The sequence below is a fragment of the Nostoc sp. PCC 7524 genome (assembly GCF_000316645.1).
In the GTDB taxonomy this organism is placed as follows: Bacteria; Cyanobacteriota; Cyanobacteriia; order Cyanobacteriales; family Nostocaceae; genus Trichormus.
Window position 1 is genome coordinate 1,038,087 of sequence record NC_019684.1, and the last position, 115,343, is coordinate 1,153,429.

At 40.8% G+C, this 115,343-nt stretch carries 100 protein-coding genes, 1 tRNA gene, 1 pseudogene and 1 CRISPR repeat array (1 of these 103 only partly in view); of the genes and pseudogenes, 45 read left to right on the forward strand and 57 right to left on the reverse strand.

Translation table 11 applies throughout. From position 1 onward, the window contains the following. The first annotated feature begins 59 nt into the window (after nucleotides 1–59). On the forward strand, nucleotides 60–557 hold the full coding sequence (locus NOS7524_RS04340) for a TM2 domain-containing protein (RefSeq protein WP_015137253.1): 498 nt from the start codon (nucleotides 60–62) through the stop codon (nucleotides 555–557). Here the strand turns inward: NOS7524_RS04340 and NOS7524_RS04345 are convergent. Together NOS7524_RS04345 and NOS7524_RS04350 are read right to left on the reverse strand one after the other, a co-directional pair. After that, nucleotides 554–1,168, reverse strand: coding sequence for a DUF2996 domain-containing protein (locus NOS7524_RS04345; RefSeq protein ID WP_015137254.1), 615 nt, complete (start codon nucleotides 1,166–1,168; stop codon nucleotides 554–556). The genes NOS7524_RS04340 and NOS7524_RS04345 overlap by 4 nt on opposite strands. Nucleotides 1,169–1,400: 232 nt before the next feature. After that, nucleotides 1,401–2,033, reverse strand: a complete 633-nt coding sequence (locus NOS7524_RS04350) for a TetR/AcrR family transcriptional regulator (RefSeq protein WP_015137255.1) — start codon at nucleotides 2,031–2,033, stop codon at nucleotides 1,401–1,403. A 278-nt stretch (nucleotides 2,034–2,311) separates the two neighbouring features. On the opposite strand from NOS7524_RS04350, the gene NOS7524_RS04355 reads away from it, so the two are divergent. The 5 genes from NOS7524_RS04355 to NOS7524_RS04370 all read left to right on the forward strand — a co-directional run bounded on the left by NOS7524_RS04355 (nucleotide 2,312) and on the right by NOS7524_RS04370 (nucleotide 6,440). Then, nucleotides 2,312–3,508 carry an ABC exporter membrane fusion protein gene (locus tag NOS7524_RS04355; protein ID WP_015137256.1) on the forward strand — a complete coding sequence of 399 codons (1,197 nt, stop codon included), beginning with the start codon at nucleotides 2,312–2,314 and terminating at the stop codon, nucleotides 3,506–3,508. A gap of 105 nt (nucleotides 3,509–3,613) precedes the next feature. Continuing rightward, complete coding sequence (gene devC / locus NOS7524_RS04360) at nucleotides 3,614–4,780, forward strand: ABC transporter permease DevC (protein ID WP_015137257.1); 1,167 nt, start codon at nucleotides 3,614–3,616, stop codon at nucleotides 4,778–4,780. Nucleotides 4,781–4,870: 90 nt separating this feature from the next. Next, nucleotides 4,871–5,566: a DevA family ABC transporter ATP-binding protein gene (locus NOS7524_RS04365; RefSeq protein WP_015137258.1), complete on the forward strand. Its 696-nt coding sequence runs from the start codon at nucleotides 4,871–4,873 to the stop codon at nucleotides 5,564–5,566. A gap of 192 nt (nucleotides 5,567–5,758) precedes the next feature. Beyond that, nucleotides 5,759–5,914, forward strand: a complete 156-nt coding sequence (locus NOS7524_RS29825) for a hypothetical protein (protein ID WP_015137259.1) — start codon at nucleotides 5,759–5,761, stop codon at nucleotides 5,912–5,914. 79 nt (nucleotides 5,915–5,993) lie between these two features. After that, entirely contained in the window at nucleotides 5,994–6,440 is a 447-nt protein-coding gene (locus NOS7524_RS04370; RefSeq protein WP_015137260.1) for a DUF3592 domain-containing protein, read from the forward strand. On the opposite strand, the gene NOS7524_RS04375 is transcribed toward NOS7524_RS04370, so the two are convergent. Further along, entirely contained in the window at nucleotides 6,414–7,274 is an 861-nt protein-coding gene (locus tag NOS7524_RS04375; protein WP_041555151.1) for a response regulator transcription factor, read from the reverse strand. The two genes, NOS7524_RS04370 and NOS7524_RS04375, sit on opposite strands and share 27 nt — an antisense overlap. 175 nt (nucleotides 7,275–7,449) lie before the next feature. Then, a complete protein-coding gene (locus NOS7524_RS04380; protein WP_015137262.1) occupies nucleotides 7,450–9,387 on the reverse strand; it encodes a scytonemin biosynthesis sensor histidine kinase in 1,938 nt (645 codons plus the stop codon). Nucleotides 9,388–10,382: 995 nt separating this feature from the next. Here NOS7524_RS04380 and scyA point away from each other — a divergent pair. From scyA to scyC, 4 genes are all read left to right on the forward strand, one after another. Continuing rightward, nucleotides 10,383–12,269: a scytonemin biosynthesis protein ScyA gene (gene scyA / locus NOS7524_RS04385; protein WP_015137263.1), complete on the forward strand. Its 1,887-nt coding sequence runs from the start codon at nucleotides 10,383–10,385 to the stop codon at nucleotides 12,267–12,269. Between the two features lie 23 nt (nucleotides 12,270–12,292). Beyond that, entirely contained in the window at nucleotides 12,293–12,430 is a 138-nt protein-coding gene (locus tag NOS7524_RS29830) for a hypothetical protein (protein ID WP_171815343.1), read from the forward strand. 272 nt (nucleotides 12,431–12,702) lie between these two features. Continuing rightward, nucleotides 12,703–13,764, forward strand: coding sequence for a tryptophan dehydrogenase ScyB (scyB, locus tag NOS7524_RS04390; RefSeq protein WP_015137264.1), 1,062 nt, complete (start codon nucleotides 12,703–12,705; stop codon nucleotides 13,762–13,764). Between the two features lie 89 nt (nucleotides 13,765–13,853). Then, on the forward strand, nucleotides 13,854–14,816 hold the full coding sequence (gene scyC, locus NOS7524_RS04395; protein ID WP_015137265.1) for a scytonemin biosynthesis cyclase/decarboxylase ScyC: 963 nt from the start codon (nucleotides 13,854–13,856) through the stop codon (nucleotides 14,814–14,816). Here scyC and NOS7524_RS04400 read toward each other — a convergent pair. Continuing rightward, on the reverse strand, nucleotides 14,813–16,180 hold the full coding sequence (locus NOS7524_RS04400; RefSeq protein ID WP_041555549.1) for an IS4 family transposase: 1,368 nt from the start codon (nucleotides 16,178–16,180) through the stop codon (nucleotides 14,813–14,815). The genes scyC and NOS7524_RS04400 overlap by 4 nt on opposite strands. 45 nt (nucleotides 16,181–16,225) lie before the next feature. Here NOS7524_RS04400 and NOS7524_RS29835 point away from each other — a divergent pair, with 45 nt between their 5' ends. The 9 genes and pseudogenes from NOS7524_RS29835 (at nucleotide 16,226) to NOS7524_RS04445 (ending at nucleotide 25,751) form a co-directional block, all read left to right on the forward strand. After that, a complete protein-coding gene (locus NOS7524_RS29835; protein WP_171815344.1) occupies nucleotides 16,226–16,363 on the forward strand; it encodes a hypothetical protein in 138 nt (45 codons plus the stop codon). A 40-nt stretch (nucleotides 16,364–16,403) separates the two neighbouring features. Further along, nucleotides 16,404–17,768 (forward strand): IS4 family transposase, encoded by a 1,365-nt coding sequence (locus tag NOS7524_RS04405; protein WP_015137267.1) that lies wholly within the window; start codon nucleotides 16,404–16,406, stop codon nucleotides 17,766–17,768. A gap of 357 nt (nucleotides 17,769–18,125) precedes the next feature. Then, entirely contained in the window at nucleotides 18,126–19,379 is a 1,254-nt protein-coding gene (gene eboE / locus NOS7524_RS04410; RefSeq protein ID WP_015137268.1) for a metabolite traffic protein EboE, read from the forward strand. Between the two features lie 65 nt (nucleotides 19,380–19,444). After that, nucleotides 19,445–20,710, forward strand: a complete 1,266-nt coding sequence (locus NOS7524_RS04415) for an IS701 family transposase (RefSeq protein ID WP_015116159.1) — start codon at nucleotides 19,445–19,447, stop codon at nucleotides 20,708–20,710. Nucleotides 20,711–20,727: 17 nt separating this feature from the next. Further along, a pseudogene (gene trpD, locus NOS7524_RS04420) lies at nucleotides 20,728–21,534 on the forward strand (anthranilate phosphoribosyltransferase); the annotation flags it as partial. Between the two features lie 22 nt (nucleotides 21,535–21,556). Further along, nucleotides 21,557–22,621, forward strand: coding sequence for a 3-deoxy-7-phosphoheptulonate synthase (gene aroF, locus NOS7524_RS04425; protein ID WP_015137270.1), 1,065 nt, complete (start codon nucleotides 21,557–21,559; stop codon nucleotides 22,619–22,621). An 892-nt stretch (nucleotides 22,622–23,513) separates the two neighbouring features. Further along, complete coding sequence (locus tag NOS7524_RS29025) at nucleotides 23,514–24,056, forward strand: hypothetical protein (RefSeq protein WP_051039178.1); 543 nt, start codon at nucleotides 23,514–23,516, stop codon at nucleotides 24,054–24,056. A 198-nt stretch (nucleotides 24,057–24,254) separates the two neighbouring features. Continuing rightward, nucleotides 24,255–25,217 (forward strand): hypothetical protein, encoded by a 963-nt coding sequence (locus NOS7524_RS04440; protein ID WP_015137271.1) that lies wholly within the window; start codon nucleotides 24,255–24,257, stop codon nucleotides 25,215–25,217. Between the two features lie 201 nt (nucleotides 25,218–25,418). Continuing rightward, a complete protein-coding gene (locus NOS7524_RS04445; RefSeq protein ID WP_015137272.1) occupies nucleotides 25,419–25,751 on the forward strand; it encodes a hypothetical protein in 333 nt (110 codons plus the stop codon). A 52-nt stretch (nucleotides 25,752–25,803) separates the two neighbouring features. On the opposite strand, the gene NOS7524_RS04450 is transcribed toward NOS7524_RS04445, so the two are convergent. The 3 genes from NOS7524_RS04450 to NOS7524_RS04460 all read right to left on the reverse strand — a co-directional run bounded on the left by NOS7524_RS04450 (nucleotide 25,804) and on the right by NOS7524_RS04460 (nucleotide 28,700). Continuing rightward, nucleotides 25,804–26,130 (reverse strand): DUF2103 domain-containing protein, encoded by a 327-nt coding sequence (locus NOS7524_RS04450; protein WP_015137273.1) that lies wholly within the window; start codon nucleotides 26,128–26,130, stop codon nucleotides 25,804–25,806. Between the two features lie 5 nt (nucleotides 26,131–26,135). After that, nucleotides 26,136–26,462, reverse strand: coding sequence for an ATP-dependent Clp protease adapter ClpS (gene clpS, locus NOS7524_RS04455; protein ID WP_015137274.1), 327 nt, complete (start codon nucleotides 26,460–26,462; stop codon nucleotides 26,136–26,138). A gap of 201 nt (nucleotides 26,463–26,663) precedes the next feature. Next, nucleotides 26,664–28,700, reverse strand: coding sequence for an FAD-dependent oxidoreductase (locus NOS7524_RS04460; RefSeq protein WP_015137275.1), 2,037 nt, complete (start codon nucleotides 28,698–28,700; stop codon nucleotides 26,664–26,666). Nucleotides 28,701–28,933: 233 nt separating this feature from the next. Between NOS7524_RS04460 and NOS7524_RS04465 the strand changes: the two genes are divergently transcribed. The 4 genes from NOS7524_RS04465 (at nucleotide 28,934) to NOS7524_RS04480 (ending at nucleotide 34,875) form a co-directional block, all read left to right on the forward strand. After that, nucleotides 28,934–31,153 (forward strand): tetratricopeptide repeat protein, encoded by a 2,220-nt coding sequence (locus NOS7524_RS04465; RefSeq protein WP_015137276.1) that lies wholly within the window; start codon nucleotides 28,934–28,936, stop codon nucleotides 31,151–31,153. A gap of 393 nt (nucleotides 31,154–31,546) precedes the next feature. Beyond that, entirely contained in the window at nucleotides 31,547–31,894 is a 348-nt protein-coding gene (locus NOS7524_RS04470; protein WP_015137277.1) for a hypothetical protein, read from the forward strand. A gap of 274 nt (nucleotides 31,895–32,168) precedes the next feature. Continuing rightward, complete coding sequence (locus NOS7524_RS04475; protein WP_015137278.1) at nucleotides 32,169–33,521, forward strand: histidine phosphatase family protein; 1,353 nt, start codon at nucleotides 32,169–32,171, stop codon at nucleotides 33,519–33,521. A 70-nt stretch (nucleotides 33,522–33,591) separates the two neighbouring features. Then, entirely contained in the window at nucleotides 33,592–34,875 is a 1,284-nt protein-coding gene (locus NOS7524_RS04480) for a dihydroorotase (RefSeq protein WP_015137279.1), read from the forward strand. A gap of 112 nt (nucleotides 34,876–34,987) precedes the next feature. Then, a CRISPR array of direct repeats spans nucleotides 34,988–38,699; the repeat unit is 37 nt; unit sequence GTTTCAATCCCTAATAGGGATTAGTTGAAATTGCAAT. A 211-nt stretch (nucleotides 38,700–38,910) separates the two neighbouring features. Here NOS7524_RS04480 and cas2 read toward each other — a convergent pair. The 6 genes from cas2 to NOS7524_RS04510 all read right to left on the reverse strand — a co-directional run bounded on the left by cas2 (nucleotide 38,911) and on the right by NOS7524_RS04510 (nucleotide 42,942). Further along, nucleotides 38,911–39,216, reverse strand: coding sequence for a CRISPR-associated endonuclease Cas2 (gene cas2, locus NOS7524_RS04485; protein WP_015137280.1), 306 nt, complete (start codon nucleotides 39,214–39,216; stop codon nucleotides 38,911–38,913). A gap of 54 nt (nucleotides 39,217–39,270) precedes the next feature. After that, nucleotides 39,271–40,275 carry a type I-D CRISPR-associated endonuclease Cas1d gene (gene cas1d / locus NOS7524_RS04490; protein WP_015137281.1) on the reverse strand — a complete coding sequence of 335 codons (1,005 nt, stop codon included), beginning with the start codon at nucleotides 40,273–40,275 and terminating at the stop codon, nucleotides 39,271–39,273. 175 nt (nucleotides 40,276–40,450) lie between these two features. Continuing rightward, nucleotides 40,451–41,128, reverse strand: coding sequence for a CRISPR-associated protein Cas4 (gene cas4 / locus NOS7524_RS04495; RefSeq protein ID WP_015137282.1), 678 nt, complete (start codon nucleotides 41,126–41,128; stop codon nucleotides 40,451–40,453). Continuing rightward, entirely contained in the window at nucleotides 41,128–41,493 is a 366-nt protein-coding gene (locus NOS7524_RS04500; RefSeq protein WP_015137283.1) for a four helix bundle protein, read from the reverse strand. The genes cas4 and NOS7524_RS04500 overlap by 1 nt, the downstream gene beginning before the upstream one ends. Then, nucleotides 41,490–42,332, reverse strand: coding sequence for a CRISPR-associated endoribonuclease Cas6 (gene cas6 / locus NOS7524_RS04505; protein WP_041555156.1), 843 nt, complete (start codon nucleotides 42,330–42,332; stop codon nucleotides 41,490–41,492). The genes NOS7524_RS04500 and cas6 overlap by 4 nt, the downstream gene beginning before the upstream one ends. After that, the gene (locus NOS7524_RS04510) at nucleotides 42,310–42,942 is read right to left on the reverse strand and encodes a 2OG-Fe(II) oxygenase (protein WP_015137285.1); all 633 of its coding nucleotides are present in this window, start codon (nucleotides 42,940–42,942) and stop codon (nucleotides 42,310–42,312) included. Before NOS7524_RS04510 ends, cas6 begins: the two co-directional genes overlap by 23 nt. 115 nt (nucleotides 42,943–43,057) lie before the next feature. Between NOS7524_RS04510 and NOS7524_RS04515 the strand changes: the two genes are divergently transcribed. Further along, on the forward strand, nucleotides 43,058–43,468 hold the full coding sequence (locus NOS7524_RS04515; protein ID WP_015137286.1) for a hypothetical protein: 411 nt from the start codon (nucleotides 43,058–43,060) through the stop codon (nucleotides 43,466–43,468). Here the strand turns inward: NOS7524_RS04515 and cas5d are convergent, their stop codons facing one another. From cas5d to NOS7524_RS04555, 7 genes are all read right to left on the reverse strand, one after another. Then, a complete protein-coding gene (cas5d, locus tag NOS7524_RS04520; RefSeq protein ID WP_015137287.1) occupies nucleotides 43,469–44,176 on the reverse strand; it encodes a type I-D CRISPR-associated protein Cas5/Csc1 in 708 nt (235 codons plus the stop codon). After that, nucleotides 44,176–45,210, reverse strand: coding sequence for a type I-D CRISPR-associated protein Cas7/Csc2 (gene cas7d, locus NOS7524_RS04525; RefSeq protein WP_015137288.1), 1,035 nt, complete (start codon nucleotides 45,208–45,210; stop codon nucleotides 44,176–44,178). The genes cas5d and cas7d overlap by 1 nt, the downstream gene beginning before the upstream one ends. 113 nt (nucleotides 45,211–45,323) lie before the next feature. Further along, entirely contained in the window at nucleotides 45,324–48,632 is a 3,309-nt protein-coding gene (gene cas10d / locus NOS7524_RS04530; protein WP_015137289.1) for a type I-D CRISPR-associated protein Cas10d/Csc3, read from the reverse strand. An 18-nt stretch (nucleotides 48,633–48,650) separates the two neighbouring features. After that, nucleotides 48,651–49,670, reverse strand: coding sequence for a PDDEXK nuclease domain-containing protein (locus tag NOS7524_RS04535; protein ID WP_015137290.1), 1,020 nt, complete (start codon nucleotides 49,668–49,670; stop codon nucleotides 48,651–48,653). Nucleotides 49,671–50,422: 752 nt separating this feature from the next. After that, the gene (gene cas3, locus NOS7524_RS04545; protein WP_015137292.1) at nucleotides 50,423–52,600 is read right to left on the reverse strand and encodes a type I-D CRISPR-associated helicase Cas3'; all 2,178 of its coding nucleotides are present in this window, start codon (nucleotides 52,598–52,600) and stop codon (nucleotides 50,423–50,425) included. Continuing rightward, nucleotides 52,597–52,983 (reverse strand): DUF5615 family PIN-like protein, encoded by a 387-nt coding sequence (locus NOS7524_RS04550; protein WP_015137293.1) that lies wholly within the window; start codon nucleotides 52,981–52,983, stop codon nucleotides 52,597–52,599. Before NOS7524_RS04550 ends, cas3 begins: the two co-directional genes overlap by 4 nt. After that, the gene (locus NOS7524_RS04555; protein ID WP_015137294.1) at nucleotides 52,980–53,240 is read right to left on the reverse strand and encodes a DUF433 domain-containing protein; all 261 of its coding nucleotides are present in this window, start codon (nucleotides 53,238–53,240) and stop codon (nucleotides 52,980–52,982) included. The genes NOS7524_RS04550 and NOS7524_RS04555 overlap by 4 nt, the downstream gene beginning before the upstream one ends. Before the next feature lie 178 nt (nucleotides 53,241–53,418). On the opposite strand from NOS7524_RS04555, the gene NOS7524_RS04560 reads away from it, so the two are divergent. Continuing rightward, nucleotides 53,419–54,285 (forward strand): WYL domain-containing protein, encoded by an 867-nt coding sequence (locus NOS7524_RS04560; protein ID WP_015137295.1) that lies wholly within the window; start codon nucleotides 53,419–53,421, stop codon nucleotides 54,283–54,285. Between the two features lie 88 nt (nucleotides 54,286–54,373). On the opposite strand, the gene NOS7524_RS04565 is transcribed toward NOS7524_RS04560, so the two are convergent. Then, entirely contained in the window at nucleotides 54,374–54,868 is a 495-nt protein-coding gene (locus tag NOS7524_RS04565; protein ID WP_015137296.1) for a pentapeptide repeat-containing protein, read from the reverse strand. A gap of 141 nt (nucleotides 54,869–55,009) precedes the next feature. Here NOS7524_RS04565 and gcvT point away from each other — a divergent pair, with 141 nt between their 5' ends. Continuing rightward, nucleotides 55,010–56,140 (forward strand): glycine cleavage system aminomethyltransferase GcvT, encoded by a 1,131-nt coding sequence (gene gcvT / locus NOS7524_RS04570; RefSeq protein ID WP_015137297.1) that lies wholly within the window; start codon nucleotides 55,010–55,012, stop codon nucleotides 56,138–56,140. Here gcvT and NOS7524_RS29840 read toward each other — a convergent pair. Next, nucleotides 56,137–56,301 (reverse strand): hypothetical protein, encoded by a 165-nt coding sequence (locus tag NOS7524_RS29840; protein ID WP_171815346.1) that lies wholly within the window; start codon nucleotides 56,299–56,301, stop codon nucleotides 56,137–56,139. The genes gcvT and NOS7524_RS29840 overlap by 4 nt on opposite strands. 106 nt (nucleotides 56,302–56,407) lie before the next feature. On the opposite strand from NOS7524_RS29840, the gene gcvH reads away from it, so the two are divergent. The 3 genes from gcvH to NOS7524_RS04585 all read left to right on the forward strand — a co-directional run bounded on the left by gcvH (nucleotide 56,408) and on the right by NOS7524_RS04585 (nucleotide 61,186). Further along, nucleotides 56,408–56,800, forward strand: coding sequence for a glycine cleavage system protein GcvH (gene gcvH / locus NOS7524_RS04575; protein WP_015137298.1), 393 nt, complete (start codon nucleotides 56,408–56,410; stop codon nucleotides 56,798–56,800). Between the two features lie 229 nt (nucleotides 56,801–57,029). Beyond that, complete coding sequence (gene gcvP, locus NOS7524_RS04580) at nucleotides 57,030–59,975, forward strand: aminomethyl-transferring glycine dehydrogenase (RefSeq protein ID WP_015137299.1); 2,946 nt, start codon at nucleotides 57,030–57,032, stop codon at nucleotides 59,973–59,975. A gap of 815 nt (nucleotides 59,976–60,790) precedes the next feature. Continuing rightward, a complete protein-coding gene (locus tag NOS7524_RS04585) occupies nucleotides 60,791–61,186 on the forward strand; it encodes a hypothetical protein (RefSeq protein ID WP_015137300.1) in 396 nt (131 codons plus the stop codon). A 92-nt stretch (nucleotides 61,187–61,278) separates the two neighbouring features. On the opposite strand, the gene NOS7524_RS04590 is transcribed toward NOS7524_RS04585, so the two are convergent. Beyond that, on the reverse strand, nucleotides 61,279–61,545 hold the full coding sequence (locus NOS7524_RS04590; RefSeq protein WP_015137301.1) for a TRADD-N-associated membrane domain-containing protein: 267 nt from the start codon (nucleotides 61,543–61,545) through the stop codon (nucleotides 61,279–61,281). A 215-nt stretch (nucleotides 61,546–61,760) separates the two neighbouring features. Here NOS7524_RS04590 and NOS7524_RS04595 point away from each other — a divergent pair, with 215 nt between their 5' ends. Both NOS7524_RS04595 and NOS7524_RS04600 read left to right on the forward strand, forming a co-directional pair. After that, on the forward strand, nucleotides 61,761–63,155 hold the full coding sequence (locus tag NOS7524_RS04595) for a helix-turn-helix domain-containing protein (protein ID WP_015137302.1): 1,395 nt from the start codon (nucleotides 61,761–61,763) through the stop codon (nucleotides 63,153–63,155). Further along, nucleotides 63,139–65,112, forward strand: a complete 1,974-nt coding sequence (locus NOS7524_RS04600; protein ID WP_015137303.1) for a beta-propeller domain-containing protein — start codon at nucleotides 63,139–63,141, stop codon at nucleotides 65,110–65,112. The genes NOS7524_RS04595 and NOS7524_RS04600 overlap by 17 nt, the downstream gene beginning before the upstream one ends. Nucleotides 65,113–65,124: 12 nt before the next feature. Here NOS7524_RS04600 and NOS7524_RS04605 read toward each other — a convergent pair whose 3' ends face one another. Further along, the gene (locus NOS7524_RS04605) at nucleotides 65,125–65,688 is read right to left on the reverse strand and encodes a Uma2 family endonuclease (protein ID WP_015137304.1); all 564 of its coding nucleotides are present in this window, start codon (nucleotides 65,686–65,688) and stop codon (nucleotides 65,125–65,127) included. 45 nt (nucleotides 65,689–65,733) lie between these two features. On the opposite strand from NOS7524_RS04605, the gene NOS7524_RS04610 reads away from it, so the two are divergent. Then, entirely contained in the window at nucleotides 65,734–66,912 is a 1,179-nt protein-coding gene (locus NOS7524_RS04610) for an ATP-binding protein (RefSeq protein ID WP_015137305.1), read from the forward strand. A gap of 6 nt (nucleotides 66,913–66,918) precedes the next feature. Here the strand turns inward: NOS7524_RS04610 and NOS7524_RS04615 are convergent, their stop codons facing one another. Together NOS7524_RS04615 and NOS7524_RS04620 are read right to left on the reverse strand one after the other, a co-directional pair. After that, a complete protein-coding gene (locus tag NOS7524_RS04615) occupies nucleotides 66,919–67,803 on the reverse strand; it encodes an SDR family oxidoreductase (protein WP_015137306.1) in 885 nt (294 codons plus the stop codon). A 9-nt stretch (nucleotides 67,804–67,812) separates the two neighbouring features. Continuing rightward, on the reverse strand, nucleotides 67,813–68,583 hold the full coding sequence (locus NOS7524_RS04620) for a tetratricopeptide repeat protein (RefSeq protein ID WP_015137307.1): 771 nt from the start codon (nucleotides 68,581–68,583) through the stop codon (nucleotides 67,813–67,815). 539 nt (nucleotides 68,584–69,122) lie between these two features. On the opposite strand from NOS7524_RS04620, the gene NOS7524_RS04625 reads away from it, so the two are divergent. Next, nucleotides 69,123–70,478 carry a pentapeptide repeat-containing protein gene (locus tag NOS7524_RS04625; RefSeq protein ID WP_015137308.1) on the forward strand — a complete coding sequence of 452 codons (1,356 nt, stop codon included), beginning with the start codon at nucleotides 69,123–69,125 and terminating at the stop codon, nucleotides 70,476–70,478. A gap of 302 nt (nucleotides 70,479–70,780) precedes the next feature. Here the strand turns inward: NOS7524_RS04625 and map are convergent, their stop codons facing one another. Beyond that, the gene (gene map / locus NOS7524_RS04630; protein WP_015137309.1) at nucleotides 70,781–71,545 is read right to left on the reverse strand and encodes a type I methionyl aminopeptidase; all 765 of its coding nucleotides are present in this window, start codon (nucleotides 71,543–71,545) and stop codon (nucleotides 70,781–70,783) included. Continuing rightward, nucleotides 71,542–72,561, reverse strand: a complete 1,020-nt coding sequence (locus tag NOS7524_RS04635) for a Gfo/Idh/MocA family protein (protein WP_015137310.1) — start codon at nucleotides 72,559–72,561, stop codon at nucleotides 71,542–71,544. The genes map and NOS7524_RS04635 overlap by 4 nt, the downstream gene beginning before the upstream one ends. A 359-nt stretch (nucleotides 72,562–72,920) precedes the next feature. Between NOS7524_RS04635 and NOS7524_RS04640 the strand changes: the two genes are divergently transcribed. Continuing rightward, nucleotides 72,921–73,217 carry a ferredoxin gene (locus NOS7524_RS04640; RefSeq protein ID WP_015137311.1) on the forward strand — a complete coding sequence of 99 codons (297 nt, stop codon included), beginning with the start codon at nucleotides 72,921–72,923 and terminating at the stop codon, nucleotides 73,215–73,217. Nucleotides 73,218–74,059: 842 nt separating this feature from the next. Here the strand turns inward: NOS7524_RS04640 and NOS7524_RS04645 are convergent. Next, a complete protein-coding gene (locus NOS7524_RS04645) occupies nucleotides 74,060–75,721 on the reverse strand; it encodes a SpoIID/LytB domain-containing protein (protein ID WP_015137312.1) in 1,662 nt (553 codons plus the stop codon). Nucleotides 75,722–75,833: 112 nt separating this feature from the next. Here NOS7524_RS04645 and NOS7524_RS04650 point away from each other — a divergent pair, with 112 nt between their 5' ends. The 4 genes from NOS7524_RS04650 to NOS7524_RS04665 all read left to right on the forward strand — a co-directional run bounded on the left by NOS7524_RS04650 (nucleotide 75,834) and on the right by NOS7524_RS04665 (nucleotide 78,906). Continuing rightward, the gene (locus NOS7524_RS04650; protein ID WP_041555554.1) at nucleotides 75,834–76,097 is read left to right on the forward strand and encodes a ParB N-terminal domain-containing protein; all 264 of its coding nucleotides are present in this window, start codon (nucleotides 75,834–75,836) and stop codon (nucleotides 76,095–76,097) included. Between the two features lie 188 nt (nucleotides 76,098–76,285). Next, the gene (locus NOS7524_RS04655) at nucleotides 76,286–76,777 is read left to right on the forward strand and encodes a Dps family protein (RefSeq protein ID WP_015137314.1); all 492 of its coding nucleotides are present in this window, start codon (nucleotides 76,286–76,288) and stop codon (nucleotides 76,775–76,777) included. A gap of 110 nt (nucleotides 76,778–76,887) precedes the next feature. After that, a complete protein-coding gene (gene grpE, locus NOS7524_RS04660) occupies nucleotides 76,888–77,598 on the forward strand; it encodes a nucleotide exchange factor GrpE (protein ID WP_015137315.1) in 711 nt (236 codons plus the stop codon). Between the two features lie 981 nt (nucleotides 77,599–78,579). Then, nucleotides 78,580–78,906 carry an STAS domain-containing protein gene (locus NOS7524_RS04665; protein WP_041555555.1) on the forward strand — a complete coding sequence of 109 codons (327 nt, stop codon included), beginning with the start codon at nucleotides 78,580–78,582 and terminating at the stop codon, nucleotides 78,904–78,906. Here the strand turns inward: NOS7524_RS04665 and NOS7524_RS04670 are convergent, their stop codons facing one another. From NOS7524_RS04670 to NOS7524_RS29845, 4 genes are all read right to left on the reverse strand, one after another. Then, nucleotides 78,907–80,043 carry a PP2C family protein-serine/threonine phosphatase gene (locus NOS7524_RS04670; RefSeq protein ID WP_015137317.1) on the reverse strand — a complete coding sequence of 379 codons (1,137 nt, stop codon included), beginning with the start codon at nucleotides 80,041–80,043 and terminating at the stop codon, nucleotides 78,907–78,909. It abuts the gene before it with no gap. Between the two features lie 288 nt (nucleotides 80,044–80,331). Further along, complete coding sequence (locus NOS7524_RS04675; protein ID WP_015137318.1) at nucleotides 80,332–81,099, reverse strand: DUF1350 family protein; 768 nt, start codon at nucleotides 81,097–81,099, stop codon at nucleotides 80,332–80,334. A 112-nt stretch (nucleotides 81,100–81,211) separates the two neighbouring features. Beyond that, nucleotides 81,212–81,946, reverse strand: a complete 735-nt coding sequence (locus NOS7524_RS04680; RefSeq protein WP_015137319.1) for a hypothetical protein — start codon at nucleotides 81,944–81,946, stop codon at nucleotides 81,212–81,214. Nucleotides 81,947–82,598: 652 nt separating this feature from the next. Further along, entirely contained in the window at nucleotides 82,599–82,748 is a 150-nt protein-coding gene (locus NOS7524_RS29845) for a hypothetical protein (RefSeq protein WP_171815347.1), read from the reverse strand. A gap of 609 nt (nucleotides 82,749–83,357) precedes the next feature. Here NOS7524_RS29845 and NOS7524_RS04685 point away from each other — a divergent pair. Beyond that, nucleotides 83,358–84,143 carry a phosphate ABC transporter ATP-binding protein gene (locus NOS7524_RS04685; RefSeq protein WP_015137320.1) on the forward strand — a complete coding sequence of 262 codons (786 nt, stop codon included), beginning with the start codon at nucleotides 83,358–83,360 and terminating at the stop codon, nucleotides 84,141–84,143. A 1-nt stretch (nucleotide 84,144) separates the two neighbouring features. Here NOS7524_RS04685 and NOS7524_RS04690 read toward each other — a convergent pair whose 3' ends face one another. The 12 genes from NOS7524_RS04690 to NOS7524_RS04740 form a co-directional block, all read right to left on the reverse strand. Next, nucleotides 84,145–89,085, reverse strand: a complete 4,941-nt coding sequence (locus tag NOS7524_RS04690; RefSeq protein ID WP_015137321.1) for a response regulator — start codon at nucleotides 89,083–89,085, stop codon at nucleotides 84,145–84,147. A 1,055-nt stretch (nucleotides 89,086–90,140) separates the two neighbouring features. Further along, a complete protein-coding gene (ureG, locus tag NOS7524_RS04695) occupies nucleotides 90,141–90,737 on the reverse strand; it encodes an urease accessory protein UreG (protein ID WP_041555557.1) in 597 nt (198 codons plus the stop codon). Nucleotides 90,738–90,769: 32 nt separating this feature from the next. Then, nucleotides 90,770–90,979: a DUF6887 family protein gene (locus NOS7524_RS04700; protein WP_015137323.1), complete on the reverse strand. Its 210-nt coding sequence runs from the start codon at nucleotides 90,977–90,979 to the stop codon at nucleotides 90,770–90,772. Beyond that, complete coding sequence (locus NOS7524_RS31140; RefSeq protein WP_015137324.1) at nucleotides 90,979–91,161, reverse strand: DUF6888 family protein; 183 nt, start codon at nucleotides 91,159–91,161, stop codon at nucleotides 90,979–90,981. Before NOS7524_RS31140 ends, NOS7524_RS04700 begins: the two co-directional genes overlap by 1 nt. A gap of 51 nt (nucleotides 91,162–91,212) precedes the next feature. After that, the gene (locus NOS7524_RS04705; protein WP_015137325.1) at nucleotides 91,213–91,902 is read right to left on the reverse strand and encodes an urease accessory protein UreF; all 690 of its coding nucleotides are present in this window, start codon (nucleotides 91,900–91,902) and stop codon (nucleotides 91,213–91,215) included. Beyond that, nucleotides 91,880–92,323 carry an urease accessory protein UreE gene (gene ureE, locus NOS7524_RS04710; protein ID WP_015137326.1) on the reverse strand — a complete coding sequence of 148 codons (444 nt, stop codon included), beginning with the start codon at nucleotides 92,321–92,323 and terminating at the stop codon, nucleotides 91,880–91,882. Before ureE ends, NOS7524_RS04705 begins: the two co-directional genes overlap by 23 nt. A gap of 207 nt (nucleotides 92,324–92,530) precedes the next feature. Continuing rightward, nucleotides 92,531–93,154 (reverse strand): 4Fe-4S single cluster domain-containing protein, encoded by a 624-nt coding sequence (locus NOS7524_RS04715; protein WP_015137328.1) that lies wholly within the window; start codon nucleotides 93,152–93,154, stop codon nucleotides 92,531–92,533. 25 nt (nucleotides 93,155–93,179) lie between these two features. Continuing rightward, nucleotides 93,180–93,998 carry a radical SAM protein gene (locus tag NOS7524_RS04720; protein WP_015137329.1) on the reverse strand — a complete coding sequence of 273 codons (819 nt, stop codon included), beginning with the start codon at nucleotides 93,996–93,998 and terminating at the stop codon, nucleotides 93,180–93,182. 128 nt (nucleotides 93,999–94,126) lie between these two features. Next, nucleotides 94,127–95,908: a PAS domain-containing sensor histidine kinase gene (locus tag NOS7524_RS04725; protein WP_015137330.1), complete on the reverse strand. Its 1,782-nt coding sequence runs from the start codon at nucleotides 95,906–95,908 to the stop codon at nucleotides 94,127–94,129. Nucleotides 95,909–95,922: 14 nt separating this feature from the next. Beyond that, nucleotides 95,923–96,363 (reverse strand): arsenate reductase ArsC, encoded by a 441-nt coding sequence (locus NOS7524_RS04730; RefSeq protein WP_015137331.1) that lies wholly within the window; start codon nucleotides 96,361–96,363, stop codon nucleotides 95,923–95,925. A 337-nt stretch (nucleotides 96,364–96,700) separates the two neighbouring features. Next, nucleotides 96,701–97,819, reverse strand: coding sequence for an ABC transporter permease (locus tag NOS7524_RS04735; RefSeq protein ID WP_015137332.1), 1,119 nt, complete (start codon nucleotides 97,817–97,819; stop codon nucleotides 96,701–96,703). Between the two features lie 170 nt (nucleotides 97,820–97,989). Next, nucleotides 97,990–98,865 (reverse strand): Npun_R2479 family HD domain-containing metalloprotein, encoded by an 876-nt coding sequence (locus tag NOS7524_RS04740; protein ID WP_015137333.1) that lies wholly within the window; start codon nucleotides 98,863–98,865, stop codon nucleotides 97,990–97,992. Between the two features lie 447 nt (nucleotides 98,866–99,312). Between NOS7524_RS04740 and NOS7524_RS04745 the strand changes: the two genes are divergently transcribed. From NOS7524_RS04745 to NOS7524_RS04760, 4 genes are all read left to right on the forward strand, one after another. Next, nucleotides 99,313–99,384 (forward strand) — tRNA-Gly (locus NOS7524_RS04745). A 72-nt stretch (nucleotides 99,385–99,456) separates the two neighbouring features. Next, nucleotides 99,457–99,723, forward strand: a complete 267-nt coding sequence (locus NOS7524_RS04750; protein WP_235622396.1) for a hypothetical protein — start codon at nucleotides 99,457–99,459, stop codon at nucleotides 99,721–99,723. A gap of 268 nt (nucleotides 99,724–99,991) precedes the next feature. Further along, entirely contained in the window at nucleotides 99,992–103,117 is a 3,126-nt protein-coding gene (locus NOS7524_RS04755) for an HsdM family class I SAM-dependent methyltransferase (RefSeq protein WP_015137334.1), read from the forward strand. A gap of 126 nt (nucleotides 103,118–103,243) precedes the next feature. Next, a complete protein-coding gene (locus tag NOS7524_RS04760) occupies nucleotides 103,244–103,888 on the forward strand; it encodes a hypothetical protein (RefSeq protein WP_051039179.1) in 645 nt (214 codons plus the stop codon). Between the two features lie 9 nt (nucleotides 103,889–103,897). On the opposite strand, the gene NOS7524_RS28190 is transcribed toward NOS7524_RS04760, so the two are convergent. The 9 genes from NOS7524_RS28190 to NOS7524_RS04800 all read right to left on the reverse strand — a co-directional run bounded on the left by NOS7524_RS28190 (nucleotide 103,898) and on the right by NOS7524_RS04800 (nucleotide 111,915). Continuing rightward, nucleotides 103,898–104,098, reverse strand: a complete 201-nt coding sequence (locus tag NOS7524_RS28190; RefSeq protein ID WP_235622397.1) for a hypothetical protein — start codon at nucleotides 104,096–104,098, stop codon at nucleotides 103,898–103,900. A 161-nt stretch (nucleotides 104,099–104,259) separates the two neighbouring features. Continuing rightward, the gene (gene modD, locus NOS7524_RS04765; RefSeq protein WP_015137336.1) at nucleotides 104,260–105,111 is read right to left on the reverse strand and encodes a ModD protein; all 852 of its coding nucleotides are present in this window, start codon (nucleotides 105,109–105,111) and stop codon (nucleotides 104,260–104,262) included. Nucleotides 105,112–105,199: 88 nt separating this feature from the next. Continuing rightward, nucleotides 105,200–105,655, reverse strand: coding sequence for a DUF2214 family protein (locus tag NOS7524_RS04770; protein ID WP_015137337.1), 456 nt, complete (start codon nucleotides 105,653–105,655; stop codon nucleotides 105,200–105,202). A gap of 340 nt (nucleotides 105,656–105,995) precedes the next feature. After that, entirely contained in the window at nucleotides 105,996–108,251 is a 2,256-nt protein-coding gene (locus NOS7524_RS04775) for an FdhF/YdeP family oxidoreductase (RefSeq protein ID WP_015137338.1), read from the reverse strand. Nucleotides 108,252–108,592: 341 nt separating this feature from the next. Beyond that, complete coding sequence (locus tag NOS7524_RS04780; RefSeq protein WP_015137339.1) at nucleotides 108,593–108,817, reverse strand: hypothetical protein; 225 nt, start codon at nucleotides 108,815–108,817, stop codon at nucleotides 108,593–108,595. Nucleotides 108,818–109,285: 468 nt separating this feature from the next. Next, complete coding sequence (locus NOS7524_RS04785) at nucleotides 109,286–109,537, reverse strand: hypothetical protein (RefSeq protein ID WP_015137340.1); 252 nt, start codon at nucleotides 109,535–109,537, stop codon at nucleotides 109,286–109,288. A gap of 4 nt (nucleotides 109,538–109,541) precedes the next feature. Next, nucleotides 109,542–109,769, reverse strand: coding sequence for a hypothetical protein (locus NOS7524_RS04790; protein WP_015137341.1), 228 nt, complete (start codon nucleotides 109,767–109,769; stop codon nucleotides 109,542–109,544). A gap of 330 nt (nucleotides 109,770–110,099) precedes the next feature. Next, entirely contained in the window at nucleotides 110,100–110,480 is a 381-nt protein-coding gene (locus tag NOS7524_RS04795; protein WP_015137342.1) for a hypothetical protein, read from the reverse strand. 313 nt (nucleotides 110,481–110,793) lie between these two features. Next, complete coding sequence (locus tag NOS7524_RS04800; protein ID WP_015137343.1) at nucleotides 110,794–111,915, reverse strand: site-2 protease family protein; 1,122 nt, start codon at nucleotides 111,913–111,915, stop codon at nucleotides 110,794–110,796. A gap of 305 nt (nucleotides 111,916–112,220) precedes the next feature. Between NOS7524_RS04800 and ygfZ the strand changes: the two genes are divergently transcribed. After that, nucleotides 112,221–113,204, forward strand: coding sequence for a CAF17-like 4Fe-4S cluster assembly/insertion protein YgfZ (gene ygfZ, locus NOS7524_RS04805; RefSeq protein WP_015137344.1), 984 nt, complete (start codon nucleotides 112,221–112,223; stop codon nucleotides 113,202–113,204). A 45-nt stretch (nucleotides 113,205–113,249) separates the two neighbouring features. Here the strand turns inward: ygfZ and NOS7524_RS04810 are convergent, their stop codons facing one another. Next, nucleotides 113,250–114,086, reverse strand: a complete 837-nt coding sequence (locus NOS7524_RS04810) for a class I SAM-dependent methyltransferase (RefSeq protein ID WP_015137345.1) — start codon at nucleotides 114,084–114,086, stop codon at nucleotides 113,250–113,252. Nucleotides 114,087–114,198: 112 nt separating this feature from the next. Between NOS7524_RS04810 and NOS7524_RS30405 the strand changes: the two genes are divergently transcribed. Further along, complete coding sequence (locus NOS7524_RS30405; protein ID WP_216087505.1) at nucleotides 114,199–114,372, forward strand: hypothetical protein; 174 nt, start codon at nucleotides 114,199–114,201, stop codon at nucleotides 114,370–114,372. A gap of 281 nt (nucleotides 114,373–114,653) precedes the next feature. On the opposite strand, the gene NOS7524_RS04815 is transcribed toward NOS7524_RS30405, so the two are convergent. Next, on the reverse strand, nucleotides 114,654–115,343 hold the 3' portion of the coding sequence (locus NOS7524_RS04815; RefSeq protein WP_015137346.1) for a polysaccharide deacetylase family protein. Its footprint extends 183 nt past the window's final position; only the last 690 of its 873 coding nucleotides appear in the window; its start codon lies beyond the right edge, outside the window; the stop codon is at nucleotides 114,654–114,656.

A 115,343-nucleotide genomic window follows, 5' to 3' on the forward strand; every position in this document is an offset into this window, starting at 1 on the left:
AAACGGTAGGGAAATAGCATCTCAGTAAACAAGCGTGAATCCAAGGGGTTGTCCACAAAATGGCTGTTGACAAGAATCAGCATCAAGACCGTATGCTTGTGTCTTATATTTTGAGTGCAGCGTTCTTTTTTGGTCTAGGGGGACTGCATCGACTCTACAATGGCAAAATCGGTACTGGCTTGTTGTGGCTAGTAACTGGGGGTGTCTTTGGTATTGGGCAGTTTGTGGATTTGTTTCTAATACCTGGGATGGTAGATGAATATGAACAGCAATTGCGGCTCAAAGCTGGTGTATCTCCCTTGGGTGTACCTGTGAATCACCCCATAACTACTTCCCAAGTCCAGCCTCTGACCGGCAGCCAACTTATGGTGAAATTAATTGAAGTTGCAGAAAGCAAAGGTGGTAGCTTGACTGTGACTCAAGGTGTAAAAGCAACAGGAGCTAGTTTTGCGGCAGTTGAGGCGGCGTTAAAAGAAATGCTCAAATCAGGTTACGTCAAAATAGACAACGACCCCATTACTGGAGCCGTTACCTACTATTTCCATGAGTTGAATTAATTTCTACCCAGCCACTTTTGGCCGTTTAAACGATACACTAACCGAGACACCAACATATCCAGTGTAATTTTCCGCTCGTCGATGAGAAATGACTCAAGGGTGCTGGGCCTTTTGCCTTCGTTACAAGAAAAGCCTTTTTTACCTTGGATATCTTCATCGGGGAAATAAACGTTAAACTGGCGCTGACCGTTTTGCCAACTACCAATCACCTGCCAGCATTCTTCGGCTGACTGAAAACCAGCAATAGGCAGCTTCTGCTTGGCAAAAGATAATTGTAAATCTTTTACCCCTTCTTGTGCGATCGCCTTTTGCAAAGCTGGCAAGTAGTCTTGCTCCATAAACTCTACAAATGGCTTATCTTCCACAGATGGAGCCTTTTCTTTTTTCGCGGCGGCAGGTTTGGCGGCGGCGGGTTTGGCTTCTTGGGTAGCAGCATTGGGGTTAGTTTTGGGGTTCGCTGCTTTGGGATCTGGTGTGTTAGCAGTAGGAATATCGGTTGCTACTGGTTCGCTGGTACTGGGAGCGTTTGCTGCTGAGACAGTAGGAGCTTTTTTGTCAACAGTGCTAGGAATAGCATCTCCCGCTTGATTTTGATTGGTTTCGTCTGCCATTACTCAGGTCAATCCTTATATCTAGCTTTTAGAGCTTCGCTCACCTTTAATTAGTAAGTTATTTTCATTTTTACACAGAAGAGTGAGTCAATAATCAATAGATAAATAGATAAAACCCTATACTTCATCGCTAACAATCATGATGTTATTGCTAGATAAATTTGTATTGATTAGTACCCTTTATTGAATTATTTTCTAATTTTAATATTCCAGGAATTTATAGGCTTTATTCTCATTCCCCATTCCCTGACTTCGCACAATTCACAATTAAATGAGTTAAGGCATCAATCAGGCGATCGCTCTCCATTGGCATAATATTTTTACCGTGCATAATCTCTTGGGTAATCACAAAATGCACCAACGACCCAATCAAAATCCTCGCAGTCGCCTCTGGATCGGGAATATTCAGTTCGGAACGGGAAGCCAGATATTTACTAATAGTTTCTATCGCTGGTTTGGCAATGCTACCAATAAAAACCTGCGCTAACTCTGGAAACCGCGCCGACTCCCCCATCAACAATCGCTCAAATGATTGATATTCTGGATCATTCATCATTTGATTCAATGTGGTTTTTGCTAGGAGCCGCAGCACTATATAGGGTTCTCCCTGTAAAGGTTGTGTCCCCAAAATCAGCTGAAACCGCTTTCTGGCTAATCTTTCTATCAAAGCTCTAAACAGTCCTTCCTTATCTTGAAAGTGGCTGTAAACTGTGGCTTTGGAAACTCCTGCCGCTTCCGCTACTTTATCCATACTCGTAGCCGCATAGCCATTGGCTAAAAATTGCTGCATCGCTCCTTGCAGAATTTTTTCAACTTTATCTGTAGAATTTGAGCGGTCTGTTTCCCCAGTTTTAGGGCGTGCCATGTGTTAATAATTCCTCTTGAGTGGCGCTTGACTAAACTACTCGGTTTAGTATAATCATATTATAAGACTATACAGTTTAGTTTTGTATATATCAGTTCAGACATCGAACAGGTATTAAGCATATAAGAGTAGCTGTATCAGTTATCAATGATTCAGTTATAAACCCAGCAAATGTTCACAAATAACTGTTTGTTGATAACTGTCAAAAGTTCGTCAGGACATTTACCAAAATCCGATTTGAGTCAGCGAATAGGGAATTGCTACAAAGGTATGCGATTGTGCAGAATTCAAAGCTAGACCGTTCAATTTCCCCGCCATCAATTTTACGTCCAGCGATTTTTTTAGCTATTTTTGTATCTTTTGCTGTCATAGGAATCAGTGTTTATATAACATTAAAATTTCGGGAAGCATCTAATCAGAAGGTACAAGCACAAACAACATTAATACCAGAGCTAAAAACGGTGACAGCCTTGGGACGGATTGAGCCAAGGGGAAGAGTCATTAAACTTTCTGCGACTACATCTAGTGAAGGCAGTCGGGTAGAGCAATTATTAGTTCAGGAGGGAGACAGGGTAAAAACTGGACAGTTAATCGCCATTTTGGATAGTCGTGACAGATTAGAAGCAGCTTTAAAAGAAACCCAGGAACAAGTAAAAGTAGCACAGGCAAACCTCAACCGTACCAAAGCTGGAGCCAAACGGGGAGAAGTGGTTGCCCAACAAGCCACAATAGCCCGTTTAGAAGCAGAAGCGCAAGGTGAGATAGCAGCTCAGACAGCTACTGTAGCGCGACTGAAAGCCGAAGTGCAGAATGCCCAAGTAGAAGAGCAACGCTATCAAGCACTGTATGAACAGGGGGCAATCTCCGCTTCTCAACGCGATAGCAAGCGGTTGACCTTAGAAACCACCCAAAAAGACCTGCAAGAAGCCCAAGCACAGTGGCAGCGTATTTATGTAAGTAGCCAGAAAAATCTCCAAGCAGCCAAAGCCACCTTAGAGCAAATTACCGAAGTTCGGGGTGTAGATGTCGCAGCCGCCGAAGCCGAAGTTAATCGTGCCATAGCAGCGATGAACCAAGCTAAAGTCAATCTTACCCAAGCTTACGTGCGATCGCCCCAAGATGGACAAGTATTTGAAATTCACAGCCGCCCTGGAGAATTAATTTCCAACGATGGCATTGCTGATATTGGACAAACCAGCCAAATGTACGTTATCGCCGAAGTTTACGAAAGCGACATCAGCAAAATCAAACCAGGGCAACAAGTGCGAGTCATCGGTGATTATCTACCCATTGAAATGCAGGGAATAGTTGAGCGTAAAGGTTTACAGATACGCCGTCAAACCGTAGTTAACACAGATCCTTCCAGCAACATTGACAACCGAGTCGTAGAAGTCCAAATCCGCCTAGATTCTGCCTCCAGTCAAAAAGCTGCCGACTTAACCAATATGCAAGTTAAAGCAGTAATTGAGTTGTGAAGCAGAAAGAGGAAGCAGGAAAGACAAGGAAGAATTTTTTTCCAATCCCCAGTCCCCAATCCCCAGTCCCCAATCCCCAGTCCCCAATCCCCAATCCCCAATCCCATGTTCCAACAATTACGACGGCGAACACCATTAGGTTGGCTGCAACTTAGTCATGAAAAAAGTCGGCTATTAGTGGCATTGTCAGGTATTGCCTTTGCTGACTTACTGATGTTTATGCAGCTAGGATTTCAAGCGGCGTTGTATGACAGTAACACTCAACTACATCGCAGTTTGCAAGCAGATATTATTCTCATCGGTTCCCAAACCCGTAACCTGCAACGCATCTCTACCTTTTCTCGCCGACGACTATATCAAGCAATGGATGTACCAGGGGTAAAATCGGCTGAGGCCATGTATGTGAGTAACATGGTTTGGAAAAATCCCCAAACCCGCCGCGACACAGAAATTTTAGTAATTGGGATTAATCCCAATAAACCTGCTGTTGATTTTCCCGAAGTTAACCAAAAGCTATCAGAAATTAAGTTACCGGATACAGTTTTATTTGACCGTGCTGCTAGAGGAGATTACCAAGAAACCATTGCTCAACTAGAACAAGGTCAAATTGTCAAAACAGAACTAGAAAGACGGACTGTAACGATTAATGGTCTATTTAGATTAGGTGCTTCCTTTGGTGCTGATGGTACTCTGATTACCAGTGATCAGAATTTCTTGCGCTTTTTTCCCCGACAACAAGCTGCTAATGTCAGTGTGGGTTTAATTCAGTTACAGCCTGGGGTAAATCACCAAGAAGTAAAAGCCGCATTACAAGCACGTTTATCACAAGATGTCAAGGTTTTAACCCATCGAGAATTTATTGAATTTGAAAATAACTTTTGGCGTACCAACTCCCCCATAGGATTCATTTTTAGTATTGGTGTATCAATGGGCTTTGTAGTCGGTGTGATTATCGTTTATCAAGTCCTATCAACAGATGTCAATGCTCACCTCAGAGAATATGCCACCTTCAAAGCTATTGGATATCGCCATTACTATTTACTGGGTGTGGTTTTTGAAGAAGCATTGATTTTAGCATTGTTAGGCTTTTTACCAGGGTTAGCAGTCTCTCTAGGACTTTATCAATTAACACGTAGCGCCACTAACCTACCCATGTATATGACACTCATGCGGGCGTTACAAGTATTAGTTCTAACTATTATTATGTGTACAATTTCGGGAGCGATCGCCACCCGTAAACTCCAAGCCGCCGATCCCGCAGATATGTTTTAGACAAGAGAGAAGGGGGAGACAAGGTAGATTTTATCCCAATCCCCAATCCCCAATCCCCAATACCCAATACCCAATACCCAATCCCTCACCATGTTCACCATCATTTCCATTCGGAATCTTGATCACTACTTTGGCAATGGTTCATTGCGTAAGCAAGTTTTATTTAATATCAATTTAGAAATTAACAAAGGTGAAATAGTGATTTTGACAGGGCCTTCTGGTTCTGGTAAAACTACCTTACTTACCTTAGTAGGTGGATTGCGTTCTGCCCAATCTGGTAGTTTAAAAGTATTGGGTAGAGAACTCCGTGGTGCGAATGCAGAAAAATTAGTCCAGGCGCGACGCAATAACGGCTATATTTTTCAATCCCATAACTTGCACGGTAGTTTAACAGCAGTGCAGAATGTCAGAGTTGGTTTAGAATTGCACCAGCATATTGGAATAGAAGATATAGAAACTCGTGCAGTACAGATTTTAGAGCAAGTCGGGTTAGGAAGTCGCCTACATTATTATCCCAGTCAACTGTCAGGAGGGCAAAAACAACGTGTGGCGATCGCCCGTGCTTTAGTCAGCCATCCCCAAATTGTCTTAGCAGATGAACCGACAGCCGCCTTAGATAGTCAATCTGGTCGAGATGTGGTTAACTTAATGCAAAAACTCGCCAAAGAACAAGGCTGTACAATCCTGATGGTGACTCATGACAACCGCATTCTCGATATTGCCGATCGCATTGTACAGATGGAAGATGGCAAGTTAGTTAATGGGACTCTGGCTAAAATCGGCTAAGGGAATACCAAACAATAAATTATCCAGAATTGACGGTTTAGTAGGGTGCTTCAGTGTCAAAAAACCTAACTACACCGAGAAATTATTTAATAGTCTATGGTTACAGTCCATAAAAAAAGGTAGGAAGACCTACCTCATAACCCAAAAAAAGCATTTTGTAACCAAATACATCCTTAAATATCGCAGAGAGTTATGGCGGAAATATTACAAAATTACGTCAAGTGTGTGGAGAAGTTGGGGCGGCTGCTTATTACCCTCAGCCAAGAAAATCGCAAAGCTTGGCAGCAAGCTCTAAATCTGCAACCTGCACAACAGCATTGGGCTAAGATTACGAGTCGTGATGCGTAAAGCCCCCGTCATTTATGCTCTTATTTTGGTCACGGTATTGTTTAAACTACTAAATTAATACCTAAAAGGTTAAAATTCCATGAGTGATGCACAGGCCTTGCGTTTATTCGGCTCTATATTCACTGGCATTGGCAGTATATTGACTGTTACAGGTATCGTAATCGGCTTCAAGACTCGTTCCTTTGTAGCTACATCTGTAACCACCCAAGGAACTGTTATCGATTTAATACGACGTTCATCCAGTAGTAGCTCCAGTAGCAGTAAAAGTTATCTCTACTATCCGGTAGTAAGATTTACTCCATCTTCTGGTGATCCCATCACATTTGAAGTCAATTCAGGTAGCAGTTCACCAGAATTCACTAAAGATCAGCAGGTTGAAGTGCTATACAATCCGCAAAATCCAGATTCTGCCATGATCAATACTTGGTCTAATCTATGGCTTCTACCTGTGGTGTTTATAGCTATGGGGTCACTTTTTATCGTGATTGGAGGAGTTGCATTAGTAAACTCTTTCTCTCCTGTCTAAATTTTCAGTAACCTGGAACTCTGCAACACCCTCTTTATTCTTGTAATCCAAACGCCAAGCATGGGGAGGTAAGCCGTGGTGTTGACGAAACTGACGAGAAAAATGACAGACGTGTTGATAACCTAATAACTTAGCAATTTGTTCTACTGTCTCCTCAGTGTTTTGGAGTAAGCGACGAGCTTCTACCATCCGACGTTTCACAATCCAGTTATTGATAGTCTCCCCTGTCTGCTTCGCAACTCGATTAGTTAAATATGCAGGTGAGTAACCAACGGCTGCGGCTACATCACACAGAGTAATTCCTTGATGAAAATAAGCTTCTATAAACTCGAAGACTTCTTGTAGTTGGGGAATCGAGGGGAAAATTGATTGAGAATCAACAGAGGTATTGGGTGAAGGTTCTGCTGGTGGTAGTTTCTGCAACTTATTCTGACACCAGTTTTGCAGAGATGTTTGCTTTCTTAACCGAGAAGCGATCGCTCTGAGTAATTCATCTAGGGTTGAGGGTTTGGTAATATAATCGTCTGCCCCCAATTCCATCCCTTGGCGAAGATTTGCCCTAGTGTCGCTACCAGTCAGGAAAATAAAAGGAATCCCTGCTGTATAAGGATTTTGGCGTAGTGTATTGAGAACAGTGTAACCATCAATATGAGGCATGATGATATCGCAAACTACTATGTCGGGTAAATGCTCTTGAGCCTTTTGAATACCTACTAAACCATTCTCAGCACTTATGGTGTCAAAACCTTCAAACTTTAGCCCATTTAAATAAAGATTGCGGGTAACAGCATCATCTTCAATAACCAGAATTTTTTGTAATGTTTCGTGCATCATTTTTCTGTGAGTATGACTTTCAACAAAGAACACTTACCAAACTCTGTATTAACTGTTAGATCAGAATGAATCAATTCAAAATTTAAAATACCCTACGGGAAGGTAAGTCTACAAAATTCGGAATAAAAGTAATTACTAAACTCCTAGTTATAGATATTAAAGTGTGAGCATTCAACTATAAATGGGAACCACTATAGTTTTGTACATTAGATGGCAACATCACAGTAAACTTAGTACCTATACCAACTTCACTCTCTACATTCACCTGCCCACCATGTAAGTCTACAAGGGTTTTCACAATTGATAACCCTAGTCCAGTACCAGGAACATTATCAACATTTTTACCTCGATAAAATGCTTCAAATAGCCGTTGTTGGTCTACTACTGGAATACCAATACCGCTATCTTTAACTTGAAATAATACTTGTTCATTGTTCCATGAAACCTTTAATTCCACTATACTCCCGAAGGGAGAATATTTAATAGCATTATCTAGTAAATTTTTCAGGATTGACTCTAATATTTTTTTATCCATAAAGACTCTGAGATATTTACTTTGATAAGCAAAATGAATGAAATTTTGCATATTGCTCATCTGCATTTGTGCCACTAAATTTTGGCAGAACTGAACTAATTCAAATTGTTCTGGTTCAAATTTTAATTTTGCTGCTTCCGTCTTAGCAAAAAACAAAATATCGTTTAACATTTGGCTAAGTTGTTCGACAGCTATTTCTACTTGCTCTAGGAGTGGTTGTATTGACTTTTCTGTTTGCTCATCAATATATCGCTTAAGTAAATTATTTGAGAATGAAATAATATTTAATGGATTGCGGAATTGATGACAGACCATTGAGAGAAAACGCGCTCTTAATTCACCAAGTTGTTTTGCTTGTTCTAAAGCCTGGTTAAGCTCTGATTCTACGTGTTTATAATCGGTGATATCAATGCCTGTGATCAGATCCACTGGCTTACCCTGGAAATCAAAATTTCCATCAAGCATTGCTGTAGCACAAGCTAGCCAGCGTTCTTGACCATTTTTGGTTAAGATATTGACCTCTTGATATTCAAAGGTAGCAGCTTCATTTGATTTGCGGATCTGTCTGGTTTTTCTACTTTTAATTAGTTGCCGACTATCAAATCCATTTAATAATTCTGCTTTTGTATAACCTGTAAGTAGTTCGACGGCGGGATTGACATAGCAAATCTGCGTATCTTGAATTAAAAAAGTGCTGGCATCTGTCGTTTCTGCTAAAGTCCGAAATCTTGCTTCATTCAATTTCAATGCTTTTTCTGTCTGTTTGGATTTAGTAATATCCCAAACACTCCACACTCTGCCAATGATTGTTTTACCGAGCCACTGTGGCTGAGAATGATGAGCAAAAAACCTCCCATCCTTCAATTCCAGAATATCGTAGCTTTCAAGATCAGATTGGCTAGAAACTTCCCAAATTAACCGATTAAATGCTTCTGGATCTTTCAGTTGATTTTCAAAAAAGGCTTTACATTGAGGACATCTTTTAGACAATATCAGCGATTCTGGAATCTGCCACATCTCCATAAATGTTTGATTAAAGCTGAGAATATCGCCCTCAAAGTTAACCGCAACAATCCCAATTGCAGCAGATTCAAGTGTAGAGCGCAATAGAGATAAAGATGTCTCTAACTTTAGTTCTTTGCTCTTCAGATCAGACAGTTGCTGTTGCAGGTTAGCGTTGTTATTTTTTAATTCATTAATCCATTTTTGTACACTTAAATCTACTATCTCATTACTTTTATCTCGCACAAAAGCATAGATATATTTTTTACCTTTTTCTTCTATAAAATTAATGGATATCTCCACTAAAAATATCTGACCTTTTTTGGTTCGATAGCGAGTTTTAAAACAGCAACTACCTTGTAATTTTATCTCTGACCAATTATGAAGATGAAAGTCTATATCTAAATCTGGTAACGTCATTGTTAGTAATTCTTCATGAGAATACTCAGTCATCTGGCAAGTGGCATCATTAACATAGAGAAATTGCCAGCTATCTGACAAATAAAATGCCCCATCTACAACTTTATTTATGAGGAGATGAGCAAATTTAAGCTCTAATTCTGATTGTATTGCCATATATGATTTAGCACTCCCAATAAATTGTTTATTGACGTATTTTCATGATTTAAAGTCTGACTTGTTTTGTGTAGGTTTTAATCTAACTATTGCAAGTATTACTTGACAAAAATTCAGTAAGACATAAGATACATTGTTTAATGTAAAGTGTCTAAATTTCCCTTAACTTTATTCCTACCAACTCTAGAACATCCCAATAATTTTGCCCTGGTTTTTTTTACCAAGCTATCAGTTAGGTATCAAAAAATTATGGTAGCCCACTGAGAATTGACATCGACTCCGTACTGCTCAGTCAAATGACCCTTAGATGAGAAACTTTTGACTCATAAATGAAACCTCTTAATGTTTCTTAAACTACTCTCTCAGGAATCTATTATGGAAAAATCATTTTTAACATCTGTCATCAGTAATATATTTCATTAGATATCTCTATGGTTGTGAGCTAAGAATCTGTCAAAAGATATAGATTGAATATACGCCAGAAGTTGCACCACTCCTTTAGTAATAGATTAGACAAACAGGTAAGACAAAAACACGATTGTTGAGCGATGAGGGTATCAAAATAGTGGAATTTGACACGGATCATGGAAGTATTTTTATGCTTGATTGTCGCAGATGAATAATTAATCTGTTTAATATAAATGTGACATAACTTTACAATAAGCGCAAGATATCAATTTATTAACTTGATTCATGGTTCTATGAGCCAGTAAAACGAGAGCGAAAGAATTGGTAATGGCATCAAAAGATTTTTCATTGCAAATCAGTATGAATTTCCCCTACTCTGGTTTCCATAACTACTGACTTAAATCTTTTTTTCGCTGTTTTCAAAAACTTTTTTCTTCTGGGCTTAACAGCAACAACCAAACTCTACTACTTACCCAGCCCAGCCATATCACTAAAATAAGCAACAAGTTTCTTTATTCTCAGTAATAGTGTGCGGCTAAGTGTAGCCTAAAGAGCCTTGTGCAAGTGTCAGGAATTAAGTGAAACCAATGACTCAAAAATATACTGATTCCAACTCTCAGAACAGTAGTAATGATCTGTACAGAGAATTGTCCTCAACAGATAACCGATATCTTGAATCTTCAGCTAACGGTTCCCATCCGATGGATGATTTAGAGGTTGACAGGATAATTCAGCCTTTATCTTCCGATGATTTTAATCCCACACTCTCGGTTGCTGATACCATCGTTCAGATGTTGGTAAAACTGGGTGTATGCAATGCTTTTGGCGTTGCTGGGGGTGCAATGGCCAGTCTGTGGAATGCGCTATCGAACAGTACATTACAAGTGCTGAACTTTCGCCACGAAGCAGGTGCTGCCTTTGCGGCTGTCGAAGCACATTTTGCTAGCGATCGCCCCACTGTCGTTTTTACCACAGCCGGGCCTGGGATAACTAATGCTCTCACTGGTTTATTTGCTGCTCGTGGTGAAGGTGCCAAGGTGATTCTATTGTCAGCTTGTACCTCAGCACCACAACGCGGACGTTGGGCAATTCAAGAAACCAGCAGTTACACCTTACCCAGTGGGGGAATGTTTACCCCAGGCGCATTGTTTAACTATGCCATCACTATTGAATCGGCTGCTCAACTTCCCCAAATTTTCCGCAAACTAGCTTTGGGTTTAGCCCAACCAGGGGGATTTGTAGCGCACTTAAGCATTCCTACTGGTGTGCAAACCAGTTTAGTTGAAGGTATATCTTGGCCACAACTAGATGTTGCTGCTTATCGGGTGACAGCCAAACCAGAAAAAATCGCTAAATCTGCAATGCTGTTATTCTCCGAACCCTTTGCTATTTGGGTTGGTTTTGGGGCGCGGCACGCAGCCGAGGAAATCCGTCAATTAGCGGAGAAAACTGGCGCAGCTGTTATGTGTTCACCCAGAGGTAAAGGTATCTTTCCCGAAAACCACCCTCAGTTTGTGGGTGTAACAGGTTTGGGTGGTGATGCTTCCGTAACTACCTATATGGAACAACAACCACCAGCCCGCACCCTTGTACTAGGAACCCGCCTTGGTGAACCCACTTCTTTTTGGAATCAAGCGATGATTCCCCAAAAAGGCTTTGTCCACGTAGATATAGATCCGGAAGTACCAGGAGTAGCCTATCCCCATGCCAACACTTTCTCGATTCAGTCTGATATCAAAACCTATTTACAAGAACTTTTGAAGTATTTACCAGATACTGCTTGTGCTGATGCTTCATCTCTACCTCATCCCCAACCGGAAGCCATCGCACCAGCCCCAGACTATCCAGTGCGCCCAGAAATATTAATGGCAGCCATTCAAAAGATAGTTGTTGAAGGTAGTGATGCGGTAGTTTTGGCAGAGTGCGGTAATTCCTTTACTTGGGCAACCCACTGTCTACGGTTTACCACACCCCATCGTTATCGAGTCAGCACTGGAGTAGGCGCAATGGGACACGCCGTTACAGGTGTAGTGGGTGCAGCCCAAGCACAAAATAGTAAAGCCGTCGCCATTGTAGGTGATGGAGCCATGCTGATGAATAATGAAATCAGCACCGCCGTCAAATATCAAATCCCTGCGGTTTGGATAGTCCTGAACGATGCTCGATACAATATGTGCCATCAAGGTATGAAAGTATTAGGATTACAAGGCGCAGATGCAGAGATGCCCCCTACCAATTTTGCTATGATTGCGCGGGGGATGGGTGCAGAAGGTGTTGTAGTTGAGAATGAGTCTGATGTAGAAGCTGCCTTAGAACAAGCGATCGCAGCCAAAGTTCCTTTTGTCGTCGATGTGATGATTGATCCTGATCGCCCTGCTCCTTCTGGCGGACGCAATAAGAGTTTGGCAGCCCAAGGAGTAAAATCAACAACCACTAAAAAGACTGCTCACCAAGTTTCATTTCCCTGTGTATAACTTCCAGTTTTAGGGGATATGTAATGAAAACAGAATTTTTTCTCCTGTCGATGAGCCGGATGGGGCGATCGCTAACAGGAATTACGGCAATCATAAGAACTTGGTATGAAGAGTTTAACCCCCTCCATACCAGTAATTCAAGAATGAAGTTAGAAATATAAAAGCTGTTGTGCTTGCCAAGACATACATTACAAACAGTAAGCTTTTATTTCCTGAACATTTCAATTATACAAAGTGACAAAGTTAGCTAAATGTTTTGTAAGAAATATTCACATATTAGGTATTTTTACTCTCTTTTGTGATTAGCGATCGCCTAACCAGATTTAGCTAATTTTGTTGCTCTATTTCTCCCCAATCATCCTAGTCTGCCATCGCCAATTGTTTAGATAATTAATTGCCCTAATCAATCCAAAATCAAGATTGAGGAACCAAAATGCAGCTATTTGAAACTGTTAGAGAAATGGGACATGAGCAAATACTCTATTGTCACGGAAAAAATCCAGACATCAGAGCCATTATTGCGATTCATGACACCAGTTTAGGCCCAGCAATGGGAGCAACCAGACTTTTTCCTTACGTTAATGAAGAAGCCGCTTTAAGAGATGCTTTACGGCTAAGTCGTGGCATGACTTATAAAGCCGCTTGTGCTAATATTCCCGCAGGTGGAGGGAAGGCAGTAATTATTGCTAACCCAGAAGATAAAACCGAAGAAATGTTGAGAGCTTATGGACGTTTTGTAGAAAGTCTAAAAGGACGTTTTATTACAGGTCAAGATGTCAACATCACCCCGCAAGATGTCCGCACAATTAAACAAGAAACTAATTATGTAGTTGGTGTAGAAGAAAAATCTGGTGGACCTGCTCCCATCACAGCATTAGGAGTATTTTTAGGCATAAAAGCTGCTGTGGAATTTCGTTGGCAGACCAAAACACTCGAAGGTATGAAAATTGCTGTACAAGGGTTAGGTAATGTTGGTAAAAACCTTTGTCAGCACTTACATGAACATGGTGCTAAACTTGTCATTACTGATATTAATCTAAAAAAAGTAGCAGAAATAAAATGCCTTTTTGGTGCTACAGTAGTAGAGCCAGAAGAAATTTACTCACAAGATGTAGATATATTTGCTCCCTGTGCGATGGGAGGAATTATCAACAGTCAAACAATTCCCCAACTCCAAGCAAAAATTATTGCTGGTGCTGCCAACAATCAATTAGAAAACGAGCGGTTACATAGCCAAAGACTAGCAGAGAAAGGTATTCTCTACAGTCCTGATTATGTAATTAATGCTGGGGGAATTATCAACGTTTATAACGAGATGATTGGCTACGAAGAAGAGAAAGCCTTCCAGCAAGTCCATAATATTTACGACACACTGCTGAGAATTTTTGAGATTGCTCAACAGCAAAGAATTACCACCAACGAAGCCTCCAAAAGATTAGCAGAAGAACGAATCATGCAAGCCAGAATCAGTAAAAATCAGCAAATTGCTGCTTAACCTAAAACTCTCACTCATCTCTCTTCTCTGCGTGACCATATTCACCACCCAAATAAGGTAACTGTAACCGTACATTTGAGGAGCAACAAGTGGAAAAAAATACATTTGCGACATCAGCTTATATTGCTACTTCACCTGAAAGCGCATTTGAATATCTTTGTAGTTTAAAAAATCTAGATGAGTGGACACTTTTTAGTCGGATGCAAGAGCAAATTGACGAAGATACATGGCTAGGAACTGCATCCGGTTATCACAGAAATCTTTATTATCACGTTAAAAAGCTTGAAAATCCTCTATTCTACGGCATAGAATGGCACTGCGGGTTTGAGTATAATCAATACTTCCAAGTTTATCCCGTGCTACTTTTCCCACCCCAATATATCGAACCAGAAAGTGATGAAGAAGGCGTATATTTTCATTGGTTAAGCTTTGTAGATCCTGCGCGGCAAACACCAATGATTATGCAGGGAATTCACACCGTACATACCTCTGAGTGTCGTTCTCTCAAAGCAAATCTAGAGCGCAAAGTTGGTAAAACCACATCTGCAAAAGGACGTTATTTTATTGATACCGATACCATCTATGTTGATGCTCCAGTTGAACTGGGAGTTGATTATTTAAAATCAGTTAAAAATATCGATGAATGGGCGCATTTAGTCAGACCTTTAGGTGAACTTAACGGTCAATCAGGTGAATTTCTAGACGAGTATAATCAGAAAGTCAAAATTTCAGTACGTGTCCAGAGTCTGAGCAAATATTACTTACTAGAACAAGAATACTTTTATCCAGAACACAACTTTTATCAACGTTCTGTAGCTTTGTTAATTCCCACAGCTTATGCTTTTGCCGATGCCAATGCTTCCGGCTTCATCCTACATCGGATCACTTTCTGGAAAGATGGAGAACAATTCACTCACGGCAAACTCCAAATAGAAGACTTCGGTGCCGAGAGCATGAACATTAAACGCCTCTTAGAAGGTAAAGCCGGCAACCTCAAATCCTTTGATCGAGGCAGAATGGCACTAAGAAAAGCCGAAACGCTGATCAATTAAGCAGTTTGCAATTGTTTACGTAATTCATGCCGGGGTTTGGTCATCAAGGGGTAAATTTTGGGGCGACGTTTACGAACTCGTGGTTCACTACGACCTGGGCGGTAGGGAACAGCCTTGTGAGGAATAACTTTGAGTAAAGTACGATAAATTTGAAGACGTTTTGTTGAATGAGCAGCTAATAATTTGGGAAGAAAGTTAATTAAATGATGGCGAGTACCTTGTAGCGATAAGCGTAAGGGAGGAGTATTATAAGTAGTTCCAGCCTGCCACATTAAGCTACGAAGTAGATTGTAAGCGAGTAAATAAACATGAATTTCTTTGCGGATCATAGAAGGAGTTTTACACCGTAGAACATCCATCCCTAATGTGGTTTTCAGATGTCTCAAATCCAATTCAACATCCCAACGTTTACCATAAAGTCCAACAACTTCTAGAGTAGAATAAGTTGCTTTATCTAAAAGAGTAGTAATCAAGCTAACTCGTTGAGTGCGAAAACCAGGAATAACGATGTAATAGTAAATCTCTCGCAAAGTTATGGTTTGAGGTAGAGCATTAAATTCATCTTTATTCAATCCTTTTGGACAACTTTTAGGCTTATGCCAAGTAACTAACTTGTCACAATCGCCAACAATTTTGCCTTTTCGCATGGTTGTTGTCCGAGATTGATGCTTGCGAAATACAGCATCACAGCCAAGTTTGGTAATAGAAACGATATCGGCGTAAGCACAAAAAGCTCTATCCCCTAAAAGTACATCATTTGGTTTGAGAAAACTGTACATTTTTCTCGCTAATTTAATATCATGAGTGTTCAAAACGTCTATGCACAGTGCAACAGCGGCTCCAGTAACTAAACTGAATATTACCCCGATTTTGGCAATTGGGAACCCACATCCTTCTTGTTGAGTGCTAGGTTGAGGATATTCTTTTTGGTTTTCTTGTGTGTCAGGCATAGATACAGTTGAGCCATCTATTACTTTCACATTTCGACCACACCATAAATTTTCTTGGTTCACTTTCTCTTCTAAGCTTTGTGCAGAGAAATTAAAAAGTTTTTCTAATAATTTTTCTGGCAACCTTGCCCTAGCTTGACAATAAGCACTTGTATCTGTTGAAGGAATTTCTACTTCTGATTCTGCCAAATGTGCAATTATTTTACTTACAGCGTTATGACAAGTTTTATCAGTATCCAAAACCTGAGATAAAAATGCCCACAACGTTATTAGCGGGTCAAATAATCGCTTTTTGTATTTAATATTTAATTCAGATATTGCTTGTCTAATTGCCGATTCTGGCAATAGTTCTTTAAAGGGTAGCCCTAAACTTTGGCTAAATTTATCCTTGAGAATTTGTACTCGTAGTGTCACAGTAGTGTTTATGATCTTGGCTTGCTCGTCTTCAAAAAGTATTTCATGAGCGAGCAAGCTTTTTCTACCGACAAAAATTTTTGGCCAACCATACATCATCTTTCTCAGAGCGATCGCCTGACTCAGGCTATTACTGCTAAATGGGCATTAAAAGCTGTAGCCCCTGAAATGTATGGCTTCTAGCTTTTCTTAGTGCCATTCGGAAATCTACCAAAGTCAGCACATGGAACAATGGATCACAAAAGAACTAGAAACAACAGAATTAGGAGACATCAGAAGAACCAAACGGTTAATCAAAATCGTAGAAAACTTAAGTGCTAAACCAGAAGCGAGTATTCCCCAAGCCAGTGGCACATGGGCGGCAACGAAAGCCACCTATGACTTTTGGGATTCACCATACATCAAACCAGCGATGATTAGACAAGGACATCAAGATGCGACAGTAGAGAGAATAGCCAAGCATGAGGTAGTGTTGGCGATTCAAGACACCACAGAACTCAACTACACGACTCACAAAGCCCTATCGGGAACAGGATATCTCGATAGCAAATATGCTCAAGGATTAAAAGTCCACTCAGTCATGACAGTCTCGCCACAAGGAATACCATTAGGGATAATTGAGCAACAAGTATGGGCGAGGAAGGAAGAAGAATTAGGGAAAGCGGAACACAGAAAACAAAAATCGACAGCGCAAAAAGAAAGCCAAAGGTGGTTGGAGGCGTTGAAAACCACTGAGTCAATGATCCCAGAATTAGTACAAGTAGTCACAATTGCCGATAGAGAAGCGGATATTTATGACTTATTTGCCTGTCCGCGTCGTCCTGGTTCAGATTTTCTGATTCGGGCGGCACAAAATCGCTGTTTAGCTGACACCCAGCAGCATTTATGGGAACAGCTAGAATCTATTGATGCACTCGGTACAATTACTTTGGATGTGAAACGCAATCCTACACGACCGCAAAGAACTGCTACCCTAAATCTCCGTTATCGCACAATTACCATTGCACCACCCCAAAATCGCCCCAAGACTGAACAACTAGCTCCCATCACATTACAAGCAATTTTGGTCACAGAAGTTGACCCTCCACCAGAGTGTGAGCCGATTTGTTGGTTACTGCTGACTACCCTGAAAATTAGGAATTTGCAAGATGTCTTGCAGTATGTGCAATGGTACAGTTATCGTTGGTTGATTGAACGTTATCATTATGTCTTGAAAAGTGGTTGTCGTATCGAGAAGTTACAACTAGAAACCGCCCACAGAATCGAGATGGCTTTGGCCACTTATAGCATCGTTGCTTGGCGTTTATTGTTCTTGACTTACTTAGCTCGTTGTCAAAAAGATGCCAGTTGTGAACAGGTGCTACAACCTCACGAGTGGCAAGTCCTTTATGCCACCTTACATCACCAAGTTTATCCTCGTACATCACCACCCACTTTGGCTGAAGTTGTCAATTGGATTGCTCGATTGGGTGGGTTTTTAGGTCGTAAAGGCGATGGGTATCCTGGTGTTAAAGTTCTCTGGCGTGGCTTGACTCGATTACATGATCTTGTTGAAGGTTGGGAAGTTTGTCAGTCTCTCTATCATTAATTATTAATTCTTGCCTGATCTAGAGTCAATTTTTTGGGTGTGAGTGCTTCCATTCCTCCGATGAGATGTTCACACCCAGGTTGTGATGAGATCATTTTGACTTTTTGTTGTTTTTTTCCTTCTCATCTTGATTTTTCCCCATCGTTGCTGCTGTTATTTTGTCTGACTCCTGACTGCATCACTCCTTACTTCTGTCAACTTTCCTGTTAAGAAAGATGTTTATAATGGATAGCTTTTTAAGGGGGATTTAGGGGGATCTGACAGTATTTGATACATTACCAGAGACTTTTCAAACAACCTCTTACGTGAATTTGAACAACAGCCACAGAACTTGGTGACAACCAACCGAGGTGAAAAATGAAATTAGGAACAGACAACAACTTTCACTTAACTTACTGTACTAATATTCACCCTGGGGAAACATGGGAAAAAGTCTTTGCTAATCTCAAGCAGTATATTCCACCTTTAAAAGCAAAATTAGCACCGGATAAACCCTTTGGTATTGGCTTGCGTTTAGCAGCAGTAGCAGCCAGAGAATTACTCCAAGGGAATACCTTGACTCAGTTTAAATCATGGTTGAGTGAACAAGATTTATATGTATTTACCTTGAATGGGTTTCCTTATGGACAATTCCATTGGCAAGTAGTCAAAGACCAAGTTTATGCGCCAGATTGGTCAAAACAGGAAAGGTTAGACTACACATTACAACTAACCCAGATTCTCACAGAATTGTTACCAACTGATGTAGAAGGTAGCATTTCCACATTACCTTTATCTTACAAACCTTGGTTTAAAGGTAATGCACTTATGCAAGCACCTGTCATGTTAGATGCGAGTCTGCACATAGCACAGGTAGTAGAACAAATGATTCGCATTCGGGTTGAACAGGGAAAACTGCTGCACTTAGATTTAGAACCAGAACCCGATGGCTTAATTGAAAATGCAGCCGAAGTAGTTGATTATTTCCAAATGTATTTATTACCCATCGCTGGGGAATATTTAACCAAAAAGTTAGAAATCTTGCCCGAAACGGCTGAACAATACATATTAGATCATGTGCGTGTTTGTTATGACACTTGCCATTTTGCGGTTGAATATGAAGATCCCATCTCAGTGTTACTGCAATTTAAAGCGGCAGGAATTCAGATTGGCAAGATACAAATTAGTGCTGCATTACAGGTGAAAGTACCACAAGATATTCAGCAACGCCATCAGATAATCAAAAGATTACATCCTTTTGCTGAGTCTACATATTTACATCAAGTGATTGGACTGACACACAATCGCCGACTGATTCACTATCAAGACTTAGAAACTGCCTTACCAAACCTAGAAAACACCACTGATGAAGAATGGCGGATTCACTTCCATGTCCCGATTTTCGTCCGTGACTATCAAATATTACAATCTACTCAAGATGACATTGTGAGTGTACTAGATTTACTCAACCGTCATCACTTCTGCAACCACCTAGAAATTGAAACCTACACTTGGGAAGTCTTACCCGATGAAATGAAACTAGACTTACCAGCCTCAATCCAACGTGAATATGAGTGGATTCTCAGGCATTTATTAGCAAAGCAAAAGCAGTTAGTTACTAACGGGACTTAAACAAAAATTAAGCCCAAAAAGAGTATAATGCTTAACTAACATAGCTTTCACGTTAGAAAAAGCTCATGAAAGAAACCACTCCCACAGCGATGCCCCCGTGCTTTGAAAGATGGTGTCAAAGATTTGATGATGTGTTTACTCATAAAGCTCAAAAAAGAGAGTTTAGACACTATATAGGGGGATTACTGGGGGAAAGTGAGAGAAAAAACCTGTTTCAAATGGCGGATAATGCTGTAGGTGTAACTTACCACCGATTACATCACTTTTTGACCGAAGCACCTTGGTCTAGTGGGCAGGTGAATGAGCGTCGATTGGAAATCATGAATAAGTGCAGTCAAACGAGAATTAGTAGAGGTTTTAGCTTAATAATTGATGATTCTGGTCATAGAAAAAGTGGTAATTTTACTGCTGGTGTGGGGAGACAGTATATTGGAGAAATTGGCAAAACAGATAATGGAATCGTAGTAGTAACAACGCATTTATATGATGGCAGAAAAAGCTTACCGTTAGATATAGAGTTATATCAACACGCTGATTCTTTAGCTCAAGGAAAACAAGATCCTCTATTTGAGAAAAAACCAGAACTAGCAATCAAGTTAATAGATCAAGCCCTAAACAGAAAATATCAACCTGGGATAGTAATTGTAGATGCTGGATATGGCAACAATACATCATTTTTATTAGAGTTGGAAAAACGGCAATTAAAATATTTAGGAGGATTAGCTAAAAATCGAAAAGTAACAGTTAATCAAACAGATAATATTCAACAAACAATTCGGTTAGATGAATTAGCCCAGAGCTTACCCAAAGAGGCTTTCACAGAAATTCAAACAGATTTGGATAAACCCAAAACATTATGGGTAGTAACTTGTGAAGTGGAAATATCAAGTTTAACTGGAAAGCGAAATATTGCTATCGTCATGAATGCTTCTACTTTCTCAGCAGCCACCGATATTGACTACTTCATCACTAATATATCTTCATCAATTGTTACACCACAATGGATAGTTGATACATATTCTCAAAGGAATTGGGTAGAAGTTTTTTACAGGGAAGCTAAAGGATGGTTAGGACTTAAAGAATATCAAGTTCGTGATAAAAGGAGTTTACTGCGCCATTTTATTTTGGTTTTCTGTGCCTATACTTTTATTCTTTGGCATCAGTTAACTGGAGGATTAAGACGACGGTGGGCAAACAAACCTTTAAATACTTTTACTGAAGCTTTAGAAGCTTTCAGAACAGCCATGTCTTTTCGATTTATTGATTGGTTGAACTTAAATCGTGACGTGTTTGCTGCTTACAAAGCTAGTTTGGGTTACATTTGGGCTTGATTTTTGTCTAAGTCCCGATAGATACTTGTGGTACAGGTGGGGATGGGGCTTCAACTTTTAATATTTCTACGGCTGTGGCCTTTGTTGCCGCCGCCGCCGGGGTGAAGGTTGCCAAGCATGGCAATCGTTCTGCATCTAGTAAGACTGGTTCGGCTGATGTGTTGGAAGCTTTGGGAATCAATCTCAACGCTAACCCAGAGAAGGTAAAAGCCGCAGTTGATGCAGTTGGCATCACTTTCTTGTTTGCCCCTGGTTGGCATCCGGCGCTTAAGGCGGTTGGGGTTTTGCGAAAAACTCTGAAAATCCGGACTGTTTTTAACTTGCTGGGGCCTCTAGTCAATCCCATGCGTCCGACGGGACAAATTATTGGTGTGAATGATCCATTGTTAATCGAAGAAATCGCCCAAGCCTTATCACAGTTAGGTTGTAGGCAAGCGATCGCTCTCCACGGTCGAGAAAGGTTAGATGAGGCTGGACTAGCAGATGTAACTGATTTAGCTGTGCTGCAAGCAGGACAAGTACGCTGTCTCACACTCAATCCTCAAGAACTGGGTTTAAATCATGCACCAACTGAGGCATTGCGTGGTGGAGATGTTCAAGAAAACGCGGAAATTTTGAAGGCTGTTCTTCAAGGTAAAGGCACTCCAGCCCAGCAAGATGTGGTTGCTTTAAATACGGCTTTAGCATTGCAAGTTGGCGAAGCCATTGAAGGGACAACAGATGTTTTGGAAGGCTGTGTTCAAGGGATGATTCGAGCTAAAGAAGTTCTGCAAAGTGGCGCAGCTTGGACAAAGTTAGAACAACTGGCTGAATTTTTACGCTAAGTAAGTATTAAGGGAAATAACAATGATTGTCATACTTAAAAGTGGTACACCTGCTGATGAAATTACTCGCATTAGCCAAGGCTTAAACGAGGTTTGGGGTGTCACTGTAGAAAAAAGTGTCGGGAAACACAGAGTTATCCTCGGTGTGATTGGCGATACTGCCACCATCGATACATTGCAAATTCAAGAGTTTAGCCCTTGGATTGGGCAAGTCATGCGAGTTCAAAAACCTTTCAAGCGGGCTAGTCGAGAATTCCGCTATGGTGAAGCTAGCGAGGTGATTGTTAACACACCAAACGGCCGTGTGCATTTTGGAGAGCATCATCCTGTAGTAGTGGTAGCCGGCCCTTGTTCAGTGGAGAATGAGGAAATGATTGTTGAGACAGCCAAGCGGGTAAAGGCAGCCGGAGCTAAGTTTTTGCGTGGGGGAGCTTATAAACCCCGGACCTCGCCCTATTCGTTTCAGGGACATGGAGAAAGTGCCTTAGAGTTGTTGGCAGCAGCACGAGCAGCTACAGGTTTAGGTATCATCACTGAAGTTATGGATACAGCTGACTTACCAGCCGTAGCTAGGGTAGCCGATGTTATCCAAGTAGGTGCGAGAAATATGCACAACTTTTCACTGCTGAAGAAGGTAGGCGCACAAGATAAACCTGTACTGCTCAAGCGGGGGATGTCTGCCACAATTGACGAGTGGCTGATGGCGGCTGAATATATTTTGGCGGCTGGTAATCCTAACGTAATTCTTTGTGAGCGAGGAATTAGAAGCTTTGATAGTAAATATGCCCGTAATACTTTGGATTTGTCAGTGATTCCAGTATTGCGATCGCTCACCCATTTACCAATCATGATTGATCCTAGTCATGGTACAGGTAAATCTGAATATGTGCCACCAATGGCCGTTGCTGCGATCGCTGCCGGTACAGATGCTTTAATGATTGAAGTTCACCCCAATCCAGCTAGAGCTTTATCTGATGGGCCGCAATCTTTAACTTTTGAAAAGTTTGACATTTTAGTACAAGAAATGTCAGTAATTGGCAATGTTGTTGGACGTTGGAATCAACCTGTCTTGGTTGGTGCTATTTAGGTTGATTTAGCAAGAAAGGCAGAGGGCAGGAGGCAGAAGGCAGAAGGGAACTCTGTTTCCTGCCCTCTGCCACGACCGTTCGCGGAGCGTCTCGAAGAGAAGGGAGTAGGGGTTTAAGCCCCACACCAAAATCTTCGATTTGGTGTCTTGCAATCAGTGTAGGTCTGTTCGCGGAGCGTTCCCGAAGGGTAGCCTACACGCTCATTGCAGTCCTTCTGCCCTCTGCCCTCTGACTTGAAAGAGCAGGGGGAGCAGGGGGAGCAGGGGAGGCAGGGGGAGAAAGACATCTTTCATGTTTGACTGTGAAACTTGCTTCATCGGGACTGCCTTCTGCCTTCTTCACTTATAGAGAAAAGTAAAAATTGTAGGGTAATGAAGATTGAGTTCGTAGTAAGGATTTTAGTCCTAAAACAAGGGCTAAAGCCCTTACTACAAACTTATAATTATTTACACTATTTTACTTAGTTAAATTGCAGTCTTAGCTTTATACCTCCTCAAACCTCCTCGTTGAAGGGGAGTGTATGCGATAGTGCGGTTAGCGTCTTTCATGATTTATCAGTGATTCAGCTATCTTAATTTTATTGATTAATAATTCAGAAAAATAATTCACTATTTAAATGAATATCTAAATATTTTTCATTGCAAATTCTATAAATAAATTTTAACATTTTATCGTGCAGACAACATCAATTAAGTCTCAATAAACGCTGCGAGAAATTAGTTAGTTTAATCGTGTCTCATTGAAAGAATTGCATCTAAAAATTCAATAGAGATACCTGGATTATTCTAGATTTGATAATCCAACTTCATCGCCTATAAATGATGGCTTCTCATTTATTTAATATTCCATATCAATGGAATATTTATCTAAAAAATAAGAGGATTAATTCTGATGACAGACGCAACGAATGTTGGTGGTGGCAACTTCCAATCTGGTAATCTTGGTAATCTCCTTCGGCAATCTCCCTTTGGTGCTTTGCTCAATATTCCAGGATTAACCGAACAGGATTTAATAGCAGCTTTTGGCAGAGCCACTGGTAATAGTAATAACCCCTTCGGTAACGGTAGCCCCCCAAATGGCGGTGGAAATGCCCCCTCTAGCGGTAATCCCTTTGCTAACTTTGGCAACCCAAATGCTCCTGGTAGTCCTTTAACTGGTGGAGTTAACCCTTGGGCTACTAATAACAGTGATCCTTTGACTGGTGGTAACAATCCTTTTGCAGGGGGTAACAATCCTTTTGCAGGTGGTGACAATCCTTTTGCAGGGGGTAACAATCCTTTTGCAGGTGGTGACAATCCTTTTGCAGGTGGTGACAATCCCTTTGCAGGTGGTGACAATCCCTTTGCAGGTGGCAATAATCCCTTTGCAGGTGGTGACAATCCTTTTGCAGGTGGCAGCAATCCTTTTGCAGGTGGCAGCAATCCTTTTGCTTAGAGGATTTCTGAGAGGTTGTTTGAAAAGGGGTTAGCTATGATTTTGGAGACTTATTGATCCCCCCTACCCCCCTTAAAAAGGGGGGAAATTGAATCAAAGTCCCCCTTTTTAAGGGGGATTTAGGGGGATCTAAACGATATTGGGTAAAGTGATCAGACTTGTGTTTACACCATAGCTTAAAACAGAGCATTAACGCAGATGAAACAATTTTCTGACAACCAATTTATTGTTAATAATAGTACCTCTAATCTAGTAAATCCATTTGCGGCTTTTGGTAGTCATACTACTAACAGTAGTGTGTTAGTGGGTGATAGGAATACATCTGTAATTAGTGATATTGATTTTTTAATTAGGAATAGAACTAGCCAAATTCCACAATTGATTTTTGACCGCTTAAAGTTAATTTTAGGTGATGACTTCTTCAATGGCGCTAACAACCAATTTTTCACTAACGGAGGCAACCCTTTTACTATTGGTAATACACCTGTTGGTAACGGTAATAGGGACTTCGGGAATGACAATGCAACTATAGGTAACGGTAACTGGTACTGGGACTATGTTAGTAATAATTCGACTCTAGGTAATGGCAATTGGTATTTCGGTAATGATAATACAACCATAGGTAACGGCAATTGGGATTTCGGTAATAACAATACAATTATTGGTAACGGTAATTGGGTGTTTACCAGTGGTAACACAGTTATTGGTAATGGTAACTGGCTGGTAGATAGCGACAATACAAGTATTGGTATAAGTAACAATACCGAAAGCTTAGAGTTGTTTTTACAAGTAAGTCAGACTGATATTGACAACTTAATTAACTCGCTTGTCGGGAGAATAGGTCAAGATTTTATGGTGTTAACAGAAAATTTTGACACAACAGAATCTGAGACATTTAATCGACTCATCGTTTCTAGAAGTTCTGAAACTAATAATGGTAATATATCTACTGACATTGAGCAGTTCTTGAAAATACTCAGTATCATTCCTAGCAATCAGATACCTTACCAACCAGGACAAAACGTTCAATCTGTCCCAGAACCTACATCGTCAATGTCGTTGATATTATTTGGCTGCGTATGTTGGCTGTTTTTGAGGCGTTGGAGGAGAAATGAACCGAAAAACAGCATATTTGTGAGCTTGAGGCGATCGCAACCCTAAATATCAGACTATAACTAAACTCAAGAAAATATATAATCAAATTCACAATAATTAAGATTATTTTAATTAGTTAAAACTAATTTAGTTGTCGTTGCATTTGTTTACATATCTTGCATTGTTATATTGCAGTTTGTAACTATTTTGTGTAATCCCAAAGAATATTCCTTTAGACTGAATTTCAATTGCCAAAGATAGGGATGAATGCAAATGCACGCAAGCAGTTTGTTGTGTCACGGTTTTGTAGTTGCTGTTTCCTTTGTAGCTTGTATTATTGGCTTGGCTTTACTTTGGGATGGCAAAGATACCAAGAATGATGATCGAGCAGAAACAGAACTAATTTTATTTAGAATGAGCTTTACTTACTGGCTCGTTTATTGTGTAGCGTTTGGTCTAGAGAAGTTAGTTTTCTCTAATTACGAACCCGTAATCATGACTTTAAAAATAACTACTGCTTTATCATATTTTTTAACTTTTTCTTGCATAGTCAGCTTGCCACTCCACAAATTTGCAGTGCATCAAGAGGTTGAGGAATAGTCATTAGTCATTAGTCATGATTGGTGATGGCAATATTCTTGACTGTAGACTATCAGGAAATTCTCATGGCGATCGCAATTATTTCTTCGAGTTTATCCTGACTCAGAGTTGTCAGGATAAACACCTCTTGTACTGTCTTACCGTGTCGGGCAATGACTTTGTACCCACCACGAATCGGTACAGACACACGCAATTGCATTTTGGGGGAATGGCCTCTGACTCTGCCAATGACACCTGGGGTGATGGTTTGAATGCCATCTTGCTGACAGAGGCGCTCTAAAATTGGAATTAGGCCAGGAATATGAGTTGAATGGTTCCAAACTAATCTGCCATCTTTACGAGCAGCAGCTTTTTGGGATTCTGAGTTGGGTTTACCCATGATAATTAAGCTGCCTCTAATGGGGCCATTGTTAATCCAGCCCGACGCAATTGTTGGTGATACAATTCTGCTGGTTCTTGTGGCCCTACCCAGACAATTGCTTGTCCTTCATAATGGACTTGATTAGTTAAGTCCCAAGCTAAATCACTGGTCATCCCTGGTATATACTTCATCAAACACTCAGCTACGTGTTGAAAAGTATTGAAATCATCATTTAAAACAATCACCTTATAATTCGGGTAAGGCTTCTTGACAACTTGACTAGACTTTTCTGGAGTTACAGTTGGTGCTGTAGCCATAGTAAAAGCCACTGCTGAACGTGTTTTAACCATAGAGCAGTTACTCAACAGAATTTTACAAAACTACACTACAAATATCTAGTTTAGTCCATAGAGTCTTATGGTTGGGGATTGGAGACTGGGGATTGGGAAAGCAGGGGGAGCAGGGGGAGCAGGGGGAGCAGGGGAGAATAACTATTGCCTATTGCCTATTGCCTATTGCCTATTGCCTATTGCCTATTGCCTATTGCCTTCCTACCTCCAATCTTCCCAATTTTGGTTAAAAATTGAAGTATCAGGGAAAGCAGTAGGATTGCCATTTTTTTCTAAAAGGCGTTTTAGGGTTTGCAATTGCGGTTCTGGTTTTGGTAAATCGTCTACGAGTTGGTAGGGTGCAACGTTGTTGTTCAGGGAGAATGCCGCAACTGTTCCCGCCGCAGCGCCAGCAGACCATTCAAAGGAATGAACTCGATAAGCAGCAGCCGCAATGTGACTGGTAGCAATACTTTTACCACCTACGATTAAGTTGTCGATTTTTTGGGGAATCATCGCCCTTAGCGCAATTTGGAAGGGGTATGCTTGTCCACCACCTCGCCTTTCCCCAGGACGTTCTCTGTTACCGGGGGCTTCTGGTGGGCTTTTTTCCATGCAAGGGTGAAAGTCAATGGCGTAGTGACCAATACCTACAGCATCAGGGAAAATAGTAGAACGACTCCGCCGCATGGCTTTGTCTGGTGAAACTTGACCAGAAATGACCGATGTTGCTTCTAAACCTGCTAATGTAGCTCTTAACTGGCGATACATTGCTGGTGGTAGGGTTTTGCGATAATACTCGTCATTGTAGTCGCGGCGCGAAATATCAACTTCCCAAATAGTAAAGCCTCCCGGTTGTCCCCAACTGGGACGGCCGATGATGCGTCTTCCTTCCCGCATATATGGATATTTCGATAAGCCGTGGGCTGTTCCCATTGGGGAATTTAACCCAGATAAAAAGCGGTTATTGGTTTGTTGACGTTTTACGCCTTTCCCTAATTGGGAATCAGTCGTGCCGGCTACTAACCAGTAATAGTAAGATAAAGCGTGTTCCTCACCTTTACGGAGAGTTTCCGTCCTCAGCCCACCCAGCCAACCACCTGGTCTTAATTGTCCTGTAGCTTGTAACTGTTGGCGAGTGTAAACTAAATTATCTTTGGCTGTACCAGGGCGATAGTCATTACCCCAAGTCCAGTTTTGCATGGAGATGTCCCCTGGTGTAGGGGCAGTAAAATTGACACCGCCGAATCTTGTCGGTTGTCCTGTGGTGGGACTCCAAATGCGGCGGTAGGTGAAAACTAAACCAAAGTCAGCTAGGCGTTGTAATTCATAACTGAAATAGGGCGAATACTTTAAATAAAATGGGGGCATTTTTTGAGGTACTGGTTCTCTAGTAGCCTCCATCGCAAAGGTATAAGTAAAGCCTTGGGTACAATAAGGATCATTAGTGCTGCTAGAAGAAGACGGTTCTAGGTAGGAACGAGGATCAATACCTAGACGGTAAGGGACATCAGCTAAACCAACAATTTCTCCGGTTTCGCTAGCATCAACGACATACCATTTGGGAGCGTTTCCCTTGGTTTGCTTAGGAACTAAGCGAATAATAGTTTTGGTAAACCGAGATGAGTTTTGATAACGATAAGCGTCTTCGATGGTTTGTGAGAGGTGAAAAGTATTGAGAGGTGGCGCACCTGGGGCTGGTTGATGTTGGATTGCGATCGCGCTATCAATTAATTGTCCAGTTGTATTAGGATTATTTCTAGAAATTCCTAACTCTTTAATTACCGTGTTGGGAAACCATTCCAGCTTACCTCTACCCCGTTTTTCCGCATCCTTGAGCATCTGCACCGTAATTTCATGAGCATCACGGGGTAAAAAACAGGAATCACTCACCCAGCAATCCCCAGGGTTAAGCTGTCCGTATTTTTTCTGGATGCGGTTTCGCAGTTCCAAATAGCCACGAGAATAAAACTGGCGACTGCGTTGAGTTGGACGCTCATCTAAAGCAGATGTCCCCTGAGAAGAAATTTGTCCTCCCAACCAGTCAGTTATTTCTGTTAAGCAAACCCTTTTTCCCGCTAGCAAACCCTCATAAGCTGTCGCGACACCAGAAAGTCCACCCCCTACCACTAAAATGTCACAATTGACAGTCTTGTCTGGATTTCTTGGTGGTGCAGCAACAATAGCAGAAATAGGTATTAGGTAGCCAGAGATTAAACTAAGACTAAGAACTGAGGCTACTTGGTGTCTGCGCTTCATGATTTGATAACTGTTTCTACGCTGTGCCAACTTGTAGACGTTACCATTCTAGGAAGGTTCATTACAAGTTCAGCTTGGGGATTGGGGATTGGGGATTGGGGATTACAGCGTTGTATCTGACTGATGCGCCTTTGAAAAACTAAATTTTGTTATACATAAAAAAGTATTGCCCTTACACCTTTACCCTACTCCCCACTCCCTACTCCCCACTCCCTATTTCCCAGACAGTCCCGATGAAGAGCAAAAATCAAATTGTTTTATCCTTACTTTTGAAAAGCGCCATAGTCTTTTCACCCTTGCTGCTATCTGCTGAGATTAGTAGTGGACAAACTTCACCATCTCCCTCTAAACAACAGATTACTACTCAGGTAATCGCGCAAGTACCAGCAGAAACTCGCGTTAGGGAGCAAATCCAAACTGATTTTGAGCGAGCCTTCAACCGCACCACTATTTTGCTCAATATTTGGTTAGTTATCTTGAGTTTATTTCCAGTGGCGATTATTGCTTTATTTTGGCTATTGCGACGGGTAGCTATTCGGGAAATTGTTGATAGAGCAATGGCACAATTGCAAGGAGTGGAAAAATTAGAAGGACAGCTAACTCTTGTTAAGCAAGATGCTGAAAATCTCATCCAAGAAGCTAAAGGCATTACTCGCGCTTTAGAACAAGAAGCTGAAGCTTTACAGCAAAAAATTAAAATTGAGCATGATAATTTAGATTTCGTTACATCAGAAATATTACAAGCTAAGGCTGATAATTTAACTCGCATCTCTACTGAATTTACAAACTTTCAAAATAAGATAGAAAATTTAGTCTCTGAATTTGCCCATCAATTATCTCAACTTGAGTTAGATACTCAAAAACAAAAAGATATTACTTGGGAAAATCTAGGTAAGGCAGAATCAGCACTGACATATCAATTTTCAGAACTACAAAGAGATACTGAGCAACAAAAAAACCTAGTTTTAGAAGATTTAGAAAAAACCAAGCTGGAATTTCAAACCCAGCTAGCAAATTTATATACTGACACTGATAATCACAAAAATGATATTTTGACAGGTTTAACGAATCTGCAATCAGCATTGACTGTGAATTTAGCTGCTTTAGAGGCAGATGTACAACAACAAAAAGATATTAAGCTAGAAAATCTGCAAGCAATAGAGAATTCCTTCCAGTCTCAAGTATCAGATTTCACCGTTGATACACAGCAACACAAAGATAATTTCATTGCCAATTTAGCTCAAATCCAATCGGAATTGTCACAGCAAGTTACTCATGCTCAATCAGAAGTACAAACTCAGCAAAATAGAGCATTACACAATCTGGAAGAGTTAGAGAAGTTATTTAAAGTGCAAATTGAGGAATTGCAATCACAAATTAAACAAGAGTTAACAAAATTGCAGTCTGAGTTTGCCTCTCAATTGGCTGAGTTACAGATAGATGTGAAAAACCGCAAACAGCAAATTATTACAGATTTAGAAAAATCTGGTTCGGAGTTTGTTTCACAGTTTTCTGAATTACAGTTAAATGCTCAACAGCAGAAGTTTGTTATTCTCGAAAAGCTGGAAAGGTTAGAGACAGAATTTGTCTCGCAACTGTCCGAGTTACAGTTAGATGCTCAACAACGTAAGGATGCAATCTTACATGAATTAACTGAAGTTCAACCTACACCAAAACCTACACCAATCCCAACCGAGATATCAACACAGGAACCACAGCCGGAAATATCGCCTGAGCAGTTAAAATCAACTGTTGAGGATTACATTCAACAGGGTGATGCTTTATTTTCTCAAAAGCAATACGCAGACGCGATCGCCTGTTATGAACAAGCTGTTAAAATCCAAGCTGATCATGCTGTCACCTGGTTTAAATGTGGTTTGACTTTCGCCAGATTAAAACGCTATAAACAAGCGATCGCCTCTTATAACCGCGCCATTAAAATCCAACCAGACTATCATCAAGCTTGGTGCGATCGCGGTGTCGCTTTCGGTTATTTAGGACGACATCAAGATGCTTTCACATCTTTTGATCAGGCGATAAAAATTAAACCTGATGATGCCGTTGCCTGGATGAATCGCGGTTTAGCGTTGATAGAATTGGAACAATACGAAGAGGCGATCGCCTCCTTCGACAAATCCCTAGCATTACAACCAGATTCTGCTAAAGCTTGGAATAAACGCGGTTACACTCTCGTCAGATTGGGACGCGATAATGAAGCCATCAAATCTTTTGACAAAGCATTAGCAAGTAAACCAGACTACGCCATTGCTTACTACAACAAAGCCGCCTGTTATGCCCTACAAAGAGAACTGCAATTAGCCTTAGACAATCTACAACAAGCTATCAGCTTAAATCCCAGATATCGAGAAGATGCTGCAACCGATATAGATTTTGATGATATTGCCGATGATGAGGATTTCAAAAAATTATTAGCCGAGGAAATTAAGCAATAACTCAATAAACATCTTACAAAATTTATAATCTTAGTGTCCTTCTTTGCGTCTGATTAAACGCAGATGGAAGCAGATGGACGCAGATAAATTTGTACCTTATTAGACTATAAAACTCTATAGCTATTTAAACTAGATTAAAAAATCATTAAATATTTGATTATATGCTTTAAAATAATGTATCATCATCCATTGATATAATTCCTATTCTCTAGTGAAAATTTGCAAGCTTGCTATTTAGTAATTTGTCTATTTATTTTTCTTTCTAAAAAGGCATAACAATTGACAATTCATGTATGACTAACATAGGATGGAGGGCAAAATCTACCTAGTAGTTACATTCATAAAATCTTGTGTTTAGCAAATAAAAACCACAAAGAATTAGGGTAAAACTAAATGAAAACTAAAAACATTGTTGCCTTAGTTAGTCTGGTAGCTATTGCAAGTTTAGGGAACCCGGTTCATGCTCAATCACCAGTAGCACCAGTCACAAACACAGAAGATTATAAATTAACGGGTGATTCTCTAGAAGGAATTAACTACAGATCAGCCCAGGACGACTTTAAAAATTTCTTCGATGGCAGTATCTCTAGTAATAACGAGGGAGAAAATACAACTCCCGGTGGGTTGAGAGTAAATGAATCAATATCATTACCAGATAACTCCCAGTTATTGCAATCAGTGCCACAGTCTGTAAACGGCTCTGAAGCCTTACAACTCCAGTTAGATTTAGAGAATCAGTAAGTCAGGAATATTAGACATCTCCAAAAAAGAATGTAGAGACGAGAATCCCTACCCATGGAACGTCTCTACTGGAAAACGCATATTTAATTTCTGGAGATGTCTATTAGCGATCGCACTATGTTGTAATGGTTCGTAGTCGGGACTGAAGTCCTGACTACAAAACTTTAATTTTGTGACACAGCAGAAAACTTGAGTTGCCACAGCCGGATCTAAGCGATAATGCTGCCAACGGAATGCAGTAGAATTAATCCTTTAGATAGAGGAGGGCAAAAAGATGACTCGTGTCATCATTGTGCGTCACGGTCAAAGCACATATAACACTGAGCGAAGAATTCAAGGGCGCACCGACGTATCAACATTAACAGAAAAAGGCCGTACTGATGCGAGTAAGGTAGGCAAAGCCCTCAGTAATATTTCCTTTCATGCAATTTATAGCAGTCCACTCCAGCGAGCCAAACAGACAGCAGAAATTATTCACAGTGAGTTAGCAACTCATTCTCAGCCATCTCCTGTTGTTCAAACCTCTGAGCAGCTACTGGAAATTGACTTACCTTTGTGGGCAGAAATGCTGAGTGCTGAGGTACAACAGCAGTTTGCAGAAGATTACCGCATTTGGCATGAACAACCCCACGAACTAAAAATGCTAGTTGACAAAGGTGGGGAAACCAAAGAACATTTTCCTGTGCTGGCTTTGTATGAACAAGCGCGGCAGTTTTGGCAAGAAATTTTACCCCATCATCAAGGCGAAACTATCTTAATAGTCGGTCATAACGGCATCAATCGCGCCTTGATTAGCACAGCTTTGGGCATCTCCCCCAGTCGTTACCATTCCATACAACAATCTAACTGTGGTATCAACGTTTTAAACTTTTCTGGGGGATTGGGCGAACCAGTGCAACTAGAGTCCATGAACCAAACACAACATATGGGCGAAGCTCTGCCCTCCTTGCGCCCTAGTCATCAAGGTGTAAGATTGTTGCTGGTGCGTCACGGAGAAACCGAGTGGAATCGCCAAACCAGATTTCAAGGACAAATTGACGTTCCCCTCAATGACAATGGGAGAAAACAAGCCCAAAAAGCCGGGGAATTTCTCAAAGATGTCGCCCTTGATTTTGCTGTCAGCAGCACAATGGCACGTCCTAAAGAAACAGCCGAAATTATCTTGCAACATCATCCTAGTGTAAATTTAGAGTTGCAAGACGGCTTAAGAGAAATCGGACATGGACTTTGGGAAGGCAAATTAGAAGTAGAAATAGAGCAAGAATTCCCTGGAGAGTTGCACCGTTGGCGCACAACGCCAGCAGAGGTACAAATGCCAGAAGGAGAGAATTTACAACAAGTCTGGGAGCGTAGCACCGCTACTTGGCAAGCAATTGTCCAATCCGCCTTAGAAAATCAACGCCAAACCGGATTAATAGTGGCTCATGACGCTACCAATAAAACCTTACTGTGTCATATCCTAGGTTTACCTGCTGATAATTTCTGGAATTTCCGCCAAGGTAACGGTGCTGTTAGCGTCATTGACTACCCTGATGGACTAAATGGGTTGCCAGTATTGCAAGCAATGAATATTACCACTCATTTAAGTGGCGGCGTACTGGATAAAACGGCAGCTGGAGCATTGTAGGGGGTGTTCAGCTGTCTTCAGACAGGTATATAAACAATAGAGAAACAGCTGAAGCACTGATATAGCTCAAATGACAACTGAACTTCTGCAACAAGTAAGGGTGATTGATCCAGTTTCTCAGACTGATCAAGTGGCTGATGTGGTAATTGCCAATGGTGAAATCCAAGCAGTAGCCCCACAGATTACTGATATTAGTCCTGATACTCAAATTAGAGATTGTCGGGGACTAATTCTGGGAACTGGGTTAGTAGATTTGTATAGTCACTCCGGCGAACCAGGGTTTGAGGAAAGAGAAACGCTGTTATCTTTTTTACAAGCGGCGGCAGCTGGTGGTTTTACCAGAGTCAGCATTCTACCCGATACATCGCCAGCCATTGATAACCCGGCGTTGGTGGCGCAGTTGCAGAAGGAGAGAGGGGGACAAGGTAGAATTTCTCCCCCATCTCCCCCCTCCCTCCCCCACCTCCAAATCTGGGGTGCAATCACCTTAGACATAGCTGGGAAGCAGATGACGGAATTAGCGGATTTAGCAGATGCGGGAGTTGTGGGGTTTACTGATGGGTTGCCTGTAGATAATTTAGGATTAGTGCGACGGCTGTTAGAATATGTGCAACCGTTGGGGAAACCTGTAGCATTTTGGCCTTGCGATCGCCAACTTCAATCCAACGGAGTCATGCGGGAAGGTGCGGATGCGTTGCGGTTTGGTTTACCTCCTGTGCCTGTGAGTGCTGAAACAACTGCGATCGCCTCTTTAATTGAATTGGTAGCTACCATCGGCACACCCATACATATCATGCGTGTTTCCACAGCCCGCAGTGTGGAATTAATCGCCACTGCTAAGGCTCAAGGTTTGCCTATTACCGCTAGTACCACTTGGATGCACCTGTTGCTAGATACCAAAGCTGTTAAAAGTTACCACACCAGCCTCCATTTAGATCCACCTTTGGGGACTCCCAGTGATCAGAAGGCATTGCGGGAAGCGGTGCGTCAGGGAATTGTGGATGCGATCGCAGTTGATCATGCACCCTACACCTACGAAGAAAAAGTCCAAGCCTTTGCCGAAGCACCACCAGGAGCAATTGGTTTAGAATTAGCATTACCTTTGTTGTGGCAGCATCTCGTTGAAACTGGAGAATTTACAGCATTACAATTGTGGCAAGCTTTGAGTACAAATCCAGCACAATGTTTACAAGCAAGAGTCAGTAAAATTGCTCCTCATCACCAAGCCGAACTCACTTTATTTGATCCCAACAAACCTTGGACAGTAGAAAGAAAAAATCTGTACACCCTTTCGAGTAATACCCCCTGGTTAGGACAAGAATTAACAGGACGAGTTGTGCAAACTTGGTGTTAGTGAAAAAGTTCGTAGTCAGGACTTTAGTCCTGATCATCTTTTACTCCAAGCTAGCGATCGCACCAATCAATCTTTATTTATTTTAGTAGCGCGATCGCAGCAAAACTTGACAGTTTCAATACCTAATAGAGATTAGTTGAAATTGCAATTCTCGTCACTACTTTCTTGGATTAACAGATTAATTTCATTGTTTCAATCCCTAATAGGGATTAGTTGAAATTGCAATAATACAGAACCAGAAGTGGCAGTAATGGAAATTAGCGTTTCAATCCCTAATAGGGATTAGTTGAAATTGCAATATCCAGAAGTCTTAAGCCTGTTGGTACAAAGCTCTTGTTTCAATCCCTAATAGGGATTAGTTGAAATTGCAATACCCATCAGGGGCAATGCTTTCTACTAAATCTGTTTCAATCCCTAATAGGGATTAGTTGAAATTGCAATGATTGATGGCAGCAGTAAATTCATCGCTTATTTGTTTCAATCCCTAATAGGGATTAGTTGAAATTGCAATCTTGGCTTGTCAGAGGGGCAAGTGGAAGGGCTTGCGTTTCAATCCCTAATAGGGATTAGTTGAAATTGCAATTTGTATCTACGAGATTTTAATCCATTAATAATCGGTTTCAATCCCTAATAGGGATTAGTTGAAATTGCAATCCGACAATAGCACCGGGTTCCCGGCTTGGTATCTTTACGTTTCAATCCCTAATAGGGATTAGTTGAAATTGCAATAATGGTGGTTGATAACGGCACCCCCCTTACTCCCGCCGCCGTTTCAATCCCTAATAGGGATTAGTTGAAATTGCAATGTGAGGGCGAGGAGAGGGGGGGTTAAGGCTTTGATCGTTTCAATCCCTAATAGGGATTAGTTGAAATTGCAATAGAAGCATCATCTTTTGGGCGGACACCATACTTAAGTTTCAATCCCTAATAGGGATTAGTTGAAATTGCAATGCTATCACTGCCAGAAGCCCAGTCAATTGCAACTTGTTTCAATCCCTAATAGGGATTAGTTGAAATTGCAATAAGGGTGAGATTCGGCACTATCTCAGAGATAAGGCTGTTTCAATCCCTAATAGGGATTAGTTGAAATTGCAATGTTTGTTCTAGCTTGTTGTTTGGTTTGGTCATGTTTCAATCCCTAATAGGGATTAGTTGAAATTGCAATACCCAAGCCAGCACCAACAAATGTACCAGAAGCAGTGTTTCAATCCCTAATAGGGATTAGTTGAAATTGCAATTCACCAAATAGCGATCGCCGCTTTGTCTGCTTTTAACCAACCGTTTCAATCCCTAATAGGGATTAGTTGAAATTGCAATGCGTATTTGCGTAAAAGTTGACCAACACATGAGCCATGTTTCAATCCCTAATAGGGATTAGTTGAAATTGCAATGGTTATCAGTTATCAATCATCGGTCATGGCTTGATGTTTCAATCCCTAATAGGGATTAGTTGAAATTGCAATTTTTCATCTAAGACGGCGATCGCTGCATTCACTGGTTTCAATCCCTAATAGGGATTAGTTGAAATTGCAATCTTACCTCTGCATCTTTCGCAAAGTCATACAAGTTTATATGTTTCAATCCCTAATAGGGATTAGTTGAAATTGCAATATTTGGGGCTGTGTCATTAAATTCGGTCGGATACCGTCGTTTCAATCCCTAATAGGGATTAGTTGAAATTGCAATCCCTGCTACTTTCTCAGTAAATGGGGATTCAAAGTTTCAATCCCTAATAGGGATTAGTTGAAATTGCAATGAGTGAGGAGGGGGTGGCGAGTTTCGAAGCCACCGCCGTTTCAATCCCTAATAGGGATTAGTTGAAATTGCAATCCTGGATGTGCGCGATCGCACTCTCCGGAAAAGTTTCAATCCCTAATAGGGATTAGTTGAAATTGCAATTCTGAGCGCAGTTGTTTAAGTTTGGCCTCCTCATGCTGTAAGTTTCAATCCCTAATAGGGATTAGTTGAAATTGCAATGTTTCTGGGCAGAAGTACAAGCGCATTGCTCAGGTTTCAATCCCTAATAGGGATTAGTTGAAATTGCAATACCGCATCGTCCAAGGCTCTGCCACCGCAGCCCCCGTTAAGTTTCAATCCCTAATAGGGATTAGTTGAAATTGCAATTACCCAAGGTCAGCCTAGAAGTCCTGATGACACAGCGTTTCAATCCCTAATAGGGATTAGTTGAAATTGCAATCCTAGAAGATCCGATGGCTCCTAATGGTCAGATCGTGTTTCAATCCCTAATAGGGATTAGTTGAAATTGCAATTGGGCTTTGCGTTTAAGAAAAGATGTACGTGGTCAGTTTCAATCCCTAATAGGGATTAGTTGAAATTGCAATTGCTGTTGGCCAACAAGTTTACGCGCTCCGTTGGAAGTTTCAATCCCTAATAGGGATTAGTTGAAATTGCAATCACTAATCGCTAGTAGTTGAGTTTTCAAGGTACAGTACGGTGTTTCAATCCCTAATAGGGATTAGTTGAAATTGCAATCTATATTAGTGAGTTAGATCAGAAATTAGTAGATAGAGGTTTCAATCCCTAATAGGGATTAGTTGAAATTGCAATCAGAAATCTCCTTAAAGGAGATGTTGGCGGAGGGTGTAATCAAGTTTCAATCCCTAATAGGGATTAGTTGAAATTGCAATAAAAGCCTACCGCTACCGTTTTTACCCAACTGCCGAGCAAGGTTTCAATCCCTAATAGGGATTAGTTGAAATTGCAATCCCAGTCCTTACTTAATAGAGGGGGCAAAATATCCCGTGTTTCAATCCCTAATAGGGATTAGTTGAAATTGCAATAAAACGCGAGAACTTATTACAGTCGCCAACATCAAGTTTCAATCCCTAATAGGGATTAGTTGAAATTGCAATGATGAATCCAGACATCTCCGGGCAATTTAAAAGGGTTTCAATCCCTAATAGGGATTAGTTGAAATTGCAATAATACTTGGCACAACGAGCATATTCAACTTCAGTTGTTTCAATCCCTAATAGGGATTAGTTGAAATTGCAATAACACAAACAGTTCGAGCCTCTGGGCTGGCCTACAAAGTTTCAATCCCTAATAGGGATTAGTTGAAATTGCAATATTACAGAGAGATAGAGGAGTTATAGAGTAATGAGTTTCAATCCCTAATAGGGATTAGTTGAAATTGCAATACTAATTACTGATTCTGATGAATTAGAACAGGTATTGTTTCAATCCCTAATAGGGATTAGTTGAAATTGCAATTAATTAACTACAGGCTTAGACCCGGTATTCCTGATGTTTCAATCCCTAATAGGGATTAGTTGAAATTGCAATTTTGGTGGTTTTCCAGGAGTGACACGCGATCGCGGTTAAGGAGTTTCAATCCCTAATAGGGATTAGTTGAAATTGCAATTCTCCTCTCCCCTCCAGTCCTTTCCCCCCTCCAATAGGTTTCAATCCCTAATAGGGATTAGTTGAAATTGCAATAGCAGCTAAAAAATTAGCCAGTGCAGGTAAGGATATGTTTCAATCCCTAATAGGGATTAGTTGAAATTGCAATAAGTATCGTTGCAGATCGTCAATTCGACTTCCCAAGTTTCAATCCCTAATAGGGATTAGTTGAAATTGCAATTTTAAGGAAGTTCCTAAATTGGTGATATATCCTTCTAAGTTTCAATCCCTAATAGGGATTAGTTGAAATTGCAATTCCTCACAGCCTGATTATGTCTAACTTTGTCAATGTTTCAATCCCTAATAGGGATTAGTTGAAATTGCAATCTCACGCGCAATTAAAAGCCAGATGTGCTGGATTTCAGTTTCAATCCCTAATAGGGATTAGTTGAAATTGCAATCGCCGGAGGCTGAAAGCTAGACTGTATTTGGTTTTCAAGGTTCAGTTTCGCGGATGGGTTGATTATAACACTAGGAAATGTCAGTTAATTTGCTAGGAATGGCTGAAACCCAGAGTAGACAAGGTGCGCGGGTAATTTTGGTTTAATTTTTCCGCAAAAGCCTGCACAGCAAAGCATACAGCCATTTTTCCTCAACAACGATTTTGTACACCTACCCATCCGCGCATTCAGCAAAGAAAATCGTCTCATCACGGGGTTGTTCGCCACCGATGCGTTCGATTTTACCAAAACAGCAAGCACAGAGAAAATAAAAGCGGATGCTGTCGGTATCTGGTTTAATCAATTTGTGTAAGCGCGATCGCAATTTAGCATATTGAGTATCAGTCAGTTGACACTCAAACACACTATACTGCACCCATTGACCATAGGATTTCAGGATTTTGTGGATTTTAGTGCGGCGTTTATCCTCCGGCACATCGTAAGATATAACCACCTTCTTCCTTAATTCATCTTTCACTCAAAATCTCCCCCATACTCCATAACCTGTAACCTGTAACCTGTAACCTGTCACCTATTTCAAAACCAATGGCGGATATTTCTCCGTTTCGCCCATGAGATATTTCGCCAGTAACCGCGCTTGGAGTTCAAAAGCTTCTTGATAAGTACATTTGCGCCCCATCACAGGGTGTTTAAATTCCGATTGTTTCTTTTTTTGATATAAGCTCAAGAAAGTTTTTCGCCCTTCTGGTGTCAGGGAAACTGCACCGCTTACAGGTTCAGTAACAAAATCTGTGGGTGTTAGTAATTGCTTATTTAAGGTAGATAGCACTACTGCGTCTACTATTAGAGGACGAAATTCTTCCATTAAGTCTAGAGCTAGGGAGGGTCTACCATAGCGATCGCAATGCAGGTATCCTAAATATGGATCAAATCCGGCAATATTAATTGCTCCTTGTACGTCATGGCGTAATAATGAATAGCCAAAACTAAGTAAAGAATTCACCGGATCAGTTGGAGGACGGCGCAAACGGTGAGAAAATTCAAAATCTGGATGACGAATGAGTTGATTAAAACAGCCAAAATAAGCTGCACTTCCAGCACCTTCTAGACCTCGCAGTGAGTTGATATTATGTGTATTATCAATGGGTGCGATCGCTTGTTCTAGATGTGTAATATGTTTAGATAAATCTATTTCTGCACATTCACGCTGGTGACGGGTGAGGATATTTCGATAATTTTTCAACTTACCACGCACAAAACCTTGGACAACATGAATTGCTGCGGGTGATTCTCCAACTGCTTGCCATTGGGCTTTTCTGATGAAAATATTCTTAGTCACTTCTGGTTCTATGCGTCCTAAATACCGACCATTTTCTGTGAGGAAGGTTAAGGGAATATGGCGTTCTAATAGTTCAGAAATGACGGCGGGTGAAACTGTAGCTCGTCCTAAAATTACTACGCCATCTATTTTAATTAGTGGCACATCTAATATTACTTTTTTATCGAATTTAACGCTGAGGCGTTCGTCAATTTTGCCAATGAAGGCATCTTCTTGGGTGATATAAACTGTACCCATGATTGTCTCCTAATTTATTAGAGAGTAAGAGAATATTTAACGCAGAGTGGCGCGGAGGGAAACGCAGAGTTACGCGGAGAGTGAGACTTGTGTTTCTTCTTTGCGTCTTTGCGTCTACCCTCCGGGAACGCCAGAGGCGAATGCGTGAGCTTTTAATTAAGTTTGTACAAGAGTCTTAACTAGCTTCTTGATAATGTTTGACTTTTTCGCTAGATTGTGGTAGACATTGCTGATATAAACTGCATCCATCACAGCGTTTAGTTTTGATAGGTTTGGGCATTGCGCCTGTAAATAGCAGCATTTGGACGGCTTCAATAGTAGCGATCGCACTTTGGCGTAATTCAGCGTTAATTTCTACTAATTGACGTTGATGTGAATGTGCATAGTAAATATAGCCTGTGCTGATAGATTTTCCGGTCATTTCTTCTAAACACAAAGCTTGAGCGCAGACTTGTAATTCATCGTTATCCCATTCACCTTTCCGTCCGCGTTTGTATTCGACTGGATACCATTCCCCATTTTCGGATTCAATTAAATCAGCTTTACCGATAAGTTTGTACTGCTCTGATTTCAACCAAATAGCGCGAATTTGCCAGATTTCTTCCCGTTGTCCTGTACCAACAGTATGCACGCGATCGTGTAAACTTGTGCCTTCAATTGTGTATTGATTATCAATAAACTCTCCTGCACAAAACATTCGCCAACAGCGATGCGGACAGTAAGAATATTGGTTTAACGCTGCAATTGGAATATATTCTTCAGGTGACAGATTAGAAGGTGATAGGTTACAGGTTACAGGTGACAGATTAGATGATTTAGGTGAAAGGAAATTAGTGAAGTCTTGATTATTCATTAGCTTTTTAATATGCGATTACGAAGAGAGGTGATCATTTTACTGATTTCTGTAATTAAAGATAATGTTGGATTGGCTTGATCTAGTGTGAGATAATTGAGCCTGACTGCCAGCATTAAAAAAGTTTCTGTTTCCATTAATGAACCTTTAGATATTGCTAGAAAATGAGCATAATCATTTTTGCTGCTACATCGTCCGTGTCCTTCAGCTATATTTGCAGGTACAGATACTGCTGCACGAGTAATTTGTGATGTGATTCGATATATTTCTGTATGTGGAAAACTTGTAGTTAATTGATATATCTGAACCACCATATCCATTGATTTTTGCCAGACAATTAAATCTCGATATGACTCAATTTTCACAACCTTCTAATCATTCCCATTCCCATAGTTGTTTTACGCCCCACACCTGCATATAAGGCAAAGTCAGCTAAAGCATTCAGTTGCTTAATTTGTATCGGTTCAGCTTCACCTAAAATTCGATAATTTACTTCCCCAATAAGTCCAATAAATTTACTGCGGGAATCAGCTAATATTTCCGTATGGATATCAATAAAAGAAGGAAAAATTGACTCAATTGCAATTTGAGTAAATTCTATTCCACTATATTTATTCCACCGCGAAAGTAGGGAATTAAAAACACATTCTCTAGTGGGAAGAGTCGTATCGAAATGTCCTTGGCGGAAAGCTGTGGGTGTGCAGAAAGCTAAGTTAAGAGTGCGTTCGCTCTCACTAGCTTCCTCATACAATTGCTCATAAGTACAAGCATTCGCCCAAGGTTGCGTTGATTGGGGTGTGCCTTGAATGCTGGTAATATATAAATCTGCTGAACCCAAATGCCAAGGATGTTCCGGGTTGAGATTGAGCCACAATGGAGTTAGCTGACTAAATAAGGTGTCATCCAGTAGAGAAACACGCCACCAACAAGGAGTTCCGGCTGGGATTGGCTGTTGATGTGAATGTTGTAAGCTATTGCTAGCAGCATAGTGAGATTTATATTGACTGCGCTGTTGTCTCCTAACTATTTGCAGAGGCGAGAGGGTGAAGGCTTTGTCTGCGGTAGAATCATGTAAGCGATCGCCCAATTGTCGATCTACAGAACTGACAAGGGTTAAAAATAACGCGTGTAAATGTCTACCTGTGAGATAGTGCGGCGGAATCGGCGACTGAGGAAGGAGGTTAAGGACTAGACTGTGAGGCATATTTTCGTTTTTTAGTCGTAGACTGAGCAACTCTGGACTCTACTGTAAACTCTGGTATTTCTACGAGTTCAGTACCGCTTAAAGTATACTGCTCGCAAACTAAACTCAGGCGATTTCCAGGGGTTTTAACAGCGTTGACAGAGTGAGTTAAATCACCTTGGAAGTAAACTAAAGTATTCATTTGCGGTTTAATTTGTCCAAGTTGGCGTTTGTGGGATTTAAGAACTAATTCCCCCCCTTCCATATCAGGTGGTACGCGTACATATAGCACGCTAACCACTGTAGGCGGCTCAATAGTTTTACAATAAGAACGCAGAGAGCGATCGATATGCGGATCAACGCGAGAGCCTTCTTTCAGTAGTAAAGGATTGAGGTAAAAAGCGTTACATTCAGGTAAAAGAGCCAAATCTAAGTAAGGCTTAAAGTAGGGGAATTGTTGCTCTACCTTGGATATATGCGATTTTTGAAACACCACAGAGAAACCTTTAGTCCCCACAAAATCGCGGTTGAGGTTGTTAATAGCAAAGTAAGGACAAGCGTGAATTTCTCCCCACAAGTGCTTAAGATAGTCACTGGGAAAGGCGTTTGGTTGTTGTTGATAGTGTTTCACAGGTGTAGGAGAATAGGAGGGGCGATCGCTAAATTACGGTATCTAAAATTGTAAAGACTGTGGAGTAATAGTAGGATTCTTTTGGTCAAAAAAAATGCCATAGGGAGTTAGCAACATGAGGATTGATGATTACAACGCAGCAAAAGCACTGGTTGAAAAACTAAAAGAAAGCCTACCAATTAAAGCACGGGCTGGAAAAGAGTTTCTTAAAAGATTAAAGAAACAAGGAGAAAACGCTGATACAGACAGAGAATTTGAAATTGACTTTGTAGGCTATTCAGGAGATGAAGGTGGGATTATGTGCGGACTAAAAGAGCCAAATAATCCCGAAATTAAAGAAAAATATGTTTCTTCAATTACTCATCTTGAAATTGACCCTAATCATCCCCTAGCATCTGAAGTACAAGCTTATCAACGTCAGCGAATTCGTAAACTAATGTTGCAAAATGAAGCAGGTTTCGCAGCCGAGTTGATGGTAATCGAACCAGCGAAGAAGAAAAAGCAAAGTAAAGGTTTTGGGAAGTAATTAACCTTTAAAACGATATTCCATCCGAGCCGGAATTTTCAAATTTTTCACATCATCAAAACAGTAATATTGCCCTCGCATTTGTACATTTTGAATTAGACTAACTGGAGGCATATTTACCACATCATAGCTAATCACTTGATGAGTAAACATCACATCCAAAGGGTTCAAAGGATGAGTACAAGTAAATAAACCTTCAGTATTTTTAGGCTTTGGTAACTCTTCAACCGTCACCTCAGCCTTACTCATCCATTTACCCAAACGAATCCACTTTGGTAATTTGAGTTCCTTTTGGGAGATGACAAAAAACTCAAATTCACTTTCCGGTGCTATTTCTTTCGCTCTCCCAAAACTAGGGATATTCTTCTGGGTTTTCTCCATTTCCACATGGTAATTATTGTTAGCATACTTCCATGTATTGAGAATAGCAGAATGACTAATAGCCAATGCGGGAGTAACATAAATACCCTGTTGATTTAGAGGCGTTAAATGCTCCTCATATTTTGGTACTTGTTCAGGACAGAAATAGCGATAGGAATGTTCTTCAGACACCGTAGTGTAATAGATTTCACTATCAACTAATCCCAGCGCGTAACAGAGAGCGTAATTATGAATTATTGGCTCTGTTTCGTATAATCTTCCAATTTCCCGCGTGGCATAATAAAGACTGTCGTGTAATTCTAATTGACAACGGTAAATCAATACCATCACTCTTTCCCCGCTTTCGCAGCAGTTTTCTTCTTACTAATGTGTTTACTAGCGTAAGCCTTAGCTTCTGCATCAGCTTTTTGTAATATGCTTTTAATTCCTGTTTCATTTGCAGTGAGGTTTTTCACTTCTTTTAATAGAGGTTCAAAAGCATCGCCGATAAAGTCAGTATGCACAATAAATTCTTCAGACATCAAAGTTGCAATGGCATTTTTAGCAGCATTAATTACTTCGTCTTCATCCAAAGGATCAGGAGAATTTAAAGAATTATTAGCTTTCATTTGGTCATATATGGCTTGAGTCCAGCGTAGATTACTGGTAATTTCGCCATCAGCAAATACAACACCAATTAACTCATTTCTTACCCTACCTGTACGGGTTGTTTGCGCTCCATAGTGGCGTGTCCGCAGAATGTTGTTAAAAACGTAAAGGAAGCTGGCTTCTGTGGGGTCTTTGAGGGTGACAATGCTAGGGAAGAATACTTGTGGTCTAATGTGGTCTTGTTGATTAATCCTAGCTGTCACTGTACCTATCTCACCATCTAATTTACCATCTGATTTTTTCTCTCCTTTTGCTGCCATTGTTCCATTTTCATAAGGAGCATTCAGAGTAAAAGTTTCATGGGAGTCATCAAATGCTGTGATAGAATATGCTGTATCTACAACAACCTTTGATTTTTCTGAACCAGAATCACCAATGGCGAAACCGTAAATAATACAATCAGGATTATCCATTGCAAAAGCTACGTTATATTCGCATTCTTCAGCAGTCATTAAACCATAGTTACGTAGTAACTCTCGACCTACTAGACGTTCTGGCGTTGATTGCTTACGCTTGAACATTGACAAACGGCTAATCGTAGTTTTATCTTTGACTCCGGCTCTTACTCGTGCTTTATTTAATTCACTATCTGTTTGAAATAGTGGATAAGATTCGGTAATACGAATGGTTAGAAAGTGAGCATATTTACCCATCGGTTTGTAGGGAATTACATCATGGAATAATTTTGAGTCAGTTGTTTTTAGAAATGACATGATTTTTGTCTCCAGTTTTTAGATAAATACAACACAGCTTGAAGATAGAAGATTAAGGTTAAATTTATCCTCATGAAAAACTCAAAAGGATAGTATTAGTCTGTAATAAGCTGTTATTTTTCATCCTCATCCCCATCCTCATCTTCATAAATTTCAGCATTAGATTTATTAGCTTTATCACGGCGTTCCTTATCATTTTCTAAACGATATAGAAATTCACAAGTATCTTTTAAGAGGTTCAGTTGACGACCTGCTAAACGAGCGCGATCACCAGCAAAACATTTTTCAAATACTTCTAAAACAAAATATCGTGCAAAATCTAAAATTGCATCTCTTTCCTCATCACGATGAGTGATAACCCAACGTCCCTCTGCTGTTGAATTACGGACTCTCTCCATCAATTTGAAAATCTTGGCTGCCACAGCATCAACTAATACTTCGCCTTGAAAACAACTTTTGTCAGCTTTGATAATAGTTTCAGCAGCCTCATCAATTGGTTTCAAGATAGCATTAGACTTTATTGGTTTTCCTTTACTAGATTTTGCTCTGTAGAATTTGCGGTAAAGGTCAGTTAATTTTTTGGGATGATGCAAGTGTGATTCTTCTGCCATAGTCCATTTCTCCAATTGAAAATCATATTTAGCATAAGGGTCAAAACAAGGGTAAAAGTGGTGAGCATAAAGCTTGATTTTACTCAAACTTAGAGCATCAAGTTTTTGGTTACGTACCCAACGATTGAGGTAAGAAAAGACGTACAAAGGACTGGTTTCAAAATCCTTTGCTAGTTCCGTAAATTTACCCCAGTTGGCATCATAACCAGATTTACCTTGTCTAGCATTCACATCCAGGTGAATTGCATAGGCGGCGGTAAGCACATTCAGAGGTGCGGCGTATTGAATGCCGTTGTCTTCCCAACCCTCCAGGATGTAATCTAGACGGAAGCGATCGCGTCTGACTAATGCACGGAAAGCATGAGGCGCACTATCCAGAAACACGCTTTCTTCAAATTCTGCACCATCATTAAACGGTGGAATTGGTGACTCAGACACCACAGTTTTAACATCTAAAATCATCGGGAAAGCAAACGCCAACCAACTAGGCATTATCCAAGATTCGGTATCGGTGCTATCTCGTCCTGGCGGTAATGCCATGAAGTAAAATGTTAAAGGTTGGTCATCAGGATAAGACAGTTTAAATGTCCGGTCTTTGTCACGTTCTAAGTTTTCATCAATTAAGAAAGCGTCTACACTTTGGTAATTTTCTCGTTCTAAGTTTGCCTGTAAATCTTTACTAATAAAGTGGTTACGGACGCTAGTATCAAAGCGAGTTTGAGCAATTCCGTTGTAGGCTTTTTGTAAAAACTTATTGGTTTCTGGTGTGAAATAATAAGTCGGGTAGAAATAAAGATAGCGATATTTTCCATCTTCAAATCGTTTACCCACAGCTTGCGTTTGATTCATTAAAATTTGCCTCAGCATCATCTCTACACCCGCAATACTGGAGATGTTGCGCTTGGAGTTAGAACCTCCTAACATTTGCTTATTTGTATAAACTTGAGGAGTAAATAAAACTGCCGATTCCATCTGTTCTGTCACTGTATAAGCAGAATGGGATATTGAGCAGATTAATTGTTTTCCTCGTCCTGGTTTTTTTGCAGCATTATAGTTATTTAACTCCGCTAAAAATGTATCGACTTGAGTTTTAGCTGATGCTTCTTGATTTGTATTGGATAACATCACAACTCGTGATACCCACAGCCTTAAATCATCCCAACCATCGGGTAATTCGTACTGTGAAATGATGGGTGAAATTAAACCTGTGAGATATTGAATCACTTCCTGACAAGTTTGACGAACACTCTCAATCCCAGGATGATTTTCTAAATATTTAGCAGCCAGATAATACCATTCATAGGGTACACCTCCCGTATTTCCTTTTAATTTGTTTTCTTTGAGACTTTCGTTGATGCGTTGAATTTTTATAATTTGAGGTAAGTATCCTGTCAAATTCCAAAATTCTGCAACTTTGTGCGTTAAATCTAAAGCTGGTACTTCCGGTAACTTTTTATCTTTCTTGCGAATATCCGCAATCCGATGTACCGTTTCATCCCAAATTTTGCGACTAACTAAATCACCAAACTCAGCTATTTGATCAATGCGGATATCATCATCAAATTTAAAGTCATAGTCAGCAGGTAAAACGCCTTGTTTTTGAAATTTAATTAAATTATCACTGCGACTTTTAGCAACTGAAACTTTGTTTGGGTTTAAGATGCGTAAAGTTGCATCTAAAGCTACCTGCATCAAGCCAGGAGAATCAAAAAATAAGTTGTAATATTCGGCATATTTCATGCCTTTCCCATCTCTACCAAAACCTGTTTGTCTCAGGCGCAGTTGTCCTGCACAAAGCGATTTAATATTATCAACTACTCTGTCTGGTAAGTCTTGCGGTGAAATAGGAGGCGCATAACGCGCAGCTAAATAAATTACGCCAGTTGGCAGATATAACAAAGGTTCATAGTAGGTATGCTCATCTGTATTCAGGCTTGTATGAGCCTGAATTAAAGCATTGTTAACTACATTAGTTAAAACGCCTCTATTTTCAGCAATGCTGTGATAGGTAAGCTTTAATTGTCCATCACTTAAAAAGTGCAGAACTTCTTTAAGTTTTGGGTGTTCTGCGTCTTGGGGATGTTTAACAATTGAGGCGAGAGAGTCGGCTAATAAAGTTAAACCTGATAGTTGTCGCAAGGTGCGATCGCGCAATACTGGATTCAACCCAAACTCTGAAAAATTCCAGTTAGTATCCCAGCGACTTTGTGCATTATAAGCCATGCACAGTAAATCATCAATATATTCTTGATAAGCCTCTGGATTCTCTGGATTGATAAATTTATCCAGTCCTAATTGGCGGACTTTGGTATCAATAATTGGGCGATGTTCTGCTAACGGTAACTTCCGGCAATCATTCGGTACATCAGGGAACTTTTCAAAGTCATGTAAAATAAACCCAGCAATTACTAATCGCCGTTCTCTTTCTTTCACCACTCGCCGGACTGTAGTATCAAGCTGCTGTAAACGTCTCTCAATTAAATTAGCAGGAAATAACCCATTTAATAAGTGTGTATTCAACGATTGATCAGCAGCATTATCTCGTCTAACTTTAGTTTTTCCTTCAGCTTCTCTTTGCTGGTCAATTGCATCAAAATACTTACCACCTTTAGCAGTGACACCAATCGCTATGCGTAATAGATTTGGTAACACATACTCAGCGAAATCTGCCATTACGGAATCATCAGGATTTTGTGCCTGAATTGCTTCGCGTAGTAGTTTCAGGCTGAGTAATTCTCCTTGTGTTTCGATAGTGCGGCTACCATCACCATCAAATCCAAAATCACCCGATAACCAATCAATATCAGTCATTGTTTTATCTCCAAATTTTTACTCCACTCCTTCTAAAAGTTTTGCCACTTGCTCAGGAGCAGGAAGTTGATTTCTTAAATCTTGAGGCAATGAAGAAAATACTTTGTAAGTTGCCACACCAATTGGTTTATTGGATTCTCTCAGTGCATATTCAACAATGGTTTTGTTCTTAGATTTACACAGAATAATCCCAATTGATAGATTTTCATCTGGTAGTCGAGATAAATCATCCAAAGCTGCCAAATAAAACTGCATTTTTCCTACATACTCAGGTAAAAATTCTCCAGTTTTTAACTCAACAGCAACTAAACACTTTAATTGACGATGATAAAGCAATAAATCAATAAAAAATTCCTGACCACCAATTTCTAAGCGATACTGACTACCAACAAAAGTAAATCTGCCCCCCATTTCTTGCAGGAATGGTTCAACTCTTGCTAAAATTGCTTGCTCTAGTTGTCGTTCGCTGTGTTCATCTGCTAATTCTAAAAAATCAAAAGTATATTCATCTTTGACTGCTAGTTTTAACTGGTTGCGAATCTCTGCGGGAACAGTTTGGTTAAAATTCGTTTGGTTTAGGAGAGTTTTTTCATAAGTTTGATTTTCGATTTGGTGAATCAAAACATTCTTTGTCCAGCCAAATTTACGAGTCATTCTGATGTAAAATTCTCTTTCTAGGTCATCTTTGCACTTCTCTAAAATGACTATATTGTGAGTCCATCCAATTTCTGCCACCAATGGTGGCAGAATTTCTTTCGAGTGATAAGTTAGATAAAAATCTCGCATTCTCCAAATATTACGAGCAGAAAATCCGCTAATACCAGGAAACTCTGTTTGTAAGTCTTTTGCTAACTGTTCCACTACAGATTTACCCCAGTCTGCTTCCTGCTGTTGGGTAACAATCATCTTTCCAATATCCCAGTAAAGGGCAATGAGTTCTTTATTTACTGCCTTCAATGCTTCATACTGGGCAGAACGAATGCGTTGTTTGACTTCCATTAGTAAATTTTTGTATTCGTCTGGAATTGGTTTACTCATAAAATAAATTTATTCTTATGAACGACCAGACAGATTTATCAGATGAAAAAATAGGGGCTTTCAAACTGACAAATTCTCAGCCCCCATTTAGACTTATGCAACTAATCTCACAAACTGCTTAGGATTTTTGTGAGATTTTTGTGGAAATAAATCTAGTTCCAGCTGTTTATACTCGATACATGATCGAGTCTCTTTTATCTGCTGTTCTTGTCCATGAATCAGACTAGGCTGATTAGATGTATAAGAGCGCAGATCAAAGAGTTCCAGCTGTTTATGATTCTCCATATAGCTGAACCTCCAATTAAATTGTTTTGCTGGAGGCTTCTGGCTAGAAATAAGAAAACAATGCGCGTCAGAGGGATAAAATATCGTCCAACGAGTCTCCGTTCCTGTACTCAAGCGTTGAAGCCACACTTGATCGTGATGGTAACATAGTTTTATTGAGTTCAGTATTAGAAGACAGTTCATTTTTGTGAATAAAAATTTTATTTTTTGAGAAAATAATGTAATATCTAGATTAGTGGTAGCAAAACTTGCTTCACAACATATGGGCAAACAGTAATCCCTATCAGGGATTGAAACTTCCGATACTGTTCTCAGGCGTTTATGCCTTATTGCCCATACTTGCAAGCTATACAATAAATTAGTAAAAGCTTGCTTGATTCTATAATCCCTATCAGGGATTGAAACTATATTGACTGCTAAAAGTTTCACCCCTAAATTTATCCAACCTGGAAATATGGATTGAAACCTCAAGCAATCCATATCTCATCTCCTTTGCTTTTGAAGGTGTAGACTAAGGTATCAAGCAACAAAGCAGAATGACCAAAAGCTATAGAATAGGGTGCTGTCGTGTCATGAACATTGTTGCGATCGCTAATTGGATAAATCTGAAAGTGCATTGGTAGCCTTAGCCGCATTCGCACTTCTGCCACAGGACGGCGCAGTACGTAACAGACTAAACCTTCCTTCTTAAGTCGTTTGTTAATTGCACCAATCCATTGATTGTCAGGTTGCCAAATTTCCACACCTGTTAAAACCTGAACTTTCCAAGCATCTGCAATTGGCTGCAAATCCCCAGAGTAGGTAAATTTCCAATTCAGCCTTTCCTCACGGTAGGAACGCAACTTCATAAATGCTAGACAGTGAGCAAATCTACCTTTAGCTATAAGTTGTCCGGTACGTGCTGCGGTTTCCTTAAGTGTCCGTGCAAATGCCGCTTCAGTCCACACTTCAATTTCTAAATTACCTAAAATTCCAGGTAAATCGTAGGTTTTAAATCTGTCTACTTCGTTTTCTTCCGTTAAATCATACAAACCACATTGCAAAGGACTCGAACCGCGAAAACTAGCAGCATCATCAGCAATGGGATTACCTAATTTACCTGATAGTGCTTGCCAATCTTTTGCCCATCCTGAAACACGTCCACCTACAGATTTTAAACTGGTGTCAAATACTTGCTCACAGGCTTTTAGCAACTGTTCTCGGCTTTGGGCATACTGTTCTTTAATCGTGCGATCGCTTAATTGCCAACACAAGTAAAATGACTGTACTGCACCCCAACGTTTATAATAGCCACGAAAATCATTAATTTGGCGATATTTATCAGCGATGATGTTATGAAAAGTGGGGCGATCGCAAATACTATTTACCTCTAAAGGTGGTCTATCTCCCAGAAATAACCGTTCTACTAAAAAGTTAGGTACTAACGCAAAAGCCGTAAAGTTTTGAAACTGAATTTGTTGACCAGCTTTTTCATAGCCATCATGCCTACCCAAGCGTCCCAAACGTTGAATAAAGTTACCAGCATCGGACGATTCAAAAATCAAGAAATTGATTTTAAAATCAACACCTACATCAATTGTGCTAGTTCCCAAAACTAAATCAGCCGACAGACTGCGCTCTTTTTCTGCCTTTCCTGATAAACCCGTATTTTCTCCTACCTGTAATCCATAAGGCTGCAAAATTCCTTGAAAAAATGGAGTCAACCGTTTAACTGCTGCGATAGAGTTGAGAATCATCGCCCCTTTACTACCTGGATATTGCTGAAACTGCTCTAAAATCAAATTACTATTTTCCTTTAACCAAACTTCCGATGCTTTAAAACTCGGCTCTAAAGGAATAAAATTCAGCGAAATTGTCCGCGCAACTTGTCGCCATCCTTCAGTTTTGAGTCGCTGTTCTTGTTCTGGGGTATCAGGAAATTGATATTTATTTTTATCAATAGGATTAATTTCTTGACAACGAAATCCTGCTGTTTCTAATTTACCAATTAAATTACTATCTGGTGTTGCAGAAAGAAACAGAAATTTCTTCCGGCGATTTGTACAGCGAATTAACAACATAGTGTTAATCACGCTGGCTATTTGTGGAGCAGCAAAAACATGAAATTCATCGAAAATGAACAAATCAAAATCTTTGTCAATTTTACCCCATAGTTTATCGGGACTATCGCCACGAATTATATAAGCCCCTCTATGTAAATAATGGAAAATATCTGGATTAGTTAATAACGCTTCTCTTTGGCTAGTGAGAGTAGAAATTGCTGCGCCTTTTTTCAATCCTTCATTTTCTGCATAAACTTCTAAATCAGCACCACTTAATCTGACTACACGCGGTTGATTTTCTGGTTTAAATATTTCTATATATCCTTTAATCTGCGTTTCTTGGTCACGGGCTAATTCATTAGTTGGGTAAAGTCCAATTGCTGAAAATTCACCCTGGAGAACTTCTAAATATGCAGCCAAGCTTTTACCATCGCCTGTCATCGCAGTGTTGAACACTACATCAATATTAGGATTTCGTAGTGCTTCTAAAGTAGCAGCTTGATGCCAAGAAAGCGACCAATTTTTCGGTATTTGCACCCCATCAGGTGTGGGGACTGTTTGCGAATAAACGGGTTTGAGAGTAATATGATATGGTTCTGTCATTTATCTTTTTCCTGTACTTCAATATCCTGATATTCCTGAATACTGTCTTTTTGAACTATCCATAATTTACCAGTCGCATCTGCTGCTTCCATCCCAGCAATTAGCGTTTGTGTAACTGTACGGTAATCCTCAAAATTAGGATGGGATGGTAAACGAATAACTATAATTCCTGTATATTGAGAAGGACAATATTTAAGTCGATTTGCAAAACCTCTATCTATTGTTAATAAACATCTACCTTCCCGATGGCAAATATCAATTAATTCTTCATCAGGGGTGGAAATTAAACCTTGTTCTCGTACAGTTGCAACATCATGTCCTGCAAGACGTAATAATGTTACTACTCGCAAACTACCAAGATTCTCATCAAGTTTAATATTCACTTTTTTATTTCCTTTTGTACCCCAAGAGGAATTTCTACATAGCTATTTCTAGCCATTTCTGCGCCATAGGCAATACAAGCTAAAATATCCTCTCTTTCTAAACCTGGGTATTCTGCCAAAATTGTCTCAATTGTTTCTCCACCTGCCAGTAAATCCAAAATCAGAGACACCCATATACGATGACCTTTAATACAAGGTTTACCAAAACAAATATTGGGGTCAATGGAAATTCGAGAGAGTAAATTATTCATAGTCATTCCTGGTTCTCCGAATTTGCGAGTTTTCTTTTTAAGGAATCCCTGTTTACTAATTTTATCTTCGGATATATATTTGCAATACTTAAAAAACTGTCCGTAACTCGTTGTTATTCACTATAATGCCATGCAAAATAAAAGCTGACAAGAGATACAAGTATAAAAGTGTCCGTATATTTTTATGAGTCGTAAAGGTCAGTCTATAACCCTATCGGTAACAGAACGAGATAAAGCCGAACTAGAAGCGATCGCCCGTGAGTTCGGTATGATGTGGGGAGAAGATCCTAATATCTCCAAACTCATCAAAGCGATCGCCCAACGTCAGCTAATTATTGGTAAAAATAATGATTGGCAAGAATCGCGCATCCGCGCCTTACATCGGTGTATTGGTGCTTTAACCGATATCGGACAAGTAGAACAAGCGGAAATTATTGCTCAATTGTTACTAGAACGTGGTGAACTATCAATACCACTGCGGAACGAAATTCAAGCCTTCCTAGGGAACACACCCCCAACTTGGCGTGTGCAAATAGATCGCTATATTCTCCGTCAGCAACCCTTTCAACTTTCCTATCAAGATGCAGCAGAGCGAGTATTTAATTTTACAGTTCGCCATGCCAAAATTACACCCCACGAAAAGCGAGAGTATCTTGATTGCTGGTGTGAGGAGATAGCAGGAAATTTGGATATCCCAGAACTTACACATAACTGGTGTTTTCGTTTAGACCGCATACTAGATGCCGCCGTTACGCAAATTGACGGTGAATGGCGATCGCACTTAGACCAAATAGAAGTGGAAATGCACTTATTAAATAACTTAGCTTTTGCTTATCAAGCTAAAGCAGAAGATGTCTGCAATGAATGGCTACCAGATCAAGCGCGAGTGCGGCGAGTTGTGAGGCGTGTACCTAATACCTTTTGGTTTATTCGGGAAATCATGCAATATACCCCCGATTGCGTGATTGTATCGCCAGAAAACGTGCGATCGCTCATCAAACAAAAGTTGTTAAGTTGCTGTCAACATTATGATTTGAAAATTTCTGACTAAACCAGGAGATACAGCTTTTAAACAACAAAATCATCACTCAAAGGCGCAAAGCAAAACTTTGCGCCCAGACGCAAAACAATTCAATATTCTACTTACAACCTAAAGACTCACGAGTATCCACACCAGTTTTAGAATTTACCCCGCTAGCTTTTGTACAAAGTTTTTTTACTTGTGGCCCATCTAAAACCGCATTTGTAAAATCCGTCCCAGTGATATCAACATTATCAAAAGTAGAACGCAGCATCATTGCATCTGTTAACACTGCATCACTTAAATTAGCATTCTTGAACTTAGCCAGATAAGCTATGCCATTACTAAAATCCACACCATGCAGATTTACACCCTCTAACACAGTGCCATTAAACACACCACCGCGTAAATCAGCATCGCTAAAGTTAGCGTTCTCTAAATCCGCATTAGTAAACTCAGCACCAATTAAACTTTGACCACTAAAATCTTTACGCGCGACTTCATCACCAGCAGAACGAGTAATGCTAGAAGAACTAGCAGCTTCCGCCGACAGAGGAAACAACAACAAAATCATAGCTAGCACAAAACTAGCTAGCACTCGCCAATATCTCATAATGTCTTCTTAACAAAACTCAACATTCCCATTTAATATTAAACATTACTGAGTGGTGAGTGGTAAGTAAAATGCCCCCATTCCCCATTCCTAGAGAAATAGGATATACATTAAAGTGCGATCGCATAAGCATAACTACCCGTGGCTAATCAACAACAAACTGCCGAAACCTTAGCACGAACCCCTTTATATCAACAGGGTGTAGAACTCAAAGCCCGCTTTACCAGCTTTGGCGGTTGGGAAATGCCGGTACAATATAGCGGTATCACCCGTGAACACGAAGCGGTAAGAAATGCCGCCGGGATGTTTGATATTTCCCACATGGGCAAATTTACCCTCCAAGGTAAAAACTTAATTTCTCAACTTCAGGGTTTAGTACCTTCAGACTTGAGTAGATTACAACCAAGTCAAGCCCAATACACCGTCTTATTAAATCCCCAAGGCGGCATCATTGACGACATCATTGTTTATTACCAAGGTGAAGATCCCACTGGCACACAACAAGCCGCCATCATCGTCAATGCAGCCACCACCGCGAAAGATAAAGTTTGGTTATTACAACATCTTGACCAAAACCAGGTGCAATTCCAAGACCTGTCTAGAGAAAAAGTCTTAATTGCAGTACAAGGGCCAAAAGCCATCAAATATCTTCAACCTTTAGTTAAAGAAGACCTACAGCCAATCAAAGCCTTTGGACACCTCCAAGGCACAATATCAGGTAAACCCGCCTTTATCGCTCGCACAGGTTACACGGGGGAAGATGGCTTTGAAGTGTTATTAGACCCAGATGTCGGGATAGAATTATGGCGCACTCTGAATGATGCTGGTGTCGTTCCCTGTGGATTGGGTGCAAGAGACACTCTACGTCTAGAGGCAGCGATGGCACTTTACGGGCAAGATATTGACGACACCACCACCCCCTTAGAAGCTGGATTAGCTTGGCTAGTTCACCTCGATACCAAAGGAGACTTTATTGGTAGAGCAGTTTTAGAACAACAAAAAGCTAACGGTGTACAACGTCGCCTCGTAGGTTTGCAAACCCAAGGACGTAACATTGCCCGACACGGCTACCCAGTAATTGCAGACGGTAAAGTAGTAGGAGAAGTCACCAGTGGCACCCTATCGCCCACCCTTGGTTATCCCGTAGCCCTAGCCTACGTTCCGACTCAACTCTCAAAAGTAGGACAGCAATTAGATGTAGAAATTCGTGGCAAATCATACCCAGCAAATATAGTCAAGCGTCCCTTTTATCGGTCGAAGAAGAGGGATTAGGGATTGGGGACTGGGTATTGGGGATTGGGGATTGGGGATTGGGGACTGGGGATTGGGGACTGGGGATTGGGGACTGGGGATTGGGGACTGGGTAAAAATTCTCCCTTGTCTCCCTCATCCCCCTCATCCCCCTCATCCTCCCCTGCCCCTAATTCCTTCAAAATATTGACCTCCTGGGTGTGTTGTAAGATACTCAATCTACAGTTAATTACTAAATATCACCTCACTGTTAGGGCGATAAGTTTTTGATATTGAAGAGGAAAAGAAATGTCGTCGTTTGAATACCCTCAAGATTTGAAATATTTGGATACTCATGAATATGTACGGCTAGATGGGGAAATTGCCACTATCGGCATTACCGAATTCGCCGTAGATCAATTGGGTGATGTGGTATTTTTAGAACTGCCAGACATTGGCGACGCGATTACCAAAGGAGATACCTTTGGCTCAATTGAATCAGTCAAAGCCGTCGAAGAATTGAATGCACCCATTACCGGCACAGTCATAGAACGCAACGAAGCTTTAGTTGAATCTCCCGAAGCAGTTGCAGATGACCCCTATGGCGAAGGTTGGTTTATCAAAGTCCGCGTCAATGACGCTGATGAAGTCAACGATGCGTTAACAGCAGATGAGTATCGCGCTGAGGTGGAAGGGGAGTAGGGAGTAGGGAGTAGGGGGGCAGAGGGGCAGGGGGCAGGGGAGGATGAGGGGGATGAGGGGGATGAGGGGGATGAGGGAGAATTTCTTCCTAACTCACCAATCCCCAATCCCCAGTCCCCAATCCCCAGTCCCCAATCCCCAATAAATTGTCAATGAATCAATAACTACCCCGACTTGTCTAGAGTATTTATTGCAAAATATGAATTAGTAGCGTCTGGAGTTTAAGTTTGTGGTATTTTATGCTTCTATTTCTCAGTCTAGCGATCGCCTACACTCCACCGAAGGTGAACGCCAGTCACTAGACAAACAATATAATTTTATACAAAGACATATAGGCCCCAGTTCTGAAGATATCCAGCAAATGCTTGAGGTATTGGGTTTATCTAGCCTAGATGACTTCATTGATAAAACCGTACCTACAGCAATCAGACTGAATCAATCGCTACAGTTACCAGAAGCACAAACTGAGTACGCTGCTCTAGCAAAATTACAACAAATTGCTACTAAAAATCAGGTGTTTCGCTCATACATAGGGATGGGATATTACGATACCATCACTCCCCCTGTCATCCAGCGCAATATCCTGGAAAACCCCGGTTGGTATACAGCTTACACCCCTTATCAGCCAGAAATCGCCCAAGGCAGGCTAGAGGCGCTGCTCAATTTCCAGACTATGATTATTGACTTAACAGGTTTGGAAATCGCCAACGCTTCATTATTAGATGAAGCTACAGCCGCCGCCGAAGCTATGACGATGAGTTACGGCGTGTGCAGAAATAAAGCCACTGCCTATTTTGTTTCCTGTGACTGCCATCCCCAAACTATCGATGTGTTGCAAACCCGTGCAAAACCCTTGGGGATTGAGATTATCATTGGCAACCATCACACCTTTGATTTTGCTCAACCAATTTTCGGGGCAGTTCTGCAATATCCTGCTAGTGATGGCACTATCTACGACTACCGCGCTTTTATTGAAAAAGCCCATGCTCAGGGTGCATTGGTAACGGTAGCAGCAGATCCCTTAAGTTTAACTTTGCTCACTCCTCCCGGTGAATTTGGGGCTGATATTGCTGTCGGTAGCACCCAACGCTTCGGTATTCCCTTGGGCTTTGGTGGCCCTCACGCTGCATACTTTGCTACCAAGGAAGAATACAAGCGACAAGTTCCAGGGCGGATTGTAGGTGTGTCTAAAGATATCAACGGTAAAACAGCTTTGCGTCTGGCTTTGCAAACCCGTGAACAACACATCCGCCGGGAAAAAGCTACCAGTAATATTTGTACTGCCCAGGTTTTACTCGCAGTCATGGCGAGTATGTACTCTGTCTATCATGGCCCCGACGGTATCAAAAATATTGCCGAGAATATTCACCAGCTAACCGCTATCTTGGCAGCAGGATTAAAGCGTCTGGGTTATCAGATTAGTTCAGAACATTTCTTTGATACTCTGCGGGTAGAGTTGGGAACACAAAATCTAGAAGCGATTCTCGCAGATTGCCAAGCTCGAAATGTTAATTTGCGGGTTTTCGATAATACTGCTGTCGGTATATCTTTAGATGAAACCACGACTTTAGAAGATGTCATCGAACTCTGGCAAATTTTTGCGTTGACTGATGAATTACCCTTCACAGTCGCAGAAATCACAACTTCCTCTCATATTCCCCTTGCCCGTACTAGCGAATACTTAACACACCCTGTTTTCAACCGTTATCACTCCGAAACAGAATTACTGCGTTATCTCCACAAATTAGAAACCAAGGATTTGTCTCTGACTACATCGATGATTCCCTTGGGTTCTTGCACCATGAAGTTAAACGCCACCGCCGAAATGATTCCGGTGACATGGGCGGAATTCGGTAAAATTCACCCCTTTGCACCAGCGTCACAAACACAGGGTTATCAAATTCTGTTCCAACAACTAGAGGCATGGTTAGGAGAAATCACCGGTTTTGCGGGAATTTCACTGCAACCTAATGCTGGTTCCCAAGGGGAGTACGCCGGACTGTTGGTGATTCGTCAGTATCACGAAAGCCGAGGAGAAGCACACCGCAACGTCTGTTTAATTCCCACCTCCGCCCACGGCACAAACCCAGCTAGCGCGGTAATGTGTGGGATGAAAGTTGTAGCAGTCGCCTGTGATGCCAACGGTAATATTGATGTTGAGGACTTAAAAGCCAAAGCAGAAAAACACAGTCATGAATTGGCGGCGTTGATGGTGACTTATCCCTCAACTCATGGCGTATTTGAGGAAGCGATTCAAGAAATCTGCGCGGTAGTTCATAGTCACGGTGGCCAAGTCTACATGGATGGGGCAAATATGAACGCCCAAGTCGGGATTTGTCGTCCTGGTGATATTGGTGCAGATGTGTGTCACCTGAACTTACACAAAACCTTCTGCATTCCCCACGGTGGCGGCGGCCCCGGTATGGGGCCAATAGGTGTTGCATCTCATCTTGTCCCTTTTCTTCCTGGGCATCCTGTAGTGGGGAGTAGGGAGTGGGGAGTCGGGAGTGGGGATAAGAAAATGCCTAATTCTCAACTTGGTGCGGTTTCGGCTGCACCTTGGGGTAGTGCTAGTATTTTGGTGATTTCTTGGATGTATATTGTCATGATGGGGGCAGACGGCTTGACGCAAGCTACCAAGGTGGCAATTCTCAACGCCAATTACATCGCTAAGAAATTGGAAACCTACTATCCGGTGTTGTACAAAGGGCAGAATGGTTTAGTTGCCCATGAATGTATTTTAGATCTGCGATCGCTCAAAAAATCCGCCAACATCGAAATTGATGATATCGCAAAACGCCTGATGGACTACGGTTTCCACGCCCCGACTGTCTCTTGGCCTGTAGCGGGGACAATCATGGTTGAACCCACAGAAAGCGAATCTAAGGCAGAATTAGACCGTTTTTGTGAGGCGTTGATTGCCATTCGGGCAGAAATCGCGGCTATTGAGTCAGGTAAGATGGATGCTCAAGATAATCTCTTGAAAAATGCACCCCACACCGCCGAAAGTCTCATTGCTGGTGAATGGACTCATGCCTATTCCCGTGAACAAGCCGCCTATCCCGCACCGTGGACAAGAGAACATAAATTCTGGCCGAGTGTGGGCAGAATTGACGCGGCTTTTGGGGATAGGAATTTCGTTTGTTCTTGTCTACCAATGGATGCTTATCAGTAAATCAAGTTGTAGCTTGGTTGATGTGAAATAAATAGGCGATGTCTACGACGGGCATTGCCTACGCTCCTAATTTTATTGTAGAGATAATGGAGCGATCGCCTTTAATTTAGTAATATAGCAGGGGACAGGTGACAGGTAACAGGTGACAGGTGACAGGTGACAGGTTTAAAAGCCTCTGATGGTAATGGTTTTAGGCTAGGTTAGCCTAAGAGCTATATCAAACGAGTTATCGATACAAGTTACTGTCGTTAGGACACTAAGTTCTGTCGTTAGGACACAAGTTACTGTCGTTAGGACATTAAGTTCTGTCGTTAGGACATTAAGTTCTGTCGTTAGGACACTAAGTTCTGTCGTTAGGACACTAAGTTCTGTCGTTAGGACACTAAGTTTTCAAGCCTCTCTCCTGGTAGAGGCTAAGGTGTACACACAAATTTTGGCATAGTGTATTTATTTATCCCGCCTCGGAATTATAGCGGTTTGCAGTTGAGTCTAATACAGACCTAACCCCCAACCCCTTCCCTTGTAGGGAAGGGGAGTAAGCCTCAAAGCCTCTCTCCTTGTAGGAGAGAGGTTTGGAGAGAGGTTAGAGTGTATTGCATACAAACGAGAAGTGCTATAATTCCGAGGCGGGATATTAGATTCAGCGTAAAAATTTCCGACTTGTTGTAAAATAATTTGCCCTAATTTAAGTAGAAATGCTAATAATTCTCGGCAAAATGTTAATAAAAAATTAAATTATTTGTGAACTTCGCTGAAGCGGAACGAAGTTAAATTAAGACAAACTAGCTTTATCAGGATTTTTGAGGAGCATAGTTATGTCTCGCAAAAAACGCACATCCCGCGTTGTAGAAAAAGCAGAGTTAAGATCCTCTGGACTTAAAGCAATTGATCCAAAGATGGATTTTGGTAATAATTGCAATCTAGAAAATATGACCAAGCTCATAGAAGAATATCGGAGTAAAATTGATGCTTATAATACTGCGTTAGCTGTCATCGACTCATCCAGAACTCAAATGACAGAGTTAGAAAAGAACTTGGGCGAACTATCAGAGAGAATGTTAATTGGTGTTGCTTTTAAATATGGCAAAGACAGCATTGAATATGAAATGGCTGGTGGTGTCAGAAAAAGCGATCGCATTCACAGAAGCATGGTGAGCCGCATCAAAGCTAATTCAGAAATTTTATCTACTGATACTTCTCAAAGTGCATAATTAGTCACTATTCATCTATTAAATACAAGGAACACTGTATAGCGGTGTTCCTTTTGTTTTTGAGGGGAAGATGAGAGCGATCGCCCCTAAATTTACTCCTCTGCTTTCTCTATTATTTCTAATAATTCCTCTTTGGTTTGCTTGGCGAATTGAACACTGGTGATAGTAGCTAGTGCGCCGCCTCCGGCTGTGAGGCTGGCTTCAGATACTTTGTTGAAGTACAGTAATCCTACACCGCCTAACGTCATGATGGCAGAAGCGGCTGTGACACTCAACGCAACATTGAAAGTTAATTTTGCTTGGCGCAATAGTTCTTGCATCAATTCTGCTTTTAAATTATGATCATTGTGATTTTGCATTGTTAAGCTCCTTAATATTTACCTGTAGAATTTGGATATTGGTATCCTAATAAAGACAATTTAGATATTCCAGGGCAATTAGATTGGATTAATCTTGATTATCTGCCCTGCAATTTAGGGCAATTAAGGTTACTTGTAAAACCTATCTGCCCTAGACAACAAAGTCCAAATTTGTTTATAGTTTTATTAGTTTTATTCTTATTTAAAAACTTATTATGCTTGATTCCCATAAAGTAAAGGCTAGTGAAGCAGGAAAAACTCGGCTCAGAGAAGCCATGAAACAAGCAAAATTGACTCAAGAAGAACTAGCAATTCAAGCTCATGTCAGTGTTGATACTATTAAACGGTTACTAGAGACTAAACCTGCTCCTAACGGAGTCGAAAAGTGGGCTGTGAAAAATATTGCTAAAGTTTTAAAGATTAGCCCGTTAGATATAGTTTCTCCTCAAGATTGGAATCAACATCTGCAATTATCACAAGAGTTTGCACCGCTTATTCAAGAAAAGATTCGCTCATTTTGTGGGCGTGGATTTGTATTTAAATCTTTTGAAGACTTCCTTAATCAATATCCCAAGGGCTATTTTACGGTAATAGGTGATGCTGGGATGGGGAAAAGTGCCATAGCAGCCAAGTATGTTTATGACCATAAAGCGATTTGTTATTTTAATGTCTTGCAAGATGGACGCAATCGCCCAGAATTATTTCTCAAAAGCATTCGACAACAGCTAATTAATCGCTATCAGTTAGAAAATGCTGAGAATGATGATTTATCAGCTTTATTAATGAAAGCTAGTACCAAAATTCCTGATGGTGAAAGATTGGTAATTGTAGTTGATGCGTTGGATGAAGTGGAACAAGAAGCGGGGGCAGAAAATATTTTATATTTGCCTAAAACTCTACCAAATAAAGTTTACTTCTTGCTAACGAGGCGACGTTATGAGCCTAATAAAAAGCGGTTATATACTGAAGGTGTTAAGCAGGTAGAGTTAAATTTAACTGCAAATGAGTATAATCAATTAAGCCGTAAAGATATCCAAGACTATATCCACTTCATTCTCAACAATGACCCAGAGCATAAAGATGGTTTGAGAAAGTGGATGCAGGAGAAAAATATTGTTGATGAAACTTTTATTGAGCAGGTAGCAGCGAAGAGTGAGAATAATTTTATGTACCTGCGCTATGTTTTACCAGACATTAGCAAGGGTGTTTATCAAGATTTAAGTTTAGAACAACTGCCCGATGGGCTTCAGGAATATTATCAAACCCACTGGGCGCGGATGGGGATGAATGAAAAACCCAATGAATTAAAGGTATTTATCCTCTATATTTTAGTAGAAATTGGTACGCCGATACCCTGTGAGATGATAGCTGATATCGCTCAACAGGATGATGAAGATAATGTGCAGAATGTTTTAAATGATTGGGTGGAATATTTGAAACAGCAAGTTATAGATAATGAGGAATGCTACAGCGTTTATCACGCTAGTTTCTTAGACTTCTTAAAAGCTCAAAGAGCATTGCAAGCCAATAAAAAGATATTCAAGGAAGTTAATCAGCGCATTGTTGATTACTGGGAACGGGAGAGGGGTGAAGATGGCGCAGATTTCTAAAAAATCCAGGGCAACCAAATCTTATGCTGATAAAGCTTATCTGGGCAAGTATCCTTACAACCTCATTGAGTCGGAAAATGTAGAAAAGTATTATCAACTGCTGACTAATTTTGACTTTATCCAAGCCAAAATTAATCATCCTGAGTTTGGGGTGCAGGCATTAATTGAAGATTATGATTTGATTGATGAATTAGCAGAGTTAGAACGCCCAGAATATAACTCAAAAAAAGTCAAAACCCTCAAGTTAATTCAACAAGCTTTGCAACTATCAGCCCATGTTGTGGCAATTGATAAAACCCAGTTAGTCAGTCAGTTGCACGGACGGTTGCTAGACAAAAAAATATCAGAAATTCCCGCACTATTAACACAAGCCAAGCAGCAAACTACCGCTCCTTGGTTGCGTTCTTTAACTGCTAACCTAACACCCGCAGGGGGCAACTTAATTCGCACCCTGACTGGTCATAGTAGCTCGGTAACAGCAGTCGCCGTTGCCCCCGATGGGCAACGGGTGATTTCCGCATCCTCTGACAGCACAATCAAGGTGTGGTCACTCCAGACGGGGGAAGAACTACGCACTCTCTCTGGTCATAGTAGCGGGGTAACAGCAGTCGTCCTCACCCCCGATGGGCAGCAGGTGATTTCCGCATCCTCTGACCACACAATCAAGGTGTGGTCACTCCAGACGGGGGAAGAACTACGCACTCTCTCTGGTCATAGTAGCGGGGTAACAGCAGTCGTCCTCACCCCCGATGGGCAGCAGGTGATTTCCGCATCCGACGACAGCACAATCAAGGTGTGGTCACTCCAGACAGGCAAAGAACTACGCACTCTCTCTGGTCATAGTCACTGGGTAAAAGCAGTCGTCCTCACCCCCGATGGGCAGCAGGTGATTTCCGCTTCCTATGACGAGACACTTAAGGTGTGGTCACTCCAGACAGGCAAAGAACTACGCACTCTCTCTGGTCATAGTCACTGGGTAAAAGCAGTCGTCCTCACCCCCGATGGGCAACAGGTGATTTCCACTTCCTCTGACAACACGCTGAAGGTGTGGTCACTCCAGACAGGCAAAGAACTACGCACTCTTACTGGTCATAGTGACTGGGTAACAGCAGTCGCCCTCACCCCCGATGGGCAGCAGGTGATTTCCGCATCCGACGACAGCACAATCAAGGTGTGGTCACTCCAGACGGGGGAAGAACTACGCACTCTCTCTGGTCATAGTCGTGAGGTAACAGCAGTCGCCGTCACCACCGATGGGCAACGGGTGATTTCCGCTTCCTCTGACGAGACACTTAAGGTGTGGTCACTCCAGACGGGGGAAGAACTACGCACTCTCTCTGGTCATAGTAGCAGGGTAACAGCAGTCGCCCTCACCCCCGATGAGCAGCAGGTGATTTCCGCTTCCTCTGACGGCACAATCAAGGTGTGGTCACTCCAGACGTGCAAAAAACTACGCACTCTCTCTGGTCATAGTGACTGGGTAACAGCAGTCGCCGTCACCGCCGATGGGCAACGGATGATTTCCGCTTCCTCTGACGGCACAATCAAGGTGTGGTCACTCCAGACGGGGGAAGAACTACGCACTCTCTCTGGTCATAGTCGTGAGGTAACAGCAGTCGCTGTCACCGCCGACGGGCAACAGGTGATTTCCGCTTCCTCTGACAACACGCTGAAGGTGTGGCATCTCCAGACAGGGGAGGAACTACTCACCCTGAGTGGTCATAGTGAATGGGTAACAGCAGTCGCCGTCACCGCCGATGGGCAAAGGGTAATTTCCGCTTCTTCTGACAAGACGCTGAAGGTGTGGCATCTCCAGACGGGGGAACTTATCGCCACTTTCACAGGAGAATCCCCCTTTTATAGCTGCGCAGTTGCACTCGATGGCGTGACCATTGTGGCAGGGGATAGTTCTGGTAGGGTGCATTTTTTGCGTCTTGAAGGCATAAAAGGAGGATAAGAGAAAATAATTTTATCTGCCAAAGATGTCGCTGACGCTAATATTCACATCGGGGAAAGCTGGAATGAATAAAGTTTGACCGCTAGTAAATTTATGAATATGCTGATAGCCTGAGGCAACTGGTTGTTGATAAACTTCCACAATTTGCTCATGAATATCTACTAACCAAACTTCCATGATGTTTGCTACTGCATATAAAGGAATCTTCTCTTCCCGGTCATACATCACAGTCGAATCAGCCACCTCAATCAGTAAAAAAATATCCTGGGGTTGGGGGTGTGCGCTTTCATAAAAATCATCACGGGGTTTGAGTAATGCAACATCCGGCTGAGGTTCTGAATTATTGTTCAACGCAATAGGATTTTGAGCAGCAACTATGACACGCTTTCCCAACAACTGCACCAACAAATTAATCAGACGATTCACACAAGCAGCGTGTTTTGTCCCTATCGGCGACATCTCAATAATCTCTCCCCGTATCAGTTCTAATCGGTCATCTTCTGTAAAAATACCCGACTCAATCATTTTGTGGTATTGCTCAACTGTGAACTTCCGTCTTAATAACTGCACAGTCATAACTACCCCCAATCTCACCTTATCTTTTAATTATTTCTCATAATTATGAATTCATCACCCACACCACCCGCCACTAATCATCCCAGAGGACATCCTAGGGAGTTTGAGCCAATTATTACCGCAAAAAGCCACAACTTTATCGGGCGTGAATTTGTCTTTACAGCGATTCATGACTTTATTCACCGTTATCATCGCGGTTACTTTACTATCATCGGCGCACCCGGTAGCGGTAAAAGTGCGATTCTGGCTAAATATGCCCTAGATAATCCTGATGTTGTCTATTACAACGTGGAACTTGCAGGTAAAAATCGGGCTGACGAATTTCTGAGGAATATCTGCACGCAATTGTTAGAGACGTTGCAGGAAACATCTGTCAATCACCTCCCAGATAACGCCACAGACGGGAGTTGGTTTTTATCGTTGCTACTTCAGCAAATTAGTGAACAGTTGCAAGACAATCAAAAGTTAATTATTGCCATTGATGGGTTAAATTTTATTGACCGCAATTTACAACCCCCAGGCGCGAATTTGTTTTATCTCCCCCGCTATCTCCCGGATGGTGTCTACTTTCTCCTCACCCGTAGACCATTTGTCAGGGAAAAGTCGGGTTTGTTAATTGAAGCACCGTCTCAAAGTCTGGATTTAGCAGATTATCCAGCAGAAAATCGGCGGGATGTTGAAGGTTATATTCGGGAGAACCTAACCCCCCTAACCCCCCTTCCCTACGAGGGAAGGGGGGGACATGAGACTGGACGAGGGGGACAAGAAAATTACTCCCCTCTCCTTGCAGGGGAGGGGTTGGGGGAGGGGTCAAGCGAACAAGAATTCTGCACGCACCTCACCACGGAATCGGAAAATAATTTTATGTACCTCAGCCAGATTCTTCAAGCTATTGCTGATGGTTTCTACTCTGAACCGTTTCAATACAATCAAATTCCCCCAGGTTTAGAGACATATTATCAGCAGCACTTACAGGCAATGATTCCACCTGCACAACACTCAGAATTTACCTCGGCGGTGTTGCGTCAATTAGTCAAGCAGCCAACACCAATATTAGCAGCCGCGATCGCTGAGATTCTAGATACAGATGAATTTGAAGTTGAGGAAGTTCTAGAACATTGGACTGAATTTTTACAACAGGAACGCAACGCTGAAGCAACTGATTACAGTCTTTATCATTCCCATTTCCGTGACTGGTTGATTAAACAACAAAGCATTGAGTAAACACTTTTAAGTATTTACCTCAATCGATTTAATAGCCTCTAACTCTTCTTTGATAGATAGAGGTTTATACCCCAAGATAAACGCCTGAGAACTATCTAAAGAAACATCTGCTGGTCTTGGTGCTGCCATTTTCACATCTTGCTGACGACAACCTTTAAGTCCAGTCTCAGGCAGTTGAAAAACCTCGACTAAAAGCCGCCCGAAATCATAGCGAGAAATCCGTTCTTTGCCGCCTAGATGAATAATGCCATGCACTTTTTCTAATGCTAATAACAACCCCTGCGCCGCAGTATCTGCACTGGCTGGTGTGCGAAATTCATCAATAAATAAATTGAGTTCTTTGCCTGCTGTTAAAATTTCAATAAATGGCTGAATAAAACTTGTGGCTGTCGGTGTGGCATTACCAAACATTAATGGCATTCTGCACACTGCTGTCATGGGATAGCGTTCTAACATCCCTATTTCTGCTAATACTTTTTGCTCACCATAAATATTAACGGGACACACCGCATCTGTTTCTTTGTAAGGAGCATTTAAGCCATCAAAAACTAAATCAGTTGATGTAAAAGCACAAGGAATTTGATAATCTGCACACAGCCCGGCAATATTACAAGAGGCAATAACATTAACTAGATGTGATTCTTCAGGATGGGTTTGACAAAAGTTTGGTTGCGATCGCGCGGCTGTATGAATAACTGCATCCGGTTGAATTTCTTGAAATATCTGCTTTAATTCTGCAAAGTCGGTTAAATTTAATTTAATTAAATTAATCCCAGGAATTTCTAAATCATGGGAGCAATAAGTTCCATAAACTTGCCAATTTTGTTTAGCTATTTGGCAAAGATGCCATCCCAGAAAACCACTTGCTCCTGTAATTAACAGTTTTCTCATATCCAGCCTCTAGCCCCTCTCCTCTAGCTCCTTTTTCTCCTGAATCAATTCCTGAAACTGCTGATTATTGCGTACTTTAGCAAAATCTGGGTCAACTTTGGCTAACTGTTGGTACTTATCGGGGGCGAGTTGAATCGCTTTTTTTAAATTAGTAATAGTTAATCCCAGATTACCTTGTAAGGCATAGGTACAAGCCTGATTGTAATAGGCTTCTGGTTTTTCCGGGTTGAGGGCGATCGCTCGTTCATAGGACTTTAACGCCTCTTGATATCGTTGCATTTTCGTCAACGCAATCCCCCGATTAATCCAAGCTGCGGCTTTGTTGGCTTCGAGGGCGATCGCTTTGTCGTATGCTGCTACTGCACCTTGATAATTTTGCAGAGTTATTAATACATTGCCTCGGTTATACCAAGCTTCATCCTTCTGTGGCTGGAGAGCGATCGCTTGATCGTAGGATGAGAGGGCATCTTTATATTTTTGCAAGGATGCTAAGGCATTACCCCGATTAATCCAAATATCTGCACTCTCTGGTTTAATGGCGATGGCTTGATCATATACGGCGATCGCATCTTGATAACGTTGCCCATCAAATAAATGATTCCCTTGCAGAAATAACTGCTCTGCTTTTTGGCTATCCTTTACTTCTGTAAGTACCTGGGAAACATTAATCTGCTTTACCACTTCCTTAGTCTTTTGTGTCGATGACTTTACCCCATCACTACAACCAAAGACAAAGAAAACAATAAAACCACAGGCAACTAAACATTGTCGCCCGATCATACTGCACCTATAGAACTCATAAACCAATGTTAAAACTACCCATTTTCTGAAATCGTATTAGCCATCACGAATGTGTTGAGATAGTTTTGTGCATATTTTGACAGTTTACTCTACTTCTTGAAATAACTGTTGGTCATGAAACTTTACCATACTGTGTTAATGAAAGCAAATTGTTACTATGTCCTGAAACTCAAAAGTCGTGAAATTACTGGATACTTGGTGAAGCAATAGATTATGCCCCACCAGGCGATCGCAGTTATTATAAGACTGCTATTTGATGAAACATTCTCTTTAGACATCTCCAGAAATTAAATATGCGTTTTCCAGAAACCTTGTAGAGACGTTCCATGAAACGTCTCTACATTCTTTTTTGGAGATGTCTTTTGACTTCTAGCTGTCACCTGTAACCTGTAACCTATCACCTGTAACCTGTAACCTGTAACCTGTAACCTGTAACCTGTAACCTGTCACCTGTAACCTGTCACCCATCTTTATTGAATACCTTGGGTAATTGATTCTACTAGGGCAAAATAGAAAACATGACGAGTGAACCTAATTCCCCCAAACCACCAACCCCAGAATTCATCCCTGAAGATGATTTGCAACCCAATGACTTTGATGGTGCCAGAACAGGTGACAATCACCTCACCCCCGGAACAATGGCAGCTAAACAAGCCTTAGCTGCGATTTCTTCTTTACAATCTCCGCAAAATACAGCCGCCCTGCAACAAGCCCATTCCAACTTCTCCACCAGCCCTAAACCGCAATTAATAGTCAAGCCGAGGGCGTTGTTAATTACAGTCATAGCGATCGCCCTGACTATCCTAGGCATTGTCCTCAATAACTGGATTATCGGCACAATTGGGACGCTGGGGACTTTGCTGTTATCTTTAGCAATCCTTTTACCCTGGCTACAATATCTAGTCCAGACATGGTTTACTGCTCAAGATAGAACCGTATTTGTGGCCTTGGTGGGAATGATAGTAGCACTCATTGGTAGTGTAAAGTTTACTGGTTTAGGCGATCGCTTACTGTTGTGGGGAAAACGAGTTAACTGGGAAGCGTCGGGGACTCTGGCGGAGTGGTTTGGCGCTTTGGGACAAATTCTCATCGCCATTATTGCTGTGTATGTAGCGTGGCGACAATACGTCATCTCCAAAGACTTGACAATTCAGCAAAACCTATTAACAGTTCAGCAAAATATTATTACCCAACAACAAACCATCGATTCCTACTTCCAAGGCGTTTCTGACTTGGTGTTAGATGAAGAAGGATTATTAGAAGATTGGCCCCAAGAAAGAGCGATCGCGGAAGGTCGCACAGCAGCAATTTTTAGTAGTGTTGACGGTAGTGGGAAAGCCAAAATTCTCCGTTTCTTGTCCCGTTCTAAGTTACTCACACCCCTCAAACGCGATCGCCGTTTAGGTAGAGCTATTCTCAACGGTATTGGCGGTTACGAGGAAGATCGTTTGGATGGTGTGCGCGTCATCGATTTAGGTGTCATGCTAGCCGCCGCCGACTTAGCACATACAGATTTACGCTGGACTGATTTGAGCGAAGCCAATCTTGTCCGTGCTAACCTTAGTGGTTGTGATTTAGTTAAAGCCAATTTTTCCCGTACTATCTTATACGATGCTAATCTCAGTGGTGCTGACTTAAATGGGGTACGTCTATTCTACGGCTCACATGAGAAAGCATCACCCCGCAGTCGCACCGAACCACCCAATTACCAAACCGGGGAATTTACGGGTGCTGTCGTAGAAAATGCTGATTTTACCAACGTACAACGAATGTCTGAATCTGTCCGTCATTACTGTTGTACCTGGGGTGGGGAAAAAACTAGAAGTACGATTCCCGGCGGTTGTGAAGGGATTCCTAATCAGTTGGGAAGGTAGTCAAGATATAGCAGGGGACAGGTGACAGGTGACAGGTGACAGGTGACAGGTTACAGGTGACAGCCTTTCATTGTCAGGGTTTTAGGATTGTTGGATGTCCTAATCTATAGCTGTAGACAAGGCGATTAGGACATGACTAAAAGCTCAAACTCATTCATGGCATGGATTTTACTATTGCCTCTTGCCTCTTGCCTATTGCCTTCTGCTATATAAGGTGTGGGAAGTATCACCATAGTAAGGAAATATCTCACAAAAGAACTCCGCGCTACTTTGCGTGAACCTCTGCACACCTCTGCGTTAAATCAACTAGCTTGCGTGAGGATTTCTACCCCATCGTCTGTGACAACTACAGTATGCTCAAACTGCGCTGATAATTTGCGATCGCGTGTTACGGCTGTCCACCCATCACCGAGCATTTCCACTTCGTAAGTACCTTCATTAATCATCGGCTCAATGGTAAATACCATTCCCGGACGCAAACGTTTGCCCTTACCCCGTATACCATAATGGGGAATATCCGGTGCTGTGTGGAAAACACGGCTGATACCATGTCCCACAAAGTCCCGCACCACAGAAAAGCCCTGCGCCTCAGCATACTCTTGTATAGCCGCGCCAATATCGCCAATCCGCGCCTCTGGTTTTACCTCAGCGATTCCCAAATACAGGCATTTTTCTGTTACTTCCACCAACTTTTGGACTTTAGGAGCAGCATTGCCAACAATAAAAGTTTTGGATGTGTCACCGTGATAACCGTCAACAATTGGTGTCACATCAATGTTAATAATGTCACCATCTTTGAGAATTTGTTTAGCATTGGGAATGCCATGACAGATGACTTCGTTGATACTGGTACAAATTGACTTAGGAAAACCCTTGTAGCCTAAAGGCGCACTTTTGGCTCCCTGTGCTTGTGTCCAACGTTCCGCCTCATCGTTAAGTTGGAGAGTCGTCACGCCTGGCTTTACCATTGGCTCAAGATGCTGTAGAAGTTTAGCTGCCAAGCGTCCTGCCTGCCGCATTTTTTCTATTTCTCGTTGGGATAAGATAACGATTGGCTCGGTTTTCATGAACTTTTATTTAACGTATCTGTCACAAATATAGTTAAACCAGTCTGTGCAGCTCTTTTGGCAGCATCAGCAACTTTTAGAGTATACAAACTTTCTTCTGGGGTGACGTACAAAGGCGTGCCATGAAAAAGATGATCTAACACCATCGTAGTATCTTTGACGAATAAGCCACGACGAGTTCCTACCTCTATGGGCGTGGTTTCCCCACCGTGGATAAAAAATCCTGTGTCCCCATCAAAAATTAAACCACCATTTTCACCATGAACTTCAAATTTCCGTTCATACTGCCATAAAGTTTCGCCTTTGCCATAAATTACCTGTGCCAGTAATCCACTCTTAAAACCCAGTTGAGTAATACAAAAACAGGTTTGATAATAGTCTGGATCTGTTTCCCAGTATCGTTGATGACAGTTAACTGAGAAAACTTCGCCAAACAAATCAGTCAGTCGATGTAAACGAGAAAGCGCACCAACCAAAGGAAAGCCAAACATTTCATGATGATACGTCCATTTGCGGGGTGCGGGATTTTGGGGATTAACAGTGCTGTAGCGCACGTAAAATAGATGACCAACTTTTTCTAAATTTTGCTTTAAAGCTTGATGTAAACCACCTAAAAGTTCAATATGTTCAACGTGGAGTAATTTCTGCTGTGTTTTCGCTAAAGCAATCAGGGCGGTGGCTTCTTCCACATCCACAGATAGGGGATATTCTACAACTACGTGTTTCCCTGCTGATAATGCTGCATGAGCGATCGCTCCATGATCGCGATTAATTGTGGAGATGACTATTAAATCCAAATCTTGGCGCTCTACCAAATCCTGCCAAGTAGCTACTACCTCAGCCTCGTAGGTGTGAGCAAAGCTGTGTGTCTTTTCTGGTGTATTACCAACAACAGCCACTAAATGCGATCGCTCATCTTGCACGAACGACTCTGCCCGTAGTTTTGCCGCATACCCAGTTCCAACTAAACCCACACGCACTTGTATATTTCCCAAAGCTGCCTTTGAATTATACATAAATCATCACCAGTCCTGCTTGCTGCCTGTGGAGAGTCGGGACTGGGCAAGAACTGAACTACGAATATTCCCCCATACACTCAAGTGATACTAAAAAAACTTATGTTTTCATTTCTACACATAGTTTTTTCTAATAACGAACCTTTGAGATGGGCAATAGTATAAAAAAAACTTATTCATATCTAGTAACTCAATCTCATTACTAATCGCGGTGGATTTCGAGTTACATAATTTAATTTTTCTCGTAGTATCAGAATTGAAGCAAATTTGAAACAACGGCTCATCCCCCAAGAATGGCCGCAAGCTTTGCTTAGGGATAAATTAATTACTGCCGTTTGCACAAAGAGAGGATTAATACAATGGCAACTTACAAAGTTACACTCATCGACCTTGAAGGCGCATCCACTACCATCGACGTACCCGATGATGAATACATTTTAGATGCTGCTGAAGAGCAAGGTCTTGATCTACCTTTCTCCTGCCGCGCTGGCGCTTGTTCTACCTGTGCAGGTAAACTCGTATCTGGTACAGTTGACCAATCCGATCAATCTTTCTTAGACGACGATCAGATCCAAGCTGGATACGTACTCACCTGTGTTGCTTATCCCACCTCTGATGTCACCATCGAAACTCACAAAGAAGAAGAACTCTACTAAGAGTTAGACATCTCAATAATTAACCGGAGTCAGAATCCCGTATTCAGAATAGCCTGCGCTTAGGCTATGCCCAGAAAATGACTCCACCCCAGCCAGGATGGAGTTTATTTTCAGTAAAAGCTGATTTTTTACTTGTTTAATTAAGCGCGATGTATCACCCTAATGATGCAGTAGCCCATCGCAGATAATTATCTGTTAGGACGAGAAGCCCAAAACTCTGTCTCTTTAGAGCAGAGATGTAGGGCAAACGCATATTAAAATATGCGTGTTCATGGTAAAATTGCCAACAGTGGAAGGGTAATCAACCACTTAAAAAACCCATTTGCTGCTTAACACGCAGATGCTGAACCTTGACAACTGAATCTAGATGGTTCTACTTCGTAGTTCTAGTATCACCTGGAAGTAGGTAAAAGATTCACAGGTACTAGACGAACAGCATTTAACTACAAACAAATTTTGCAGTAATGCAACTAGGGTAGGGCATACCCAAAGTTAACGCTTGGGGAGAGAACCACCTCTGGCTTAGATACCGCAAGGAATCTAAGTTAAGTGGACTCGTTGAACCAAGAATCTCCCGGTTTTTCATCGAAATGAGCAATAGCGAAATTTCGATAACCGGGAGAGTGTCAATCTGAATTCTGACTCCATATACAGGGCTGATACCAATTCGCAATGGGCTAACGCCCCGCTCCGCTAACGCAATTAAAAAACTTAGATACAGCAAAGCTTTCAGGGTTTACATCTGTATCAGGTTTTTCGTGAAATGGTATGAGTAGTGGTTTGTGAGTAACAATTGCTCTCCTGTGGACTCTAGTCTGGTATACGTAGTTACTGAAGGCCAGTTAAAACTTGATTTCTTCACTCAGCAGTTGAAGTTGCGTTCCTGGATAATAAAACTGCAAGATTTTGGTACTAGACCAACCTAATTTGGCTAAATTTTGAGCGCCAGTCTGACTTAAGCCAACACCGTGTCCTAAACCACCACCAATAAAGGCGAATCCCCACAACTCTGGTTTACCTTTGTTTAATGGCTCTATGTAAAAAAGTGTACTTCTAGGAGCAGCAAAGGCACTACGTACTTCATCTTTTTCGAGGGTAAATACACCAATATCAGTTTTGACTGCTAGTTCAAGAATGCGTCCGCTTTTGCTACGCTTGGTAATTGCCATAGCCTCAATAGTCTTAAAGTTAGCATAGGGACGGTTTTTTACCCGCAAGAATTTCTGCAAGTCTTTGATAATCTGATCTAAAGGTGTTTCTTTAGACCAGCGAAACACATTCCAGGTACTTTCGTTAAATCCTTGTCTCAAGTTGATAAACTGCCGAAAGTTATTTTCGTCTGCTAAACTCTGCTTTGATAAGTTCCACAAATTAGTCGGTGTATCTACTACAGGGCGTAAATAAGGGCGATCCTCTCCGTTCCACACATCACTAAAGTAAGCGGTAACACCGCCAGTAGTAGAAGAATAGAGGGCATCTATGAGCTGATTATTATATGTGAGTACCTTGCCTCTGGTAGCAGCGATCGCTTGATCTGTTCTGGAATGGCTGCCAGACAAACCATAATAAACTTGACAGTGAGTAGTAGCACATAATTCATAGTTATCTACCGCAAATCTACGTAGATTTCTTAAAGCGTAAGTCCGCGCCAGAATTGCTTGGGCTTCTAGTGATGCTGCTGGCGCTGTAGTCCCGATTTCGTGAGGAACAACACCGCGCAAATAAGTTTCTAAAGGTACTTGATTAACTAGAGTATACGTCCCATAAGCATTGGGCTGAAAATCTAAGCGTCCGGCATACAGTCGCGTTGTCTCTAATTTTTCACCTTTTTTGACTCGAATTAAATTTTTGATGGTACTAATTTCTACATCATTCTGGCTGTAGCGTTTGCCATCCACTACCCAACTAACTCGCGGTACTTTGGGTAGAACTTGCGTGTCAACGTATGCGGTTTGATTGCCCGTAGCTTTTACGCTTTGTAACAATAAACGTCGCAATAAATGTGTATTATAAACATCGCGTTTCGCCCACACTTGCCAACGATCTGGCTGGGCAATTTCTACCTCTAGCCCTTTTTTTCGCCACTTTTCGGCACTATCTTCAGCCGTTTCATAGGTGCTATATGTACCTAAAACTAACACCTCTGCAATTGCTGGTTGGGGTAAAGCTTGCATCACTGTTTCTAGCTTGACGGGGTTTTGGGTGTCTATAATTCGCTGTTTGTTACCCTCTTGAAACTTTAACCTGATGCGATCGCCTTGTGTCGGCTCTAGTTGCAACTTGTCCGTAGACTCCTCACCAAATCGCTGCACAATCCCAATTTTCAGTTCTAAATCCTGAAACTTGTCCTCAGTCGCAGATGCACCAGTCAATCCCAACAAACAGAATACCGTTAGTAGAGTGTAGGAAAAATGCCAAATCGGATATTTGATTGATGTCCGATGCCTTCCTGCTGTATTTTTGGCTGGTGGCAATTGCTTGATAGTGTTTTGGTTGTGTCGCATGATTGCTCCAATAATACCCTTACCGTTTTTGCTCTCAAATTAGTTGCAAAACGAAGTCATAATGAGTATGATTTATTTAAAGGCGAAATAGAATTCAGTGGGTTTACTCCTCATGGTTAGGGTACAAGAAATTCCATTAAATCAAATTCGGCGGCCATTGCCCCGTGGCAACGATCCCAAAAAAGTGCAAGCCTTGATGGCATCGATTGCAGCAATTGGACAGCAAGAACCCATAGATGTCTTAGAAGTAGATGGACAGTATTATGGCTTTTCAGGTTGCCATAGGTATGAAGCCTGCCAACGTTTAGGTAAAGAAACCATTTTAGCTAGAATCCGTAAAGCTCCAAGTAGTGTTTTGAAGATGCACTTAGCGTAAAGGGGATTGGGGACTGGGGACTGGGAACTGGGGACTGGGGATTGGGGACTGGGGATTGGGGGAATATTCATATCCTGAGCTTAATCTTTGCCCGTTAGTCTTATTCCCAATACCCAATACCCAATACCCAATACCCAATACCCAATACCCGATACCCAATACATCATTACTCAATTAGGAGAAAAATCATGTCATCTGAAGCAACAATTAAAAGTGTCAATATTGGCATTGATGAAGACAGCAGAGCGAAGATTGCTGAAGGTTTATCTCGGATGTTAGCGGACACTTATACACTGTATCTAAAAACTCATAATTTTCACTGGAACGTCACAGGGCCAATGTTCCAAACACTGCACTTGATGTTTGAGACACAATATACAGAATTGGCTTTAGCTGTGGACTTAATTGCTGAGAGAATCAGAGCCTTGGGTTATCCCGCACCGGGAACTTACAGCGAATATGTCAACCTGAGTTCAATTCCCGAAACTCCCGGCGTACCTAAAGCCAAAGACATGATTCGCTTGCTAGTCGAAGGACAAGAAGCGGTAGTTCGCACTGCACGCTCAATTTTTCCCATAGTTGACGAAGTTAACGACGAACCCACCGCCGATTTATTGACTCAACGGATGCAAGTGCATGAAAAAACCGCTTGGATGTTGAGAAGTTTATTGGAAGAATAGGAAGAGGCACAGGAGTAGGGGATCGGGGCGCAGAGTAAGTAAATTCTTCTTGATTTTTCCCAGTCCCCAGTCCCCAGTCCCCAGTCCCCAATCCCCAATCCCAATTTCCCATGCCCGATCGCACTCAAATGTTGCAAAACTTAATGCAGCAGGTAGGTATTGCTAGTTTTAAAGCCCTGAGTCGTACTGCTGGTGTTTCCGAACGGCAAATCTTGCGGTTACGACAGGGCAAACTAGAGCAGATGCGATTAGATATACTACTGAAGCTATCGCAGGTGCTGCAAATGCCTTTGAGTGAATTAGTAGCCACTTTTTTAGTCTCAAATCCTGAGTACCCATCCTCAATCCCCAGTCCCCAGTCCCCAATCCCCAGTCCCCAATCCCCAGTCCCCAGTCCCCAATCCCCAGTCCCCAATCCCCAAGAAATCGCTGATTTAAAAAGAGAGTATGAGCGATCGCAACAACAACTAGAAAAGCAGCGAGAAGTATTGCTACAAGAATTCCAGCAGTCAAGTTTGCAACTGCTGGAATCTTTATTATTACAATGGCCGACAGCCGCCCAAAAAGCCCAAGAGAACCCCGAATTAGCAGCCATTAAAATTTTACCCTTAGTACAAAAACCCCTAGAAAAATTATTACAAGCCTGGGGAGTGGAGGCGATCGCACCTGTAGGAGCAGAATTACCCTACAATCCTCAACTGCATCAATTATTGGAAGGAACCGCACAACCAGGGGAGATAGTCAAGATTCGCTACACAGGCTACCTACAAGGTGATAAGTTACTTTATAGAGCCAAAGTCAGCCTTAATGGGAACAGGTGACAGGTGACAGGTGACAGGTGACAGGTGACAGGTGAGCCACTGCGGTGGACGGGTTCCCCGGCATATAGCAAGTGGTGAACCCCTTTAGGGGTGACAGGTTTAAAAGCCTCTGATGGTAATGGTTTTATGATTTCCTGATGTCCTAATCTTATTGGCTACAGCTATATCACCCAATCTCCTGTTGAGAAATATCAAATACTGGGAATACTAAAGCATCCGAGGCAATAACCTCCAGTATCAGCAGATGAACTCTTATTTACAGGACTTCGGGCAGCCCAATGAATGCCAAAAGCCTTTAAACAACGATTTGACCCTTTTTCCACTACAAATCCCATTAGTAATGGGACTGCTATGGGGCTATCTATTTGTCACTAAATTATTACGGAAAAGCATGGCGGTTGTTGGAATGTATTTCACAGTTGGGAGGTGGTACAGAGTTTGCAATTACTATTGCTATTCCTCAAGAGTGAGGGATTTAGAAAGGTTGGGGATTGGGGAATTGCCAGGGAGATCAGGAAAGAGTTTTTCTCATACCCAATACCCAATGCTCAGGCTTTAATATTTACGGCTTGAGAAAATTTATGAATTTTTTGCAGTTTTTTTGATTGCTTTTTTGAAAAATTAATATTTTGGCACAAGGTATACAAAATTTACTTTTGAATTTAAGTTATGTTCATAACTCTTACCTTATGACTATTGCACTTACCAAAATGTTATGTAATCAGTGAAGATATAGAATATTTCTAGATAAAATTTCATCTCAATTTTTGACCAATTAATGATTTTTATAGGAGGAATTTGTATTTAAATATAATTTGCGTATGCTAATATTTGTATTTGATTAGTTTAAATTATGAGTAACACTTCATAAGTAATCTACATCTCAGAGTTTACTGCATCGTTTCCACTAAAAGATGCTTGTTGCTATATAATGTTGGCAAATTTCATATGTCCTCTTACAGTAATCGGGTTGAAAATACAATGAATCAGCAAGTAAAAGTTGTTAAACTTACCGGAATTATCAATACTACCAATTCTCTGGAATTGCGAGAAAGTATCACTAATCTTGTAGACAGTGGTGCAAAAATCGTTTTAGTTGATTGTCAAGAAGTCACTTTTATGGATAGTTCTGCTTTGGGAGCTTTAGTATTAGCTTTTAAAACTCTCAGAGCGGCAGGAACAAAGCTATTTCTTTGTTCAATTAATGAGCAAGTCAGAATATTATTTGAATTAACTGGTATGGATAAAGTATTTGAGATTTTTAATAGTCAAGATGAATTTCATCAAGCAATACTTTCCAAAAGTTAGTTAATCAAATTTAATTTGTAGTATTGATAAATCATCTGCAAAGGTATCTTTGGAGTTCAAAGCCCTGAGATAATTCAATATATGATCAAGTTGGTAATCAACAGTATGATGTACGCTGGCAAGTATCTGGACAAAACCATCTAGACTCCAGAGTGTACCATCTGGTTTGTTGATTTCATAAGCACCATCACTAAAAATATACAGACTACTCAACTTTTGTACATTGCAGTAAGCATCAATATATTGTGCTTCTGGAAACATACCTACTGGCATACCAGGAGTTCTCAAAATTTGAACTTCGGTGCTAGTTGGTGATGTTCCAGATATTAAAATGGCTGGTGGATGTCCAGCACTGGCGTAGGTTAGCTGTCGTGTGACTCGGTTATAAACTCCATACCAAATAGTAAAGTATTTGTCATTTTGATAATTCATTTGAAAGGTTTCATTTAAACCTTTTAAGACATTACTAGGTTGATAGTAATTGAGAGTTTTAATAGCACGGGAACGTAACAGATTCAGTACGGAAATGGAAGGAAGAGTAGCTTTTAGTCCATGCCCTGCTGTATCTAGGAGGTATATAGCTAGGGAGTCAGAATCTAGCCAGTAGTAATCAAAACAATCGCCACCAAGTTGCTGTGAAGGGATGAAGCGAGAGTTGATGGTAAAGGGTGAGCGGATGGGTTCTGGTAGAAGCGATCGCACATATTCTGCGGCTTCTTTGAGTTCTTCTTCTAGGCGGAGTTTTTGGTTTTGCAAATCTCGACTCAATTGATGTAGTCTCAATCCGGCTCGGACTCTGGCTTGCATTTCATTTTGTTCAATGGGTTTAGTGATAAAATCATCAGCACCAGCATCTAAACCTTTGACGCGATCGGCTACAGAATCTAAAGATGTTAATAAAATAAAGAAGGTTGTGGATAAGTTAGGATCTGTCTTAATCCGATGACAAACTTCTAATCCATTCAAGCCAGGCATAATCCAATCACAAATAATCAGTGCTGGACGATAAGCTAGTGCTTGAGCAATGCCTTCCTCACCATTACTAACAGCAACTACCTCATAGCCTTGTTTTTGCAAGATGCGTTTGAGTAGTATTTGGATAGAGAGGTCATCATCAATGACTAATATTTTAAACATAAAAGATTTTCATAGATACTTAGATAATACAAATTAATAATAAAAATATTTTCAATAGTATCAGTTGAGTATTATTAATGCAAAAATAATACTCAACTATCTCTAATTATCCATCGACTGTATTCAATTTAGGGACTTCCAGAAAATAAATTATTCAATGAGTCAGAGCAAAGATGTTGATCAGATTCTTCCTCTCCCTCTGCTCCCTCTGCTCCCTCTGCTCCCTCTGCTACCCCTTGCGATTGTATATTTTTTTTAGCTGGAAGTCCCTTACTCCCCGGCTTCAGCTTATGGTGGTGATAGGGGATTTAACCATAACAGTAGAGAGCGTTTTAGCTGGTTTAAGTCCCGATATACTTCCTGTTTAAACCATTGTCCCACAGCATCCCAGGGACTGAAGGATGAGCCTGTTTGCCATTTGATATCTTGACCTAACGGTGTCGTGTGGGTTCCTGGTAAGATTTGTGCTGTCACCATCTCCGGAAAGCGTGCTTGTAGGATTTTAGTTAAAGCTGCTGATTGATCAAGGTTATCGTTATTGAACTTAATTAATAAGTTGCGACGGATATTATACCTTTCCTGCACCAGTTTGTTAGTTTCTAGTGGTGAGGGAGTAAATTCAATCATCAAAGTAGAATTGAACTGTTCCACCAAGGGAATAGCGTCTTTAGCTGCATAGTTATTAAAGGATATTAAGATATTACCTGCTCGTTCGACTGGAAATAGACTACCGATGAGTAGGTGGAGTTTACACCCCATACTGTGTCCAAGTCCATAGGTGGGGAGGTAAAGCTTGCGGAGTGCGCCAGAATCGTGTAGTCGTTCTATGGTGCGATCAAAATTGAGCAATACAGATTGAGCGATCGCAATATGATCTAAGGTATTGACAAAGGGCGTAGCAATAATGACATATCCTTTAGCGGCTACTTGTTCTAGTAGCCAACGATAAGTTATATGAGGTGCAGTAGCAACAAATGCACCCCCTAAGAAATGGATGATACCCACGGGATTTGGGGGAATCAGTACCCAGTTACCTCTAATTTCTTTCCAATCCATGCCTGTAGGCGATCGCTTTATTCACACTTCTTTATAGTAGACTGGGGACTAGGGATTGGGGACTAGGGGCTGGGAAAAAATCTTTACTTGCTGCTTCTACTATATTTCTAGATTAATAAGACTGACTTTGTAAGCTATTCATTTCTTGTTGCACATCTAAAGCAATCTGCAAGGCTTCATTGAGTAACCTGCCATGTTCTGTAGCTTGTTCTGTAACTTGCATCGCGGTTAAAGTGGCTAAATTATTGGCAAATAATTCTGTATTTTTGATAATAAAATTCTTATTTTCTCTCAAAATTTTTTCTGTTTTCAAAGCTCTAATTAAATCATCTCTGGTTAACTTCAATGCTGCTATTACTTTTTCTCGCTCTTTAATACTTACCCCTGAATTACCAGCATCTTCAATTTGGTCATTAATATCTATAGCTTTGATGACAGCATTATATCGAGCCACATCATTTAAAAGAATTTGCAGAGAATGCGTCATATTTCTTTTAATGATTTTTAATCTGCTACGCCACCAATAATATAAAAACCCTTGGGTAAATCCACCCCCCAAAAGACATAATATGATTAATAATAACCAAGAGGGAATTGTTATCCAAGTGGCGAATATTTTAATTAACACATCAAGAGCAAGATAGCCGAAAATAAATATAGAAACGCTCAGAAAAATTACTGTAGCTCCTTCAGAACCTTTGAGTTTTTTGATAATATCCTTACTTAATTTTTTTAAAGGGTTAATGATGATAATGAGTTCATCGTTAACAGGTAAATCAGTCAGTTGTTGTAGTTCCTTTTGACTAATCTCCAAGCCATGTAAATCATTACGCACAGCTTTCCCCATTTTTGCCAGAATAATTGTTTAGTATAGTCAATCCCTTCGTCGATTTTGTGAAACATCCACAGGCGAAAAGTTTGGAGCTACAGGTACAGATTTTACCTTGGTGGGCTGAAATCCTCATATAACCCCTGTGGGTACTACTGCTAAAAACTCATATAGTAGCCGCTAAGGTGTTGATGTTTAGATAACCGCACTTGTCTAGAGTATCGGATTTTGGCGAAGGTATTGATAATATAACAATCAAATTTAGAGATGGCTAATAGTTCTTGTATTTTGTCTGGTTTTTTAATGTTAATGATGATACACTATTTGCCTTGATAATGGCTGTAATCCTAGATAAATCAATACTTTTTTGTGTAATATTTAGCAATAAATGTGGATGTTTTTCAGTGCAGAACTTGGGACGTATTAAATTTTAGGGTGTGTTAATAACGTACTGGGTTTAGTGGTTCTTTACGGCTAATTCATATCCTCTCAAAGCCGTAAAACACCCTTGTATCTTAGAAGAAGTAGTAGACTGTCACACCCTAGATCAGATTAGACTGCCTTGTAGCATGGGTTACTACAACAATCTCCTTGACAGCACTCGAACAGTCACCAGGGGCCAAACTTTAAATGCGGATAAATAAAGTATACAGTCCCTATCATCCAGTCATCAAAGGCTTCTTGTTGAGCGTGGTAAGTCCAAAAAACAGGCTTTAACTGCTGGCGATCGCAAAATGTTGGCCATTTGATTAACATCAGAAAGTTGAATAAATTCAGGCATATGCTGATACCCCCGGATAAATCCGGGAGTTTTACGCATCACGTTTCATAAAAAATTGATGAACTTTCACACTGATAAATATGAGAATTTATCAATTTTCTTAATTTATATCCACCTATAGCAATTATATTTTTTGTAAGATTAATACTGAGAGTAGTTCCCAGCTACTGGCATAGGCTTATACTTGATGTACTGCTCTATCATGTATTACCTTTGTATAGGTAAATGTTAGGGTTCTTAGACGAAAAATGTTAAATTAACCAGTGATTTTACCGATGTTTGTCGTCTATATCCTATTAAATTAATATACTTCCTGACAGTCGCTTACAGTAATGAGATAATTCAAATGATGATTGAGAATCAAGAAATTTGATCTCTATTTAAACACATGAATGAGTACACAAATATATCAGTGTTGTTATTTGCTTGATTTTAACATGATGAAATAATACCAAACTGTTTTAATTCCAGAAAATGATTTTGTGAGCAATATCCGTATGCTAAATGCTGTGATTTAGCTATATATGAATGCTAGTCTCCTCCTGACAGAGTTATAGCGAGTCCCTATTGGCTTCGCAAATAGTGAAACACCATCACTGATTTTTCCTGATTTGTTGAGTCAATATTTATTGCACAAGTTATACCAGCATGAATAAACTAATTCCAGCCATCAGAGTCAAAAATCTCAGCTTTTATTATGACACCCAAAAAATACTCGAAGGTGTGTCTGTAGATTTTTATCAAAGCAAAGTTACTGCAATTATTGGCCCTAGTGGTTGTGGAAAGTCTACTTTCATTAAATGCCTCAATCGCATGAACGAATTAGAGACAGAGGTGCAGGTTGAAGGGAGGGTAGAATTTTTTAATCAAAATATTTATGAGCGGCGAGTGAACTTAAATCGACTTCGCCGTCAAGTCAGTATAGTGCTGCCCAAGCCAAATCTTTTTCCGATGAGCGTTTATGATAATGTGGCCTATGGGGTGAAAATAGTCGGGTGGCGACCAAAAGTTGAAATTGATGAAATTGTAGAAAATGCCCTCAAAGATGCTGATTTGTGGGATGAAGTCAAACATAAGTTGTATAAATCAGCTTTAGAGCTTTCTGGTGGACAACAACAGCGACTTTGTATTGCGCGTGCTTTAGCTGTCAAGCCAAAAGTGATTCTGATGGATGAACCTTGTTTTGGTCTTGATCCTGTGGCTAGCATGAAAGTAGAGAGTTTAATTCAGAGTTTACGTTTGCGCTCAGAATTAACAATGGTGATAGTCAGCCACAATTTATCCCAAGTCACTCGCATATCCGACTTTACAGCCTTTTTTAGCTTGAATGAACATCGGACTGGGCAACTGGTGGAATTTGGGACTACCAAAAAAATGTTTAGTAATCCTCTCGATTCCCGCACTCGTGAATATGTTTTAGCGCGAATTGGTTGAACTATTGATACAGCCAAACTCGCAGCAGAGAAATTAGCTGTGTTGTTTCTACAGGTTTAGCAATGTAATCTGATGCACCTGCGGCAATACACTGATCGCGATCGCCTGGCATAGCTTTAGCTGTTAAAGCAATCATTGGCAATGATTGAAATTGCTCTTGCAGACGAATCAATTGCATGGTTTCGTAACCATCCATTTCTGGCATCATGATATCCATCAAAACCACATCAATATCTGGTTGACTTTCTAATAATTGCAATCCTTCTCTACCGTTTTCCGCATAGATAACCTGCATTTGATAACGCTCCAACATACTGGTTAAGGCGAAGATATTACGCACATCGTCATCGACAATTAAGACTTTCTTCCCCGCTAGCAAATCATCTTGGGAATGCAATTGCTCAATAATTTGGCGCTGGGATGCAGGCAAATTGGCTTGGACTCGGTGGAGAAATAAAGCCGTTTCATCCAACAGCCGTTCAGGCGATCGCACATCTTTAATAATGATTGTCTCGGCGATGCGTCGCAATTCCGTTTCTTGGGCTTTGCTAATTTCCCTACCGGTATAAACAATGATGGGTAAAGTAGCACCGTTGGGTTCTCGTTTCATCTGCTCAATTAGTTCCAACCCAGTCATATCAGGCAGCCCTAAATCCAGAACTACACAATCAAAATGCTGGGTGCGAATTGCTGCTAAGGCGGCTGCACCATTGCCTACAGCCGTTGTTGCCACATCGCTATTCCCAATTAAATCGACAATGCTACGGCGTTGAGTATCATCATCTTCCACTACCAGCAAATTTTTCACCCGCCGTTCCACAAAACCTTTAATTTTGCTCAAAGCTTCCGATATCGCCTCACTGGTGACGGGTTTTTGCAAATATGCGATCGCGCCTAACTGTAAACCACGCTGCCGTCCTTCTTCAATAGTGATAATGTGTACAGGAATATGACGGGTATTGGGATCATGCTTGAGGCGATCTAACACCGTCCAACCATCCATCTCTGGTAAGCGGATATCGAGTAAAATTGCCGTTGGTTGAAATTCCTGGGCCAAACTCAGACCTAAACTACCATTTTGGGCAGTAATTACCTGAAATCCTTGCTGCCTGGCCATATCTATTAAGATACGGGCAAAGTTCACGTCATCTTCAATAATTAACAGTACGTTACTGTCTTGGGTCGTGGTGATGGTGGCGCGATCGTCTTCGAGGAGGGATTGGGGACTGGGGACTAGGGATTGGGGATTGGGGGTTAGCTGTGAGATTAAACTCTCATTACTCAGCACTCGAAACTCAGGACTCAATTGTGGTAAATAGAGTGTAAATGTACTGCCTTGACCTAGTTGGCTGACGAGTTTAATTTCTCCCCCTAAAAGATTAGCAATTTCGCGGCTGATGGATAAACCTAAGCCTGTACCGCCATATTTGCGGCTAGTAGTACCATCAGCTTGCTGAAATGCCTCAAAAATAATCTTTTGTTTGTCAGGAGCAATGCCAATACCTGTATCACTGACAGCAAAGGCGATGACAGATTGGGCGCGATTTAAGGTGGTTTGGCTTGAGCCTGGCTTGGCTACCGCAATCCGCAGGCGGACTTCTCCCTGTTCTGTAAATTTAAAGGCATTGGAAAGGAGATTTTTGAGGATTTGTTGTAAACGTTTGACATCAGTATTGATGCTGATGGGCAACTCTGGCGCTAATTCAATCACAAAGTTTAGCCCTTGATTTTGGGCGACTTGTCCAAAGTTGCGCTCAATCTGTTCTGCCAACTCTGCCAACAGGATCGGGGACGGATTGACAGACATTGTACCGGATTCGATTTTGGCTAAATCTAAGATGTCATTAATTAATGCCAGCAAATCATTACCCGCCGAGTAAATGGTTTGGCTGTATTCGATTTGTTTACTGGTGAGATTTCCATCAACGTTATCTTTCAACAATTGCGCCAAAATCAACAAACTGTTTAGGGGTGTCCGCAGCTCATGGGACATATTGGCGAGAAATTCCGATTTATACTTCGATGAAAGTGCTAGTTGTTCGGCTTTATCTTCTAGAGAACATCTGGCTTGTTCGATTTCGCGATTTTTGCGCTCTACTTCTTGTTTTTGCTGTTCTAGTAATTCTGCCTTTTCTTCTAGTTCGGTGTTGGTTTGTTGTAACTCCTCTTGCTGTTTCCTTAACAATTCCTCAGAGGCTCTGAGTGATTCGGCTTGTTCTTCTAATAGTTGATTGGTTTCGCGGAGTTCGTCTTGCTGGCTTTGCAGTTCTTCGGCTAAAGACTGGGACTGCTTGAGTAATTCTTCGGTACGCATGGAAGCAGCGATCGTATTGAGAACGATCGCAATACTTTCGGTGAGTTGGTCGAGGAAGGTTAAATGAATCTCACTAAAGCGCCGGAAGGAAGCTAATTCAATCACAGCCGTCACCTGTCCTTCAAATAGTACAGGTAACACTACAGCATTGAGTGGCGTAGCTTCTCCTAACCCAGAGCTAATTTTGATATAGTCATCTGGTACTTCTGTTAATAAAATACTGGCTTTTTCCAGGGCGCATTGTCCTACCAAACCTTCACCCAGATAGAAGCGGTTAGCCAGATGTTTGCGTTGACGGTAAGCATAGCTACTGAGTAGTTGCAGATAGGGCGGATGTTCTGTGCTTTCCATAAGATAGAATACGCCATGTTGCGCTCCTACCAGGGGTGCTAGTTCTGAGAGAATCAGTTTAGTGACGGTTTCCAAGTCACGCTGACCTTGTAGCATTCGGGTAAATTTGGCCAGGTTAGTTTTCAACCAGTCTTGCTCATTGTTTTTCTGGGTTGTCTCCCGCAGGTTAGCAATCATCTGGTTGATGTTGTCCTTGAGGGTGGCTACTTCTCCTTGGGCTTCCACGGTGATAGAACGGGTTAAATCGCCTTTAGTGACGGCTGTGGCGACTTCTGCGATCGCTCGTAATTGCGTGGTGAGGGTGGCCGCCAGTTCATTAACATTATCCGTTAAATCTTTCCATGTCCCCGCCGCCCCAGGGACTTTGGCTTGGCCGCCTAATTTCCCTTCAATGCCGACTTCTCGTGCTACTGTCGTTACCTGATTAGCAAAGGTGGCAAGGGTATCAATCATCTCGTTAATTGTCTCAGCTAAGGCTTCGATTTCACCTTGAGCATTGAGCATGAGTTTGCGCTTTAAGTCACCATTGGCAACAGCTGTCACCACTCTAGCAATGCCCCGTACCTGGGCGGTTAAGTTCCCCGCCATTGAGTTGACGTTATCTGTCAAATCTTTCCAAGTTCCGGCTACACCTTGCACCTGTGCTTGACCACCAAGTTTACCTTCGGTTCCCACCTCACGGGCTACCCGTGTGACTTCACTAGCAAAGGAACTGAGTTGATCCACCATTGTATTAATCGTGTTTTTCAACTCCAGAATTTCACCTTTGACATCAACGGTAATTTTCTTGGAAAGGTCGCCATTAGCTACGGCTTTGGTAACTTCGGCGATGTTGCGGACTTGGGCGGTTAAATTCCCAGCCATTGAGTTGACGTTATCAGTCAAGTCTTTCCAAGTACCACCCACACCCCTGACATAGGCTTGCACACCCAACTTACCTTCAGTTCCCACCTCACGGGCGACTCTAGTCACCTCGCTAGCAAAGGAGTTGAGCTGATCCACCATTGTATTGATTGTGTTTTTCAACTCCAGAATTTCGCCTTTGACATCAACGGTGATTTTCTTAGACAAGTCGCCATTGGCTACGGCTGTTGTGACTTCGGCGATGTTGCGGACTTGCGCTGTTAAACTGCCTGCCATAAAATTCACGCTGTCGGTCAAGTCTTTCCAAGTACCGCCAACGCCTTTAACTTCTGCCTGTACCCCTAGTTTCCCTTCTGTTCCCACTTCACGGGCTACCCGTGTGACTTCACTAGCAAAGGAACCGAGTTGATCCACCATGATATTAATCGTGTTTTTCAACTCCCGAATTTCACCTTTAACATCGACGGTAATTTTTTTAGACAAGTCGCCGTTAGCTACAGCTGTGGTAACTGTGGCAATGTTGCGGACTTGGGCGGTTAAGTTACCCGCCATCAAATTTACGTTGTCGGTTAAGTCTTTCCAAGTACCCGCAACGCCTTTGACTTCTGCTTGTACGCCAAGTTTACCTTCGGTTCCTACTTCACGGGCGACTCTGGTGACTTCACTAGCAAAGGAGTTGAGTTGATCCACCATTGTGTTGACGGTGTTTTTCAACTCCAGAATTTCGCCTTTAACATCGACAGTGATTTTTTTAGACAGGTCGCCATTAGCGATCGCCGTAGCAACTTCGGCAATGTTCCGCACCTGTCCGGTGAGATTACCCGCCATTAAATTTACGTTATCGGTTAAGTCTTTCCAAGTACCCGCAACGCCTTTGACTTCTGCTTGCACGCCTAGCTTCCCTTCTGTTCCCACTTCACGGGCTACCCTGGTGACTTCACTGGCAAAGGAACCCAGCCGATTTACCATTGTGTTGACAATGTTGGCTGTTTGCAAAAACTCTCCTTGGAGGGGTCGGTTGTCAATTTCTAGATTGATGCTTTGGGATAAGTCACCATTGGCTACCGCCCGAATCACACGAGTAGTTTCAGCATTCAGTTGAACTAAATCTGTAATTAGGGTATTGACAGAATTAATAGAATCTGACCAAGAACCACGCACATTGCCTAAAGAGGCACGTTCAGTAATGGTGCCTTCTTTACCAACAACATTACTGATGCGTTGTAACTCGCTTGTCATTTGTTCATTCTGCTCAATAATCTCGTTGAGAGCATCAGCAATTTTTCCCGCCATCCCTGTTTGGTCGATAGGCATCCGGGCAGAAAAGTCACCTTTTTTAACAGCAGTTAACGTTTTTAATAGCTGTTGTAAATCTAAGTTGTCATTTTCTCTGGTTAACTGCTGAGTTGTCATAATCTTTCATCCTGGAGGAGTTTGTGGTTGTTTTGCCACCCTGACGCGCTGAGTGGCACTTTTGAAAAAATTTTTAATTAAAATTCATTTCAAGTGATGCCCTGGCTGTATTTTTAATACTGTGCAAGCGCCTTTATAAGTATTATTCTGAGCAAGTGAATTAATTATTCTCTACCTGAGAAGCAGTCATAGTAGCTCAATATTTTTGATCTGGACTGACGTGATATTATGTCATCATACTTAAGTTAGATATTTAAATAAATCCCTTCTGCCTTCTGCCCTCTGCCCTCTGCCTTTCTTTGATAATCCACAATAGACTTGAATCTGGTATTGTGGCTTACGAAGGTTAGTTCTAACGCACCGCAAACTTTTAGTGGTGCGTTACGCTGACGCAATAACACACCCTACTGGCGTGTCAAGCCTTAAATGTTGCATTAAAACTCTCTTGTGGGATGGGCTTCTAGCCCGTCCAGTGCGGGCAAGATGCCCACACCACAAGAACTTATTTTTGCACTACTTTAAGCTTGCCATGCCACTACACAACTTATTTAAAATCTGGAATCTTCTCCAAAAGATACAGACAAGTTGAGAATGTGAATTAATTCTAGGACTTACGCATCTGGCACATTCGTAGGGGGCTTCAGATTTGAGTTTTTCGCTATTCTCAACAGATTTTTGGCATCTGACGCACCCTACAAGATAGGTTGAGTGTGACACCTGCTTAAGTCCTGAATTAAATAAATATTTTTCAGAAAGTCGAAGATTTTGCTGGAAAATATTTAATAATTGGGGATTTTGAGAATAAGCTTGTTAAACCCAATGTAAAAGGATATTTTAAAACAATATTTTATTTGCTCTCCACACCTTCTTAATTTATAGCGCAATTCGATTCAGTTCATGATTCACCTATGACAAGACTTAGCATTTTTGATCCATTTTAATTTTATATCTTGTGCAATTTGATGAAATCACCCCATCGCTAGAGTAGTAAAAACTGCTATTTTCTACTGAAAATATGTCATATCTTTTCAAGATATTTATTTATATTAATAATCTTAACAAAGATGTTGACAAACAAAGTTAATCACTTCCATAAGTCCTGATTGAGTTTTTAAATTAGTAAATACAAAGGGTTTATCACCGCGCATTTTTTGTGCGTCTCGTTCCATAACACTTAAATCTGCACCAACATATGGTGCTAAGTCAGTTTTATTAATGACTAATAAATCAGATTTAGTAATACCGGGGCCGCCTTTGCGGGGAATTTTATCACCAGCAGCCACATCAATCACATAAATTGTTAAGTCTACCAATTCTGGACTAAAGGTAGCGGCTAAATTATCACCACCGCTTTCTAAAAAAACTAAATCTAAGTTAAGAAAATGGTGTTCTAGTTGTTCAATTGCCGCCAAATTCATCGAAGCATCTTCACGAATTGCCGTGTGGGGACAACCGCCAGTTTCTACGCCTAAAATGCGATCGCTTGCTAAGGCTTGAGAACGCACCAAAAACTGCGCGTCTTCTTGAGTATATATATCATTCGTCACCACAGCAATTTGATAGCGATCGCGCAGTGCCTTACACATGGCATCCACCAAAGCCGTTTTCCCAGAACCCACCGGTCCAGCCACCCCAACACGAAAAGCGTTCATAATTCCATCAATATTCATTACTATAGATATGGTTATTCTGCGTTCACTTGTGCCACTTTTTGCCGAATTAATTTGGCAACTTCTGCAATTTCTGCTGGTGATTGAGCCATAGTAAATGTGTCAGGAGATGCCCCAGATGTGAAACGATCAACGAAGGCATAAAACGCTGCTTGATCGTGGGGATTGTTAATTACATAAGCTCTCAGTTCAGCTTTTGTCATTGTGTTAAAGTCAGTTGTCATTATATAAATCTCCAACGACCATTGCGATATATCTCTATTTGTATATTATCGCCAGCTAAAATGAAGACGTTGCCTGTGCGCTCGTCCAGTCGAACAATAAATATAGGTGTAAATGTATTTGTCAGGGATTGACACAGTGTGACACACATGATGCCCTGCTCGGCAGTTGGTAAAATCGTTATACCTCAATTCAGCATTCTTTTAACAGATTATCAGGTTTATCCTCTGATGCCTCAACTCCTAAACAGCCTGGTATACTGGGTTTCGTGCTGCATACTGGCTAAAGACAAACCCCAGCTACAACAGGCCATGTCATCATCTGCTAAAGACATAATTTCTACTGTGGCATGAGTGATTAATGGTTGCAACTCTAGTAATATTTCTTGCCCTGCTGTTTGTCCTAGGGGAATGAGTTTTACCCCAGCCGTCATCAAATTAGTTGCCCAGCTATGCAGATATGCTAACAAGGCGGCTTGGGGATGAATTTGCCAATGAGCCGCAGCCATCCCAAAAGCGATCGCATAATTGCTAGGATTACCTACAGCATTCACTAAAGGTAAGATTTGCGGTTGTATTTTACCAAGTAACTGCATGAGCGATCGCCCCATTTGCCAGCTAGAGTTGCGTAACTCTTGGGTTTCCCTGGCAGCAGATAACCACGAATTCCAATAACACAATCTTTCTATATCACCCCTAGTGACAGCCTGGCTAGCTCTGAGCATCACCGCCGCTTCTAGGCGAATCGCCCCATACCGTAATTCTGCCTCTAACCATCGTTGCAAAGTGACTTGGTTAGTAATTGTGCCATGTTCTACTAAAGTTTCTAAACCTTCCGAATAGCTATATGCTCCCACAGGTAAAGCCGAGCTAGCTAGTTGCAAGATATGCAAAAAATGGCTATTAGTGAGGGTGATGATGTCCATATGCGCCTAATTCTGGCTGAAACGGTAAAATTTCCTCTGTAATATTTAACCCCATTTGTTCTAACAGGTTGCATAATACCGGATCTGGAGAGAGGCGTAAATAGTTGGCAGTTATTTCTACTGGTACATGACGATTGCCTAAATGATATGCCGCCCGCATTAATAAAACTGGAGTAGCCGCGACAACCGTTAAAACTGGTTCTGGTTTAGCCGCAATTCTGATCAAACTGCCGTTAGATTCATCTTGCAAAATATCCCCATCCCGCAACACCGTTCCCCTTGGTAAACGCAAAAATACTACTTTGCCATCTGCGGTTTCAAAGCGGTGACGGCTACGAGTGCGTTCTTCAGCTGTCAAAGCCAAGGTGAAAGCGACGACAGTATCAGGGTTGGGTGGTTTACGTTGTGTTAACGTCAGCATGATCAATCACAATTACCAATTCTCTCTGGGTGAATTTTACCGTCAATGTAGGGTGTTGATTTTGTACCTTTTCAGGGGTTAAAAATTCATGCCTAATCCTTTCCTTCTTTAAGTAAAGAGTAATAAGTAATGGGTATTTACTCATTACTCATTACTCATTACTTATTACTCATTTAATTTGGTTCACCGATGAGTCCCCAATCCCCTCTAAGTCCATTCCAGCCAACCTTGATAACCGGTGACAATCCGATTACCATCTTTGAGAATATGAACTTCTATCTGGTCACTTGCCCAAGTGATTTTATCAGCAAAAGCCGGATTGAATACACGAACTCGTTGATTCCGCGAAGAAACTGGGGAATTAGGAGAATTAATAGCTAAAGACTGCACAAATGGCCCATCAATCAAAATATCTAATTGCTCTAACAATGCTTGAGAACCTGGAGGCGCAGATTCAGATTGCAGTTGCTGGAGGGTGAAACCAGTAAAAGACATGACATTTAAACCAGCTGCTTTGAGTTTTTGCGCCAGTTGAGCTAATGCGGGTGCTTGCCAAAAGGGTTCGCCACCGGAGAATGTTACGCCTTGATTTTGCGGTTTGCTCAAAATTTGCTCAACGAGACTATCAACACTAACTAATTGGTTAATCTCAAATGTCCAAGAATCAGGATTAAAACAGCCAGGACACTCACGGGGACAGCCTTGTACCCAGACGACAGCACGGCAACCAGGGCCATTCACCTCTGACTCATCAATGTAACCCATAATATTGAGATAGCCAGGGGGAATTTCTGGGAGTGTGAGTGATGGGTTGGTTGACTTGGTTTCCATCTATGATTCTCCTTGGAATGGTTAACTATGACAAAGCCATCGGGGCGCAACGCACCGGAATGCTGGTAGCATCGTAAATTGCATCACCTACAGCATTGAGGACATCAAGACTGATACACTTAAGTTGGTGAAAAGCACCAGCATAGGATTCAACTGCATTATTTCCCCTAGCATCCAATTGACGAGTCAAAACACGGGGACGGGAAGGAACATTGAGTTGAATCTCATCAGGACTTAGACGCTGGATGATTTGGATGTAATCTTCTATCATTTCCGTTGTCCAGGGAGATAACAACATAGTTTGGATCGTCAATTTTCCTTGATATTCCCCGCGAAATTCCTCGATACCAGCCAAGATACGCTGTAGGTTTATTGTCTCTACTGGCTGATTGATGCGCTGCAATTGATTTGACGAAATAGCATCTAATTTGACAGCAACAATATCTGCTAGTTGTAAAGCATGACGTACCATGCGATCGCCTAGTAGGGTGCTGTTAGTCAATACTACCGTAGGTCTTGTTATTACCTGTTTAGCGATCGCCAAAATTTCTTCTAAATTTAATGCTAAGGTGGGTTCGCCACTGCCACTGAGTGTTACTACATCTATTTGTTCATTGGTGTCTAAAGCTTGCAAATCACTGAGTAATTGGGCTGTAGATACAAAAACTTGACGTTGAGTGCTATGAGTTTGAATTTGTCCTAACTGACAATATACACAGTTGAAAGAGCAGGTAGACACCACACCAATCGGATCAATACCAAGCGATCGCCCAAATCGCCAGGATTTCACAGGCCCGTAGACAAAGGAACTGTGGGGATTTTGTCTAGATTCTATGGCGTTCATAGTTGCCTGATCGCAGAAGTGGCGATCGTTGAGGTTTTACTACCAAGAATGTAGAACTAGAAGTTGAGGAACTTGTGAAGACTTGGGGACTGGGGACTGGATGTTTAGCCTCATCTCCCTCATCACCCCTATACTGTTGCCTGTTCCTTGTTCCCTGTTTCTGATCTCAAAGGTGTGCTGATTGGTTTAACTGGAATAGAGATCACAAATTCTGTGCCTTTACCTATTACAGAAGAACATTCCAGTTTACCTTGATGTTTTTCAACCACAATTTGGTAACTGATAGATAATCCTAAACCCGTCCCCTTCCCAATAGGTTTTGTCGTGAAAAAGGGGTCAAAAAGACGCTTTCTGATTTCCTCGCTCATCCCAGTGCCATTATCTGCAATGCGAATTACCACTTGCTGCTCATGAGCGATTTCTGTACAAATATGAATTTGTGGTTGAGTAGAAACCTGAGAGTTTTTAACTGTTGATTCTTCTAAAGCATCAATAGCATTAGCTATCAAATTCATAAATACTTGATTCAGTTGTCCGGCATAACATTCTACCAATGGTAATTTGCCGTATTCTCTCATTACTTGAATTTCTGGGAAATCTGGTTTTGCTTTGAGGCGATTGTGCAGAATCATCAAAGTGCTATCAATACCTTCATGAATATCTACCGCTTTGACTTCAGCTTCATCCAGGCGGGAGAAATTACGCAAAGACAAAACAATTTCTCGAATCCGGTTAGCACCAATACTCATAGAAGATAATAATCTGGGTAAATCCTCTATGATAAAGTCAATTTCTACTGCCTCAATTTCTGCTTGTAATTTTGGCTCTGGATGGGGATAATATTGCTGATAGCATTGCACTAGATACAGCAGATCTTGAATATATTCATTAGCATAGGTAATATTGCCGTAGATAAAATTTACTGGATTATTAATTTCGTGAGCAATACCTGCCACAAGTTGACCTAGGCTAGACATTTTTTCACTTTGAATTAGTTGAATTTGGGTTTTCTGTAACTTCTCTAAAGTTTGTTCTAATTTTTCCTTCTCTTGATGCAAAGCTAAAGTGCGTTGCTGTACCCGAAATTCCAATTCTTGATTTGTATGTTCTAAGTTTTTCAGAGCTACTTGTAAGGAGATTTCTACTTGTTTGCGTTCACCAATATCTAACAAAAAGCCAAATAACTGGATCACATTATCAGGCGATCGCACAACATTGACAATATCTTTTACCCATATCCACTGACTATCAGCAGCTAAAAACCTATACTCAACTATGTAATCATCCTGCTCTGATGTAATCCCTTGGTGATGGGAAACAACTTGTGGCAAATCTTCCGGATGAATGTGTGAATACCAAAAGTCTGGTTCATACCACTGTGCCAACTCATAACCAAATAATTCAATAGCTTGTGGCCCCACATAAGTAAATTGGCGATTGACATCTAGTGCTTCCCAAGGCACTAATTTCACACCTTCCACTAATCGCTTGAGCCGTTGTCTAGTTTGTTCTAAATCTGTTTCTGTGAGCTTCCGCACAGTAATATCACTAGACATGATGGCATATTTATTGGTTATGCCTTCAGCATCTTGTATCGGTTGTCCATCTACTAATAACCAATATTCTCGTTGCTCAGGTGATAAATAAGAAAGCTCAAATTTAAAGCTTTCTCCTTTCATCAGTTGTTCACGAATATAAGTTTGTTGAAAATTTAGTTGCGAGTTAGCAGCTAATACAGTAAAAAATTTCTTGCCTATGAGTAAATCAATTGCTAACCTAGTATGTTCGACAAAGGCTTGATTAACCCATTCAATCCGCCCGCCTCTATCTGTCAATGCCATCAATAAGTCTGAGCGGTCTGACAAAGCAGTAAACATAGTTAATGGTAAACTGAGTGAGTCATCTAACATACCCATAACTCCGGTTAAGAGTATGAGAGAGCATCACGTCTTCCTGCTATGTACGCCAAAAGTAATTTGCTAATATCGTCACGAATTCGACGAAATATTTGCAACTTTTCGGCTTCTGTTCCTGTGGCTTCTGCTGGATCAGGAAAGGCAAAATGATGACGTTTAACTGCTGAAGGTAATGAAGGACAACTTTGATCAGCATGATCGCAGACTGTGATCACTGTATCAATTTTCTGGTCGAGAAATTGGTTGATATGCTTACAGGTGTTTTGGGAAATATCTATGCCAACTTCTTGCATTACTTTCACAGCTAAAGGATGAACTCTTTGGGCTGGATTCATACCTGCACTATGCACAGTTAATAAATCATCCGCTAATTCATTTAAAAATCCTTCCGCCATTTGACTCCGGCAAGAATTACCAGTGCAGAGTATAACCAACAATGGTTTTTGCATACTTAAACTTAATAATTTGTATATTTCTGGTATGGATTTTAAGCGAAAGCAAAAATCATAGTCTTCAGGGAAAGCACATAAATATCAGTAAATCTGGCGAATAAATATTTGATTTATCACCTTAATCTTTATTTAACCTAAAAGTTGTAATATATGGTTTCATGTTTTTTATTTATACAAAATATTTAAATAATTTTGCAGTTTTATCGAGTAAGGAGTTGTCATTAACTCCACATACTAAGACCGATGAACATCTTTATTCATACCTGCTGAAAAATAAAAAGATGGATGCTTAATACACCCATCTCTGACAACTATCTGCAAAATATGTAGAGGTCTATCTTCTGAAACTACGAGGATCAAGCGCATCTCTTAAACCATCGCCCAGTACATTAAAAGCTAAGACTGTAAGAATAATCAGCACGGCTGGCGGCCAAATTAACCAAGGTTGTAGCACCAAAATGGAAGCATTGCTGGCTAGAGACAGCATATTACCCCAAGATGGATCAGGTTGTTGAATGCCCAAACCAATTAAACTTAATACCGCTTCTGCACCAATAAAGCTGGGAACCGCTAAAGTTGCAGAGATAATTACATAGGTAGCAGTCTGCGGTAAAACGTGGCGCAGAATAATATAGATTGGTTTTCCACCCATAGCTCTGGCTGCTTGGACAAATTCTCGCTCTTTAATTGAAAGTACCTGTCCACGAATTACCCTTGCTAATCCAGCCCAGCTAATCACCGAAGTAATCAAGACAACTAGCAAAAAACGTTGACTGCTAGTTAACCCGGCTGGTAAGACGGAGCTTAAGGTAACTAATAGATAGATACTAGGGAAAGTCATCAGCACTTCTGCCACCCGCATAATCACGCTATCCGTCCAACCGCCAAAGTAGCCAGAAATACCACCTATGAGCAAACCTAGGGGAAAGGTAAACAAAACTCCCACAATACCGATAAATAGACTAATCCGCCCCCCATATAGCAAGCGGCTAAATTGATCACGTCCTTGTTCGTCTGTACCAAGGAGATTTAACTTAGCGTTACCAGCAGCGCCAAACAAATGCCAATCTAAGGGAATACCGGGGATAATGGAGACTTCTTGCCATTGAGGCGGTAGTGGTAAACTCAATTGAAACAGTCGGTACTCTGGCCCGGAGACAAATAACCGCACAGGAGAAGGCTGATTAAAATCTACAATTAGTTGGCGATCGCCTGTCTCTAAATCGGTGTCTCCCTGAGTTGTAGGATAAATATGGGGGCCGATAAATTTACCTGATGTTGGTGAAACCCAATAAATCCGAGTCGGTGGTAATAGTGAACCATTAGGCTGTGAGACATAAGGATCATATGGGGCGACAAAATCAGCAGCGATTACCGCCACATAGAAAATCAACAGCAAAATTGCCCCAAATCGCGCCAACGGATTTTTCTGAAGTCTTTGCCACCAATTCATAGTTATTAGTTATTAGTCATTAGTCATTAGTCAATAGTTAAGGGTGATTGGTGAATAGTCAAGTGTCCATAGTTAAGGTTTGTGACTTGATCTGGTTTGAGGTATGATTTCCTCTCTCCCTCACCCCCTATTCCCAACTCCCAACTCCCCACCCCCTTTTTTCCTCTGAATCATGCTTGCAATTGCTTGACTAAATATTTTTGTTCTTCTTGATTTTTTTCATGTTCAACAACAAACACATTCGAGTAGAGATTGGCTAAAATTTGTTTTCCTTGCTGTGTCAAAGATAAATATCTCAGCCCATCTGTAATATAGGGATGAACTCCATTCCAATAAAATTTAGCGTAGTTTTTCCGTAAATCTGCCGGGTTTTTGTACCCTAAAACTTTGGTGACTCCGGTTTCTTCAAACTCATAGTACAAAGAGGTGATTTTCTTTAAGTAACGTGGATCGCTTAATTGTCCTATTAAATCAGCAGCACGTACCAACCCAGCAAAGCTAGTTGTACCTTGATGATCGTCTGCTGTAGGTACAGGAAACCTAGTCAATTCAATATTGCTTTTAATGACTTCGGCATCTATCAGCTTATGACCGCCAAAACGCTCATCAATGAATAATTTAGCTCTATCCACATGATACGGTGTCAGACTAGCATCAGAAGCCCCAGGTGCAAGAGAAATCATTTTGCCATTCTGCCCTGTAGCGTATAAACCTTCGTGTTCTTGGTCTAGACGACAAACGCCTTTAACATAGCCAATATCATGACATAACAAGGAAATAATAAAATGTAACCAATCTTCGCTAGAAACACCACCTTCACGGATATGCTTACCGCGTAAGATTTCCTGCCCTACAAGGGTAACTAATATTGAGTGTTCAACATTGTGATAGAGCGCGTCACTGTTGGCTATGTTCTCCAACGCCATATTACCAGCCCAAGCAATGATGTCTTGATAATCATTTTTGAAACAGCCATAAGTACGACTGTAGCCGTCTCTCAGTTGTTTGACGAAGGCATCAATTAAAATCTCAGTGGCGTTGAACATATTTTTGTTGCTCAGGTTGGATAGAAATTATTGATGAAGTATTTACAAAAATCTACATTGAAAATTTCCTGGCATGGAGTTTAACAAAATGCAGACTGATCCGTTTTAGCTCAGGTATAAGAGTAAGTGCTAGTTATTTTTATACTGCGATCGCTGGTTGATGTTGGAGAAAGAGTTGGCGCAAGTAATCTGTGCAGACATCAAGCTTAATAAAATTTAATACTTATTCCAGGTGATTTAGCGGCAATTATTACAGCCATCAGTTGAGAAATTGGGTAATTTTTCATAAACTGTCATATATGTTTATTTTTGAAAATAAATATTCCTCAACCCCACTCCCTATTTTCCATGCTCGTCCTCATTGACTATCTTTGAGAACAACTCAGTATCGGTGATTTGTTGGGTAAGATGAAATTTTATGATATAATCGTCCCCGTATGATTATATGCGGGTGTAATTCAGTGGTAGAATGTCACCTTCCCAAGGTGAACGTCGTGGGTTCGAGTCCCATCGCCCGCTTTTGTTTGTTCGCCAAGTTGCAAACTCAGGATGTTGCGCTACTTGAATCAATAGTTCATTAATCAATAATCAATGGTGTATTGGCTATCTGTAGGTTGGAGTTTTGATATCGCTTGCGAAACCGTAAAAACACTGAAAGACCAAGAGCCAGAGTTATTTAGTTCGGGTATAGGTAGACGCTTTATGTTGTTGTCGGAAGCACAGGATGCTTCTCTTTCCTTAGTGGAATTTGACAGGAAGAGAGCGATCGCATCTTTAGATGAAGGTAAACCTGTGATTCCTGTGTGGTTAGATATTATTTATGAAAAATTAGCAAGTAGATTGGCTAATGAAGATTGAAGTCTTTCAATATCTCAATTTTGATGGCTTCACTTACGTTGAATAGACATATTCTTAAATTGACTTAAAAGGTTTGTAAATCAATGGACAAAACCTAATTTGCAGATAAATATAATGGAAATTTATTCCTTGTAATCAAAATTTTATGAACTATGCTTAAATGTTGTTGCAGCAGTGACAATACTAATGTACTCTTAAGACAATCAATATCATGACTATGTAATGGTCGAAATGTGAAATTATATTTTAATGCAGCTTAAATCACGCAATGTCACAGTCTGGACTACTGGAACTAGCACATAAAAAACTTCACTGGCCAACTCCAGAACAAATTTTGGAGCCACCTGGTGCTGGACCAAGTGTTTATGCACAAATCGCTAGGGAAAAGTTAGGTAGAACTATCAGCAAACTATCAGATGGTCATGGTGTGCAAATAGGAGTGCTGGCTGCAAATCCTCAAGGTGACTCAACAGAAACACCTATTGCGTTGGTGTGTGATTTTCCAGGAGAAGTATCAGAGGAAACTCTGAAGAAAACTTATAGACTCGCTTGGAGTTTTTCTCGTACACCGTCACTAATTACAACAGAACCTAACCGATTAAGAATTTGGACGTGCTACGAAGAACCTCCAAAAGAAGATGATATTATCAAGCCCGTAATTAATGTTTCTAAGCAGGAACTTGAATCATTTAATCAAATATCTCTTTCAGATCAAGCTGCTGAAAGTTTGCGTTTACACTGGGCTGATCTAGTATCCGGTCAATTTTTTCAAGAACATAGCCAGCGATTTCAACGAAGTCAGGCTGCTGACCAGATGCTATTGAGAAATCTGAAAAGTGTTCGGAAGGAACTTCAAGAAAACGAACTTGATGATGACACGATTCATGATTTATTAGCAAGAATTATTTTTATTCAATTCCTTTTTGATCGTCAAGAATCTGAAGGTAATCCTGCTTTAAATACAAATTTACTAGATTATTTATATCAAATTGGGAAATTATCGGCTAAATACTCTCATTTAGCTGACATATTAAGAAATCATAGAGATACTTATCAATTTTTTCGTTGGCTCAACGGCAAGTTTAATGGTGATTTATTCCCAGGTAAAGGAGCTACCGAACAAGAAAGGGAAGTTGAATGGCAAACAGAAGAACAAAAAGTTAAACAAACTCACCTAAATATACTTGCTTATTTTGTCAGTGGTCATGTAGACATTGAAAATGGACAGTTAAGTCTATGGCAATACTATCATTTTGATGTTATACCTTTAGATTTTATTAGCAGTATATATGAAGAATTTGTCAGTAAAGAATATGGTACAGGAATTCATTACACACCAGAACATATAGTTGATTTTGTATTAGATGGTGTTTTACCTTGGGATAGTGAAAAATGGGATATGAAGATTCTTGATCCTGCTTGTGGTTCAGGAATTTTTCTAGTTAAAGCATTCCAACGTTTAATTTATAGATGGGAAAAAGCTCATCAAAAAATAATTCAACCAAATGATTTAAAAAATTTACTAGAAAATAATTTATTTGGAGTTGATGTAGATGCTCAAGCTGTAAGGGTCGCATCTTTTAGTCTGTATTTAACCATGCTAGATAAAGTTGAACCTCAAGATTATTGGGAGAATGAGTTTCGCTTTCCTAGATTACGTGATCGTCAATTAATTGCTGCTGATTTTTTTGAAGAAGACAAAGAAGGTTTTCGTTCTGTTCAGGATGCTGGTAAATATGATTTAGTCGTAGGTAATGCACCTTGGGGTAAAAACACTGTCACTCCGGCAGCTAAATCTTGGGCTGGAGATGTTTGGACAATAACCTACGGTAATATTGGCCCACTTTTTCTGCCAAAAGCTGCTGCTTTAACAAAACCTGGTGGACAAGTAGCAATGATGCAACCTGCACTGGCGTTGATTTTTAATCAGGTTGGTACTGCTCAGGCATTTCGAGCTAGGCTTTTTTCAGAGTTCAAAATTGAAGAGATAGTTAATTTGTCTGCATTACGTTTTGGGCTTTTCAAAGATGCTATTTCTCCAGCTTGTGTTATCACAATGTCAGTCACACCTCCTGATGGTGAACCTTTGACATACATTTGTCCAAAGCCAGTAATGACTAATCAAGATGACTATTATATAGTAATTGAGCCATACGATGTTAATACAATTTACCCTCAAGAAGCGATATCAAATCCATTAGTTTGGACAGCATTAATGTGGGGAGGGAGACGTGATCTTTCTTTAGTTCGTAGATTGGCTAAAGACAAAAATTTAGAACAACTTGAGCTTTCAAATATTGTAATATCATCTCAAGGAATTATCAGAGGAAGTCGTCAAAAATATCATTCAGCAATTTTAGGAAGACGTATTTTAGAGGATAAAAGATTTACTCAACTATTTCCTAAAGGCACTGACACTTACTTGGTAGCGAAGCAACTTCCTATTAATAAAGATCCATATACACACCGTCTAACTAATTTGGCAGCATTTGATTTGCCGCAACTAATAATTAAACTCAGTTGGACGGAAAAATTAAGCCGTTTTCAGAGTGCTATTACTGAATCAGAAAAACAAAATAGTACGGGTATTATTTGCTCTGGTAGCTATGTCAGTGTACACATTATTGAAGAAAACTCTTTAATCTTAGAAGCAGCTTGTCTGACCTACAAAAGTAAATTAGCTGTTTATTACTTGCTGCTTTCAAATGGTCGTTTTGCGTCATATATTCCTGAAATTAAACCAAGTGATTTACTGCGTGTGCCAATACCTGAATTATCGGTAGGAGATTTGCATAATATAAAAACAATTGATGATATAGATGAGCGCATACGACAAGCTTTTGAATTTAAAGATAGTGAATGGGTGCTAATTAATGACCTTTTCAATTACACCCTGCAAGATTTTAAAGGAAATAGTGCTTCTCCAGGAAGAAAAAGAACTCTTCGTATAGATAATAGTCAATCTCAGAATAACACTGAACCTGAACTGACAGCATATTGCGAGTATTTCTTGCGAGTTATGAAAGCAGGATTTGGACAAGATAAACAAGTCTGCGCCACCATCTTTCAGGAAATAAATAACACTTTTCTTCCTGTTCGTTTAGTCGCAATCTATCTAAATAGACCTGATTGTCATGGTGTACATATTGAACCTATTAACTCCCCTGACTTAATGGAACGCTTGGAGAATTTAAATAAGTTGTATATCAAAAGAGGAAGTATAGAAGATGGTGGCATCTTTTATCAACGTGTTGCCAGGATTTATGATTCTGTTCAATTAAATGAGGTGAATATTCCTACTATTTATTTAATCAAACCTGACAAAATTCGTTATTGGACTCGCTCTATGGCTTTAAGAGATGCTGATGAAGTAGCAGCAGATATTATGACTTAGATATATCTCTCAGATTAATTAAATAAATTTAAATTAAACGCAAAATATTAGTAGTATAGGAGTTAAATTTTGGTTATAAGACGGCAGACAATTTCAGAAATAAGATGGCCAGATACAGATGAATTTATGGAATTATCTAAGCACTGGAGTGAAACAGCATCAACTAATATACTAACTTTCGTTTGGAAAGGATATGATTTATTAGTAAAAGAAGTATTATCAAAAATTGATTGTAGTCTGGCTGAGGATGATATTGAACGAGATATCACTCAGTTACTTGAACCAGAAATTCACGAAGTGATGACAGGAGATGAGCCATATTATGTTCAACATGGTTCTTATGAAAGGGAAACTCGTGATTTTGCACCAGCACAACCAAAAGAGTATGATATTGCATTTATTCTTAGAGCCAATAGAAGGATTATATGGCCTTTAGAAGCTAAAGTGTTGAAAACAGATGGCGCAGTTGGTAAATATGTAGACGAGATAAACGACAACTTTATAACTTGTAAATATGCACCATTTTCTAGTCAGGGAGGAATGCTTGGTTATCTTTTTTCTGGTGATTCAAACAAAGCCTTTAGCAATATTGCAAACAAAGTACCATGTACATTAAATGATCATCCAGATTTTCCAACTCGTGATCACAAAACTTCGGATCATCAGCGAATAGTTCCTTCAGGAAAGTCATATCCGGTGGAATTTAGATGTCACCATTTACTATTCAAAATAATTGCTACAGCTACTAATAATATACCTTCGGTTGAATAAATTTAAAACTTACTCAACTACCTTCTGACGCTCCAGCATCTCCCCAAAAGGCATAAAACACCTTTGACACCAACCATCAACCCACAAAGTCGGAACTTTAAACCTTGCTCCACAGTTGGGACATTCTGACAACAAAGTTAATTTGTGGCGATCGCACCCTTGCGTTACCTTAAAACTGCCATTCAATTTTGTGACATGGCGACTCAGCATAACAAGCAGCACATAACTGGATTGGCTCAATTTTCATACCCACCCCACCCCAGTAGGTGGTAACATTTGCGCTTAACCTATTGGCATCAACCTCGACAACATTTAGACAGGTAGTGGGAGATTGTCTGTTGCGTATATTTAATGGTAAGCTGGCACGCTATTCAGTCCACGTCCGACATTTTCACACCAATATCAGCAGGTTTGCCAAAATAGGGATAGCTTGTTACCAGGAGATCAACTCCCGTGCTGGCATAGTCCTGAACGTTGTCTAAGGTAATTCCCCCAGCCACAGCTATTTTGATGTTGGGATACTGATGCTTGAGTGACAGTACCACGGGCTTGAGATCAGCAGAGGAAACTTTATCAAACTGAATAATATCCACTCCGGCTTGAGCGATCGCCCAGGCATCTGCTACGGTTTCTACTTCCATCGCCATTTTGTGTTCTTGGAAGCGTTGTTTAAGTGCAGGCAAGGCTTTCAACAGTTCTGACATCCCACCAAGGTAAGTCAGATGCTCCTTGAAGATCAGAATGCTCTCAGACAACCCCAAACGATGAGGAATAGCTCCACCTGCCAAGATAGCCTTAACGGATAGCGCACGCGTACCGGGAAACACTTTGCGTGTACCGACAATTCCGACTGATGGATTGATCTGATGCGCCGCTTCGACCAAACTATTGGTACGAGTGGCAATCCCAGAGGTATATTCCAACAAATTAAGTGCAATTCTCCAGGCAATATGCAAGGCTTCGGCTGAACCTGCCGCTTTTAAGATCAGTTGTTTTGCCGCCAGTTTAGTGCTGCTTTCAACGTGAGTAAGAACTTTAGCACCACACTGTTCAAAGACTCTGGCAGCTTCCTCTGTGGCACAAACCACCATTGGATGACGGGAATAAAACTCGATTTCACCTGGTTGCTTACCAATTCCGAGTCCAAATGTAGTCAAATCAACATAGGGAACATCCTCCTCAATGAGTTGGGCGATCGCCGCGTCTGAAAGTACATTCCTCATAACTGAAATATATTCCTCATCGTAGTTTTGATCACTGCTTCTGTTCGCTTATCGGTAAGCACTTCCAGGCAAACATCAGGATGTTTGATTAAAAGGGTTTCATTCCCCGTGCTAAAAGTGCTGCTAACAAGGGGATGAGTGCAAACCCAACTAATTCGCCCCTGATTAGCCAAGAGAGTCGCTGCAATTGCGGTAATTCAATTTGAGGAGGTTCGTTATTTCGCAAGTGCTTAATCCAAGACAGAAATGAAAAGGTAGGATACAGAGACAATAAACTCACCAGGATGAATATCCCGACTTTGGTGTAAAAGACTGGACTGTTAAGGTAGTAATCGCTTCCTTTACCAAAGTAAATTACTCTCAATATGCCTGTGAGCAGGATTGTGATGGCTGAAATACCATAAATGGCATCTGCCGTCACCACTCTCCACGCTTCTGCCAGACTGATATCTTTTCTCAAATTTTGACTTTCAACCACTAACGCCCCAAATGCCAGCATAAAGCCCAGATAATGTAAATATGCCGTAATAGCACTTTCCCACATTGGTTTTCCTGTAATGTATTGTGTGTGCGCCCATACCTTCCCTGCAAAAACTTTGATGCAGTAATTAAGAAGTGCCTTTCAAGGTAGGGCAACTTTTTTCTGATAACTGTATTTAATATAACCATATAACTATATAATAGTAAATCATGCGAGCTAATAATAAGATTCTAAAATTAACCCTCTTGTGAATATTCAGAGGGTTGTAATTGCTCAACTAGGGTTAAAAATAGAGCCATCACTAGAGAGAGCTTCAGAAACTTTTATCTATGTAGCGATGGTGCGTATCAGGTTCAGACAACGCGCATAATTTTTGACTGGCTTCAACTTTTAAAACATCCTCTTAAAGAAGCCGATGAGCTGTAATACAAACTGGAACTCTTTTGTAAGCAGGTGTGCCACTGTGCGGATCAACTTTTGCTTTAAATAAAACATTAGCTTCAGGATAAAACATAAAAGCTACACCTTCAAGAATTGCCCCACCAATAATTTCAATATTTTCTAGTTCTCCCCCATCTCCTTTGACTGTGACTCGCTGATGTTCCTGGAATCCCGCTTTTTTTACATCCAGAGGATTCATTAAAATACAGTGCCGATGGGGCATTCCTCGATATTTATCTTCACTACGATAAACCACAGTATTATGTTGACCATAGCTGCGTCCTGTTCCTAAAATAACTACAATTCCTGGTTGATTTTCTGGCACACCAAACTCTGCTTTAGTTGGTAGTGATAATTGTGGTAAAGGTGTGACAAACATCTGCGCTTTGCCATCAGATGTGGTAAATTTCGGTTCATCTAAAATCCGTCCTGCAATCAGAAATTCTTGTTTTGTTTGGTCAATTGTGCCAATTTTTTCATAGCCCGGAATGGTTTTAGCAATTAATTCTCTCACATAAACTGTATCTTGCAGTTTACGCCAATTTATCGGTGTTTCACCATGTAAACGATGAGCAATTTCTGTGATTAATTCTATTTCTGAAATTAGATCAGCATCAGGTGGTTTCAAATGACTTTTACCTTCATCATTTAACCTTACAAAGTTATTACCAGATTCAGTTGTTGTTTTATGAGGATTTTCAAAGCGATTAAATACAGGTAATATTAAAGTTTGCTGTTTAGCTAATCCGTGAAAATGTCCTAAATTCGGTTTAGTAGCTAAGTAAAAAATGGTTTCTATTTGTGATAATGCCTGTTTTGCTTGCTGTAAGTCTGGATTGGCTGCATACAGATTTCCCCCTAAACAAAATAGTGTATCTATCTTTCCTAATTCTGCTGCTGTTATTAAGTCACGGGTATGATAACCAGGAGTTTCATTTAAGGGTTTACCTAATAGTTGAGATAGTGCTTGTTTGATTTCTTCCCGCAAGTTGACAGTGACACCCATTGAACCAAATCCTTGCACATTGGAATGTCCTCGAATGGGCATTGTCCCGGCACCAATTTTACCAGCATTACCTGTGATTAAGGCTGTATTGGCAATACTAAAAACATTATCTACACCGTTAGCGTGTTGAGTTATCCCCATAGCCCAAGCAAAAACTACACGCTCGGATTTACCAATTATATAAGCTGTTGCTGTGATTTCTTCTGGGGATAAACCACATATATTAGTTATTTCATTCCATGATATATTATTAGCATAATCTATAATTTTCTGCCAATCTTTTGTATAGGATTTAAGATATTCAGTTTTAATTAAATTCTGTTCAACCAGGGATTTTTGTAACCCCACAAATAATGCCACATCACTACCAGGAATTGGTTGTAAATATAAAGAAGATATATCTGAACCTCCTGTGAGCAAAGATTTGAGGGGAAATGCAGGAGATGCAAATTTAACTAAGCCGATTTCAATTTGGGGATTAATAATAATGACTTTACCGCCTCTTTCCCGCAATTTGATTAATTCGTTCATCAGTCGTGGATGATTTGCAGGTGCATTAGAACCAATTAAAACAATACAATCACTATGTTTTAGATGCTCTAAGCTTACCATTGATGTACCTGAGCCGAAAACTTTTTTTAATCCTACTGTTGAAGGGGCGTGACACAAATCTGAACAGTCTGCTAGGTTATTACTACCTAGCGATCGCATGAGTAATTGTAGTAAATAAGCAGCTTCATTCGATGAACGCCCAGAACTATAACTAGCAATTCGTGCTGGGGGTAAATTAAAGGCTTGTGTAGCGATATGATAAACTTCTTCCCAGCTAATCCGTTGATAATGAGATGAACCTGATCTGAGAATAAGAGGATAAGTTAATCTACCCAAGCGATCGCATTCTTGAGAAGTCAGTTTTTGTAATTCACTTATACTATATTTTTGGAAAAAATTTGGTTTAATTCCTGGTTGCAATTCCGCCGCGATCGCCTCTACACTTTTAGCACAGCGTTGTAAATATTCTCCCGCTTCATTAACAAATCCCCCTTTTTGTCCACCCGTACCCCAAGCACAGGATAAACACGCACTTTTATGATTGAGAGTTTGCCATAATTGTAATCCTTGTGCTGAGAGAGTTTGTTCTACCCAATACTGAATCACAGGTAAACCACCCCCAGCCGGGGAGCTAGACTTGCTTTGAGGTAAGTTATCCATACTTAGCTAAATCTCAACTCGCTTAACTAACTATTATTATTGCTAAAAATTATTTAGCGTTGCAGAATAGAAATATGAATTAATGAGATAAGCAAAGCTTAATCCTTCGACTATTGCTATGGAATCTTATCGCGCCTTCATTTATATTATGTAATATTTTCAACAGATAGAATTGCGTATTTAAATATAAGGACGCAGTCAGGATTAAGCATGAAGTTAATGTCTAAGGAAGTGCTGAAAGGGGCGATCACTGGGGTTTTCCTCTAAGAATAAAGAAAGCGATCGCCGATACCACACAAATCCTAAAATACTACTGGCTTCAATCACTAAATAAATTTTATTTATGAATTAGATGATTTATCCTGCTTCACCTTTTTAATTAATTCTATATAGATATTAATCTCACTAACTTCTACATCATGCTCAACTCTAGTTACTTTCCATCTTTCTCTTTGTAGGTAAATTTCTTCTCCTATTCTAGGAACAAATTGGAGGTCATATAACTTTTTAACAAAATCTTTTTGGTTTTCTTCCCACAAGATGACTTTGGCTAATTCTCTGCTCATGTTTCTCCTGTTTTGTTACTGAATTTCATCCAGTAATTTGATGACATATATTCAGTCAGTCTATCTTACTAATTCAACTCAATAACGTAGTTAAAACCACATTATTTGCTAATAGTCATTTACCTATAGTTTATTCACTCTAAATTCACAGTAAAGATACCCAAGTATTTATACCAACAATCTCATCTATAGCAGGTGACAGGTGACAGGTTTAAAAGCCTCTGATGGTAATGGTTTTATGATTTCCTGATGTCCTAATCTCATAGTTTAGTTTTGTTTTTGAATAAAGGGGATAGCCGTTGTCAGACTTTTGATAAATGCCAGCTATGCCTCTGTGTATTAAGCAAAAATACTTTTAGCGTTTCCTAGTCTGCTGAGGTACAAATCTCTGCGTAACTCTGCGCTTTACTCCGCGCCCCCCTGCGTTTCAAAATATTATTTTTACATCACTTAAGTGGGAATCACTATTTATTTGTAAATGTGCATAAATAAAGAATAACCGCTAACTAAAAAAACAAATAATATGGTTGCAGAAAATATTACTACATCTCTGACTATAAATAAAATCCAATCTTTTCTAAGTTCTTGTTTAAACTTAAGTTCTCGCAGCTTTCGCTCAAGTTCTGCATCTTCTTGGGACTGTTTGTTTACTATTGATAAAGTTAGTGGATTTTCACCTTTATTCGTAATAATCTGTGATAAATCTTTTACATCTGTCATGCTGTTAGATGCCCACAATTTCAGTTTCAAGATTTTGATTATCGTCTACAATCCAGAGATGTTTACCTTTCTGCTGGGCTTCTACTGCTATTTCTAAGAGGGCGATGGCTTTTAGCAATACCTCAGCATTATCTTCATCCATCTGTTGTGCCAGATTGCTGATTGTTTCATATAATTCTAGCGATAAATCTAAATTTATTTGAATTCGTTGGTTTTTATTTTGTGAAGTCATGTCTATTCAATAAAATATTTGGTGTTGCTGATTAAAAACATGATACAAATCTTTCTTTAATTACAACACAATAGAAAAAATATATTTCTAAAAATCAAACCACCAACTTTTAGATTGGTGGTTTTTTTGGGTTCATCGTGATCGGGTAGCAGGACTATATCGCATATATCACTATAGGGCAGGATAACTTCCAAACAAAAAGCGATCGCCTGCGCTCTTGTTAAGCTGATGTCATCTGTGCGTTCAGCCTGATTTGATCAAGCATTTTTGCGGCGAATTCGCTTCATAGTCTATTTTGTGCAGCCAACTCCAGTAGAGCGATAGTCGGGATTAACTGCGGAGCCGATTATTGTCTTGGAGATCGTCAGCACTTCTCTGAGCTGTGTCTGTGTAAACGGAACCCCATTGTTTTAGAGCTTCGCCAGATTCTTTAGCAATTCTTTTAGCTCTTTCTCCAGAAGCTTCTTCTGTTTGACGAGCTTCTTTGTTCCATTCTCCTGTAGTCTTGGGTCTATCAGCATCATCCTGATGTACAACTTTGTCTAATCTTCTGGTTAAAGAGTCACTACTACGTCCAGCGTCAATACTAGAATCTAAGCTTGTTGTTAGCACTACAAAACCAACCAGGGCAATAGCAAAAAAACGCTTAAGTTCAAAGTTTTGATATATAAACTTGATAGTATTGATTGCCTTAGTAAACAAATTTGCCATTATTGTACTCCATCAACTGAATGTGAATAGCTTTCCATTTGTTAGAGCTTTATTGGTTAGCTAATAATCTAAATTAGTGATAATTCACTAAAAACATATGGGTTTGATCACCAATTTAGCTGCCACCAGCACAATTAAAAGATTAAAACTAAAAAGATAGTTATCCATCTAACAAAAGTTATAAAGTATTCATAGATGAAGGAAGTTTTTTAATAGTGCTTCATAGAGTAATCCACTTTGATCTTTTTACTTACAAAAAAGCCCCCAGAAAATCTGAGGGCTTAAGGGAAGGAGCGTTTTTCCGATGAGAAAACTATGCAGGGCTGGGTTCGGTACTACTTTGCAGTAGTTGAATAATCGCAGCTTTTTCGAGAATTCCGACTAGCACACCGTTATCACGAATTACAGGCAGTGCCGATAATTTTTGTTGTTCCAACAGTTGCACTACTTCTAGTAATGGTTGATTTGATGGGATAGTGGTAGATTGAATTGATCGCATCACATCTCTGACTTGTGTTTCTGACCACAGTGTTGTATTAATACTCCGTAAGTCATCCAGAGCGATCGCACCCACTAATTGTCCTGCATCGTTGGTAACTAAAAACCGTTGCCAGTTGTTACCTTGGACAATTTGCTGATCTGCAAACTCTCTGAGGCTGAGGTGATCCGAGACAATTGGACTATTAATTGTCACTGCATCTGCTGCTGTCAATCCTGTGAGTTTTTCTTGCACTCTCGCAAATTGGGCTGCATTACCCGCATTTTGCAGTAAGAAGAATCCGATTAATAAATTCCAGAAGTTGGCGAAGCTACCAAACAAGAATAAGGGGATTAAACCAGAAGCGATCGCTACCCAACCAAAGATTTGTCCAACTCGGCTAGCAAAGGTAACACCTTTATAGGGTTTACCTGTAATTTTCCATACAATAGCTTTGAGGATATTACCACCATCCAAAGGTAAGCCAGGAATGAGGTTGAACAAAGCTAATGCCAAATTTACAGATGCCAGAACACCGAGAATAGCAGCTAAGGGGCCGGATATAGCAGTAGTCACACCGATTGCTGTGACAATACCGCATAACAGCAGACTAACTAAAGGCCCGGCGATCGCTACCCAAAAAGCTCCGGCTGGGGTTTTTGATTCTTGTTCTAAGCTAGCCAACCCACCAAAGATAAATAATGTGATTGAATTAACATTAATTCCCTGGCGGATAGCTACGAAGCTGTGTCCTAACTCGTGGGCGACGACAGAGGCAAACAACAACAAAGCTGTCGTCAATCCTAGTATTAAAGCCAATCCCCCGGATAATTGCGGGAATTGTGCCATGAGTCCGCCACTATAAGTCCAAGTTACCAAGCCCAGAACTAGAAACCAAGACGGATGTATGTAAAAGGGGATACCGAAGAGATTGCCAACGCGAATTGTGCCATTCATGTCGTTCACCTTTGAGTTCAGCCGCGAGAGTTGTTTTTTACCCTCTCGTTGTTTCTAGTGTAACGAAGTATTAAGCAATTTTAATCTTTGTAACGGTAGTGGTGTCCGTCTATTGTGGTGCGGTTCTCAGGGATACAGGTAAGAGGCAATAGGCAATAGGCAATAGTTATTCTCCCCTGCTCCCCCTGCTTTCCCTGCTCCCCCTGCTTCCCCTGCTCCCCCTGCTTTCCCAATCCCCAATCCCTACGTTTCTTTGCTAAGATTGCCAATGCAAAAACATTGAAACAGGGCAACTCTTCACTACCATGTCAACCACTGCACTTGACGGTAAAGACGCAACCGCTATCCAAGCCGCAACAGCAGGAGTTGCTGTGTGCGATCGCTCTTTTTGGGGACGTATCCGTGTTTCTGAAGCTGATCGTTTGCGTTTTTTACACAATCAGAGTACCAATGATTTCCAAAGCCTGAAACCAGGACAAGGCTGTGATACTGTCATGGTAACATCTACAGCCCGCACCATTGATTTAGTCAGCGCCTATGTTCTCGATGATGCGGTGCTATTGTTAGTTTCATCTAAGCGTCGCGAGTATTTAATCCAATGGCTGGATCGTTATATTTTCTTTGCTGATCAAGTGCAATTAACCGATGTTACCGATGAAACCGCTACTTTTAGCCTCATCGGCCCAGGAAGTGATGCTGTAGTTAAAAAGTTAGGTGCTGGGGCAATTATCGGTCAACCCTACGGAAATCATATTGTGGTAGATAGAGATATGATCATCGCTGTAGGTAGTGGCTTGGCTGCACCTGGATATACAATGATTTTGCCTGTGTCTTTAAAAGAGAAAGTATGGCAGCAGATTATAGAATTAGGAGCAGTAGAGTTAAGCGATCGCGCTTGGGAACATTTACGCATTTTACAAGGTAGACCAGCCCCAGATGCCGAACTCACCGATGAGTATAATCCTTTGGAAGTGGGTTTATGGCAGACTATTTCCTTTAATAAAGGTTGCTATATCGGTCAAGAAACCATCGCCAGGTTAAATACATATAAAGGTGTCAAACAATATCTTTGGGGGATTCGTCTCAACAACCCCGCAGTCATAGGAGACACAATTACAGTTGGAGATGAAAAAGTCGGTAAACTCACAAGTTTGACTGCAACCCCTGATGGTTACTTTGGATTAGGTTACATTAAAAGCAAAGCTGGTAATGTAGGTTTAAAAGTACAAGTAGGAAACTCTGAGGGGGAAATAGTCGCTATCCCATTTGTTTCACACGAGTACCCTTAAAAATTTGATTTTTCTCCATCTTACTTTTCCCCCAATCCCCAATTCCTATATCTTCTGGGCAATATGAAAAGCCGAGAGAAACGAGACTGGAATACTGCTGATAGAGTGTTTTTCTAATACTTGTCTTAAACCAGCAAATAAAGAATTCCTTTGGTGGGTATCTAAAACTATGTATGGGGACAATGTACTTAAAAGCATCAGATAATCATCAATACTGTAGGTGATTTCACAAGGCAACTGTTCTGATACTAAACACTTAAACAAACCAGAATCAATTACAGCTTTGCCAAATCTTCTCAGTTGGTTTTGTTGAGTTTCTCTCTCTTCATACCTTCCCAAAGTTGGCGCTTGAGTCTGATAAACCTCATGGAAGGCTTCATAGATTTCATACTGTGGTTGAGGTGTCATATTCCAAAGTAAAACCAAATATCCATCCTCTTTTAAGGCATCAGCTGCTTTTGCATAGCCAATCTCAGAGGAAACCCAGTGAAAAGAAGTTGCAGCTAAAACAGCATTAAACTTTCCAGGCTCTAGTTGCCACTCTTCAAATGAGGTATTAGTAATTTCTACAGAGGGATATTGTATACAGTTGTGTCGAGCTAGCTGGCACATTTTTTGGCTAGGTTCAAGGCAAAGCATCGAGAAGCCCAATTGAGCAAAAGCCGTAGTTGCAGTTCCAGGGCCGCATCCTACTTCTAAAATTAGGGCATCTTGTGGAAGTTGGGCTAACTCTACAGCACGGTGAATCAGTTCTTGCGGATAGCGAGGTCTTGTTTTGTTATAGGCATCAGCTACTTCGCTATACCAGTTTTTTCGCTGCTGCGAAGTGTAGATATTGGCTACTTGCCTATACCAATTTTTTCTTTGTTCAAAATCTTTCATATGCTTTCTGAAAGCAAGCTTATTCCCATCTTGGCAATACATCACTGCAAAAAGCTACATCCAATGCGTAGCAATTTTTTATGTTCTATAACCTTATTTTGCAGCATAGAAATTGATTCAGGACTTACGCAAGTGTGATCACTTTCTCGGTCATGATTCAGGTGGTGGGGTATTGCTAAAATATACAAATAAGGTATGGTATCACGATTATGAACAAATATCTGCCAGAAAAACTAGAGCTAGAAAGGCTCTAGCAGTTACTGGAAGAGAAAGTCAAGATACATAAAAGATTTTAAATAGTTCTTATTAAGAATAAATTAAATTATAATACCAATTTACAGTTTATTAATATTCATTTGTATGGATGAGCAGCTGCAACAGTCATAATAAGTTGAATATGCTCACCCCTGTGGCAAAATACTTGACTGGTAGAGAAAGTCCCAAAAACCAACAATACCAGCCATATTAGATCACAGCAAACCCTAATTAGAATTTTAGCCACAGGAGAGTGAGCTTTTATCGTTATTTGACGGTGATTTGAAAGATAGCTGCAAGACAGCTGTAAATTTATGGACTTTGCTGCAATCGCCAGAGCATTTTATCAATCAATCGCCATTCATCTAATCCACCATAGACAAGCATACGAAACATCCACATTGGTTCACCACCTTCTACCTTGACACGCGGCAAAACTAAAGGATCAAGTTTTGGTTCAATAGCACCGTGTTGAGAAGTGAATGCTAACTTGTAACCGCTTTCCTTAAGAATCTGGGTTGTAGATTTGTTAAAATCAGCCAATGTACCAAAGGGATATGCAAAAGCTGTTACCTGCATCCCCAAGTTTTTTTCTATAGCTTCACGAGACATGATAGCTTCTTGATAGGCTTCATCTAAACTCATTTTCCCCAGGGAACGGTGAGTTCTAGCATGAGAACCAATAGTAACACCTGCTTCAGCAAGAGCTTCAACTTCTTTCCATGTCAAATAGGGTTCTATCGTTTCACTATTTGCCTTGTAATGATTGCCGCTACTATTAATATTACTTGTAGTGATAAAGGCAACTGCTGGGATTGAGAATTGCTTAAAAATCGGTAGTGCCTTCAAATAAACGCTCCGATAACCATCATCTACAGTAACCAAGATTGCATTCTTGGGCAGGCATTTTTTCCCTGCTACAAAACTCTCTATATCACTAAGAGATACAGCTAGGTTTTTTCTGGCAATCCACTCCATTTGGGCTTGAAAATCTTTCATTCC

Bases quoted from the DNA above. Each gene is read 5' to 3' on its own strand.
- NOS7524_RS04795 (WP_015137342.1), bottom strand. From the start codon at position 110,480: ATGGCAAATTTGTTTACTAAGGCAATCAATACTATCAAGTTTATATAT.
- NOS7524_RS04555 (WP_015137294.1), bottom strand. From the start codon at position 53,240: ATGACTATGAATAATTTACTCTCTCGAATTTCCATTGACCCCAATATT.
- NOS7524_RS04595 (WP_015137302.1), top strand. From the start codon at position 61,761: ATGCTTGATTCCCATAAAGTAAAGGCTAGTGAAGCAGGAAAAACTCGG.
- NOS7524_RS04645 (WP_015137312.1), bottom strand. From the start codon at position 75,721: ATGCGACACAACCAAAACACTATCAAGCAATTGCCACCAGCCAAAAAT.
- NOS7524_RS04340 (WP_015137253.1), top strand. From the start codon at position 60: ATGGCTGTTGACAAGAATCAGCATCAAGACCGTATGCTTGTGTCTTAT.
- NOS7524_RS04685 (WP_015137320.1), top strand. From the start codon at position 83,358: ATGAATAAACTAATTCCAGCCATCAGAGTCAAAAATCTCAGCTTTTAT.
- NOS7524_RS28190 (WP_235622397.1), bottom strand. From the start codon at position 104,098: ATGCTGAGTCGCCATGTCACAAAATTGAATGGCAGTTTTAAGGTAACG.
- NOS7524_RS04730 (WP_015137331.1), bottom strand. From the start codon at position 96,363: ATGCAAAAACCATTGTTGGTTATACTCTGCACTGGTAATTCTTGCCGG.
- NOS7524_RS04560 (WP_015137295.1), top strand. From the start codon at position 53,419: ATGAGTCGTAAAGGTCAGTCTATAACCCTATCGGTAACAGAACGAGAT.
- NOS7524_RS04715 (WP_015137328.1), bottom strand. From the start codon at position 93,154: ATGGAAACCAAGTCAACCAACCCATCACTCACACTCCCAGAAATTCCC.
- NOS7524_RS04640 (WP_015137311.1), top strand. From the start codon at position 72,921: ATGGCAACTTACAAAGTTACACTCATCGACCTTGAAGGCGCATCCACT.
- scyB (WP_015137264.1), top strand. From the start codon at position 12,703: ATGCAGCTATTTGAAACTGTTAGAGAAATGGGACATGAGCAAATACTC.
- NOS7524_RS04405 (WP_015137267.1), top strand. From the start codon at position 16,404: ATGGAACAATGGATCACAAAAGAACTAGAAACAACAGAATTAGGAGAC.
- cas5d (WP_015137287.1), bottom strand. From the start codon at position 44,176: ATGGTATTGATTTACCGTTGTCAATTAGAATTACACGACAGTCTTTAT.
- NOS7524_RS04780 (WP_015137339.1), bottom strand. From the start codon at position 108,817: ATGAGCAGAGAATTAGCCAAAGTCATCTTGTGGGAAGAAAACCAAAAA.
- NOS7524_RS04345 (WP_015137254.1), bottom strand. From the start codon at position 1,168: ATGGCAGACGAAACCAATCAAAATCAAGCGGGAGATGCTATTCCTAGC.
- NOS7524_RS04370 (WP_015137260.1), top strand. From the start codon at position 5,994: ATGAGTGATGCACAGGCCTTGCGTTTATTCGGCTCTATATTCACTGGC.
- map (WP_015137309.1), bottom strand. From the start codon at position 71,545: ATGAAAACCGAGCCAATCGTTATCTTATCCCAACGAGAAATAGAAAAA.
- NOS7524_RS04725 (WP_015137330.1), bottom strand. From the start codon at position 95,908: ATGTTAGATGACTCACTCAGTTTACCATTAACTATGTTTACTGCTTTG.
- aroF (WP_015137270.1), top strand. From the start codon at position 21,557: ATGATTGTCATACTTAAAAGTGGTACACCTGCTGATGAAATTACTCGC.
- grpE (WP_015137315.1), top strand. From the start codon at position 76,888: ATGCCCGATCGCACTCAAATGTTGCAAAACTTAATGCAGCAGGTAGGT.
- cas3 (WP_015137292.1), bottom strand. From the start codon at position 52,600: ATGACAGAACCATATCATATTACTCTCAAACCCGTTTATTCGCAAACA.
- NOS7524_RS04610 (WP_015137305.1), top strand. From the start codon at position 65,734: ATGAATTCATCACCCACACCACCCGCCACTAATCATCCCAGAGGACAT.
- NOS7524_RS04650 (WP_041555554.1), top strand. From the start codon at position 75,834: ATGGTTAGGGTACAAGAAATTCCATTAAATCAAATTCGGCGGCCATTG.
- NOS7524_RS04760 (WP_051039179.1), top strand. From the start codon at position 103,244: ATGGAATTATCTAAGCACTGGAGTGAAACAGCATCAACTAATATACTA.
- NOS7524_RS04690 (WP_015137321.1), bottom strand. From the start codon at position 89,085: ATGACAACTCAGCAGTTAACCAGAGAAAATGACAACTTAGATTTACAA.
- NOS7524_RS04535 (WP_015137290.1), bottom strand. From the start codon at position 49,670: ATGAGTAAACCAATTCCAGACGAATACAAAAATTTACTAATGGAAGTC.
- NOS7524_RS04350 (WP_015137255.1), bottom strand. From the start codon at position 2,033: ATGGCACGCCCTAAAACTGGGGAAACAGACCGCTCAAATTCTACAGAT.
- NOS7524_RS04785 (WP_015137340.1), bottom strand. From the start codon at position 109,537: ATGACAGATGTAAAAGATTTATCACAGATTATTACGAATAAAGGTGAA.
- NOS7524_RS04755 (WP_015137334.1), top strand. From the start codon at position 99,992: ATGTCACAGTCTGGACTACTGGAACTAGCACATAAAAAACTTCACTGG.
- NOS7524_RS04480 (WP_015137279.1), top strand. From the start codon at position 33,592: ATGACAACTGAACTTCTGCAACAAGTAAGGGTGATTGATCCAGTTTCT.
- devC (WP_015137257.1), top strand. From the start codon at position 3,614: ATGTTCCAACAATTACGACGGCGAACACCATTAGGTTGGCTGCAACTT.
- clpS (WP_015137274.1), bottom strand. From the start codon at position 26,462: ATGGTTAAAACACGTTCAGCAGTGGCTTTTACTATGGCTACAGCACCA.
- ureG (WP_041555557.1), bottom strand. From the start codon at position 90,737: ATGAACGCTTTTCGTGTTGGGGTGGCTGGACCGGTGGGTTCTGGGAAA.
- cas1d (WP_015137281.1), bottom strand. From the start codon at position 40,275: ATGGGTACAGTTTATATCACCCAAGAAGATGCCTTCATTGGCAAAATT.
- modD (WP_015137336.1), bottom strand. From the start codon at position 105,111: ATGAGGAATGTACTTTCAGACGCGGCGATCGCCCAACTCATTGAGGAG.
- NOS7524_RS04515 (WP_015137286.1), top strand. From the start codon at position 43,058: ATGAGGATTGATGATTACAACGCAGCAAAAGCACTGGTTGAAAAACTA.
- NOS7524_RS29025 (WP_051039178.1), top strand. From the start codon at position 23,514: ATGACAGACGCAACGAATGTTGGTGGTGGCAACTTCCAATCTGGTAAT.
- gcvH (WP_015137298.1), top strand. From the start codon at position 56,408: ATGTCGTCGTTTGAATACCCTCAAGATTTGAAATATTTGGATACTCAT.
- eboE (WP_015137268.1), top strand. From the start codon at position 18,126: ATGAAATTAGGAACAGACAACAACTTTCACTTAACTTACTGTACTAAT.
- NOS7524_RS04810 (WP_015137345.1), bottom strand. From the start codon at position 114,086: ATGAAAGATTTTGAACAAAGAAAAAATTGGTATAGGCAAGTAGCCAAT.
- NOS7524_RS04460 (WP_015137275.1), bottom strand. From the start codon at position 28,700: ATGAAGCGCAGACACCAAGTAGCCTCAGTTCTTAGTCTTAGTTTAATC.
- ygfZ (WP_015137344.1), top strand. From the start codon at position 112,221: ATGTCAACCACTGCACTTGACGGTAAAGACGCAACCGCTATCCAAGCC.
- NOS7524_RS04605 (WP_015137304.1), bottom strand. From the start codon at position 65,688: ATGACTGTGCAGTTATTAAGACGGAAGTTCACAGTTGAGCAATACCAC.
- cas4 (WP_015137282.1), bottom strand. From the start codon at position 41,128: ATGAATAATCAAGACTTCACTAATTTCCTTTCACCTAAATCATCTAAT.
- NOS7524_RS04465 (WP_015137276.1), top strand. From the start codon at position 28,934: ATGAAGAGCAAAAATCAAATTGTTTTATCCTTACTTTTGAAAAGCGCC.
- NOS7524_RS04770 (WP_015137337.1), bottom strand. From the start codon at position 105,655: ATGTGGGAAAGTGCTATTACGGCATATTTACATTATCTGGGCTTTATG.
- NOS7524_RS29835 (WP_171815344.1), top strand. From the start codon at position 16,226: ATGAGCGAGCAAGCTTTTTCTACCGACAAAAATTTTTGGCCAACCATA.
- NOS7524_RS04720 (WP_015137329.1), bottom strand. From the start codon at position 93,998: ATGAACGCCATAGAATCTAGACAAAATCCCCACAGTTCCTTTGTCTAC.
- NOS7524_RS04775 (WP_015137338.1), bottom strand. From the start codon at position 108,251: ATGGATAACTTACCTCAAAGCAAGTCTAGCTCCCCGGCTGGGGGTGGT.
- NOS7524_RS04800 (WP_015137343.1), bottom strand. From the start codon at position 111,915: ATGAATGGCACAATTCGCGTTGGCAATCTCTTCGGTATCCCCTTTTAC.
- NOS7524_RS04470 (WP_015137277.1), top strand. From the start codon at position 31,547: ATGAAAACTAAAAACATTGTTGCCTTAGTTAGTCTGGTAGCTATTGCA.
- NOS7524_RS04620 (WP_015137307.1), bottom strand. From the start codon at position 68,583: ATGATCGGGCGACAATGTTTAGTTGCCTGTGGTTTTATTGTTTTCTTT.
- NOS7524_RS04615 (WP_015137306.1), bottom strand. From the start codon at position 67,803: ATGAGAAAACTGTTAATTACAGGAGCAAGTGGTTTTCTGGGATGGCAT.
- cas6 (WP_041555156.1), bottom strand. From the start codon at position 42,332: ATGCCTCACAGTCTAGTCCTTAACCTCCTTCCTCAGTCGCCGATTCCG.
- NOS7524_RS04450 (WP_015137273.1), bottom strand. From the start codon at position 26,130: ATGGGTAAACCCAACTCAGAATCCCAAAAAGCTGCTGCTCGTAAAGAT.
- NOS7524_RS04635 (WP_015137310.1), bottom strand. From the start codon at position 72,561: ATGTATAATTCAAAGGCAGCTTTGGGAAATATACAAGTGCGTGTGGGT.
- NOS7524_RS04625 (WP_015137308.1), top strand. From the start codon at position 69,123: ATGACGAGTGAACCTAATTCCCCCAAACCACCAACCCCAGAATTCATC.
- NOS7524_RS29830 (WP_171815343.1), top strand. From the start codon at position 12,293: ATGAAAACAGAATTTTTTCTCCTGTCGATGAGCCGGATGGGGCGATCG.
- scyA (WP_015137263.1), top strand. From the start codon at position 10,383: ATGACTCAAAAATATACTGATTCCAACTCTCAGAACAGTAGTAATGAT.
- cas10d (WP_015137289.1), bottom strand. From the start codon at position 48,632: ATGACTGATATTGATTGGTTATCGGGTGATTTTGGATTTGATGGTGAT.
- NOS7524_RS04735 (WP_015137332.1), bottom strand. From the start codon at position 97,819: ATGAATTGGTGGCAAAGACTTCAGAAAAATCCGTTGGCGCGATTTGGG.
- NOS7524_RS04665 (WP_041555555.1), top strand. From the start codon at position 78,580: ATGAATCAGCAAGTAAAAGTTGTTAAACTTACCGGAATTATCAATACT.
- NOS7524_RS04680 (WP_015137319.1), bottom strand. From the start codon at position 81,946: ATGGGGAAAGCTGTGCGTAATGATTTACATGGCTTGGAGATTAGTCAA.
- NOS7524_RS04790 (WP_015137341.1), bottom strand. From the start codon at position 109,769: ATGACTTCACAAAATAAAAACCAACGAATTCAAATAAATTTAGATTTA.
- NOS7524_RS04475 (WP_015137278.1), top strand. From the start codon at position 32,169: ATGACTCGTGTCATCATTGTGCGTCACGGTCAAAGCACATATAACACT.
- NOS7524_RS04675 (WP_015137318.1), bottom strand. From the start codon at position 81,099: ATGGATTGGAAAGAAATTAGAGGTAACTGGGTACTGATTCCCCCAAAT.
- NOS7524_RS29845 (WP_171815347.1), bottom strand. From the start codon at position 82,748: ATGCGTAAAACTCCCGGATTTATCCGGGGGTATCAGCATATGCCTGAA.
- NOS7524_RS04750 (WP_235622396.1), top strand. From the start codon at position 99,457: ATGGTGTATTGGCTATCTGTAGGTTGGAGTTTTGATATCGCTTGCGAA.
- NOS7524_RS04440 (WP_015137271.1), top strand. From the start codon at position 24,255: ATGAAACAATTTTCTGACAACCAATTTATTGTTAATAATAGTACCTCT.
- NOS7524_RS04375 (WP_041555151.1), bottom strand. From the start codon at position 7,274: ATGATGCACGAAACATTACAAAAAATTCTGGTTATTGAAGATGATGCT.
- cas7d (WP_015137288.1), bottom strand. From the start codon at position 45,210: ATGTCATTTCTAAAAACAACTGACTCAAAATTATTCCATGATGTAATT.
- NOS7524_RS04590 (WP_015137301.1), bottom strand. From the start codon at position 61,545: ATGCAAAATCACAATGATCATAATTTAAAAGCAGAATTGATGCAAGAA.
- NOS7524_RS04365 (WP_015137258.1), top strand. From the start codon at position 4,871: ATGTTCACCATCATTTCCATTCGGAATCTTGATCACTACTTTGGCAAT.
- NOS7524_RS04655 (WP_015137314.1), top strand. From the start codon at position 76,286: ATGTCATCTGAAGCAACAATTAAAAGTGTCAATATTGGCATTGATGAA.
- NOS7524_RS04670 (WP_015137317.1), bottom strand. From the start codon at position 80,043: ATGTTTAAAATATTAGTCATTGATGATGACCTCTCTATCCAAATACTA.
- NOS7524_RS04705 (WP_015137325.1), bottom strand. From the start codon at position 91,902: ATGGACATCATCACCCTCACTAATAGCCATTTTTTGCATATCTTGCAA.
- NOS7524_RS04415 (WP_015116159.1), top strand. From the start codon at position 19,445: ATGAAAGAAACCACTCCCACAGCGATGCCCCCGTGCTTTGAAAGATGG.
- NOS7524_RS04445 (WP_015137272.1), top strand. From the start codon at position 25,419: ATGCAAATGCACGCAAGCAGTTTGTTGTGTCACGGTTTTGTAGTTGCT.
- NOS7524_RS04565 (WP_015137296.1), bottom strand. From the start codon at position 54,868: ATGAGATATTGGCGAGTGCTAGCTAGTTTTGTGCTAGCTATGATTTTG.
- NOS7524_RS04380 (WP_015137262.1), bottom strand. From the start codon at position 9,387: ATGGCAATACAATCAGAATTAGAGCTTAAATTTGCTCATCTCCTCATA.
- NOS7524_RS04700 (WP_015137323.1), bottom strand. From the start codon at position 90,979: ATGACAACTGACTTTAACACAATGACAAAAGCTGAACTGAGAGCTTAT.
- ureE (WP_015137326.1), bottom strand. From the start codon at position 92,323: ATGCTGACGTTAACACAACGTAAACCACCCAACCCTGATACTGTCGTC.
- NOS7524_RS04585 (WP_015137300.1), top strand. From the start codon at position 60,791: ATGTCTCGCAAAAAACGCACATCCCGCGTTGTAGAAAAAGCAGAGTTA.
- NOS7524_RS04600 (WP_015137303.1), top strand. From the start codon at position 63,139: ATGGCGCAGATTTCTAAAAAATCCAGGGCAACCAAATCTTATGCTGAT.
- NOS7524_RS29825 (WP_015137259.1), top strand. From the start codon at position 5,759: ATGGCGGAAATATTACAAAATTACGTCAAGTGTGTGGAGAAGTTGGGG.
- NOS7524_RS04740 (WP_015137333.1), bottom strand. From the start codon at position 98,865: ATGTTCAACGCCACTGAGATTTTAATTGATGCCTTCGTCAAACAACTG.